The 110,494-nt window shown below is 63.7% G+C and carries 112 protein-coding genes and 4 tRNA genes (2 of these 116 only partly in view); 63 read left to right on the forward strand and 53 right to left on the reverse strand.

Going from position 1 to position 110,494, the window contains the following annotated elements; all coding sequences use genetic code 11:
- A protein-coding gene (locus N5A93_RS01340) for a DUF2927 domain-containing protein (RefSeq protein WP_268953252.1) crosses the window boundary here: on the reverse strand, window positions 1-811 show its 5' portion. The gene continues 560 nt to the left of window position 1, outside the view; 811 of the gene's 1,371 nt are visible here — the first part of the coding sequence; the start codon lies at window positions 809-811; its stop codon lies off the left edge, out of view.
- 239 nt (window positions 812-1,050) lie between these two features.
- Entirely contained in the window at window positions 1,051-1,890 is an 840-nt protein-coding gene (locus N5A93_RS01345) for an AAA family ATPase (RefSeq protein WP_268953253.1), read from the reverse strand.
- 158 nt (window positions 1,891-2,048) lie between these two features.
- Here N5A93_RS01345 and dksA point away from each other — a divergent pair, with 158 nt between their 5' ends.
- Together dksA and N5A93_RS01355 are read left to right on the forward strand one after the other, a co-directional pair.
- Window positions 2,049-2,504: an RNA polymerase-binding protein DksA gene (dksA, locus tag N5A93_RS01350; protein WP_268953254.1), complete on the forward strand. Its 456-nt coding sequence runs from the start codon at window positions 2,049-2,051 to the stop codon at window positions 2,502-2,504.
- Window positions 2,505-2,582: 78 nt separating this feature from the next.
- Window positions 2,583-3,761 carry an FAD-dependent monooxygenase gene (locus tag N5A93_RS01355; RefSeq protein ID WP_268953255.1) on the forward strand — a complete coding sequence of 393 codons (1,179 nt, stop codon included), beginning with the start codon at window positions 2,583-2,585 and terminating at the stop codon, window positions 3,759-3,761.
- A gap of 10 nt (window positions 3,762-3,771) precedes the next feature.
- Here N5A93_RS01355 and xth read toward each other — a convergent pair whose 3' ends face one another.
- Both xth and N5A93_RS01365 read right to left on the reverse strand, forming a co-directional pair.
- A complete protein-coding gene (gene xth, locus N5A93_RS01360) occupies window positions 3,772-4,560 on the reverse strand; it encodes an exodeoxyribonuclease III (protein WP_268953256.1) in 789 nt (262 codons plus the stop codon).
- A 126-nt stretch (window positions 4,561-4,686) separates the two neighbouring features.
- Complete coding sequence (locus tag N5A93_RS01365; RefSeq protein ID WP_268953257.1) at window positions 4,687-5,010, reverse strand: HesB/IscA family protein; 324 nt, start codon at window positions 5,008-5,010, stop codon at window positions 4,687-4,689.
- 77 nt (window positions 5,011-5,087) lie between these two features.
- Here N5A93_RS01365 and N5A93_RS01370 point away from each other — a divergent pair, with 77 nt between their 5' ends.
- From N5A93_RS01370 to N5A93_RS01410, 9 genes are all read left to right on the forward strand, one after another.
- Entirely contained in the window at window positions 5,088-6,257 is a 1,170-nt protein-coding gene (locus N5A93_RS01370; RefSeq protein ID WP_268953258.1) for a deoxyguanosinetriphosphate triphosphohydrolase, read from the forward strand.
- Window positions 6,258-6,266: 9 nt separating this feature from the next.
- Window positions 6,267-8,129, forward strand: coding sequence for a cation:proton antiporter (locus tag N5A93_RS01375; protein WP_372921145.1), 1,863 nt, complete (start codon window positions 6,267-6,269; stop codon window positions 8,127-8,129).
- 56 nt (window positions 8,130-8,185) lie between these two features.
- Window positions 8,186-8,806 carry an SDR family oxidoreductase gene (locus N5A93_RS01380; RefSeq protein ID WP_268953260.1) on the forward strand — a complete coding sequence of 207 codons (621 nt, stop codon included), beginning with the start codon at window positions 8,186-8,188 and terminating at the stop codon, window positions 8,804-8,806.
- 51 nt (window positions 8,807-8,857) lie between these two features.
- Window positions 8,858-10,603 (forward strand): arginine--tRNA ligase, encoded by a 1,746-nt coding sequence (argS, locus tag N5A93_RS01385; RefSeq protein ID WP_268953261.1) that lies wholly within the window; start codon window positions 8,858-8,860, stop codon window positions 10,601-10,603.
- 78 nt (window positions 10,604-10,681) lie between these two features.
- On the forward strand, window positions 10,682-11,686 hold the full coding sequence (locus N5A93_RS01390) for an SPOR domain-containing protein (protein WP_268953262.1): 1,005 nt from the start codon (window positions 10,682-10,684) through the stop codon (window positions 11,684-11,686).
- The gene (nagZ, locus tag N5A93_RS01395) at window positions 11,662-12,693 is read left to right on the forward strand and encodes a beta-N-acetylhexosaminidase (RefSeq protein WP_268953263.1); all 1,032 of its coding nucleotides are present in this window, start codon (window positions 11,662-11,664) and stop codon (window positions 12,691-12,693) included. The genes N5A93_RS01390 and nagZ overlap by 25 nt, the downstream gene beginning before the upstream one ends.
- Window positions 12,686-13,477, forward strand: a complete 792-nt coding sequence (locus N5A93_RS01400; protein ID WP_268953496.1) for a segregation and condensation protein A — start codon at window positions 12,686-12,688, stop codon at window positions 13,475-13,477. Before nagZ ends, N5A93_RS01400 begins: the two co-directional genes overlap by 8 nt.
- A gap of 4 nt (window positions 13,478-13,481) precedes the next feature.
- The gene (scpB, locus tag N5A93_RS01405) at window positions 13,482-14,147 is read left to right on the forward strand and encodes an SMC-Scp complex subunit ScpB (RefSeq protein WP_268953264.1); all 666 of its coding nucleotides are present in this window, start codon (window positions 13,482-13,484) and stop codon (window positions 14,145-14,147) included.
- A gap of 137 nt (window positions 14,148-14,284) precedes the next feature.
- Window positions 14,285-14,461, forward strand: coding sequence for a hypothetical protein (locus N5A93_RS01410; RefSeq protein ID WP_268953265.1), 177 nt, complete (start codon window positions 14,285-14,287; stop codon window positions 14,459-14,461).
- An 8-nt stretch (window positions 14,462-14,469) separates the two neighbouring features.
- Here the strand turns inward: N5A93_RS01410 and N5A93_RS01415 are convergent, their stop codons facing one another.
- The 8 genes from N5A93_RS01415 to N5A93_RS01450 all read right to left on the reverse strand — a co-directional run bounded on the left by N5A93_RS01415 (window position 14,470) and on the right by N5A93_RS01450 (window position 20,147).
- On the reverse strand, window positions 14,470-15,546 hold the full coding sequence (locus tag N5A93_RS01415) for a 2'-deoxycytidine 5'-triphosphate deaminase (RefSeq protein WP_268953266.1): 1,077 nt from the start codon (window positions 15,544-15,546) through the stop codon (window positions 14,470-14,472).
- Window positions 15,547-15,627: 81 nt separating this feature from the next.
- Window positions 15,628-15,704: transfer RNA gene (locus tag N5A93_RS01420), tRNA-Pro, on the reverse strand.
- Window positions 15,705-15,779: 75 nt separating this feature from the next.
- The gene (locus N5A93_RS01425; protein ID WP_268953267.1) at window positions 15,780-16,712 is read right to left on the reverse strand and encodes a MerR family transcriptional regulator; all 933 of its coding nucleotides are present in this window, start codon (window positions 16,710-16,712) and stop codon (window positions 15,780-15,782) included.
- A 14-nt stretch (window positions 16,713-16,726) separates the two neighbouring features.
- Window positions 16,727-17,029 (reverse strand): integration host factor subunit alpha, encoded by a 303-nt coding sequence (gene ihfA, locus N5A93_RS01430; protein WP_085816843.1) that lies wholly within the window; start codon window positions 17,027-17,029, stop codon window positions 16,727-16,729.
- A 104-nt stretch (window positions 17,030-17,133) separates the two neighbouring features.
- Window positions 17,134-18,108 (reverse strand): beta-ketoacyl-ACP synthase III, encoded by a 975-nt coding sequence (locus N5A93_RS01435; RefSeq protein WP_268953268.1) that lies wholly within the window; start codon window positions 18,106-18,108, stop codon window positions 17,134-17,136.
- On the reverse strand, window positions 18,105-19,211 hold the full coding sequence (gene plsX / locus N5A93_RS01440) for a phosphate acyltransferase PlsX (protein WP_268953269.1): 1,107 nt from the start codon (window positions 19,209-19,211) through the stop codon (window positions 18,105-18,107). Before plsX ends, N5A93_RS01435 begins: the two co-directional genes overlap by 4 nt.
- A 23-nt stretch (window positions 19,212-19,234) precedes the next feature.
- Entirely contained in the window at window positions 19,235-19,441 is a 207-nt protein-coding gene (gene rpmF / locus N5A93_RS01445; protein ID WP_268953270.1) for a 50S ribosomal protein L32, read from the reverse strand.
- Between the two features lie 151 nt (window positions 19,442-19,592).
- A complete protein-coding gene (locus N5A93_RS01450) occupies window positions 19,593-20,147 on the reverse strand; it encodes a YceD family protein (protein WP_268953271.1) in 555 nt (184 codons plus the stop codon).
- 86 nt (window positions 20,148-20,233) lie between these two features.
- Between N5A93_RS01450 and N5A93_RS01455 the strand changes: the two genes are divergently transcribed.
- The 4 genes from N5A93_RS01455 (at window position 20,234) to N5A93_RS01470 (ending at window position 24,294) form a co-directional block, all read left to right on the forward strand.
- On the forward strand, window positions 20,234-20,689 hold the full coding sequence (locus N5A93_RS01455; RefSeq protein ID WP_268953272.1) for an outer membrane protein assembly factor BamE: 456 nt from the start codon (window positions 20,234-20,236) through the stop codon (window positions 20,687-20,689).
- Between the two features lie 77 nt (window positions 20,690-20,766).
- Window positions 20,767-21,510 (forward strand): GNAT family N-acetyltransferase, encoded by a 744-nt coding sequence (locus N5A93_RS01460; RefSeq protein ID WP_268953273.1) that lies wholly within the window; start codon window positions 20,767-20,769, stop codon window positions 21,508-21,510.
- 112 nt (window positions 21,511-21,622) lie between these two features.
- Window positions 21,623-23,458, forward strand: coding sequence for an ABC-F family ATP-binding cassette domain-containing protein (locus tag N5A93_RS01465; RefSeq protein WP_268953274.1), 1,836 nt, complete (start codon window positions 21,623-21,625; stop codon window positions 23,456-23,458).
- 53 nt (window positions 23,459-23,511) lie between these two features.
- A complete protein-coding gene (locus N5A93_RS01470) occupies window positions 23,512-24,294 on the forward strand; it encodes an ion channel (RefSeq protein ID WP_268953275.1) in 783 nt (260 codons plus the stop codon).
- A gap of 11 nt (window positions 24,295-24,305) precedes the next feature.
- On the opposite strand, the gene N5A93_RS01475 is transcribed toward N5A93_RS01470, so the two are convergent.
- From N5A93_RS01475 to N5A93_RS01495, 5 genes are all read right to left on the reverse strand, one after another.
- A complete protein-coding gene (locus tag N5A93_RS01475) occupies window positions 24,306-25,061 on the reverse strand; it encodes an SDR family NAD(P)-dependent oxidoreductase (RefSeq protein ID WP_268953276.1) in 756 nt (251 codons plus the stop codon).
- 56 nt (window positions 25,062-25,117) lie between these two features.
- Window positions 25,118-26,185, reverse strand: a complete 1,068-nt coding sequence (locus N5A93_RS01480) for an AbrB family transcriptional regulator (protein ID WP_328404250.1) — start codon at window positions 26,183-26,185, stop codon at window positions 25,118-25,120.
- A gap of 31 nt (window positions 26,186-26,216) precedes the next feature.
- On the reverse strand, window positions 26,217-28,457 hold the full coding sequence (locus tag N5A93_RS01485) for a xanthine dehydrogenase family protein molybdopterin-binding subunit (RefSeq protein WP_268953277.1): 2,241 nt from the start codon (window positions 28,455-28,457) through the stop codon (window positions 26,217-26,219).
- Complete coding sequence (locus N5A93_RS01490) at window positions 28,454-28,918, reverse strand: (2Fe-2S)-binding protein (protein ID WP_268953278.1); 465 nt, start codon at window positions 28,916-28,918, stop codon at window positions 28,454-28,456. Before N5A93_RS01490 ends, N5A93_RS01485 begins: the two co-directional genes overlap by 4 nt.
- Before the next feature lie 100 nt (window positions 28,919-29,018).
- Window positions 29,019-29,852 carry a glycosyltransferase family 32 protein gene (locus N5A93_RS01495; RefSeq protein WP_268953279.1) on the reverse strand — a complete coding sequence of 278 codons (834 nt, stop codon included), beginning with the start codon at window positions 29,850-29,852 and terminating at the stop codon, window positions 29,019-29,021.
- A 208-nt stretch (window positions 29,853-30,060) separates the two neighbouring features.
- Between N5A93_RS01495 and N5A93_RS01500 the strand changes: the two genes are divergently transcribed.
- Window positions 30,061-30,861 (forward strand): hypothetical protein, encoded by an 801-nt coding sequence (locus N5A93_RS01500; protein ID WP_268953280.1) that lies wholly within the window; start codon window positions 30,061-30,063, stop codon window positions 30,859-30,861.
- 74 nt (window positions 30,862-30,935) lie between these two features.
- On the opposite strand, the gene N5A93_RS01505 is transcribed toward N5A93_RS01500, so the two are convergent.
- The 4 genes from N5A93_RS01505 to N5A93_RS01520 all read right to left on the reverse strand — a co-directional run bounded on the left by N5A93_RS01505 (window position 30,936) and on the right by N5A93_RS01520 (window position 34,636).
- Window positions 30,936-31,012, reverse strand: a tRNA-Arg gene (locus tag N5A93_RS01505).
- Between the two features lie 58 nt (window positions 31,013-31,070).
- Window positions 31,071-32,465: a sensor histidine kinase gene (locus N5A93_RS01510; protein WP_268953281.1), complete on the reverse strand. Its 1,395-nt coding sequence runs from the start codon at window positions 32,463-32,465 to the stop codon at window positions 31,071-31,073.
- Window positions 32,466-32,483: 18 nt separating this feature from the next.
- Window positions 32,484-33,902, reverse strand: a complete 1,419-nt coding sequence (locus N5A93_RS01515; protein WP_268953282.1) for a dihydrolipoyl dehydrogenase family protein — start codon at window positions 33,900-33,902, stop codon at window positions 32,484-32,486.
- A gap of 2 nt (window positions 33,903-33,904) precedes the next feature.
- The gene (locus tag N5A93_RS01520) at window positions 33,905-34,636 is read right to left on the reverse strand and encodes a TVP38/TMEM64 family protein (protein ID WP_268953283.1); all 732 of its coding nucleotides are present in this window, start codon (window positions 34,634-34,636) and stop codon (window positions 33,905-33,907) included.
- A 278-nt stretch (window positions 34,637-34,914) separates the two neighbouring features.
- Between N5A93_RS01520 and rpmH the strand changes: the two genes are divergently transcribed.
- From rpmH to N5A93_RS01550, 6 genes are all read left to right on the forward strand, one after another.
- Window positions 34,915-35,049, forward strand: coding sequence for a 50S ribosomal protein L34 (rpmH, locus tag N5A93_RS01525; protein WP_005980833.1), 135 nt, complete (start codon window positions 34,915-34,917; stop codon window positions 35,047-35,049).
- A 31-nt stretch (window positions 35,050-35,080) separates the two neighbouring features.
- Complete coding sequence (rnpA, locus tag N5A93_RS01530; protein WP_268953284.1) at window positions 35,081-35,482, forward strand: ribonuclease P protein component; 402 nt, start codon at window positions 35,081-35,083, stop codon at window positions 35,480-35,482.
- The gene (gene yidD, locus N5A93_RS01535) at window positions 35,479-35,748 is read left to right on the forward strand and encodes a membrane protein insertion efficiency factor YidD (RefSeq protein WP_268953285.1); all 270 of its coding nucleotides are present in this window, start codon (window positions 35,479-35,481) and stop codon (window positions 35,746-35,748) included. The genes rnpA and yidD overlap by 4 nt, the downstream gene beginning before the upstream one ends.
- A gap of 225 nt (window positions 35,749-35,973) precedes the next feature.
- Window positions 35,974-36,720 carry an RNA methyltransferase gene (locus N5A93_RS01540; protein WP_268953286.1) on the forward strand — a complete coding sequence of 249 codons (747 nt, stop codon included), beginning with the start codon at window positions 35,974-35,976 and terminating at the stop codon, window positions 36,718-36,720.
- Window positions 36,721-36,785: 65 nt separating this feature from the next.
- On the forward strand, window positions 36,786-37,925 hold the full coding sequence (gene ctaA, locus N5A93_RS01545; protein WP_268953287.1) for a heme A synthase: 1,140 nt from the start codon (window positions 36,786-36,788) through the stop codon (window positions 37,923-37,925).
- Window positions 37,926-37,929: 4 nt separating this feature from the next.
- Entirely contained in the window at window positions 37,930-39,402 is a 1,473-nt protein-coding gene (locus N5A93_RS01550) for a carboxypeptidase M32 (protein WP_268953288.1), read from the forward strand.
- Here the strand turns inward: N5A93_RS01550 and N5A93_RS01555 are convergent.
- On the reverse strand, window positions 39,390-40,013 hold the full coding sequence (locus N5A93_RS01555; RefSeq protein ID WP_268953289.1) for a sugar transferase: 624 nt from the start codon (window positions 40,011-40,013) through the stop codon (window positions 39,390-39,392). The two genes, N5A93_RS01550 and N5A93_RS01555, sit on opposite strands and share 13 nt — an antisense overlap.
- On the reverse strand, window positions 40,010-40,804 hold the full coding sequence (locus tag N5A93_RS01560) for an NAD-dependent epimerase/dehydratase family protein (RefSeq protein WP_268953290.1): 795 nt from the start codon (window positions 40,802-40,804) through the stop codon (window positions 40,010-40,012). The genes N5A93_RS01555 and N5A93_RS01560 overlap by 4 nt, the downstream gene beginning before the upstream one ends.
- 131 nt (window positions 40,805-40,935) lie before the next feature.
- Here N5A93_RS01560 and N5A93_RS01565 point away from each other — a divergent pair, with 131 nt between their 5' ends.
- Window positions 40,936-42,048, forward strand: a complete 1,113-nt coding sequence (locus tag N5A93_RS01565; protein WP_268953291.1) for a polysaccharide biosynthesis/export family protein — start codon at window positions 40,936-40,938, stop codon at window positions 42,046-42,048.
- Between the two features lie 6 nt (window positions 42,049-42,054).
- Here the strand turns inward: N5A93_RS01565 and N5A93_RS01570 are convergent, their stop codons facing one another.
- Window positions 42,055-42,651 (reverse strand): hypothetical protein, encoded by a 597-nt coding sequence (locus N5A93_RS01570; protein WP_268953292.1) that lies wholly within the window; start codon window positions 42,649-42,651, stop codon window positions 42,055-42,057.
- A 180-nt stretch (window positions 42,652-42,831) separates the two neighbouring features.
- Window positions 42,832-45,576 (reverse strand): DNA gyrase subunit A, encoded by a 2,745-nt coding sequence (gene gyrA / locus N5A93_RS01575; RefSeq protein WP_268953293.1) that lies wholly within the window; start codon window positions 45,574-45,576, stop codon window positions 42,832-42,834.
- A gap of 244 nt (window positions 45,577-45,820) precedes the next feature.
- Here gyrA and N5A93_RS01580 point away from each other — a divergent pair, with 244 nt between their 5' ends.
- Window positions 45,821-46,090 (forward strand): usg protein, encoded by a 270-nt coding sequence (locus N5A93_RS01580; protein ID WP_268953294.1) that lies wholly within the window; start codon window positions 45,821-45,823, stop codon window positions 46,088-46,090.
- A gap of 89 nt (window positions 46,091-46,179) precedes the next feature.
- On the opposite strand, the gene N5A93_RS01585 is transcribed toward N5A93_RS01580, so the two are convergent.
- Together N5A93_RS01585 and hemB are read right to left on the reverse strand one after the other, a co-directional pair.
- Window positions 46,180-46,740, reverse strand: a complete 561-nt coding sequence (locus N5A93_RS01585; protein WP_268953295.1) for a lipid-binding SYLF domain-containing protein — start codon at window positions 46,738-46,740, stop codon at window positions 46,180-46,182.
- 111 nt (window positions 46,741-46,851) lie between these two features.
- Window positions 46,852-47,847 carry a porphobilinogen synthase gene (gene hemB, locus N5A93_RS01590; protein ID WP_268953296.1) on the reverse strand — a complete coding sequence of 332 codons (996 nt, stop codon included), beginning with the start codon at window positions 47,845-47,847 and terminating at the stop codon, window positions 46,852-46,854.
- Between the two features lie 122 nt (window positions 47,848-47,969).
- On the opposite strand from hemB, the gene N5A93_RS01595 reads away from it, so the two are divergent.
- The 4 genes from N5A93_RS01595 (at window position 47,970) to N5A93_RS01610 (ending at window position 53,862) form a co-directional block, all read left to right on the forward strand.
- Complete coding sequence (locus tag N5A93_RS01595; RefSeq protein ID WP_268953297.1) at window positions 47,970-48,512, forward strand: component of SufBCD complex; 543 nt, start codon at window positions 47,970-47,972, stop codon at window positions 48,510-48,512.
- Between the two features lie 45 nt (window positions 48,513-48,557).
- Window positions 48,558-52,019 carry a transcription-repair coupling factor gene (gene mfd, locus N5A93_RS01600; protein ID WP_268953298.1) on the forward strand — a complete coding sequence of 1,154 codons (3,462 nt, stop codon included), beginning with the start codon at window positions 48,558-48,560 and terminating at the stop codon, window positions 52,017-52,019.
- Window positions 52,012-52,605: a GNAT family N-acetyltransferase gene (locus N5A93_RS01605; RefSeq protein ID WP_268953299.1), complete on the forward strand. Its 594-nt coding sequence runs from the start codon at window positions 52,012-52,014 to the stop codon at window positions 52,603-52,605. The genes mfd and N5A93_RS01605 overlap by 8 nt, the downstream gene beginning before the upstream one ends.
- Before the next feature lie 96 nt (window positions 52,606-52,701).
- Window positions 52,702-53,862: a helix-turn-helix domain-containing protein gene (locus N5A93_RS01610; protein WP_268953300.1), complete on the forward strand. Its 1,161-nt coding sequence runs from the start codon at window positions 52,702-52,704 to the stop codon at window positions 53,860-53,862.
- Here N5A93_RS01610 and N5A93_RS01615 read toward each other — a convergent pair.
- From N5A93_RS01615 to N5A93_RS01625, 3 genes are read right to left on the reverse strand one after another with little or no spacing between them, the layout of a single operon-like run.
- Entirely contained in the window at window positions 53,859-54,443 is a 585-nt protein-coding gene (locus N5A93_RS01615) for an HD domain-containing protein (RefSeq protein WP_268953301.1), read from the reverse strand. The genes N5A93_RS01610 and N5A93_RS01615 overlap by 4 nt on opposite strands.
- A complete protein-coding gene (locus N5A93_RS01620) occupies window positions 54,440-54,688 on the reverse strand; it encodes a hypothetical protein (protein ID WP_268953302.1) in 249 nt (82 codons plus the stop codon). Before N5A93_RS01620 ends, N5A93_RS01615 begins: the two co-directional genes overlap by 4 nt.
- Before the next feature lie 4 nt (window positions 54,689-54,692).
- Window positions 54,693-55,346, reverse strand: a complete 654-nt coding sequence (locus N5A93_RS01625; protein ID WP_268953303.1) for an alpha/beta hydrolase — start codon at window positions 55,344-55,346, stop codon at window positions 54,693-54,695.
- A 153-nt stretch (window positions 55,347-55,499) separates the two neighbouring features.
- Here N5A93_RS01625 and iscR point away from each other — a divergent pair, with 153 nt between their 5' ends.
- The 8 genes from iscR to N5A93_RS01665 all read left to right on the forward strand — a co-directional run bounded on the left by iscR (window position 55,500) and on the right by N5A93_RS01665 (window position 63,029).
- Window positions 55,500-55,961 carry a Fe-S cluster assembly transcriptional regulator IscR gene (iscR, locus tag N5A93_RS01630; RefSeq protein WP_268953304.1) on the forward strand — a complete coding sequence of 154 codons (462 nt, stop codon included), beginning with the start codon at window positions 55,500-55,502 and terminating at the stop codon, window positions 55,959-55,961.
- A gap of 52 nt (window positions 55,962-56,013) precedes the next feature.
- A complete protein-coding gene (locus tag N5A93_RS01635) occupies window positions 56,014-57,057 on the forward strand; it encodes a cysteine desulfurase family protein (protein WP_268953498.1) in 1,044 nt (347 codons plus the stop codon).
- A gap of 22 nt (window positions 57,058-57,079) precedes the next feature.
- A complete protein-coding gene (sufB, locus tag N5A93_RS01640; protein ID WP_268953305.1) occupies window positions 57,080-58,603 on the forward strand; it encodes a Fe-S cluster assembly protein SufB in 1,524 nt (507 codons plus the stop codon).
- Window positions 58,604-58,683: 80 nt separating this feature from the next.
- Complete coding sequence (sufC, locus tag N5A93_RS01645; RefSeq protein ID WP_268953306.1) at window positions 58,684-59,439, forward strand: Fe-S cluster assembly ATPase SufC; 756 nt, start codon at window positions 58,684-58,686, stop codon at window positions 59,437-59,439.
- Window positions 59,439-60,725 carry a Fe-S cluster assembly protein SufD gene (gene sufD, locus N5A93_RS01650; protein WP_268953307.1) on the forward strand — a complete coding sequence of 429 codons (1,287 nt, stop codon included), beginning with the start codon at window positions 59,439-59,441 and terminating at the stop codon, window positions 60,723-60,725. The genes sufC and sufD overlap by 1 nt, the downstream gene beginning before the upstream one ends.
- A complete protein-coding gene (locus tag N5A93_RS01655; RefSeq protein ID WP_268953308.1) occupies window positions 60,725-61,210 on the forward strand; it encodes a YIP1 family protein in 486 nt (161 codons plus the stop codon). The genes sufD and N5A93_RS01655 overlap by 1 nt, the downstream gene beginning before the upstream one ends.
- Window positions 61,207-61,809: a YIP1 family protein gene (locus tag N5A93_RS01660; RefSeq protein ID WP_268953309.1), complete on the forward strand. Its 603-nt coding sequence runs from the start codon at window positions 61,207-61,209 to the stop codon at window positions 61,807-61,809. Before N5A93_RS01655 ends, N5A93_RS01660 begins: the two co-directional genes overlap by 4 nt.
- The gene (locus N5A93_RS01665) at window positions 61,806-63,029 is read left to right on the forward strand and encodes a cysteine desulfurase (protein ID WP_268953310.1); all 1,224 of its coding nucleotides are present in this window, start codon (window positions 61,806-61,808) and stop codon (window positions 63,027-63,029) included. The genes N5A93_RS01660 and N5A93_RS01665 overlap by 4 nt, the downstream gene beginning before the upstream one ends.
- A 12-nt stretch (window positions 63,030-63,041) precedes the next feature.
- Here N5A93_RS01665 and N5A93_RS01670 read toward each other — a convergent pair whose 3' ends face one another.
- Complete coding sequence (locus N5A93_RS01670; RefSeq protein WP_268953311.1) at window positions 63,042-64,535, reverse strand: fused MFS/spermidine synthase; 1,494 nt, start codon at window positions 64,533-64,535, stop codon at window positions 63,042-63,044.
- Window positions 64,536-64,661: 126 nt separating this feature from the next.
- On the opposite strand from N5A93_RS01670, the gene N5A93_RS01675 reads away from it, so the two are divergent.
- The 3 genes from N5A93_RS01675 (at window position 64,662) to N5A93_RS01690 (ending at window position 66,586) form a co-directional block, all read left to right on the forward strand.
- Window positions 64,662-64,738: transfer RNA gene (locus N5A93_RS01675), tRNA-Arg, on the forward strand.
- 482 nt (window positions 64,739-65,220) lie between these two features.
- Complete coding sequence (locus N5A93_RS01685) at window positions 65,221-66,279, forward strand: phage minor head protein (protein WP_268953312.1); 1,059 nt, start codon at window positions 65,221-65,223, stop codon at window positions 66,277-66,279.
- A 1-nt stretch (window position 66,280) separates the two neighbouring features.
- Window positions 66,281-66,586, forward strand: coding sequence for a hypothetical protein (locus tag N5A93_RS01690; protein WP_268953313.1), 306 nt, complete (start codon window positions 66,281-66,283; stop codon window positions 66,584-66,586).
- A 366-nt stretch (window positions 66,587-66,952) separates the two neighbouring features.
- On the opposite strand, the gene N5A93_RS01695 is transcribed toward N5A93_RS01690, so the two are convergent.
- The 3 genes from N5A93_RS01695 to hpt are packed head-to-tail and all read right to left on the reverse strand — an operon-like array spanning window position 66,953 to window position 68,372.
- Window positions 66,953-67,687 carry a heparan-alpha-glucosaminide N-acetyltransferase gene (locus tag N5A93_RS01695; protein ID WP_268953314.1) on the reverse strand — a complete coding sequence of 245 codons (735 nt, stop codon included), beginning with the start codon at window positions 67,685-67,687 and terminating at the stop codon, window positions 66,953-66,955.
- Window positions 67,684-67,863: a hypothetical protein gene (locus N5A93_RS01700; RefSeq protein WP_268953315.1), complete on the reverse strand. Its 180-nt coding sequence runs from the start codon at window positions 67,861-67,863 to the stop codon at window positions 67,684-67,686. The genes N5A93_RS01695 and N5A93_RS01700 overlap by 4 nt, the downstream gene beginning before the upstream one ends.
- Window positions 67,860-68,372 (reverse strand): hypoxanthine phosphoribosyltransferase, encoded by a 513-nt coding sequence (gene hpt / locus N5A93_RS01705; RefSeq protein ID WP_440590557.1) that lies wholly within the window; start codon window positions 68,370-68,372, stop codon window positions 67,860-67,862. Before hpt ends, N5A93_RS01700 begins: the two co-directional genes overlap by 4 nt.
- A gap of 106 nt (window positions 68,373-68,478) precedes the next feature.
- Here hpt and N5A93_RS01710 point away from each other — a divergent pair, with 106 nt between their 5' ends.
- Window positions 68,479-68,925, forward strand: a complete 447-nt coding sequence (locus tag N5A93_RS01710; protein WP_268953316.1) for a type II toxin-antitoxin system RatA family toxin — start codon at window positions 68,479-68,481, stop codon at window positions 68,923-68,925.
- Window positions 68,926-68,932: 7 nt separating this feature from the next.
- On the opposite strand, the gene N5A93_RS01715 is transcribed toward N5A93_RS01710, so the two are convergent.
- Genes N5A93_RS01715 through N5A93_RS01725 form a run of 3 tightly spaced genes read right to left on the reverse strand, consistent with a single transcriptional unit; the run spans window position 68,933 to window position 71,039 of the window.
- Window positions 68,933-69,400: a CinA family protein gene (locus N5A93_RS01715; protein ID WP_268953317.1), complete on the reverse strand. Its 468-nt coding sequence runs from the start codon at window positions 69,398-69,400 to the stop codon at window positions 68,933-68,935.
- On the reverse strand, window positions 69,397-69,894 hold the full coding sequence (locus N5A93_RS01720) for a phosphatidylglycerophosphatase A family protein (RefSeq protein ID WP_268953318.1): 498 nt from the start codon (window positions 69,892-69,894) through the stop codon (window positions 69,397-69,399). The genes N5A93_RS01715 and N5A93_RS01720 overlap by 4 nt, the downstream gene beginning before the upstream one ends.
- The gene (locus tag N5A93_RS01725; RefSeq protein ID WP_268953319.1) at window positions 69,891-71,039 is read right to left on the reverse strand and encodes a bifunctional 2-C-methyl-D-erythritol 4-phosphate cytidylyltransferase/2-C-methyl-D-erythritol 2,4-cyclodiphosphate synthase; all 1,149 of its coding nucleotides are present in this window, start codon (window positions 71,037-71,039) and stop codon (window positions 69,891-69,893) included. Before N5A93_RS01725 ends, N5A93_RS01720 begins: the two co-directional genes overlap by 4 nt.
- A 157-nt stretch (window positions 71,040-71,196) precedes the next feature.
- Between N5A93_RS01725 and dusB the strand changes: the two genes are divergently transcribed.
- The 5 genes from dusB to ntrX all read left to right on the forward strand — a co-directional run bounded on the left by dusB (window position 71,197) and on the right by ntrX (window position 78,407).
- On the forward strand, window positions 71,197-72,186 hold the full coding sequence (gene dusB / locus N5A93_RS01730; RefSeq protein WP_268953320.1) for a tRNA dihydrouridine synthase DusB: 990 nt from the start codon (window positions 71,197-71,199) through the stop codon (window positions 72,184-72,186).
- Window positions 72,183-73,301: a two-component system sensor histidine kinase NtrB gene (locus tag N5A93_RS01735; protein WP_268953321.1), complete on the forward strand. Its 1,119-nt coding sequence runs from the start codon at window positions 72,183-72,185 to the stop codon at window positions 73,299-73,301. The genes dusB and N5A93_RS01735 overlap by 4 nt, the downstream gene beginning before the upstream one ends.
- Complete coding sequence (locus tag N5A93_RS01740; protein WP_268953322.1) at window positions 73,273-74,634, forward strand: response regulator; 1,362 nt, start codon at window positions 73,273-73,275, stop codon at window positions 74,632-74,634. Before N5A93_RS01735 ends, N5A93_RS01740 begins: the two co-directional genes overlap by 29 nt.
- Window positions 74,635-74,786: 152 nt before the next feature.
- A complete protein-coding gene (locus N5A93_RS01745; RefSeq protein WP_268953500.1) occupies window positions 74,787-76,991 on the forward strand; it encodes a sensor histidine kinase NtrY-like in 2,205 nt (734 codons plus the stop codon).
- A 6-nt stretch (window positions 76,992-76,997) separates the two neighbouring features.
- Entirely contained in the window at window positions 76,998-78,407 is a 1,410-nt protein-coding gene (gene ntrX, locus N5A93_RS01750; RefSeq protein WP_268953323.1) for a nitrogen assimilation response regulator NtrX, read from the forward strand.
- Window positions 78,408-78,410: 3 nt separating this feature from the next.
- On the opposite strand, the gene N5A93_RS01755 is transcribed toward ntrX, so the two are convergent.
- Window positions 78,411-78,893, reverse strand: coding sequence for a hypothetical protein (locus N5A93_RS01755; RefSeq protein WP_268953324.1), 483 nt, complete (start codon window positions 78,891-78,893; stop codon window positions 78,411-78,413).
- A gap of 100 nt (window positions 78,894-78,993) precedes the next feature.
- Between N5A93_RS01755 and trkA the strand changes: the two genes are divergently transcribed.
- The 4 genes from trkA (at window position 78,994) to hflX (ending at window position 83,547) form a co-directional block, all read left to right on the forward strand.
- Window positions 78,994-80,370 carry a Trk system potassium transporter TrkA gene (trkA, locus tag N5A93_RS01760; protein ID WP_268953325.1) on the forward strand — a complete coding sequence of 459 codons (1,377 nt, stop codon included), beginning with the start codon at window positions 78,994-78,996 and terminating at the stop codon, window positions 80,368-80,370.
- Between the two features lie 4 nt (window positions 80,371-80,374).
- Window positions 80,375-81,895: a TrkH family potassium uptake protein gene (locus tag N5A93_RS01765; protein WP_268953326.1), complete on the forward strand. Its 1,521-nt coding sequence runs from the start codon at window positions 80,375-80,377 to the stop codon at window positions 81,893-81,895.
- Between the two features lie 135 nt (window positions 81,896-82,030).
- Window positions 82,031-82,270, forward strand: a complete 240-nt coding sequence (gene hfq, locus N5A93_RS01770) for an RNA chaperone Hfq (protein ID WP_268953327.1) — start codon at window positions 82,031-82,033, stop codon at window positions 82,268-82,270.
- Window positions 82,267-83,547, forward strand: coding sequence for a GTPase HflX (gene hflX / locus N5A93_RS01775; protein WP_268953328.1), 1,281 nt, complete (start codon window positions 82,267-82,269; stop codon window positions 83,545-83,547). The genes hfq and hflX overlap by 4 nt, the downstream gene beginning before the upstream one ends.
- Before the next feature lie 7 nt (window positions 83,548-83,554).
- On the opposite strand, the gene N5A93_RS01780 is transcribed toward hflX, so the two are convergent.
- Both N5A93_RS01780 and N5A93_RS01785 read right to left on the reverse strand, forming a co-directional pair.
- Window positions 83,555-83,890 (reverse strand): DMT family transporter, encoded by a 336-nt coding sequence (locus N5A93_RS01780; RefSeq protein WP_268953329.1) that lies wholly within the window; start codon window positions 83,888-83,890, stop codon window positions 83,555-83,557.
- Between the two features lie 95 nt (window positions 83,891-83,985).
- Window positions 83,986-85,200, reverse strand: coding sequence for an NADP-dependent isocitrate dehydrogenase (locus tag N5A93_RS01785; RefSeq protein ID WP_268953330.1), 1,215 nt, complete (start codon window positions 85,198-85,200; stop codon window positions 83,986-83,988).
- A 281-nt stretch (window positions 85,201-85,481) separates the two neighbouring features.
- Between N5A93_RS01785 and N5A93_RS01790 the strand changes: the two genes are divergently transcribed.
- Window positions 85,482-85,733: a hypothetical protein gene (locus N5A93_RS01790; RefSeq protein ID WP_268953331.1), complete on the forward strand. Its 252-nt coding sequence runs from the start codon at window positions 85,482-85,484 to the stop codon at window positions 85,731-85,733.
- Window positions 85,734-86,251: 518 nt separating this feature from the next.
- On the opposite strand, the gene N5A93_RS01795 is transcribed toward N5A93_RS01790, so the two are convergent.
- From N5A93_RS01795 to N5A93_RS01815, 5 genes are all read right to left on the reverse strand, one after another.
- Window positions 86,252-88,459 carry an NADP-dependent isocitrate dehydrogenase gene (locus N5A93_RS01795; RefSeq protein ID WP_268953332.1) on the reverse strand — a complete coding sequence of 736 codons (2,208 nt, stop codon included), beginning with the start codon at window positions 88,457-88,459 and terminating at the stop codon, window positions 86,252-86,254.
- A gap of 144 nt (window positions 88,460-88,603) precedes the next feature.
- Window positions 88,604-89,815 (reverse strand): MFS transporter, encoded by a 1,212-nt coding sequence (locus N5A93_RS01800; RefSeq protein ID WP_268953333.1) that lies wholly within the window; start codon window positions 89,813-89,815, stop codon window positions 88,604-88,606.
- Window positions 89,812-90,177 carry an ion channel gene (locus tag N5A93_RS01805; RefSeq protein WP_268953334.1) on the reverse strand — a complete coding sequence of 122 codons (366 nt, stop codon included), beginning with the start codon at window positions 90,175-90,177 and terminating at the stop codon, window positions 89,812-89,814. Before N5A93_RS01805 ends, N5A93_RS01800 begins: the two co-directional genes overlap by 4 nt.
- A 3-nt stretch (window positions 90,178-90,180) precedes the next feature.
- Entirely contained in the window at window positions 90,181-90,834 is a 654-nt protein-coding gene (locus N5A93_RS01810; RefSeq protein ID WP_268953335.1) for a DsbA family oxidoreductase, read from the reverse strand.
- Window positions 90,821-92,347 (reverse strand): class I adenylate-forming enzyme family protein, encoded by a 1,527-nt coding sequence (locus N5A93_RS01815; RefSeq protein ID WP_268953336.1) that lies wholly within the window; start codon window positions 92,345-92,347, stop codon window positions 90,821-90,823. Before N5A93_RS01815 ends, N5A93_RS01810 begins: the two co-directional genes overlap by 14 nt.
- 66 nt (window positions 92,348-92,413) lie before the next feature.
- Between N5A93_RS01815 and N5A93_RS01820 the strand changes: the two genes are divergently transcribed.
- Window positions 92,414-93,037 (forward strand): helix-turn-helix domain-containing protein, encoded by a 624-nt coding sequence (locus N5A93_RS01820; protein WP_268953337.1) that lies wholly within the window; start codon window positions 92,414-92,416, stop codon window positions 93,035-93,037.
- A 16-nt stretch (window positions 93,038-93,053) separates the two neighbouring features.
- On the opposite strand, the gene N5A93_RS01825 is transcribed toward N5A93_RS01820, so the two are convergent.
- Together N5A93_RS01825 and N5A93_RS01830 are read right to left on the reverse strand one after the other, a co-directional pair.
- The gene (locus tag N5A93_RS01825; protein WP_268953338.1) at window positions 93,054-93,167 is read right to left on the reverse strand and encodes an entericidin EcnA/B family protein; all 114 of its coding nucleotides are present in this window, start codon (window positions 93,165-93,167) and stop codon (window positions 93,054-93,056) included.
- Window positions 93,168-93,206: 39 nt separating this feature from the next.
- Window positions 93,207-95,033, reverse strand: a complete 1,827-nt coding sequence (locus N5A93_RS01830; protein WP_268953339.1) for an extracellular solute-binding protein — start codon at window positions 95,031-95,033, stop codon at window positions 93,207-93,209.
- A gap of 322 nt (window positions 95,034-95,355) precedes the next feature.
- On the opposite strand from N5A93_RS01830, the gene N5A93_RS01835 reads away from it, so the two are divergent.
- Together N5A93_RS01835 and N5A93_RS01840 are read left to right on the forward strand one after the other, a co-directional pair.
- Complete coding sequence (locus tag N5A93_RS01835) at window positions 95,356-96,129, forward strand: 3-hydroxybutyrate dehydrogenase (protein WP_268953340.1); 774 nt, start codon at window positions 95,356-95,358, stop codon at window positions 96,127-96,129.
- Window positions 96,107-97,174, forward strand: coding sequence for a patatin-like phospholipase family protein (locus N5A93_RS01840; RefSeq protein WP_268953341.1), 1,068 nt, complete (start codon window positions 96,107-96,109; stop codon window positions 97,172-97,174). The genes N5A93_RS01835 and N5A93_RS01840 overlap by 23 nt, the downstream gene beginning before the upstream one ends.
- Here the strand turns inward: N5A93_RS01840 and N5A93_RS01845 are convergent.
- The 3 genes from N5A93_RS01845 to N5A93_RS01855 form a co-directional block, all read right to left on the reverse strand.
- Window positions 97,171-97,833: a cytochrome b/b6 domain-containing protein gene (locus tag N5A93_RS01845; RefSeq protein WP_268953342.1), complete on the reverse strand. Its 663-nt coding sequence runs from the start codon at window positions 97,831-97,833 to the stop codon at window positions 97,171-97,173. The genes N5A93_RS01840 and N5A93_RS01845 overlap by 4 nt on opposite strands.
- Window positions 97,826-99,439 carry a tetrathionate reductase family octaheme c-type cytochrome gene (locus N5A93_RS01850; RefSeq protein ID WP_268953343.1) on the reverse strand — a complete coding sequence of 538 codons (1,614 nt, stop codon included), beginning with the start codon at window positions 99,437-99,439 and terminating at the stop codon, window positions 97,826-97,828. Before N5A93_RS01850 ends, N5A93_RS01845 begins: the two co-directional genes overlap by 8 nt.
- 197 nt (window positions 99,440-99,636) lie before the next feature.
- A complete protein-coding gene (locus N5A93_RS01855) occupies window positions 99,637-100,332 on the reverse strand; it encodes a DUF502 domain-containing protein (protein WP_268953344.1) in 696 nt (231 codons plus the stop codon).
- Window positions 100,333-100,662: 330 nt separating this feature from the next.
- Between N5A93_RS01855 and rpsB the strand changes: the two genes are divergently transcribed.
- Both rpsB and tsf read left to right on the forward strand, forming a co-directional pair.
- The gene (rpsB, locus tag N5A93_RS01860) at window positions 100,663-101,496 is read left to right on the forward strand and encodes a 30S ribosomal protein S2 (protein WP_268953345.1); all 834 of its coding nucleotides are present in this window, start codon (window positions 100,663-100,665) and stop codon (window positions 101,494-101,496) included.
- A 77-nt stretch (window positions 101,497-101,573) separates the two neighbouring features.
- Window positions 101,574-102,449: a translation elongation factor Ts gene (tsf, locus tag N5A93_RS01865; protein ID WP_268953346.1), complete on the forward strand. Its 876-nt coding sequence runs from the start codon at window positions 101,574-101,576 to the stop codon at window positions 102,447-102,449.
- A 326-nt stretch (window positions 102,450-102,775) separates the two neighbouring features.
- On the opposite strand, the gene N5A93_RS01870 is transcribed toward tsf, so the two are convergent.
- The 3 genes from N5A93_RS01870 to N5A93_RS01880 form a co-directional block, all read right to left on the reverse strand.
- On the reverse strand, window positions 102,776-103,531 hold the full coding sequence (locus N5A93_RS01870) for a LuxR family transcriptional regulator (protein ID WP_268953347.1): 756 nt from the start codon (window positions 103,529-103,531) through the stop codon (window positions 102,776-102,778).
- A complete protein-coding gene (aroQ, locus tag N5A93_RS01875) occupies window positions 103,532-103,969 on the reverse strand; it encodes a type II 3-dehydroquinate dehydratase (RefSeq protein WP_268953348.1) in 438 nt (145 codons plus the stop codon). It lies immediately after the preceding gene.
- Window positions 103,970-104,151: 182 nt separating this feature from the next.
- A tRNA-Ser gene (locus N5A93_RS01880) sits at window positions 104,152-104,241 on the reverse strand.
- A 119-nt stretch (window positions 104,242-104,360) separates the two neighbouring features.
- On the opposite strand from N5A93_RS01880, the gene N5A93_RS01885 reads away from it, so the two are divergent.
- From N5A93_RS01885 to N5A93_RS01920, 8 genes are all read left to right on the forward strand, one after another.
- The gene (locus N5A93_RS01885; protein ID WP_268953349.1) at window positions 104,361-105,224 is read left to right on the forward strand and encodes a DUF2059 domain-containing protein; all 864 of its coding nucleotides are present in this window, start codon (window positions 104,361-104,363) and stop codon (window positions 105,222-105,224) included.
- On the forward strand, window positions 105,221-106,066 hold the full coding sequence (locus N5A93_RS01890; RefSeq protein ID WP_268953350.1) for a DUF2059 domain-containing protein: 846 nt from the start codon (window positions 105,221-105,223) through the stop codon (window positions 106,064-106,066). Before N5A93_RS01885 ends, N5A93_RS01890 begins: the two co-directional genes overlap by 4 nt.
- Window positions 106,067-106,267: 201 nt before the next feature.
- Window positions 106,268-106,975: a 50S ribosomal protein L21 gene (locus N5A93_RS01895; protein WP_268953351.1), complete on the forward strand. Its 708-nt coding sequence runs from the start codon at window positions 106,268-106,270 to the stop codon at window positions 106,973-106,975.
- 22 nt (window positions 106,976-106,997) lie between these two features.
- Window positions 106,998-107,267, forward strand: a complete 270-nt coding sequence (gene rpmA / locus N5A93_RS01900; RefSeq protein WP_268953352.1) for a 50S ribosomal protein L27 — start codon at window positions 106,998-107,000, stop codon at window positions 107,265-107,267.
- A 156-nt stretch (window positions 107,268-107,423) separates the two neighbouring features.
- The gene (locus tag N5A93_RS01905) at window positions 107,424-107,963 is read left to right on the forward strand and encodes a GNAT family N-acetyltransferase (RefSeq protein WP_268953353.1); all 540 of its coding nucleotides are present in this window, start codon (window positions 107,424-107,426) and stop codon (window positions 107,961-107,963) included.
- A gap of 31 nt (window positions 107,964-107,994) precedes the next feature.
- Window positions 107,995-109,032 (forward strand): GTPase ObgE, encoded by a 1,038-nt coding sequence (gene obgE / locus N5A93_RS01910; RefSeq protein WP_268953354.1) that lies wholly within the window; start codon window positions 107,995-107,997, stop codon window positions 109,030-109,032.
- Window positions 109,020-110,126, forward strand: coding sequence for a glutamate 5-kinase (proB, locus tag N5A93_RS01915; protein WP_268953355.1), 1,107 nt, complete (start codon window positions 109,020-109,022; stop codon window positions 110,124-110,126). Before obgE ends, proB begins: the two co-directional genes overlap by 13 nt.
- Before the next feature lie 47 nt (window positions 110,127-110,173).
- A protein-coding gene (locus N5A93_RS01920; RefSeq protein WP_268953356.1) for a glutamate-5-semialdehyde dehydrogenase crosses the window boundary here: on the forward strand, window positions 110,174-110,494 show its 5' end (the start). 945 nt of this gene lie beyond the right edge of the window; the window shows 321 of its 1,266 coding nt (coding positions 1-321); its start codon is at window positions 110,174-110,176; its stop codon lies off the right edge, out of view.

The following is a 110,494-nucleotide window of genomic DNA, read 5'->3' on the forward strand; positions in this document are numbered from 1 at the left end:
ATTGCGCAGCGCGTGAATCACCGGCCGGATTGAGGCGGGACAGGATCCCCGGCAGGCGCGCAGCCACCTGCGCGCGCGTCATGCCCGACCGCAGTTCGGGCGCATAAAAGGCGCGCAGGATCAGCATATCGAACCCGGTCAGCACCGCATGCACATTGTCATCGTTGAAGACGGAATCCGGCAACCGGTAAAGATCGTTCAACGGCCCGAGCGCCTGCGCGACCTCCTCGTGCAGGCAGTCGCGCACTTCCTGCGGCGAAGAATCGTTGGGGATGAAGACCGCCAGCCGTTCGCGCTTGGTCAGCATACTCCAGTTGGTGGCGCGGCTCAGGCGGGCGGCGCGGTATTGCGAAAGACGCGATATGTTGGGCACCACGAAACAGGCCGCCTTGGGCAGGTAGCGGCGAATATCGCTCCGTGTCACTGCCTCGATGGTGATATTGGCGTCACCACCCGATTGCACGCGGCTGATGTCGATACCGGCCTCGCTGCGCAGGCGATGCAGCAAACGGTTGAGATCAGGAATGAGCGTGGGCGGCGGCGCACCGGTCACGCGCACCGTGATGGGCTGTTCGAAACGGGTGAAATAAGGCAGGTTACGGCCCGATTCCAACTGGAAACTCAGATCCATGAAATCGCGCTGGATGTCACGATTTGAACGCAGGACCGGCATGGGACGCGGCGCGGTGAATGACTTCATCGCCGGCATTGTGCTGGATTCATGTGTTGCCGCGCGTGACGGCATTTCACTGGACGGGCCGGGCGCACAGGCCCCCAGCAGAAAACTTGCAAACAGAACGATGCGGCGCATATGTCCCCCGATACCTATTGAACTCACACTCGATGGCACGCGGGCAGAACCTGTCCGCGCGACATGGCCTCCGTGCGACGTGAAGCCGCCGGGGGATTGCGGACAACTGACACGGGCTTGCTGTCGTGGGTAAGGAAGCTTGGGGGCAAAACTATGACCGGCTTCACGCGCCACGGCACCCCGGGCGAGGTGTTGCAGGAAGTGCCGTGGAAACAAAGCCATGAAGGGTCTCGCCTGGGTTAACGGGATCGCCGCGCCATGAAGGCGAGACGCTCGAAAAGATGCACGTCCTGTTCGTTTTTCAAAAGCGCACCGTGCAATCTGGGCAGCGCATCGGCGCCATACCGCTTGAGATCATCGGCATCAAGATCCTCGGCCAGCAGCAGTTTCAGCCAGTCCAGCACCTCCGAAGTCGAGGGCTTCTTCTTCAGGCCTGACTGATCGCGGATGTCGTAGAACTGCGTCAGCGCCGTGGTCAGAAGCTGCTCCTTGATGCCCGGATGATGGACATCGACGATCCGTTTCATCGTCTCGAGATCGGGAAAGCGGATGTAATGGAAGAAACAGCGCCGCAGGAACGCGTCTGGCAGTTCCTTTTCATTGTTCGAGGTGATGATCACGATCGGGCGGTGGCGCGCGCGCACCGTCTGGCCGGTTTCGTAGACGTGGAACTCCATCCGGTCGAGTTCCTGCAAGAGGTCATTCGGAAATTCGATATCCGCCTTGTCGATTTCGTCGATCAGCAGGACCATCTTTTCATCCGCCTCGAAGGCCTGCCAGAGCTTGCCCTTGCGGATGTAATTGCTCACGTCATGGACCCGTTCATCGCCCAGCTGGCTGTCGCGCAGCCGCGAGACCGCGTCGTATTCATAAAGCCCCTGCTGCGCCTTGGTAGTGGATTTGATGTTCCACTCGATCATCTTCAGGTCCAGACCCTGCGCCACCTGCCGGGCAAGTTCGGTCTTGCCCGTGCCCGGTTCGCCCTTGACCAGCAGCGGTCGCTCCAGAGTCACCGCCGCGTTCACGGCCACGGTCAGGTCGCCGGTCGCGACATAGGAGTCCGTCCCCTCGAATTTCATATCGTTTTCAATCCTTTTTCCGATCTGGTCTGCGGCTGAATTTTGCACATTAAGCCGATCGGCAAAACACATCAATGCAGCGTGATTGCCTAGTGACATTCCTATTCTCGGGGTGTAATCCCTGCGCCGAGGGTGCGCCACGATCTGAGGAGATTACGATGCCAGACGTTGGCCTGGATGAGGGAAGCACGATGAAAGCCGAAGTCTTTCTGCCCGAGGATTACCGACCGGCCGAAGATGAACCGTTCATGAATGAGCGGCAACTGGAATATTTTCGCAGAAAACTGGTCAACTGGAAGAACGATCTTCTGGAAGACAGCCGCGACACGATCGAGGGGCTTCAGGATGGCACGCGCGCCATTCCCGATGTCGCCGACCGTGCCAGCGAGGAAACCGATCGCGCGCTGGAATTGCGCACCCGCGACCGGCAGCGCAAGCTTGTGACAAAGATCGACGCGGCGCTGCGGCGAATCGAGAATGGCGAATACGGCTATTGCGAAGTGACCGGCGAGCAGATCAGTCTGAAGCGCCTTGATGCGCGCCCCATCGCCACCATGACGCTCGAGGCTCAGGAGCGCCATGAGCGGCGCGAGAAGGTTCATCGCGACGATTGATATCGTTCCTGACAAGAATTCATCGATTTACAGACGCCGGGGCTTTCGCTCCGGCGTTTTTCATTCCATGACAACGCCATGAGTCTGTCTGGGATGAACATACTTGTGATCGGTGCGGGGATCGGCGGGCTGGCGGCGGCACGGGCGTTGGCGCTGCGCGGCGCGGATGTGACCGTGATGGAGCAGGCCCCCGAGATCACCGAGGTGGGCGCCGGGCTTCAGATCAGCCCCAATGGTTTCGTGGTGCTCAAGGCGCTCGGTCTTGGAGATGCGATCAAGGCGCGCTCGATCGGGGCGGGCGCGGTATGTCTGAATGATTATAGCGGTCGCCGTGTGGTGCGGCTCGATCTGGCGCGACACGGATTGTCGGATTATTTCTTTGTCCACCGCGCCGACCTGATTGACATCCTGGCCGAAGGCGCGCGGGCTGCGGGCGTCAGGCTGCGCCTGTTGCAGAAGGTCGCATCAGTGACGCCGGACACGCGCCCGCGCGTCGATCTTGCCAATGGCGCCTCGCTTTCGGCGGATCTGGTGATCGGCGCGGACGGCCTGCATTCCAAGGCCCGCGAGGCCCTGAACGGCCGTGTCGCGCCGTTCTTCACCCGCCAGGTGGCCTGGCGAGCGGTGATTGCCGAGGACGGATCGCAACCCGCCGAGGCGCGGGTCTACATGGGGCCGCACCGCCATCTGGTCAGCTATCCGCTGCGCGACGGGCGGATGCGCAATATCGTCGCCGTGCAGGAGCGCGCCGCCTGGGCCGCCGAAAGCTGGTCACAGGAAGACGACCCGCTGGCGATGCAAGCCGCTTTCGGTGATTTCTGCCCCGAGGCGCGCGAATTGCTGGCACGGGTCGAACGGGTGAATCTCTGGGGGCTCTTTCGCCACCCGGTCGCGGCTTCCTGGCATGGCGGCGGCGTGGCCATCATGGGGGATGCAGCGCATCCCACCTTGCCCTTCATGGCGCAAGGTGCCTGCATGGCGCTCGAGGATGCCTGGGTGCTGGCGGATACGCTCGCAGGGCAGGGCGGCGCAGCCGAGGGCAGGCTGGCCGCCTACCAGGCCCGGCGCCGCAACCGGACCCGGCGGATCGTCGAGGCCGCCAATGGCAATGCCTGGAAATATCACCTGTCCTTCAAGCCGCTCAGATGGGCCGCCCATTCGGCGATGCGCCTTGGCGGCACGCTGGCGCCCGAGCGCATGCTGCGCCAGTTCGAGTGGATTCACGGTCATGACGTGACCGCAGACGCGCGGGCCTGATCCGCGCGACTCACGCTTCGTCTTCGAGCGTGATCCAGATCGGAACGTGATCCGAGGGCTTCTCGCGCCCGCGCACCTCCTTGTCGATCTGGCAATCGCTCAACAGGTCGGCGGCCTGCGGGCTGAGCAGAAAATGGTCGATGCGGATGCCGTCATCGCGATTCCACGCACCGGCCTGGTAATCCCAGAACGTATAGTGCCCAGAGCCTTGATGGCGGGCGCGGAAGGCTTCGGTAAAGCCAAGATTCAGGATCCGGCGATAGGCCGCGCGGCTTTCGGGCAGGGCCAGCGCATCCTTGGCCCAGGCTTCGGGGCGCTTGGCATCCTCGTCCTGGGGGATGATGTTGTAATCGCCGGCCATCAGGAACGGCTCTTCGCTGTGCAACAGCTCTTCGGCGCGATGCTTGAGCCGCGCCATCCACGCAAGTTTGTAGTCGTATTTCGGCCCCGGCGCGGGGTTTCCATTGGGCAGATACAGCCCGCAGACCCGAAGCGCGACGTGATCGCCGATCACCGTGGCCTCGATCCAGCGCGCCTGTTCGTCGCTTTCGTCGCCGGGCAGCCCGCGCGTGACATCCTCGAGCGGAAGTTTCGACAGGATCGCCACGCCGTTGAAACCCTTCTGACCATGGGTTTCCACACGATAGCCGCGATCCTCCAGCATCTCGCGGGGGAAGTTCGCGTCGATCGACTTGATCTCCTGCAGCAGCGCCACATCGGGCTGCGCCTCGTCCAGCCAATCCAGCAGCGCCTGCGCGCGGGCCTTGATGCCGTTGATGTTGAAACTGGCGATCTTCATGTCGGCGCGTCCCCCTTGGCTGCGCGGACTCTATCGCGCAGCACGGGCCGCATGGCAAGAGAGCCTTCGGGCATTCGCCTTGAAATCAGGCCGCATGAGGATCAGAACTCCCGCGTAACCGGCCGCCTACATTGCAAACGACGTGCCGCACCCGCAGGAACTGCTGACATTGGGATTTTCGATCGTGAACCGCGCGCCGATCAGTTCTTCGGAAAAGTCGATCACCGCCCCCTCGAGGAACGGCAACGAGACACTGTCCACGACAACTTTCTGCCCGCCGCCTTCAAGGATCAGGTCGTCCTCGGCGGGCTGATCCAGCCGGATGTCATATTGAAATCCCGAACAGCCGCCACCCTCGACGGCAATGCGCAGGGCCTGACCCTGATCGCCCGCGCCGATCTCGGCCAGCCGGGCAAAGGCGCGCTCGGTCACTTTCGGGGGCAATTGCATGACGATCTCCTGACGGTTCCGTTGTCTCGCGCTTTGCAATATATGGGTTGCGGAAACAGGCGACAAGGATAGCCGACATGCAAATGCCCTATGCCTCGGATCCGGCGCGCACGCGCGGTCGCCTCGTGGCCGAGGATGAAAGCGCGTTCCGCTCCTGTTATCAGCGCGACCGCGACCGTATCATCCATTCCAGCGCCTTCCGACGTTTGAAACACAAGACGCAGGTGTTCGTCGAGCATGAGGGCGATTATTTCCGCACCCGGCTGACCCATTCGATCGAGGTCGCGCAGGTGGCGCGTACCATCGCCGGGGCGCTTGGTCTCAACCAGGAACTGACCGAGGCGGTGGCGCTGGCGCATGATCTGGGGCACACGCCCTTCGGCCATACCGGCGAGGATGCCCTGAATGCGATGATGCAGCCCTATGGCGGGTTTGATCACAATGCGCAGGCCGTGCGGATCGTGACCGCTCTGGAACGTCACTATGCCGAATTCGACGGGCTGAACCTGACCTGGGACACGCTGGAAGGGATCGCCAAGCATAATGGCCCGGTTACCGGTGTGCTGCCCTATGCGCTGGCCGATTACGATGCGCGCCACGATCTGGAACTGCACACCCATGCCAGCGCCGAGGCGCAGGTCGCCGCATTGGCCGATGACGTGGCCTATAACAACCACGATCTGCATGACGGGCTGCGCGCGCGCCTCTTCGACGAGACCGAGATCGAGGCCCTGCCGGTCATCGCCGATTGCTACGCCGAAGTGGATCGCAAATATCCCGGCCTCGACCCGTATCGCCGCCGCCATGAGGCGCTGCGCCGGGTGTTCGGGGTGATGGTGGGCGACGTGATCGAGACCTCGCGGCGGGCGTTGGTCGATATCGCGCCCAACACTGCGAATGAAGTGCGTCATCTGGGCCGCCCGGTGATCCGTTTCTCCGATACGATGTGGACGGAGCTGCAGCAGATCCGCGGTTTTCTTTTTACCCGCATGTATCGCGCGCCCTCGGTGATGGCGATGCGCGCCAAGGTGACCTGTGTGGTCGAGGAGTTGTTCCCTTTCTATCTTGAAAAACCCGACCACCTGCCGGACCGTTGGCGCAAGGATGTCGAGGCCGCGCAGGACCGGACTGCGCTGGCCCGGCTGGTCGGTGATTACATCGCCGGAATGACTGACCGTTTCGCGCTGCAACAGCATGCGCGGCTCTTGGGTGGTCCCGGCGGGGCAGGGGCATGGGGAGGCGCTTGAGTCATGGCAATGGTAACCTTGACTGACGGAGCCTTGAGCCCGGTGATCAGTTTCGCGCTGATCGGCGCGCTTGGCGTCGGGGCGCAGTGGGTGGCTTGGCGGCTGCGCATGCCCGCAATCGTGCTGATGCTGCTCGCGGGCCTGTTGGTCGGTCCGGTCCTGGGTTTCTTTGACCCGGCACGCGATATCGGGCCGCTGATGGGGCCGATGATCTCGCTTGCGGTGGCGATCATCCTCTTTGAGGGCGGCATGACCCTGAGCGTGCACAGCCTTCGGGGGGCCGCCGAGGGGGTAAAACGGCTGGTCTTTCTGGGTGCGCCGATTGGCTGGCTCTTCTCGTCGCTGGCGCTGCATTATGTGGCGGGGCTGGGATGGGCCTCTTCGGCGGTGTTCGGCGGCATCATGATCGTGACCGGCCCCACGGTGATCGCGCCGCTGCTGCGCCAGGCGCGCCTGAAACGTCGCCCTGCGCAGCTGTTGCAATGGGAGGCGATCGTCAACGATCCGATCGGCGCTCTGGCGGCGGTGCTGGCCTTCGAGGTGGTGCTGGTGCTCAACACCGCCGAGACCATGGGCGTTGCAGCATGGGACATCACGCGCGGCATCGTGCTGGCCTCGGGGCTGGGGGTTGCCGGGGGCTGGATCATCGCGGAATCCTTCCGCCGCGCATGGGTGCCCGAATTCATGAAGGTGCCGGTTCTCTTCGCGCTGCTTCTGGGGGTTTTCGCGCTGTCGGATTCGGTGCTGCATGAAAGCGGGCTGCTGGCGGTGACGGTGATGGGCATCTGGATCGCCAATGCCGATCTGCCCAGCTATACCGAGCTGCGCCGCTTCAAGGAACATGCCACGATCCTGCTGGTGTCGGGGGTGTTCATCCTGCTGGCCGCGAACATGAAATTCGAGACTCTGGCGATGCTGGACTGGCGCGCAGCGGCCTTTGTCGGTGTGGTGGTGCTGCTGGTGCGCCCGCTGACCGTGCTGATTTCGCTTCTGGGGACTTCGCTGCCGATCCGTGAGCGGCTTCTGGTGGGCTTTACCGGGCCGCGCGGCGTGGTTCTGGTGGCGGTCGCGGGGCTTTTTGCCGAACGGCTGGTGGCCTCGGGCATCGAGGATGCGGCGCTGCTGACACCGCTGGCCTTTGCGCTTGTGGCGGCGACTGTGGTGCTGCACGGGTTTTCACTGAGGCCGATGGCGCGGGCGCTCGGGCTGGCTGGGGCGGCTATCCCCGGCGTGATCTTCGTGGGCGGTTCGCGCTTTGCGGTCGCCTTTGCCGAGGCGCTGCACGATCTTGACGTGCCGGTGCTGATCGCCGACGCCAACCGCTCGCGGTTGCGCTCGGCGCGCGAGGCCGGGCTGCCGGTCTTCTTCGGCGACATCCTGTCTGAAGCGGCCGAACATGGTGTCGAGATCATGAGCTTCGGACAGGTTCTGGCGGTCAGCGACAACGATGCCTACAACACTCTGGTCGCCACCGACCTTGCGCCTGAATTCGGGCGCGAGAGCGTGTTCCAGATCAAGCGCGCCAAGCAGGAAAGCCGCCGTCACGCGCTACCCGCCACGCTTGGCGGGCGCGCCATTGCGGGCGAACTCACCTATTACGAGATCGCCAGCAAGATGAACGAGGGCTGGAGCGTGCGCAAAACCGGTCTTTCCGAGGATTTCGATTTCGAGGCCTGGAGCGCGCGCAATCCCGATGCGATCCCTCTCGCCGAATATGAAGAGGGCAGCGGCCTGCGCCTGATTCAGGCCGGCGAGGCCCCGCGCAAGACCACTGGCATTCAGCTTTTGTCCTTTGCACCCACCAAAAGCGAGGATGCAAGGAATGGCGGCGCGGCGAACGGAACCACAGGCGCGGTGAATGGTGAAAGTTGATCCCGGCGCCGTGCGATGTTAACGATTTGCCGGTTGGTGGGATATGAGTGCCTTTGGTGCCTGGACGTGAATTTTCTGGTCAGACCGTTCTGATCGCTGCAGCAGGCTGTGAACAGGGCGTGGCCCTGGGTCACGCATTCTGTGCTGCGGGCGCGCGCGTGGTGCTGGTGGATCGCGACGAGGCGCGCATCATCGAGATTGCGACCTTGGCGCGCGACCAGATCGAACCCCTGGCGCTTGACCCGCTGCGCCCCGACCTTTGCCGCCGCCTTGGCGAGATATGGGCCGATGAACCCCTAGCGGCGCTGATCCATCTGCAACCGTTGCGCCACCCCGAACGCATCGGCGCCACGATCGGCGCAATTCCGGCGCTGACGCGGGATCTGGCCGGTGCGCTGCGCGCAGGGCAGGGCAGCGTTCTGACGCTATTCGCTGCGCCCAATGCGCTGGCGGGCGTCGACCGGCAATTGTTTGACCAGGCCTTGTCGGCCCTGCCCGGAACGCTGCAGGGCAAGCTGGGCGCGCGCGGTATCCGGGTGAATGCTTTGCGCCTGCCCGCATCGCGCAGTGAAAGCGTGGCCGAAAAAGATCTGATCGCCGCGTCAATGTTTCTGTGCGGGGCGCGGGGCAGGGCGGTCGGCGGGGCGTTGCTGCCGCTTCAGGCGCGTTGCGATTGACGCGCGCCGCTGCGGTGGTAAACCGGCGCCCGACGCAAAAGGAATGATCTGATGAATTTGTTCACCGAAATCCACGCGCTGGTCCTCGAGGCGCTGGCCGCGCTCGAAGCCGAGAGCAGTTTGCCCGCCGGGCTCGATTTCGCGAATGTCACTGTCGAACCCCCCCGCGATCCGGCGCATGGCGACATGGCCACCAACGCCGCCATGGTGCTGGCCAAGCCCGCCGGTCTGAAACCACGCGATATCGCCGAGGCCCTGGCCACGCAGCTGTCGGGCGATCCGCGCATCAACAGCGCCGAAGTGGCCGGGCCGGGCTTTCTTAACCTGCGGCTGGCGGATGGCGTCTGGCACGCGGTCCTGCGCGAGGCCCTGCAAAAGGGCGCCGATTTCGGGCGCTCGACCCTTGGCGCAGGTAAATCCGTGAATGTCGAATATGTCAGCGCCAATCCGACCGGGCCGCTTCATGTGGGCCATACGCGCGGCGCGGTCTTTGGCGATGCGCTGGCCAGCCTGCTGGATTTCGCGGGCTACAGGGTCACGCGGGAATATTACATCAATGATGGTGGCGCGCAGGTCGATGTGCTGGCGCGCTCGGTTTACCTGCGCTACCTTGAAGCGCACGGAAAGGCCGTCGCCTTTGAGGACGGGACCTATCCTGGCGACTACCTGATCGCCGTGGGCGAGGCGCTGAAAAATCAGGTCGGCGACGCCTATGTCGACCAGCCCGAAGCGGTCTGGCTGGCCAAAGTGTGCAGCTTTGCCACCGAAGCGATGATGGAACTCATCCGCGAGGACCTGAAGGCGCTCGGCGTCGAGATGGACGTGTTCTTTTCGGAAAAATCGCTTTACGGCACCGGCTTGATCGAAGAGGCGCTGAAGGCGCTGGAAGACAAGGGCCTTATCTATGAAGGCGTGCTTGAACCGCCAAAGGGCAAGACGCCCGAAGATTGGGAGCCGCGCCAGCAGACCTTGTTCCGCTCGACCGAGCATGGCGACGACGTGGATCGCCCGGTCAAGAAATCGGACGGCAGCTGGACCTATTTCGCGCCCGACATCGCCTATCACTACGACAAGGTGCAGCGTGGTTTCGATCTGTTGATCGACGTGTTCGGCGCTGATCACGGGGGCTATGTCAAACGCATGAAAGCGGCTGTTTCGGCACTGACCGACGGGCGTGTGCCGCTTGACATCAAGCTCTGCCAGCTCGTGAAGCTCTACAAAAACGGCGAGCCCTTCAAGATGTCCAAGCGCGCAGGCACCTTCGTGACACTGCGCGACGTGGTCGATCAGGTCGGCCCTGATGTGACCCGTTTCGTCATGCTGACCCGCAAGAACGACGCGCCCCTGGATTTCGATTTCGACAAGGTGCTTGAACAATCCAAGGATAACCCGGTCTTTTACGTCCAATACGCCAATGCGCGGGTGAACTCGGTTCTGCGCAAGGCGCGCGAGGCGGGGATCGACGTGGACGATGCCACGCTCTCCGCTGCCGCGCTCGGGACCCTGACCCACGAGGCCGAACTCAGCGTTGCGCGCAAACTGGCCGAATGGCCGCGCCTCGTCGAGATCGCCGGGCGCAGTAACGAACCCCACCGCGTCGCGTTCTATCTCTATGATCTGGCGTCGGAACTTCACGCGCTGTGGAACCGGGGCAATGACGAACCCGCTCTGCGCTTCCTGCAAGAGGACGATCCGGTCACAAGCCAGTCCAAAATCGCGCTTGTCCGGGCCGTGACCGTTGTTATTTCCGCAGGTCTTGGTATTCTTGGCGTAACTCCGGCCGAGGAAATGCGGTAAGAACCGCGCATGCGCGCCGGGGGCGGCAGTAAAGAACCCCGGCGGCCAAGTATCGCCGGTGCGAGAGCGAGGCGAGACATGGCAGAGATGCAGGGCGCGCAGCCGGGTGCTGCGCCGGAGCAGGGCAACAGAATTGCAGGATTGACCAACCTGGCGGGGGCGGCGGTCTCCCTGATGCTGATCGTCGGGGTTGGTGTCTGGGGCTACAAGCTTCTGGTGCGCGATGTCAGCGGTGTGCCAGTGGTGCGCGCAGCCGAAGGGCCGCTGCGGGTTCAACCCGAGGATCCGGGCGGACGGCAGGCACTCAATCAGGGCTTTTCGGTCAATGCCGTCGCTGCCGATGGCACTGCCGGAAAACCCGCCGACCGTCTGATATTGGCGCCCAAACCGCTGGATCTGAGCCTCGAGGACGCACCCGCCAGCGAATTGGCGGCGGCGCGCCCCAAGCCGAAGCCGGAACCCGAGCCAGCCGCCGAAGCGACCCCGCGCGCCGAAGCAGGCGAACCCGCGCCCGCTGCGGATCAGCCGGTGCAACTCGCCTCTGTCGATGCGCTGGCCGCCGACCTTACCGATCAAAGCGACATGGCCGAGGCCGCCAGTGCCGACCCCGCGAGTGATCCCGCCCCGCAAGCCGAGGTCAAGCCAGAGCCCGTACAGGAGCCCGCCGTCGAGGCCGCCATTGCCGAGGCGCTGCGCGTCGAGGGCGGGATCGGGCGCTCCCTGCGCCCGCAATTGCGCCCCGCATCGCTGGGGCAGCAACCCCGTCAGCAAACCGCCGCCGTCGCATCCGCCCAAAACGGGCCGCGCGATATCGACCCCGAGGCGGTCCCGGCAGGTACCCGCCTTGCGCAGCTCGGCGCATTTGAATCCGCCGACATCGCCCGCCAGGAATGGAAGCGCCTGGATGGGCGTTTCGGCGAATACCTGGAAGGCAAGGATCGCGTGATCCAGAAGGCGCAGAGCGGCGGTCGCACTTTCTATCGCCTGCGCGCGATCGGTTTTGACGATCTGAGCGATGCGCGCCGCTTCTGCTCGGCGCTTGTGGCGGAAAACGCCGAATGCATCCCGGTGGTGACCCGTTGAGCCGCCATTTCGGGGCCTGTATCCTGGATGCCGAGGGCCTGAAGCTCAGCGTTGAAGAGAAACGGCTGTTCTCACACGCCGACCCTTTCGGTTTTATCCTCTTCGCGCGCAATATCGACACGCCCGATCAGGTCCGCGCGCTTTGCGCCGAGATGCGCGATGCCGTCGGCCGCGACGCCCCCATCACCATCGACCAGGAAGGCGGGCGCGTGCAGCGCCTGCGCGCGCCGCTCTGGCGCGAATGGCTTGCGCCGCTCGATCATGTGGCGGCAGCCGGGGCGGCGTGCGAAGAGGCGATGTATTTGCGCTATCGCCTGATCGCCGCCGAACTGCGTGATCTCGGGATCGACAGCAATTGCGCGCCGCTGGTCGATGTGGCAGGTCCCGCAACCCATGATTTCCTGCACAACCGCTGCTATGGCTGCGACCCTCACACGGTGGCGTGCATGGGGCGCGCGGTGGCGGATGGGTTGCTGGCGGGCGGCGTTCTGCCGGTGCTCAAGCATATTCCCGGACATGGCCGCGCGCAGGTGGACAGCCATCTCGACCTGCCCGTGGTCGATGCCGCCCATGAGGATCTGACCAGGATCGATTTCGCGCCCTTCCGCGCGCTCAATGACCTTCCGATCGGGATGACCGCACATCTGGTCTACAGCGCCATCGATCCGCGCGCGGCGACGCTTTCGCCGGTGATGATGCGCCTCATCCGGGACGAGATCGGCTTTGACGGGCTGATCATGACCGACGATATCTCTATGAAGGCGCTCAAGGGGTCTTTGGCCGAAACAGCGCGCGCCGCGCTTGATGCGGGCTGTGATGTGGTGCTGCATTGCAATGGAACGCTGAGCGAACGCGCAGCCGTCGCCGACGCCTCCGGGCGCCTCTGCGCGACGGGTCAGGCCCGCGCCGAACGCGCCCTGGCCGCGCGGCGCCACCCCGACGAGGTTGACATTCCTGCTCTTGAGGCAAAGCTGGACGCGCTGATAAACGGGCGCGATGATGGTTGAGGATGAATTCGAGGAAGGTCAAGCGCGGGTCGTTCCTGTGTCCGAACGCGTGGCCGCCGAGGCGCTGATCGTCGATATCGACGGGTTCGAAGGCCCTCTCGATGTGCTGCTGACACTTGGGCGCACGCAGAAGGTGGACTTGCGCAAGGTCTCGATCCTCGAGCTGGCGCGCCAATACCTCGCCTTTGTCGATCAGGCCAAGCAGCTACGCATCGAACTCGCGGCCGATTACCTCGTGATGGCCGCCTGGCTCGCCTTTCTCAAATCGCGCCTGCTGTTGCCGCCCGATCCCACCGAAGAAGGACCTTCGGGCGAGGAAATGGCCGCACATCTGGCCTTTCAGCTCGAACGCCTTCAGGCGATGCGCGAACATGCCGCCATGCTGATGGCGCGCGACCAGCTGGGCCGCGATTTCTTTGCGCGTGGCATCCCCGAGGATGTCACCCGCGTCAAGCGCGTGACCTACACCGCGACACTTCTGGACCTCATGCAGGGCTATGCGCGCATCCGCACCAAGGATGAATTCCGCCCCTATTCGATGGACCGCGAATCGGTCTTCACCATGGAACAGGCGCTTGAACGGATGCGCTCGCTCATTGGATTCGCGGGCACCTGGACCGACATCTCCACCTATCTGCCCGAAGGCTTCACCAGCGATGCCGCCCGAATCCGCTCGGCCACGGCATCGACATTCGCCGCGTCCCTGGAACTGGCCAAGGAAGGCAAGATCGAGCTGCGCCAATCCGATACATTCGCCCCGATAGAACTGCGCCGGAAAGATTAGGAACATGTCAGAAGACACTGAAAAAGAGGAAGAAAGCCTTTTCGCGGCGCCCCCCATCGCCGAACAGGAGCGCATGTGCGAAGCGATCCTCTTCGCCACTGCGCAACCCGTCACCCTCAAGGAAATGGAAGCCCGGATGCCGCATGGATGCGACGCTGCAGAGGCGCTGGCGCATTTGCGAAAACGATACGAGGGGCGCGGTGTGCGGGTGGTCAAGGTTGGCGATGCATGGGCGATGCGTACCGCGCCCGACCTGGGTTTCCTGATGCAGAAGGAAACCGTGGAAACCCGCAAGCTCAGCCGCGCGGCGATCGAAACGCTGGCGATCATCTCCTATCACCAGCCGGTGACGCGCGCCGAGATCGAAGAGATCCGCGGCGTCTCGGTCAGCCGGGGCACGGTCGATCAACTGCTGGAGATGGAGTGGATCCGCTTTGGCCGCCGCAAGATGACGCCGGGGCGGCCCGTGACCTTCGTCGTCACGCAAACCTTCCTCGATCATTTCGGCCTCGAATCCGCGCGCGATCTGCCCGGTCTCAAGGAGCTGCGTGCCGCCGGACTTCTGGAAAACCGCCCGCCGCCCGGCTCCATGCCGCAAGCCGGCGACGGTGAAGCCGATGAGGGTGACGAGGCAGAAGCCGAGGACCAGAGCGAGCTTTTTGAAGAGTAATCGCGCTTTTCGGGGCCGAAACGCCCTGAAATCGGCGTGGTTTCATGCTATGTCACGCCAATGAGGCAAAAAGCGAGGCTATCATGAACGCCAATCGGATCATTTCAATGATCATCCGCATGGTCATGCGCCAAGTTATGAGCCGCGGTGTGAATGCCGGGGTCAAGGCAATGGGCAACCGCAAGGGCAAGACGCAGTCGTCGGCGCAGGGTGGCCAACAGCAGGCCGGACAGGGGCAGGGGCCTGACACGCGCAAGACGCAGCAGCGCGCCCGTCAGGCCATGCGCATCGGTCGTCGATTCGGCAAGTTCTGAACCCGCGCTCAGCGCGCGCGGAAATGCTTGGACAGTTTCAGCCCCTGTCCCTGGTAATTCGAGCTGATTCCCGCGCCGTATAGCTGCGCGGGTTCCTGATCCATCTTCTCATAGACCAGCCGCCCCACGATCTGTCCGTGTTCCAGCACAAAGGGCGCCTCGTGGCAGCGCACTTCCAGCACGCCGCGCGACCCTGCGCCTCCGGCTGCGTCATGGCCGAAACCGGGGTCGAAGAAGCCCGCATAATGCACCCGGAATTCCCCCACCATCGCAAGGTAAGGCGCCATTTCGGCTGCATAGGCGGGCGGGATATGCACCGCCTCGCGGCTGACCAGGATATAGAACGCGCCGGGATCGAGGATGATGCGGCCATTCTCGGAATGCACCTCCTCCCAATACTCGCCCGGGTCATAGCCGCCGATATTGTCCAGATCGATCACCCCGGTATGGGGCTTTGCGCGATAGCCCACCAGCGTCCCGCTCCGCGGCCTCAGATCGACCGAAAATCCCAGCCCGTCATCAATGACCGCGTCACCATCCACCAGCGGCATACTGGCATGAAGCGCGCTGAGCGCCTCATCGTTCAGCACCGCCTGACCGTCGCGAAAACGGATCTGGTTGAGCCGCATGCCGGGACGCACCAGCACCGAAAAAGAGCGCGGGCAGATCTCGGCGTAAAGCGGGCCATGATAGCCCGCCTGGATCCGGTCGAATTCGGTGCCGCCATCGGTAATGGTGCGCGTCAGCAGGTCCAGCCGCCCGGTCGATGACTTGGCATTGGTGACGGCCTGCAACTGCGGCGGCAGGTCCAAAACCTCCATCAAGGGCACGACATAAACACAGCCCTTTTCCAGAACCGCGCCTTCGCGCAGGTCGATGCGGTGCATCTCGAACTCGTCGAGACGTTCGGCGACACTGCAGTCCTGACCGGCCAGGAATGATGCGCGCACGCGGTAAGCCACGCTGCCAAGCCTCAGATCGAGGCTCGCAGGCTGAACCTGTTCGGGAAGAACGGGTTTTTGCGCCGAAAGGCGGCCATCGGCGATCAGGGCCGAAATCTGCTGGCTGGCAAGAACACCGGTCATCTCATCCCCCAGTTCCTTGGGCACGGGCGCCCCGGGTGTCTGCCGGGCGCCCCTGCCGGGGCGATTATGGGGGCGGTGAAATGGTCGGGCTAGCAGGATTCGAACCTGCGACCTCCCGTCCCCCAGACGGACGCGCTACCAGACTGCGCTATAGCCCGACATGAGGCCGTTACATACCGGTTTTGGCACCGGGAACAAGAGGGGAAATGGGAAATTTCCGATCACCTGCCGCGTTACGACGGGCCTTTGCCTGTGATGGCGCGTAGACGGTCGCACAATGTGGCCAGCCTTGCTTGTTGCTCGGCGTCGAGAGAGCCCGAGAATCGCGCGAGCTCTGTCAGAAACCCGGTCGGGGCAGGGGTGGTGTCAGGCGGATCGTCGGGCACCTCGACGATCGCAGGCCGGGGTGCGGCGGGGGGATCTTCGGCCGGGGGCGCCGCCTCCGTGGCGCTCTCTGCCTCTGTCCCGGGCGCCGTATCGGCCTCGACCGGCGTCGTGTCGACAGGCGCCGCATCGTTCTGATCCTCTTCGGTGCCCTGCGGGTGGTTCGGACTCGAGGGAACCGGCTCGGCGTCCTCCTCGTTGTCCCGGGCAGGGCCTTCATCACCGCTGTCGTCCCCGGTACTATTCCCGGTCTCGTCCTCGCGCGCGTCGGCCTCGGCCTCCGATGTTTCGGGCAAGGTGGAGGTGGTCATCTCCGGGGGCGCATCGGGGGGTGCTTCTTCGCCTTGGGCATCAGAAGGCATGCTTTCAGCCGACTGGGCGTCCTGCGTGTCTTCCTCAGCGGTTTGTGCGGCACTCCCGCCTTTGAAATTCAGCACCTGCGCGGTTTCGGGCGGGGCTTCGGGCGCGACCTCAAGCCCGAGGTCCCCAGAATCGCCGGCCTCGCCGTCCAGCGGTTGCGACAGCGCGGCGACATGCTTGATGCCTTGTTCCCGAAGGATTTTCTGCACGCCCTTGATGGTCATGCCATCCTCGTGCAGCAGCTTCTTGATCCCGCTCAGCAGCTGCATGTCGGCGGGCCGGTAATAGCGTCGCCCGCCCGCGCGCTTCACGGGTTTGACCTGGCTGAACTTACTTTCCCAGAAGCGCAGAACATGCGCGGGTGTTTCCAGCCAGTCGGCTACTTCGCTGATCGTGCGGAAGGCGTCGGCTGATTTGGCCATCTCCGGCTTGTGTCCTAGCTTTTGTTGCCGTCGGCGACCCGGTCCTTCATCAGATGCGACGGACGAAATGTCAGTACGCGGCGAGGGTTGATCGGCACTTCCTCGCCGGTCTTCGGATTGCGCCCGACCCGTGCGGATTTCTCGCGCACGGAAAAGGTCCCGAAAGACGAAATCTTGACTTGTTCACCGCGAACCAGCGCGTCGGACATATGTGACAACACTGTTTCCACGAGCTGCGCTGAATCATTGCGCGACAAGCCAACTTCCCTGAAGACGGCCTCGCTCAGATCCATTCTGGTAATTGTTTTCTCGCTCATCTCATCCCCTCTGTCCTTGGCAGACTGTAGGGCGGAAGGAATTTCCGAGTCAATGTCAACGACTTGCGAACGGCTCTTTAAGCGAAAACAGGTCGCGCGCGCATCTACCAGCGCAGCACGACCGAACCCCAGGCCAGACCGCCGCCGATCGCTTCGGACAGCACCAGGTCGCCGCGCTTGATCTGTCCGCGCGCCACACCCACCGACAGCGCCAGAGGGATCGAGGCCGCCGACGTGTTCCCGTGGTCTTGCACGGTGACGATCACATGGTCCATCGACACGCCCATCTTCCTGGCGGTGCCCTGGATGATGCGGATATTGGCCTGATGCGGCACGATCCAGTCCACATCCCCGCCGCTCAGCCCGATCTTGGCCAGCGCGGTTTCCGCGGTGCTGGCCAGTTTCTCGACCGCCTGACGGAACAGTGGATTGCCCTGCATGCGCAGCTTGCCCGCATCCCCTGTCGTCGAGACCCCGCCATCGACGTAAAGCATCTCGCGATAGCGCCCGTCGGAATTGAGATCGGCGGACAGGATCCCGCGATCCTCGTTCGTGCCCTCACCTTCGCCCGCGCGCAGCACCAGTGCCCCGGCACCATCGCCGAACAGCACGCAGGTGGAGCGGTCGTTCCAGTCCATGATCCGGCTGAAGGTCTCGGCCCCGATCACCAGCAGGGACCGGGCCTGACCGCACATGATCAGCGCGTTGGCAGTGGTCAGCGCATAGATGAACCCGGCACAGACCGCCTGCACGTCGAATGCAAAGCCGCCCGTCATGCCCAGCTCTTGCTGCACCATGGTGGCGACCGACGGAAAGGTCAGGTCGGGCGTCGAGGTGGCGACGATGATTCCGTCGACATCCGCCGCGCTCAGCCCCGCATCCGCCAGCGCCGCGCGCGCCGCATGCACCGCGAGGTCCGATGTGGTCTGGCCCTCGGCAGCGAAATGCCGTCGCTCGATACCCGAGCGCGTACGGATCCACTCGTCGGATGTGTCGAGTGTCTTTTCGAATTCGGAGTTGGGAACGATACGGTCCGGCAAGTAGTGCCCGACGCCTTCCACGACGGCGCGCAGCGTCATTCGGTTTCACCGTTGTCTGATTTGTTCGTTGCGGCATCTTGGTCAAGCATGCTGGCGGATGCAACCCGTGCCGCCAGTTTTTCGGTAAAGCCGGTCTCTGCCAGCTCGAAAGCCAGCTTCACGGCCGCCGATACGCCGGTTGCATCCGCTGCGCCGTGCGATTTTACCACCGTGCCGTTCAGGCCCAGGAACACACCGCCATTGGCGCGGCGCGGGTCGATTCGCTTCTTCAGGCGCTGCAATGACGTATAGGCCAGCACCGAGGCCAGCCGCGACAGTGGGGAATACTGGAACGCCTCTCGCAGAAGCGCCGAGATCAGCGATGCGATGCCTTCGCCGGTCTTCAGCGCGACATTGCCGGTGAACCCGTCGGTCACGATCACGTCGCACAGCGTGCCGGGCAGGTCGCGTCCCTCGACGAAACCGACGAACTCGAAATCCGCCGTCCGTGCATTGGCGGAAATCAGGTCATGGGCTTCCTTGAGTTCGGCACGGCCCTTGTGCTCCTCGGTGCCCACATTGAGCAACCCGACGCGCGGCTTGGTCAGCCCGAAACCGTTGCGCGCATAGGAGGTGCCCATCAGCGCGTATTGCATCAGGTCCTTGGCGTCGGCGCGGATATCGGCACCGCCATCCAGCATGATGTTGAACCCCTGCGGGTTGCGCGAGGGCCACATGACGGCGATCGCCGGGCGATAGATGCCGGTCAGCTTGCGCAGCCGCATCACCGACAACAGCATCAGGGCGCCGGTATTGCCGCAGGAAACACAGACCGTCGCCTCGCCATCGCGCACCGATTCCAGCGCCGACCACATCGAGGTTTCACGCCCGGTGCGCAGCACCTGGCTGGGTTTGTCCTCCATCTGCACCACATCAGGCGCATTGCGGATTTCGCAGCGCCCATGCAGATGGCGCCGCTTGGAGACCAGCGGCTTCAGCACATCCTCGGGACCATGCAGGATGAATCCGATATCGGGGTTCTTCTTGGCGGAATGCGAAATGCCGGCAACAACGGTCGCCGGCCCCTCGTCGCCGCCCATGGCGTCTACGGATATGATGGTGCGTCCGGCACCCGCCTTAGATTCTTCCATCCGTGCGGTCATGCGGACGCTCGCCTTCTGAATGTTCAGGCCGCGTCTTCGTCCAGATCGACTTCGTCAACCATGGCGACGACTTCGCGGCCGGCATAATGGCCACACGCCGCGCAGACATGGTGCGGACGCTTCAGCTCGCCACAATTTGGGCATTCGTTCGGGTTGGCCGCAACCAGCGAGTCATGTGCCCGGCGGTTGTTGCGGCGCGATTTCGATACCTTGTTCTGTTGGACAGCCATGTCGCAACCTCAATTCCTGTGGGCCATCACGGCCCGGTTTCACGAGTGTCCGCGGCTCATAATCGTTAGCGAGCCTTCGGTTCAACCCCAAATTCCGATGAGAGCGCGAAAATACAGCGAATCCGGGACAGGGCAAGTGGTTTTTTCCGTGTCACTCATCACGTTCGAGTTTCTGTTTCAACCCGGCCAGTGCCGCAAAGGGCTTGGTCTCTTCGTCCTTGATGGGCTCGGCGCCGGGTGGAGTGAATTCACCTTTCTCCAATTCCGCATCGTCGCGGCGCGGATAGTCGGGCAGGGCCAGCGTCAGCGCCTCGATCATCACCGCTTCAAGGTCGATCGTATCGCGCAGGGGCTCGACGGATTCGTCCTCGGGCATCTCGATCTCGTCGCTTTCGGGCGTTTGCGCCATATCAGCCGCGAAAAGCCGACTCACGTCCTCGTCCAGCCGCGTCGTCACTGGCGCCAGCGACACGACGCAAGGCTGCACCACGGTTGCCCCAAGGCGCGCATCAAGCCGCCAGTCGCGCTTGCCCTCGGACCGCAGTTCGCCCGTGAATGACAGCTTGCGCAACGCAAGCAGGTCGAGATGCGCCCGAATCCGTTCCATTGTGGCGTTGTCGGGACGCAGGTTGAAGCCAAGTGGCCTGTGCGGCGACAGCTCGGTTATGCGAAATACCGTCTTCGGTGTCGTGTCGTCCTGTGCCAAGCCGGAGTCTTCCTTTCTTGAACCAGTGGGCCACCTTGTTGTAAGCGGGATAAAAGGCATATCGGGCCAAGATCAAGAGGGCGGAGATGATTGGTATCACAAAACGATTGAGCGGCGCACTGGCCGCCATGAGCCTTCTTGCCATCACGGCCTGCTCGGCGACCTATCAGAATCATGGTTATATCCCGCCGGAAGAGGACCTTCAGCAGCTTGTCGTCGGCGTCGATACGCGGGCGTCGGTGGATGATGTGGTCGGGCCGCCCACCATGGGCGGCGTGCTCGAGGGCGGCGATTACTACTATGTGCGCAGCCAGATTCGCGAATTCGGAATGTTCCGTCCACAGGTGGTCGAACGTCAGGTGCTGGCAATCAGCTTCAACGAAGGCGACACGATCGCCAATATCGAACGTTTCGGCCTCGAGGACGGCCAGGTCGTGCCGCTGTCGCGCCGGGTCACCGACAACTCGGTCGTGAACAACAACTTCATTCGCCAGATGATCAGCAATATCGGCAATATCGACCCCGGTCAGATCTTCAACTGATCCTGTCACCGGCGCGTCATAGCTTGTATGCTAGGGCTGCGCCGGATACAGATTTCCTGTGGCTTGGGATCATTGTCATGCCGGCACTGAGCAGGGGGCGCTACAAGGCGCGCATCGCAGAGAGCGAAGCGGATATTCGTGCCGCACAGGAATTGCGCGGGACCGCGTTTCTCCGGAATGCGCCGGCCGGAACAGTGGACAGCGACACCTTTGACGATCTCTGCACGCATTTCCTGATCGAAGACGTGAACAGCGGGCAACTGGTCTGTTGCTTTCGCCTGCTGCCCCTGACCGGCGGCACAGAGATCGGGCGCAGCTACTCTGCGCAGTTCTATGAGCTCTCGGCCTTGTCCAGCTTTGACGGGCCGATGGTCGAACTGGGCCGCTTCTGCATCCGTCCCGGCCTCAAGGATCCCGATATCCTGCGGGTCGCCTGGGGGGCGATGACGCGTTTCGTCGATGCGCGGGGGATCGAGATGCTGTTTGGCTGTTCCTCGTTTCAGGGGGCCGATGCGCAGGCCCATATTGATGCCTTCACCATGCTGGCGCATCGCCATATCGCGCCACGACGTTGGTTGCCGCGCGTCAAGGCGCCCGCGGTGTTCCGCTTTTCCCAGAAGCTCGGCCGCCGCAGCCCCGATGCGAAACAGGCGATGTTGCGGATGCCGCCGCTGCTGCGCAGCTACCTCTTGATGGGAGGATGGGTCAGCGATCATGCCGTGGTCGATCGCCAGCTCGACACGCTGCATGTGTTCACCGGCCTCGAGATCGCGGCGATTCCGCCCGCGCGCAAGCGCATTTTGCGGGCGGTCGCGGGCTGAATGCGCTTGGGCTGCGAAACCGACGTGGTGCCGACATGATACCGATGTGATACCGACGCCGCCTGTGCTGTCGCCGCTTGACGGCTGACAGGCGGCGGGATAGCCCGCTCACATGGCTCGTGCACCGCTTCTTCAACTATCGGATATCTCACTCACCTTCGGCGGGGATCCCGTGTTCGACGGGGTGTCCCTTGTCGTGCAGCCCGGCGACCGGGTGGCCCTTGTGGGGCGCAACGGCTCGGGCAAGTCGACCCTGATGAAGGTGATGGCCGGGCTGGTCGAAGCCGACGGCGGCGCGCGTGTGGTCACACCCGGAATCAGCGTAGGGTACATGGAGCAACACCCGGAAATGACGGGATTTTCCACATTGGGTGACTTCGCCGCCAGCGCGCTGGATGACGCTGAATCCTACCGCGTCGAGATGGCGGCAGAGGGGCTCAAGTTCGACCCCTTGACGCCCGTCGCGACCGCATCTGGCGGTGAGCGCCGCCGTGCCGCACTGGCCAAGCTGATGGCCGAAGCGCCTGATCTCATGCTGCTGGACGAGCCGACCAACCATCTCGACATCGAGGCCATCGCCTGGCTCGAGGCCGAGCTCAAACAGACCCGCGCGGCCTTTGTCCTAATCAGTCACGACCGCGCATTCTTGCGTGAGCTAACGCGCGCAACCCTATGGATTGACAGGGGAATTATTCGCAGACAAGAGAAAGGATTCGAGTCTTTCGAAAGCTGGCGCGACAAGGTCTGGGAGGAAGAAGACCAGGCCCGCCACAAGCTCAACCGCAAGATCAAGGCCGAGGCCCGTTGGGCCGTCGAGGGAATCAGCGCCCGGCGCAAACGCAACCAGGGCCGCCTGCGCAACCTTCAAGCCATGCGCGCCGACCGCGCCGCTCAGATCAAACGCCAGGGCGCTGCCGCGATGGCGCTGGAGGCAGGGCCGAAATCAGGCAAGCGGGTGATAGAAGCACGCAATATATCAAAGGCTTACGATGACAACGTCATCTTGAGTGACTTTTCCATCCGCATTCAGCGGGGAGAGCGGATTGCCTTTGTCGGGCCTAATGGCGTGGGCAAGACTTCGCTTCTCAAGATGCTTCTCAAGGAAATCGAGCCCGATAGCGGTGTGGTCGATCACGGCACCAACCTTATGCCCGCCGTCTTCGATCAGGCCCGCGCCCAGCTTGAACCGGAAATGACGCTCTGGGACAGTCTGATCGGCGACAAGGAGATGCGCGTTTCAGGGCAGGCGGATCAGGTCATGGTGCGCGGCAAGCCGCGCCATGTGGTCGGCTATCTCAAGGAGTTTTTGTTCGATGAGCAACAGGCAAGAGCGCCTGTTAAGTCATTGTCAGGGGGGGAAAAAGCGCGGTTGCTGCTGGCCAAGCTGATGGCGCGGGAAAGCAACCTTTTGGTGCTGGACGAGCCGACCAACGATCTTGATATCGAGACGCTGGACCTGCTGCAGGAGTTGCTGGACGATTATGACGGCACGGTGCTGCTGGTCAGTCACGACAGGGATTTTCTGGATCGGGTGGCGACGACGACCATCGCGATGGAGGGCGATGGCCGGGCGACGGTCTATGCCGGCGGATGGACAGATTATCAGAGCCAGCGGCGCGCCGGATCGCATGAGAGAAGTGAAGAAAACAAAATAAAAACAGATGATTGCAAGCGGAAATCAAAGCAGGACAAGGCATCGGAGAAGGCCGCTCGGGCTGGACTTTCCTTTACCGAGAAGCACCGGCTGGAGGCTTTGCCCGTCGAGATGGCGAAGCTTGAGGCGGAGATTGGGAAACTTGAGGAATTGTTGGCCGATCCCCAACTGTTCACCCGCGAACCGGTGAAGTTTCAAAAGGCGACCGAGGCGCTGAGCACCAGGCAGGCGGCCTTGAGAAGCGCGGAGGACGAGTGGCTGATGCTTGAGGAGAAGGCGGAAAATGCTGGTTGAAATTCCCTGTCGGTATTACGTCGGTATCACGTCGGTATAGGGGCGGGGCGCAAATGTCGGAGAACAGAACAGTCAAGGACCGGATCAGGTTGCTTTACGAGGGCCGCAGCAAGCGCGCCACGAACTTCCGCTACGGGTTGCTGTTCTTCGACGCTTTTTCGATCCTTTTCTTCCTCGCCACAGCACCGCTGCCGCTGACGCAGACGATCTTTGTTGCCGATATCCTGATCGGCGCGGTGATCGTGGCGGATCTGGTGATGCGGTTCTGGATCAGCTCCAACCGGATGCGCCTGTTGCGCCGGATCTATGTGCTGGCAGATTTCGTGGTGCTTGCGTCGCTGATCGCGACGCCGTTCTATGGGCAGGAACTGGCGATGCTGCGCGTGCTGCGGTCGCTGCGCCTGGTGCATTCCTATCACCTGTTGCACGACCTGCGCCGGGACGTGGCTTTTTTCCGTCGCAACGAGGACCCGATCCTGGCGGCTGTCAACTTGCTGGTGTTCATCTTCGCCACGGCGGCGGTGGTCTATACGCTTCGCGGCGGCAACGAGCCGGACCTGAACAACTATATCGACGCGCTGTATTTCACCGTCGCGACCCTGACCACCACGGGGTTTGGCGATATCGTCATGACCACATCCTGGGGACGGCTGTTGACGGTGGGGATCATGGTGGTCGGCGTGGGACTGTTCCTGCAACTGGTCCGATCGCTGTTTTCGCCCGCCAAGATCAAGCACAAATGCCCCGAATGCGGGCTGTTGAAGCATGATATCGACGCGATCCACTGCAAGCACTGCGGTCATGACCTCAAGATTGAGACCGAGGGCGCGATCTAGCAGCTACGGGCCTATTGCATACGCAGCGCGCCATCGAGTCGGATCACCTCGCCGTTGAGGTAATCGCATTCCACGATGAACCGCGCGAGCGCGGCATATTCCGCCGGATTGCCGAGGCGTTTGGGAAAGGTCACGTCCTGAGCCAGTTGATCCTGAACGTCCTGGGGCAGGCCCTGCATCATCGGTGTCAGGAAGATTCCCGGCGCGATGGCCATGACACGGATGCCTTCACGCGCCAGATCGCGCGCCATCGGCAGGCAGAGCCCGGCGATCCCGCCCTTCGAGGCTGCATAGGCGGTCTGGCCCTTCTGCCCGTCGAAGGCGGCGATCGAGGCCGTATTGACGATCACGCCGCGCGCTCCGTCGGGGCCGGGGTCGTTGCGGGCGATTTCGGCTGCGGCAAGGCGGGCGACGTTGAATGTGCCCACGAGGTTGATGTCGATGGTGCGGCGGAACGCATCCAGATCATGCGGACCGTCTTTGCCAAGGGTTTTTTCGCCGGTGGCGATCCCGGCACAGTTCACCGCGGCTGTGATCCGGCCCATGTGATCGCGCGCCACAGACATGGCATCGCGCACCGAGGCTTCATCAGTCACATCGGTTTCGGCGAAACCTGCGCCAATCTCCTCGGCCACGTCAGCGCCGCGGGTGGCGTCACGGTCAAGGATCGTGACCTCGGCGCCCATCTGGCGGAAGTGGCGGGCGGTCGCCTCACCCAGGCCCGAGGCGCCTCCGGTGATGATGGCTGCGGTGGCGTTGATGCGCATGGGGGCTCCGGTCGTTAACTGAACGTATGTTCAAATAGCGCAGGCGCGCCGGCCTGTCAAAGGCGGCGGCGCAGCCAGCGCGCCGAGAGGCCAAGCCCGACCACGGTGATCAGGATGCGCCAGATATGGTGCAGCGTCACCAGCGCCGGGTTGGCCTGAAGCGAAAGCGCGATCAAGGCCATCTCGGTCACGCCTCCGGGGGCGAAGCTGATCAGCATGACATCGAAGGGCTCGCCCATGGCGACATGCAGGATCTCGGCGAAGAGAGCCGCCAGCATCAGCATCCCGCCCACCGATATGAGTGCAAGGCGCGCGCCGTGCAGGATGAGCTTGCGGCTGATCCCGGTGAAGCGCATGCCAAGCGCGCTGCCGATCACGATCTGCGCCACGTTCACCAGCCATTGCGGAATATCGAGCGGATAAAGTCCGCTCACCGACAGGATCGCCGCCAGCGCCAGCGGGCCGGTCAACTGCCCCGCAGGCAGGCGCAGCACGCGCCCCAGAAGGTAGCCCGCGCCGCCGGCCAGCACGATCCAGGGAAGGTCGGACCAGGGCACGGCCTCGCGCGCTAGCGTCATGCCACCCGAACTGCCGACCGGCTCGCCCAGCCAGATCTGCAGCCCGAGGGGCAGGACGGTCACGACCACGATGATACGCAGGAACTGCTGAAGCGTGAGGCGCGCCATGTCGGCCCCGGCCTCTTCGCCAAGGGCGATGGATTCATACAGGCCCCCCGGCGTGCCCGCATAAAAGGCGGTGGCGCGGTCATAGCCGCCGATGCGGCGAAACACCGTGTAATTGAAGGCATGGGCGGCGATGATGAACAGGGTCAGTGCCGCAAAGCTGAGCATCAGGCGCGGCGCGGCGGCAAGCAGCTCCGAGGTGACCTGAGCGCCGATCATCAGGCCGATCACCGAGATGAACACGATGCGCAGGCCGGGAGGGAACGTGTAGTCGTCGGGCAGACGCTCGGGCAGGGCGGTGGCGATGAATCCGGTGAGGATCAATGGCCCGGTCATGAAGGGCAGCGGCAGGCCAAGCCACTGCGCCCCCAGCCCGCCGAGCGAGGAGAGTGCCAGAAGCAGGAGCGTTGCGGCGAGGTGGCGCATGTCTTCTTGAAGCACCAGTGGCGGGGTAAGGCAAGGTCCGCGCCGGTCAGGCGAAATCCATGTCCCGCACGAAAGGCATCTGGCGCAGGCGAATGCCGGTCGCGGCAAAGATCGCGTTTGCCAGCGCAGGCGCGGCAGGGGGCACCGGGGGCTCGCCGATGCCGCGCACGCGGGAATCGTTTTCCAGCCCGCGCACGATGATTTCGGGGCATTGATACATGCGCATGAAGCGGAAACTGTCGAAATTGCGCTGCTCGGCCATCCCGTCATCATAGGTAGTTTCAGCAAAGATCGCGTGTCCCAGCCCCCAGATCACGCCGCCCTGAACCTGGTTCTCGAAATTCACGGGGTCGATGACGCGGCCCACCTCGGCGGCGACATGGACCTTGTCTATACGGATGCCGGATTCGGTGACGGTGACCTCGACCACTTCGGCGCAGGGTGTGCCGAAGGACAGGCAGAAGGCCACGCCGCGTCCGCGCCCCTCGGGCAGAGGCGCGCCCCAGCCCGACATTTCGCCCACCGCTTCGAGCACCTTGCGCGAGGGGACGTGGCTGCACAGGCGCAACCGTTCCTCCAGCGGGTCGGCCCCGGCCTCGTGGATCAACTCGTCAAGGAAGCTCTCATGAAAGAACCCGTTGGTCGAAGCGCCGACCGAGCGCCAGGAGCTGATCGGCGCCAGGTCGGGTGCGCGGTAACCTGTCACACGGTAATCGGGGATGGCGAAGGGCTGGTCCCAGGCACCCGCGACGATCTGAAGATCGGCGCCGATCATCGGCATGCCGAGCCGGCGCATCTGCGAGCGCATGATCGAGGGCATTGCGATGCCAAGGTCGAAGGCCTGCACATAGCCGCCCGAAACGCTGCCACGGCCACGCGCCATGGCGATCTGGCGAGGGTAGTCATGCGCCATATCCTCTTCGCGAGAGAGCGTCAGCTTGACCGGCCTGCTATCGGCCTGCATGGCGAGTTCCGCGGCGCGGCGCACCATCATGTCTTCGAGCCGGTGACCGAAGCTGCCGCCGCTCATCTGCACGTGTACATGCACCTGCGCGGATTTGACCCCGGTGATGCGGGCGACGTTCTTTTGCACGAAGCGCGGAATCTGCGTGCCGGTCCAGACATCGACGCGCCCGTCCCTGATGCGCACGGTCGCGTTCATCGGCTCCAGCGGCGCATGGGCAAGGTAGGGCGCGCGGTATTCGGCCTCGAGCGGGGTGGTGGCCGCGAGGGCGGCCTCGACATCGCCGTCATTGCGGTGGCGGCTGTCCCGGCGCTTATCGGTGAAGCTGTTTTCAAGCGCCCGCCAGTGTTCGCCCTGATGCGGGCGATAGGGGGCAGGGCCCCAGTCGATGTTGATCGCCTCAACCGCGCGCATGGCGCGCCAGCTGTTATCGGCCAGAACACCGATCCCGCCGGTGACCGGCACGATCTTGTGAACGCCGCGCATGGTTTTGGCCTTGGATGCATCATGGGCCAGCATCTCGCCGCCTTGCCGTGGATTGGTGCGGATCGCGGCGAACAGCATGTCAGGCAGGGTCACGTCGATACCAAAGCTCTGCTGGCCGGTCGATTTCGCCGCGATGTCGCTGCGCTCGGTCGGCTTGCCGATCAGGCGCCATGTGGATGGGTCGCGTAGGGTCACGTCGGTGACCGGGTCGATTTCGGCGGCGCGCGCGGCAAGCCCGGTATAGGGCAGGCGGGTGCCGTCGGGCAGCAGCACGGCACCGCCTTGGGTGCGGAGGTCACTGACCGGCAGGCCGGTTTCAAGCGATGCGGCGGCCTTGAGCGTCTCACGCGCGACGGCACCGGCATGTCGCAATTTCTGCCAGCCATCGGGCACGGTGGTCGAGCCGCCGGTGATCTGGATGCCCAGGAACTTGATCGGCGCATCCATCACCGCGCGGGCGGTTTCGGCCAAGCGGGATTCGTTGGTGGATGCGAAGGGCAGCGCCTCGCGCGAAAGGGCAGTGTTGTAATAGGCTGCACTTGGCGGGCCGGGATCAAGGCTCACCTGGTCAAGCTCGATATCGAGCTCTTCGGCGATCAAGAGGGCCTGGACATGCGCCGCGCCCTGGCCCAGATCGGCGCGCGGGGTGATCAGCGTGACACCGTCGGGGCGGATCAGCACATAGGGCGTGAGCGCCGCCTCGCCCTCGGCCAAGCCCGCAGCGAGCGGGTTCACGGACGGGCGGCGATACATGTAGACGCCAAAGGCGACGCCACCGGCAGTGGCGATCGAGCCGGTCAGGAAGGCGCGGCGCGCGATTTTTCCGGCGCGGCTCATTGCGTGTCCCCGCGCAGGGCCTGGGCCGCGGATCTGACAGCGGCGCGGATCCGCGGGTAAGTGCCGCAGCGGCAGAGGTTCATGCTCATCGCGTCGTCGATTTCCTGATCCGTGGGGTCGGGCGTTTCGGCCAGCAGCGCCGCGGCCTGCATGATCTGGCCTGATTGGCAATAGCCACATTGCGCCACCTGATGCGTGATCCAGGCGTCCTGCACCGCATGAAGCGTGCCGGGGGAGGCCAGACCGTGAATGGTGGTCACGTCGCCCCAGACATCGCCCGCCAGTGTCTGGCAGGAATGCACGGCCTGACCCTCGATATGCACCATGCAGGCGCCGCATTCGGCGATGCCGCAGCCGTATTTCACACCTGTAAGGCCGAGTTCGTCACGCAGGACCCACAAAAGCGGCATGTCGGGTTCGATATCGAGCTCGTGCTCGGTGCCGTCGACGGTCAGTTTCATGTGTCGGTCCCGTGGCTGATGTGATCATTGCGCAGGGTAAACCGATCCGTTCACTTGTCCAGTGGTCTCGTTGTGAAGGGCTTCTGATCTATCCGCCCGATCATGCGTTCTGCTGCATCGAAAAACGCTTTAACCGGCGCACGAGTCTGCGCAGCGGCCCGATGCGCGGTTCGTCAAGATGCCAATGCCGCACACCGACCGTGGCAAGTTCATCGCGGTATTCATCATACTCGGTGTTGAACAGCGTCACGTCGCCATCAACGACCCGTCGCCGCTCGCCGTCGCCGGCGGGGCGTTTCTCGATGATCCGCCAGGGGCGTCCGGCATGTTCATATGTCCCGGCGAGCATGGGCGTCCTTTCGGGGCGCCCCGTGGTGAGGTTGATCGCCGCGCCAAGATTGGCGGGACCGACCATTTCATAGCCGACAAAGGGCTTTTCTGAAAGAATCAGCTCGGTCGCGCGGTCGATCGCGCGCTTGAGGAACGGGTGCCGGGGCGTTGCCGCGATGAAGGCGTTGAAAACCGCCGATGGCACATTGCCGCCCGTGTCGGGCGCGACGAATTCGTCCTCGGGGCGCAAGCTACGAGTCAGGTCGCTGCGGCAGACCGTGTCGATATCGGCGTAGACACCACCATGTATCCAGAGAACGCAATAGCGCCAGAGATCGGCGCGAAAGGCGCCCGCTTCGATCTTCTGATAAGCCGCGAAAACATCGGGTTCGAAATTGTCCCGGATGAATGCGGCCTGCGCCTCGTCGTCAAAGAAACGATATTCGAATCCGGGGTTGTGTTCGATCCAGCTTTGCACGGCCTCATACATGAGATCGGGCAGTTCGGGGGTCTTGAAGGTCTGGAAAATGACCGGCGGGATGCAGCCGGATTCGCCGTGCTGCAAGGGTGCCCGTGCCGGAATTGTGTTTTCAATCAATGGCATCAAATGGCCTTTCGCTCTTCCGAGGACCGTTTCTCGCATGTTCAGGTGTCGAATCCACCCGATGAAAAGCCCATTTTTGTGGCAACAAGATGTTCCGGTGTGTCAAACTCCTATAGTATTCACGGGTTCCTTTAGAGCTTTTGTTGGGTCATCTTCCAACTGAAAACGATTTTGCAAAGCAGCACTTTGAAACGCGCGGTAAGACCTGATGTCCATGATCATTAGTCACTCAAAGGAGTTTTGTTTCGTTCACATCCCGAAATGTGGTGGTTCTTCCATCGACAACCAAGCCGGGCGATTTGACGAGGTCGGCGGTCGTTTCAGGTTCAGGATCGGCGAGCACCCCGAACTGGGGCGCATTCAGTTCGGCCATCTGCCGTTGCGTATCTTGCGCGATTATTTCGCAAAGGATTTCAAAGCGCTTTGGGATTACCGCAGCTTTGCGCTCTGTCGGAATCCCGCCGCAAGGTTCAGGTCGGCCCTTGCCGAGCGTTGCAGAACCTTTCTGGGCAAACCGATCGACGCGTTGAATTCCGCAGAGCTGCGCGAGCAGATCGACAGGGTGATAGAACATATGAGCGAGGCGCAGGACTTTCCGGAGCCAGAGTTCTGCCATTTCACCCGTCAGGTCGACTTCATCAAGCTGGACGGGTCACAGGTTGTAGATTCGGTTTTCCCGGTCGAAGCGATGGCGCAGGCGGTCGCGCAGATGTCGGAGGTTCTGGAGACTACGGAACTTCAGGCCAATCATGATCACGCGTCACTGGTCTTTCGCAATCCCGTCGTCGCATCAATGTTGCTTCCGGGTTGGCATTTCGCGAAACGCAGGCTTTCTCAGAGGCAGCGTGACTGGTTGCGAAGATACTTGGCCCGGATCGTTGCCAAACCCATTGCACGCCAAAACATAAAAGAACTTGAAAGCGATCACGTCGGGCAGTTTCTGAGGGATTTCTATCGCGAGGATTTCGCGCTGCACGAAGCGCTTTCAAGGAAATGGAAGACAGCCTGAATTTTGCTCCGCCATCTTCAGCCGAAGGGCGCAGCGGCAAGCGTGGGGGTCATGAAATTCAAGGAGGGGGGAAGTGGCGGACCGAGGAGGATTCGAACCCCCGACCCCCTGATTCGTAGTCAGGTACTCTATCCAGCTGAGCTATCGGTCCGTGAGGGCGGGATTTAGACTTTGCTGTCGGGCAATGCAAGGGGTCAGAGCAGAAAAACTCAGCCCATTTCGACGCCGCCGCGCGGGAGCGTGATACGAAAGGCGGTGCCGGTCGCGTCGCTGCGCTCAAGCGTCAACTCGCCGCCATGGCCGCGCACCAGTTCGGCGGCGATATTGAGGCCGAGACCGCTGCCGCCCTTGGCCGCGCGGCCCTGGAAGGGCTGGAAAAGATACTCGCGCGCCTTGGCAGGCAGGCCGGGGCCGGTATCGGTAACTGTGATGATCCACTCGTCGTCTGTCTCGGTCGCGGCGACGTTGATCTCGCCGGGTTTGCCGGTGGTCACGATGGCCTGGCGCGCATTGCGCACAAGGTTGGAAATGACCCGGTGAAGCTGTTCGGCATCGGCGCGGATCACCAGGGCGGCGGGGATGTCCTCGGAGAAACTGACCTCGCCATCGCCCACCGAAAGGCGCTCGCTGTCGATCACGTCGCTGACGATATCGGCCAGCGGCACGCGGCTGAGGGTGGGGGCGGGTTCCTCGGCGCGGCCATAGGCGAGGGTCGCTTCGCACAGATGCACGGCGCGGGTGATGGACTTGACCAGTTTAGGGGCCATCCGTTTGACTGTCGGATCCTCGCTCAGCTCAAGGCGATCAGTGAAAAGCTGCGCCGAGGTCAGGATATTGCGCAAGTCATGGCTGACCTTGGCGACGCCGCCGCCGAGTTGCGCCAGCCGATCCTTTTGCTTGAGCGCGCTGGTCAACTGGGTCTGCATCAGTTTCAGCGTCTCTTCGGCTTCGCGCAGTTCGGTCACGCCGGCCGAGGGCGAAATGACCCGGCGCGCATCCTCGGGCGCGGCGGCGTAGGATTGCATGTGCCCGACGACCCGCTTGATGGGTTTCACCAGAAGGCTGCGCACGGCAAGGAACAGCAACAGCGCCGTGACCCCCGAGATCACCGCCGACAGGATCAGGATGCGCAGGCCGTAATCTATCATGGCGGCGCGCAGTTCCCGTGTGTCGAGCGTCACCTCGATCAGCAGACCGGCCATGCGCACGGGATCGCCGATGACGCGGATCACCTGGGGTTCAGGGGTGGCGAGGCGGTTCATCGCATCGCGGATCAACTCAAGCGGGCCGGCATTACGCAGATCATAGGTGGCGGTGATCGGTGCGGGAATCGGCGAGGACAGCACGAGCTGGCGCGCATCGTTGCGCCGCAGCACCACGTTGAAGACGCCGGCATTCTCCAACAGCTCGTCCTGAAGTTCGGGGGCGATGTCCTCGTTCGCCAGCAGCGCCAGCGAGGCGATCTGCGAGCGTTCGAGGCGCGACATCAGGAAATCTTCGCGGAAACGCGCGATCGAGGGCACGAAGATCAACACTTCGGCCAGCATGACGAACACGATCGTCAGGATCAGGAAGCGTCCCGAAAGAGATTTCAGAAACCGCATGCGTTATGTCCGCCCCTCTCAGGGTATCCAGCGTTGTACCAGCCCCACGATCTTTTTGACCTTAGGATTATCAAACAGCTTTGGCGAGAAATAGGCCCCTGCTGCGCGCTTGTTCAATTCACCCAGCGTCGGGTAGGGCGCGACCATCTTCGCCACATGCTTCATCTTGAGCCGGTTGGCCATGGCAAAGGCCCAGAGGCCGATCAACTCGCCCGCCTGCGCCCCGACGATGGAGACGCCCACAGGGCGGCCCGAAACCACCATCACCTTGATCAGCCCTTGGGGTTTGCGCTCGGCGATGGCGCGGTCGTTCTGGGCATAAGGGAAGCGAACCAGTTCGAGTTTCTCGCCGTGGGCGCGTTTGGCCTCGTCCTCGGTCAGCCCGACCTGAGCGAGCTCGGGGGCGGTGTAGGTGACCCATGGGATGTGGGTGGTCCCGGCCTTGGCGGGCAGGCCGAAGAGGGCCGAGCGTATGACGATCCCGGCATGATACCCCGCCACATGGGTGAATTGCAGCCCGCCCGCCACATCGCCGATGGCATAGACGCGGGCGTTGGTGGTCTTGAGCGCGGCGTCCACCTTGATCCCGGCCTTTGTCGTCTCGATCCCGGCAGCGGGAAGGTTCAGCCGCTCGACATTGGGTTTGCGCCCCGCCGCGATCAGAAGATGCGTGCCCTTCAACAGGCGACCGTCGCTGGTTTCGATCTCGATCGCGCCGGGTTTGCCGCGAATCTCGCTGGCGAGCGCGTCTTCGGCGATCTCGATCCCTTCGTCGCGCAACGCATCAAGCAGGACGGCAGCGGTTTCGGGATCGTCGCGCCCGAGGGCCTTGGCGCCCTCGATCACGGTGACCCCGGCGCCAAGGCGGCGCTGTGCCTGCGCCATCTCCATGCCGATGGGGCCGCCGCCGACGATCAACAGGTGACCGGGTTGTTCGCGCTTTTCGAAAAGGGTTTCGTTTGTCTCGTAAGGCACTGAATCAAGGCCGGGAATCGGTGGCACCAGCGGCGAAGAGCCGGTCGCGATCACGACCCGGCGGGCGGTAATGAGGTGCGCGCCCGCCTGCACCTGACGGGGCGACACGAAGCTGCCATGCTCGCGGATGACCCGCACCCCAAGGGATTCGAACCGCTCCTGGCTGTCATGCGGTGCGATCTGAGCGATCACGTCCTGCACATGTTGCATGGTGGCTGGGTAGTCGACCTTGGGCGTTACATCGCTGATTCCGAAGATGGCGGCGTTGGCCTGCGCGTGGGCGGCCTTGCCCGCCGCGATCAGCGCCTTGGAGGGGACGCAGCCGAAATTCAGGCAATCGCCCCCCATGCGGTTCCCTTCAAGCAGGATGACATCGGCCCCCATCTGCGCGGCACCGGCGGCCACCGACAGACCGCCAGAGCCCGCCCCGATGACCAGAAGGTCGGTTTTGAGTTCGCTCATGATCAGATGTCCTTGCGGCCGCGAAGGGCTTTGATGAGGATGGGAAGCGCGGCGAGCGCGCATAGGCCGAGGATCGGTCCGATCACCTGCGGCTCCCAGAGGAGCGACAGATCAGGTCGTTCACCACGGTCGAAGACTTCGCCGATACCAACGCCGATCCAGGTGAACACCAGCGCGCCGGGGATGATCCCGAGCACGGTGGTCAGGGCAAAGTTGACGAAACGGACCCCGACCAGCGCAGGCAGAAGATTGGCCACGAAGAACGGTACGGCGGGCACGAGCCGCATTAGAAAAAGCACCGATAATTCATTGTTGTGCAGCCCTTTCTTGATGTTTTTCAACGTGCCCTCGGATGTCTCGATCCGCGCGCTCAGGACCCGCCCAAGGCCGAGGCGCGCGGCCCAGAAGATGGCGATCGCCCCGATCGAGGCCGCCAGCACGTTGAGCGCGGTGCCAAGCCAAAGACCGAAGAGGAAGCCGCCGGTCACCGATGCCACCGCCGCGCCGGGCAGCGAGAAGGCGACGATCAGGATATAGCCGCCAAGGAACAGGGCCACGAGCCCGGCGAAGTTGGCATCACGAAAGGCGAGCAGCGCCTCGCGGTTGGTTTGCAGCGTGTCGAAGGTCAGGCGGTCGCCGAGCAGGAAGGAGCCGGCCAGGGCGACAAGCAGGATCGCGGCAAGTGGCGCATGACGCCAGAGGCCGGACTTGAGGGGACGGGTGATATCCTTCATGGCGACATGGGCTCCTGATCGTGTCAGAACCGAACATGCGCAGGTTGGAGAGCTTTGGCTATAGGGCTCACGCGGGGGTGATGCGGGGTGATGGGATCGGGCCAGTTTTATGGGGTTTGTGACAGGTTTAAGCACCGGGGGAAGGTTTTTGTTGCAAAAGGCGCGGGGCGGGTTTGACTTGCGCTGAAGGGGCCACTATAGACCGGGCCTCGAACATATTCAGGGCATGACCGCGATTCTGATGGCGGTGCCGCCCCGCAAAGACCGGAGACGGAGCGATGAAACGCACCTACCAACCCTCGAACCTGGTTCGCAAGCGCCGCCACGGGTTCCGCGCACGCATGGCCACCAAGGCCGGCCGCAAGATCCTGAACGCGCGTCGTGCGCGCGGCCGCAAGTCGCTGAGCGCCTGAGCTTCGGCGCAGCAGAAACAGGACTACGGACATGATGCCGCCGGAGGCCCCCAGCAGCAATGCGGGGACAAAGCCCCCGGCGGTTTCCGTTTGTCTTCAGACACTTAAGGACCGCCCGGATTTCCTGCGCGCGGCGCAAGCCTTGCGACAGGCGACCGCGTCGATGGTGGTGCAGGGGCGCGAGCGGCGCGACGGTGACCCGGCGATCCGGGTCGGTTTCACCTGTTCCAAGAAGGTCGGCAATGCCGTGGCGCGCAACCGGGCCAAGCGGCGGCTGCGCGAGGCGGCGCGCGCGGTCCTGCCGGAACTGGGCAGGCCGGGCTGGGATTACGTGCTGATCGGGCGCGCCAGCACCACTGCCGCGCGCCCCTTCGAGGCGCTGAAATCCGACCTGCGAAAGGCGCTAAGTTCAATCCACGGAACAAGAAAATGAGCCCGCTGGCGCATGTTCTCTCATGGCCCGTCAAGGCCTATCGGCTGATCCTGTCGCCCTGGGTCGGGCATGGCTGCCGGTTCCAGCCCACCTGCAGCCAATATGCGCTGGACGCGCTGGAGCATCACGGCGCGATCAAGGGCGGGTGGCTGGCTATGAAGCGCATCCTGCGATGCAACCCCTGGGGCGGGTGCGGCTATGATCCGGTGCCGGGGAGCGAGGGCGACGGGGGCGGGTCGTGCGAAGACCACGCGAATCACCGCTAAGCCACTGATTAACAGCCAAAACCGCCATCGGTATCGCATCGGCACCGCGTCGGTATCGCGTCGGTATTCTGTCGGCGAACCCGGCGGGTTAACGGGGCGCACGATGCGTTGCGTACATTTCACCCACTCGTTTTGTACTGAACCGCCAGAGAAGCGCGCGTGCAAATCCGGTGTCGCCGCCGCCCGAAACTGGTTAAGAGGCGACAGCGACCCAAGGAGACACAGATGCCAAGCGACACAGCTCAGCCCGATTTCGTGCTGGTGCGCCCGCAGATGGGCGAGAATATCGGCGCGGCGGCGCGTGCGATGTGGAATTTCGGGCTGGACCGGATGCGGCTGGTGGCGCCGCGCGACGGCTGGCCCAATTCGAGCGCGGTGGCGATGGCCAGCGGCGCGGGGCGCGTTCTGGACGAGGCGAGGTTGATGGGGGACGTGGCCGAGGCGGTGGCGGATTGCCATTACGTGATGGCCACCACGGCGCGGGCGCGCGGTCTGACGAAACCGGTGCTGAGCCCCGAGCGCGCCATGCAGGTGGCCGCCGAGCGGATCGCGGCGGGCGAAAAGGTGGCCGTGCTGTTTGGCCCTGAACGCGCGGGGCTGGAAAACGAGGACGTGGCCAAGGCCAATGCGATCATCAACGTGCCGGTGAATCCGGCGTTTCCAAGCCTGAACCTTGCGCAATGCGTTCTGCTGACCGGCTATGAATGGCGCCGCGCGCAGGGCGGGATAGAACCCGAGCGGGTGGACATGGCCCGCGCCGACTGGGCCGAGCAGGTCGAGGTCGAGAAGCTGGCCGAGCATTACGAGACACGCCTTGAAGCGGCCGGGTTCTTTTTCCCCGAGCACAAGGCACAGGGCATGCGCACCAATCTGCGCAACATGTGGAGCCGGATGCCGCTGACGCGGGCCGATGTGCAGATGCTGCACGGGGTGCTGCGGCAGATGGTCCGCTGGAAGGAACGGGGCGACTGAGGCCGCTTGAAGGGGGGTGCGGGGCGCACTAACCTTTGGTCCGGTCAGCAGGCAGGGGAAACGAGATGAGTGGCAAGCGCAGCATTTTCGAGGATGTGGGCGAGGGCGAGGCCGGGAAGGTGGCACCGAAAGGCGGCATGATCGACGCGCGCCCGCGCGGGTCGCGGCGCGCGGTCCGCGCCTGGCTGATGATGCTGTTCGCGCTGGTGGTGGTGATGATCGCCGTAGGTGGCCTGACGCGGCTGACCGATAGCGGGCTGAGCATCACCGAGTGGAAACCGGTGACCGGCGCGTTGCCCCCGATGAGCGAGGCCGTCTGGGAGGAGGAGCTGGAGAAATACCGCCAGATCCCCGAATACCAGTTGCAGAACAAGGGCATGAGCATGTCCGAGTTCAAGCGCATCTATTGGTGGGAATGGGGCCATCGCCAGCTGGGCCGCGTGATCGGGCTGGTCTGGGCTGTCGGTTTCTTCGGTTTCCTTGTGACTCTCAAGATTCCCAAAGGCTGGACCGGGCGCCTGTTCGGGCTGGGTGTACTGGGCGGCGCGCAGGGGGCGATTGGCTGGTGGATGGTGCGTTCGGGTCTTGAGGGCGAGATGCTGGACGTGGCGAGCTATCGTCTGGCCACGCATCTTGGCCTTGCTTTCGTGATCCTCGGGTTCATCGCCTGGTATGTGATGTTGCTGGGGCGCGAGGAGCGCGATCTGATGCAGGCGCGTCGCGCGGGTGAGCGCAAACTGTTCGGGCTGGCGACGGGCTGGCTGCATTTCGCCTTTCTGCAGATCCTGATCGGCGCGCTGGTCGCCGGGATCGACGCGGGGCGCAGTTTCACAGATTGGCCGCTGATGGCGGGTGGGCTGTTGCCGCCAGACCCATGGACTGGCGATCTGGGCTGGCGCAACCTGTTTGAAAACGCGGGGCTTGTGCAGTTCATTCACCGGATGGTGGGTTATGCGCTGCTGGCCTTTGGCGTGATGGTCTGGATCAAGGGGCGGCGCAGTGCCAACCGGGCGACCGGCGCGGCCTTCAGCGCGGCGATGATCGCGCTTCTGGCGCAGGTGGTGCTGGGGATTGCCACGGTGCTTTATATCGCGGCCTGGCAGGTCGCGATTGTCCATCAGTTCGTCGCGGTGATCCTGTGGGTGCTGATCCTGCGGGCGCGGTTCCTGAGCGCCTATCCGCTGGCGCAATCGGTGCGGGGCTGAAACCATGAGCGCATATGACGAGCTGATGGCGTTCACGCGCGAGACCGAGGCGCTGGCGCAGGTGGCGGGGCTTTTGTCCTGGGATCAGGAGACCATGATGCCGCGCGGCGCGGCGGCGCAGCGATCCGAGGCGATTGGCGCGATGGAAAGCGTGTTGCACGCGCGGCGCACTGATCCGCGGCTGGCCGGGTGGCTGGCCAGCGCCGAGGCGCCCGATGAGGGTGGGGCGGCGCAGTTGCGCCTGCTGCGCCATGATCACGAGCGCGCCGTCAGGGTGCCCGGCGATCTGGCGGCGGCGCTGGCGCGGCTGACGAGCCATGCGCAGGGTGTTTGGGCCGAGGCCCGCGCGGCGGATGATTTCGCCGCCTTCGCCCCGGTGCTGCGCGAGGTTTTGCGCCTCAAGCGCGAGGAGGGCGCGGCGCTGGCAGCGGGGGGCGATCCCTATGACGCGCTGCTTGACGGGTTCGAGCCCGGCGCGCGGGCCGATGATTTGCAGGCCATGTTCGACGATATGCGCCCGGCGCTGGTGGCGTTGCGCCAAAGGGCGCTTGACGCGCCCGAGCGCGCGCCGCTTTGTGGTGACTTCGATGCGGATGGCCAGATGCGGCTGGCGCGCGAGCTGGCCGAGCGCTTCGGCTATGATTTCAGCCGCGGGCGGATCGACAAGGCGGTGCATCCGTTTTCGTCCGGTGGCGGGGACGATGCGCGCATCACCACGCGGATCAGCCATGATGATCCGTTCAACTGCCTCTATTCGACCATCCATGAGGTCGGCCATGCCTGTTACGAGCAGGGCATCGACAAGGCCTGGCATCTGAGCCCGGTGGGGCATGGTGTGTCGATGGGCGTGCATGAAAGCCAGAGCCGCATCTATGAAAATCAGCTGGGGCGCAGCCGGGCGTTCTGTCATTTCCTTTACGGGCGCATGCGCGACATTTTCGGCGATATCGGGGTGGCCGACGAGGACTCGTTCTATGCCACGGTGAACCGGCTTCATCGCGGCCATATCCGCACCGAGGCCGATGAGGTGCAGTATAACCTGCATGTGATGCTGCGTTTCGAGTTGGAGCGCGCCTTGATCGCGGGCGATTTGCAGGTGGATGACCTGGAGGATGCCTGGAACGCGCGGTTCGCGGCCGATTTCGGATATCCGGTGGGGCGGGCCTCGGAGGGGGTGTTGCAGGATGTGCATTGGTCGGTGGGGCTGTTCGGCTATTTTCCGACCTACTCTCTGGGCAATCTTTACGCCGGCTGCCTGCATGAGGCGATGCGCGCGGATCTGCCGGGGCTGGACGATGATCTGGCGAAGGGCGAGCCCGGCGCGGCGACGGGTTGGCTGCGTGAGAATGTGCAACGCCATGGCGGTTTGCGGACACCGCGCGAGACCATCGCGCGCGCCTGTGGCGGCAAGGCGCCGGCGGCGGGGCCGCTGCTGGATTATCTCGAGGTGAAGTTCGGCGCGCTTTACCCGGCGTGATCGCGGCGTTTGCGCCGGGGCCATGCGGTTTCGATGATGAGCAAGAGATCGAAGCAGAGGCTGCGATTGGCGGCCCAGATGAGGTCGAGCCGGGCTTTGCGGGGGATGCAGCGGGTATTGTAGACGCGGTCGGTTTCGCGGGGCGTGGTGCAGGCGGCCAGCAGCCGTTCCTCGGTGCGGTGATAGCGCAGGGTCGCAAGGCCGGTCACGCCGGGGCGATGGCGCAGCACGCGCGCGTAAAGGTCCGGGTGGCGGCGCACATAGGCGCAGAGCGGCGGGCGCGGGCCGACGAAGCTCATGTCGCCGCGCAGGATGTTGAGAAGCTGGGGCAGTTCATCGAGCCGGTGGCGGCGCAGGATGCGCCCGAGCGGTGTGATCCGCGCGGCCTTGTCGCCGCCGGTGACGCCGCTGTCATCGCACGCGGGGGTCATGGTGCGGAATTTCCACAGACAAAAGGCGCGCGAGGGCGTCATCATCCGCTCGGAGCGGTAGATCACCGGGCGCCCGTCGATGAGCGCCACCAGCAGGGCGGTGAGCGCGATCACCGGCAGGAGAAGCACGAAGAGCACAAGCACCAGCGCGATATCCATGATCCGCTTGCCCGGGGTCATGGCTGAGACCCTGCGAGCGCCACCACGTCGCCATCGGGTGGCAGGGCGGGCATCAGGGCGTTCAGGGCGGATGCATCGAGCGTCACCGCCGCCAGCGCGCCATCGGGCGCGGGCCGCCATGCCACCTCACGCCCCGCCGCGCGCACCAGTGTTTCCATGCGCAAGGCCGGGGCGCTGGCGACGTTCAGGAGCGGCGGCAGCCGGGATGCGGGCAGGCGGGTGAGCGCCAGAAGCACGCGCGCCAGTGAAGCGGGCGATACATAGCTGCGCAAGGGGCCGCGGCCATCGCCGAAGCGGTCAAGCACCACCGGCGCGCCGCTGGCCAGCGCGGGTGTGAGGCTGTCGGCCCCCAGAACATTGGCGACCCTCAGGCAGCAATGGCAAAGCCCCTCGCGGCGCGGAAAGGCCGCGATGGTGCGCTCCATCGCCAGCTTGGCGCGGCCATAGGCCGAAACGGGGCGCGCCGGGTCGCTTTCGCGCAGCCCGAGCCCCGCCCCATAGACGGCGGCCGACGACAGGTGAATGACCCGCGACGCGCCCGCAGCAAGCGCGATGCGGCGCGCCTGACGCGCCAGGTCGCTATTGCGGGCAAGCGCGGCATCATCGCCCGAGGTCACGCCCCAGAGGGCCAGAACGGCATCGCAATCGGGCATGGGCGGGCAGGGGCCGGTATCGGGGGTCCAGACGATATCGGCACCGGACCGCCGCGACAGGGTGACCGGGCGGGGCGCATCCATGTCCACGAGCGCGCGCAGCACCAGCCGCCCGACCTGTCCGTTCGCACCGGTCACGAGAATCCGACTGTTGGGAGAAATGGAACCAGGCACGCGCACCGACTGAGTGGGGAGAAATCATTTTCGGGTTTCTACCAAGGATTGAGTGCGATATGGAAGATGCATGTCACAATGTGGGGGTGATTGGTATGGGGCGCGTTCGCCGTTTGTTTGTGCAGGGCATCTGCCTGTTGCTGCTGGCGGCGTGCAGCCTGCCGCGCGGCGCGGCGCTGCAATCCGAAATTCTGAACGAAGCCGCGGTTGAAACGCCCAGTTTCCAGGTGGTCAGGGTGACACGCGAGAGCGTGGCAGATCTCGCGTCATGGCCGGTGACCGGCTGGTCGGGCGGTTATAACTGGTTCGCCGCGCAGAGGGGCGCGGATTCCGCGCTGATCCAGCCCGGTGACAAGCTGGAACTCGCGGTTTGGGAATCGCAGGAGAACTCGCTTCTGGCGGGTGCCGGGAGCAAGATGACGGCGCTTCCAACAATGACCGTATCACCGGAAGGCACTGTTTTCGTGCCCTATGTGGGCGAGGTCCTTGTGCGCGGCCTCACCCAGAGTGCGGCGCGCAACAGGATTCAGAAGGAACTCAAGGATATCTCTGCGTCCGCGCAGGTGCAGCTTTCGGTTCTGGCGGGGCGCAACAATTCGGTCGATCTGGTCGGCGGTGTCGGCACGCCAGGGCGTTATCCGCTTGATGGGCGCAACGAAAGCCTGATGGGCGTGATTGCCCAGGCTGGCGGTATTGCCCCGGATCTGCGCAATCCGCTGGTGCGTCTGCATCGCGGCGGCCAGGGTTTCGAGGTGTTGGCAACGGATCTGTTGGAAACGCCCGGCCAGAATGTGCGCTTGCGCGGCGGTGATCAGATCACGGTCGTCGAGGACATGCGCAGCTTCAATGTTCTTGGCGCGGCGGGGCGTCAGGAGCGGATCCATTTCGAAACCGAACATATGACCGCGATGGATGTGCTCTCGGCCATGGGCGGGTTGAATGCCGGTCGTGCCAATCCGCGCGGCATCCTGATCCTGCGCGATTATGAGGCAAGCGATCTGAGGCCGGGCGATAGCGGACCGGATATGCGCCAGGTGGTGTTTACCATTGATCTGACCGGCGCTGACGGGCTGTTCGCGGCGCGCAAGTTCCGCATCAATCCGGGCGATACGCTGCTGGCGACCGAATCGCCGGTCAACGGCGCGCGCACGATCCTTGGCCTTCTGGGCACGGTGATCGGTCTGAGCAGTACCGCCAATGATGTCTGACGCGGATCAGACCGGGGTCAGGACGGCCTTGGGACGCGCGGGCAGATCGGCCTGTGCGGTGTCGGACCGAGCGGCCCCGGCGGCTTCGGCGGCCTGAGCGGCCTGCGCGGCGCGGCGCAGTTCGGCGCGCTTGGCGGCGGCTTCCTCGGCGGCGAGGCGTTTGCTGGGCTTGCCCCTGGCGATGCGCCGGGGCTGAACGGTTTCGCCCTGGCGCAGACGGCCCCGGGCGGATCTGCCTGAGGCGCGGGGCTGCAACGCCAAGGCCCCCGGCATGATCGCAGAGGCCAGGACGGCATCCCGCCAGAAGCCCTGGATGTCAGCGGACGCAGGAAAGAGCAGGTTCTGCGCCGCACTGGACCCGATGACGAAGAGCGCAAGCCCGGCCGAGGACAGCCGCAGGCCGAGACCCGCCATGACGACGAGGGACAACGCACAAAGCGTCACCGTCCCCGCCAGATCACCGGTTGCGGGACCAAGGACCGGAACGAACAGCGCCCCCGGATCGACTCCGGCCGCAAGGCCCAGTGCGATGGCGACGAAATACGTCCCGACAACGATACGGATGATGGTCAAAGCGGTGAAATTCAGCCAGCTGTCTTGCATGTCCCGCGCTCTTTTTTGCGGAGCCGGACGATCCGGCGCCTGCCTGGGGAGAACTCGCAAACCGGTAACTCAACTGTAACACGTGCACATTGCGCTGAGGAATGAGGCCGAATTTGCCCCGCAATCTGAAGTTGCGGGGCAAATTCCGGGCAAAATCGTGGCAATGCCCGTTATGGGCGATCAATCACCGCTTGTGGGCGCGTCACCCTCGGGCGCGGCGCCTGTCGCGGCGGTTTCGCCGGTTTCGGCGTCGATCTCGTCTTCGTCGGCATTCTCGGCGATCCAGGCCACGCTGACCACTTCCTCGCCCTTGCGGGTGTTGAACACCTTGACGCCGCCCGCCGAGCGCGAGCGGAAGGAAATGCCCTTGACGGGAACGCGGATCGACTGTCCGCGCGAGGTGGCGAGCATGATCTGATCGTCGGCTTCCACGGGGAACGAGGCCACCAGAGCGCCCGCGCGCATCGCCTTGTCCATCGCCTGCACGCCCATGCCGCCGCGCCCGCGCACCGGGTAGTCGTGGCTGGAGCTGAGCTTGCCCGCGCCCTGCACGGTGATGGTTAGGATCAGGTTTTCGGCGCTGTGCATCTCATCGAACCGTTCAGCGGAGATGTCTCCGGCGGGGGCGTCGCCCTCGTCGCCGTCATCGGGCGCACCGGCCAGCGCGCGACGCATCTTGAGGTAGGCGGCGCGCTCGTCGGAGGTGGCGTCGAAATGGCGGATCACAGACATCGACACGACGCGGTCATCGCCCTGAAGGCGAATGCCGCGCACGCCGGTCGATTTGCGGCCCTTGAAGACGCGCACCTCGGTGGTCGGGAAGCGGATCGCGCGGCCCGAGCGGGTCACGAGCATGACATCGTCATCTTCGGCGCAGATGCGCGCATTCACCAGTTCGGTCCCCTCGGGGAGGTCCATGGCGATCTTGCCATTGCGCTTGACGTTGGTGAAATCGCTGAGCGCGTTGCGCCGCACGTCGCCCGCGGTGGTGGCGAAAACGATCTGCAGGTCGTTCCATTCCTCCTCGGGGCGGTCGACCGGCATGATCGCGGCGATCGAGACGCCTGTCGGGATCGGCAGGATGTTGACGATGGCCTTGCCCTTGGAGGTGCGTCCGCCCTGGGGCAGGCGCCATGTCTTGAGCTTGTAGACCATGCCGTCGGTGGTGAAGAACAGAAGCTGGGTATGCGTGTTGGCCACGAAGAGGGTGGTGACCACGTCCTCTTCCTTGGTCTGCATGCCCGACAGGCCCTTGCCGCCGCGTTTCTGGGCGCGGAAATCGGCCAGCGCGGTGCGCTTGATATAGCCGCCCTGGGTGACGGTCACGACCATGTCCTCGCGCTCGATCAGGTCCTCGTCATCCATGTCGCCGGACCAGTCGACGATCTGGGTGCGCCGGGGCACGGCGAACTGGCTTTGGACCTCGCGCAGTTCCTCGGCGATGATCGCCATGATGCGTTCGCGGCTGGCGAGGATGGCGAGGTATTCCTTGATCTTGCCGGCCAGGTCCTGCAGCTCGTCGGTGACTTCGTTGACACCCAGCTGGGTGAGGCGCTGGAGGCGCAGCTCGAGGATGGCGCGGGCCTGGGTTTCCGAGAGGTTATAGGTGCCGTCCTCGTTGGCCTTGTGCGTGGGGTCGTCGATCAGGGCGATAAATTCGAGGATGTCGCCCGCCGGCCAGCGCCGGGTCATCAGCTTCTGGCGGGCTTCGGCGGCATCGGCGGAGCCGCGGATGGTCGCCACCACCTCGTCGACATTAGACACCGCCACGGCCAGACCGCAAAGCACATGGCTGCGGTCGCGTGCCTTGCGCAGCTCGAAGGCGGTGCGCCGGGCGACCACCTCCTCGCGGAAGGTGATGAAGGAGGTCAGAAAGCGGCGCAGGGTCAGCTGCTCGGGCTTGCCGCCATTGAGCGCCAGCATGTTGCAGCCGAAATGGGTCTGCATCGGGGTGAAGCGGAACAGTTGATTGAGCACCACCTCGGCGGTGGCGTCGCGCTTGAGTTCCACCACGACGCGCACGCCATGGCGGTCGGATTCGTCCTGCACATGGCTGATCCCCTCGATCCGTTTCTCGCGCACGGTCTCGGCGATCTTCTCGATCATCGCGGCCTTGTTCACCTGGTAGGGGATCTCGTCGATGACGATGGCGTAGCGGTCCTTGCGGATCTCCTCGACGCGGGTCTTGGCGCGGATCACGACGCTGCCGCGCCCCTCGAGATAGGCCTTGCGCGCCCCCGAACGGCCCAGCATGATCCCGCCGGTCGGGAAATCGGGGCCGGGGATATACTCGATCAGGTCCTCGGAGCTGAGATCGGGATTGTCGATCAGCGCCAGCGTGGCGTCGCAGACCTCGCCCAGATTATGGGGCGGGATGTTGGTGGCCATGCCGACGGCGATGCCGCCCGCGCCATTGACCAGCATGTTGGGAAAGCGCGCCGGCAGGACCGACGGTTCCAGATCCTTGCCGTCGTAATTGTCCTGATAGTCGACGGTGTCCTTCTCGATATCGGCCAGCAGCGCCTGCGCGGGCTTGTCCATGCGCACTTCCGTATAGCGCATGGCGGCCGGGTTATCGCCGTCCATCGAACCGAAATTCCCCTGCCCATCCAGAAGCGGCAGCGACATCGAGAAATCCTGCGCCATGCGCACCAGCGCGTCATAGATCGCGCTGTCGCCATGGGGGTGGTATTTACCCATGACATCGCCCACGGCGCGGGCCGATTTGCGATAGGGCTTGTCATGCGTGCTGCCGCCCTCGTGCATGGCATAAAGGATGCGCCGGTGAACCGGCTTCAGCCCGTCGCGCAGATCGGGGATGGCGCGGCTGACGATCACCGACATGGCGTAATCGAGATAGGATGTCTTCATCTCGTCCGAGATCGACACCGTCGGCCCGTCGTATGCGGGGCGCTCCGGCGGCATTTCTTCCGGATTTTCAGGGGGTTGTGGGGTGTCGTTCAAGTCGCGGCCCGTCCTGTCATGCGTGCTCTATATATTGTTGTCCGAACTATATCAGACGGCGGATATTGGGTGCAATGCCTGACGCGACAGCCCGTTGGCAGCCAGCGCGGCAGGGTGATAACATACTGTTTTCATTGAAAAACAAAATCATTTGGGCATCATCGGAGGACAAGAAGAAAAAACAGGATCAAGGAGGAAACACCCGATGCAGATGAGCGAATGCGAGATGTTGCTCAAGGGTTATGGGCTGACCACGGCCGAATTCTACTACCGGATGCCCGATTACACCCATGTTCTCAATACCTTCATCTGGCAGGATTACGACACCGCGCCGGATCACCCGCGCCTGTTCGGCTTCGTGGAATTCTGGCAGGGCGAGATAGAGGGCGCGCTGCATTCGGTGCGCTTTACCCATCGCAAGCTGGTGGCGCCGGGCGAGTGGCGCAACATGGTGGGCGAGTTCATCCTGCACTGACACCGCCCGCGGCTTCATCTTGCCGGAAATACTCCCGGGGTGAATTGGCCGCAGGCCAAGAGGGGGCAGCGCCCCCTCACATGCTCGGATCAGGGAATGATCCGCGAGTATTTCATGCCTTCCAGCGAGGCGCCGGCCATCGCCCCGGCCTGACCGAAGATCACCGCCACGACCGGCGCGGTGCTGGTGGTGGTATCGGCGCGGATATTCTCGCCCTGGTCGTTGAAGACATATTCGATATCGGCGCCCGCGACCCAGCCCGAGCCACGGCGGAACCGCTCCAGCGCGTCCTGCGTCATGAAGAACAACACATGGGCGAATTGCTGCGCCCCGATCTGAAGCCCGAAGGACCCCTTGGTGGCCGAGTAGTAATCGACGGTCGAATTGTCGATCTTGAGCGCGCCGCGCCCATAGCCGCCGCCGACCATGAAACCGGCCTCGGTCATCAGCGGCATGACCAGCATGCCGGTGGATTTCTCGGCAAGGTCGCGCGTGTTGGGATAGTTGGAATAAAGGTAATTCAACGTGGAATCGACGCGCGCGTCGATCTTCTGGCCGTTGGTGGACCCCACGCCATTGCCGCAGGCCGCCAGAAAGGGCGTGCCCGCCATGACGCCGAGTGTGAAACCGCGTCGCGTAAGTTTGCTCATGATGTTGCCTGTTCGTTGCCTGACATGATGCCGGTCTTATTGGATGACCGGTCGCGCACAGTATAGGCGCGCAAAGCGGCGCTGTCACCTGCCTCGCACGATTTGAGCGCGTTACTGCAGGGCGCGGGCGACAGCGGGGGCGAAATAGGTCAGCACGCCGTCGCAACCGGCGCGTTTGAACGCCATCAGGCTTTCCAGCATGGCGCGGTCGCCGTCGATCCATCCCTGTTGCGCGGCGGCCTGGATCATCGCGTATTCGCCCGACACCTGATAGGCGAAGGTGGGGGCGGCGAATTCGTCCTTCACCCGGCGGCAGATATCGAGATAGGGCATGCCCGGCTTGACCATCACCATATCGGCGCCCTCGGCCAGGTCGCGCGCCACGCAGCGCAGCGCCTCGTCGGTGTTGGCCGGGTCCATCTGATAGGTCTTCTTGTCGCCCTTGAGCGCGCCCGATGCCCCGACCGCATCGCGGAACGGGCCATAGAATGCGCTGGCGTATTTGGCCGCGTAGCTGAGCAGCAGGACGTTGTGATGGCCACCCGATTCCAGCGCGGCGCGGATCGCGCCGATGCGCCCGTCCATCATGTCCGAGGGGCCGATGATGTCGACCCCGGCCTCTGCCTGGCTCATCGCCTGTTTCACCAGCGCCGCGACGGTCTCGTCATTGACGATCTCGCCATCGGCCACGAAGCCGTCATGACCGGTATCCGAATAGGGGTCGAGCGCCACGTCGGTCATGATCGCGAGATCGGGCACCGCCGCCTTGATGGCACGGGTGGCGCGGTTCGAGAGGTTGTCGGGGTTCCAGGCCTCGGCGCAATCTGCTGTGCGCTTGTCGTCGCCGGTATAGGGAAAGAGGCAGATCGCCGGGATGCCCAGCGCATGGGCTTCGCGGGCGGTCTCGACCAGCTTGTCGACGCTGCGCCGCACCACGCCGGGCATCGAGGGCACGGGCTCTTCCACGCCCTCGCCATCGCGCACGAACAGCGGCCAGATGAGGTCGCCCGGACCAAGCGTATTTTCGGCCACGAGGGCGCGCAGCGCCGGGCTTTTGCGCTGGCGGCGCAGGCGGGTCGCGGGAAAGGTGGCTTGTGTCGGTTTCATGAGCGGGCCTTCGCAGAATGGGTCGCCGATGTCAGTGGCATGGAAATTCGCGCATCTCAAGGGTAGGAATTGCCGCGCTGCAGGTCTAGAACCTGTCGGCAGGCAATTCGGGAAGAGCCGCGGTGAACTGGTACGAGACCGTTTTCGAACTCATCGACATGCGCAGTTTCAGCAACCTCTGGTTCTGGATCGCGCTGGCGGTCCTGTGGTCTTCGACAAGCCATTGGGTGCTGGGCGTTCCATGGGACATGGTGACCCGCGCCCGCAAGGCCGAGCGCACCGGCGCGGATGCCCAGAGCGTCATCGACCTGCATGACATGGTGCGCATCAACACCAACCGGATCCTTTATATCTCGCGTGAATCGGGGCTTCTGGCCTCGGGTTTCGTGTGTTTCATCCTGACCGTCTCCATCATGCTGGGGTTCTTCTACCGCATCGAATTCGCGCAGGCGGTGTCCCTGTTGGCGGTGCCGATGAGCCTGGTGGCGCTTCTGTCCTATCGGAGTGCGCGCAAGATCCATCTGCGCGCGTTGCAAGGTGAGGCGCTTTACCGGCAGATGCACCGGCACCGGCTGGTGACGCAGGTGATCGGGATGATCTCGATCTTTGTCACCGCGATGTGGGGCATGTTGCAGAACATGATGCTTGGCGTTCTGGGCGGCTAGGGCTGTTGCTTGCGCCCTGCGCGCGAGGCTTGTATCGGGCTGGGAATGAGCGGATCTGATCATATCACCCTGGGCGGCGCCCCCGAAGGATTCGACGCGCGGCTGCTGCTGGACGAGGCCGCGCGGCGCGAGACCCCCGTCATCCATGTGGCGCGCGACGACAAGCGGCTGGCGGCGATGGCCGATGCGTTGCGCTTTTTCGCGCCCGGCATGCCAGTGCTGCGCTTTCCGGGCTGGGATTGCCTGCCCTATGACCGGATTTCCCCCAATGCCGATATTTCCGCCGCGCGCATGGCCACGCTGGCGGGTCTGGTGCACGGGATGCCAAGGCGCTTCGTGCTGCTGACCACGCTCAACGCGGCCACGCAGCGCGTGCTCGCGCGCGAGGTCCTGAAAGAGGCCGCCTTCACCGCCGGTCTGGACCAGCGCATCGACGAGGCGGCGCTCAAGGCGTTCCTGGTGCGCATGGGATTCAGCCAGGCCCCCACGGTGATGGAGCCGGGCGATTACGCGGTGCGCGGCGGGATCATCGACATTTACCCGCCGGGCGAGGGCGGGCCGGTCAGGCTGGACCTTTTCGGCGATGTGCTGGACGGGCTGCGCCGGTTCGACCCGGTCACGCAGCGCACGACCGAGAAGCTGGAGCGCATCGAACTGGCGCCGGTGAGCGAGGTGATCCTCGACGAGTCGGCGATTACCCGGTTTCGCCAGAATTACCGGATCGAGTTCGGCGCGGCGGGTACGGATGATCCGCTTTACGAGGCGGTGAGCGCGGGGCGCAAACATGCCGGCATGGAACATTGGCTGCCCTTCTTCCATGAGCGGCTGGAGACGCTGTTCGACTATCTGCCCGATGCGAGCGTCACGCTGGACGATCAGGTGACGCCCGCGCGGCTGGCCCGCTGGGAGTCCATCGCCGATCAGTACGAGGCCCGCCAGCACGCGCTGAAGCAGAAGAGCCGCGAAGACACGATCTACAAGCCGGTGCCGCCGGGGCTGCTCTATCTCGACGATGACGCCTGGCAGGCTGAAATGAGCGGGAGAAGGGGCGTTCAGCTCAATCCGCTGCCACAGGCCACCGGACCCGGCGTGATCGACGCGGGCGGGCGCATCGGGCGCAATTTCGCGCCTGAGCGCCAGAACGAATCCCTGAGCCTCTTTGGCGCGCTCAAGGATCATATCGAGGCGCGGCTGAAGGATGGTCCGGTCCTGCTGGCCAGTTATTCGGAGGGCGCGCGCGAGCGTCTCGAGGGGCTGCTGGAGGATGAGGGCCTCATCGCCGCGGTCACGGTCAGGGACGCCACAAGGATCGACAAGCGCGGCCTGCATCTGGCGGTCTGGTCGCTGGAACACGGGTTCGAGGCGCCCGGCCTCACGGTGATCGCCGAACAGGACGTGTTGGGCGACAGGCTGATCCGCGCCCCCAAGACCCGCAGGCGGGCGGAAAATTTCCTCACCGAGGCCCAGAGCCTCAGCCCCGGCGACCTGGTGGTGCATGTGGATCACGGCGTCGGTCGTTACCAGGGGCTTGAGGTGGTCACGGCGGCGGGCGCGGCGCATGAATGCCTGTTGCTGGAATATGCCGAGAATTCAAAGCTCTACCTGCCGGTCGAGAATATCGAACTGCTGAGCCGCTACGGCCATGAAGAGGGTCTGCTGGACCGGCTGGGCGGGGGGGCGTGGCAGGCCAAGAAAGCCAGGCTCAAGGAACGCATCCGCGAGATGGCCGACCGGCTGATCCGTATCGCCGCCGAGCGCGAATTGCGCAAGGCCCCGGTGCTGGAGGCCGAGCATCACGCCTGGGAGGCGTTCTCGGCGCGCTTTCCCTATACGGAGACCGACGATCAGCTGCGCGCCATCGAGGACGTGATGGGCGATCTGGATGCGGGCCGCCCGATGGATCGTCTGATCTGCGGCGATGTGGGTTTCGGCAAGACCGAGGTGGCGATGCGCGCGGCCTTCGTGGCGGCGATGTCGGGCGTGCAGGTGGCGGTGATCGCACCCACCACGCTGTTGGCGCGCCAGCATTACCAGAGCTTTGCCGAGCGTTTTCGCGGCTTTCCCATAACGGTGCGGCCGCTGTCGCGTTTCGTCAGCCAGCGCGACGCAAATCTGACCCGCGACGGGCTGGCCAAGGGCAGCGTGGATATCGTGGTGGGCACCCATGCGCTGTTGGCCAAGGGGGTGCGGTTCAAGAACCTGGGCCTGCTGGTGATCGACGAGGAGCAGCGTTTTGGCGTGGCCCACAAGGAGCGGCTGAAGCAGCTGCGCTCGGATGTGCATGTGCTGACCCTGACGGCGACGCCGATTCCGCGCACGCTGCAATTGTCGCTCTCTGGGGTGCGCGACCTGTCGATCATCGGCACGCCGCCCATCGATCGCCTGTCGATCCGCACCTATGTGAGCGAGTTCGACGCGGTGACGGTCCGCGAGGCCTTGCTGCGCGAGCATTACCGGGGCGGGCAGAGCTTTTTCGTGGTGCCAAGGATCAGCGATCTGCCCGAGATCGAGGAGTTCCTGAAGACCCAGGTGCCCGAGGTCTCATATGTGGTGGCGCATGGGCAGATGGCGGCGGGTGCGCTCGATGACCGGATGAACGCCTTTTACGATGGGCGTTACGATGTGCTTCTGGCCACGACCATCGTGGAATCGGGGCTGGATATTCCCACCGCCAACACGATGATCGTGCATCGCGCGGACATGTTCGGCTTGAGCCAGCTTTACCAGATCCGCGGGCGGGTGGGGCGCGCCAAAACGCGCGCCTATGCCTATCTGACCACCAAGCCGCGGATGCGCCTGACCGCGGCTGCCGAAAAGCGGCTGCGGGTGCTGGGGAGTCTGGACACGCTTGGCGCGGGCTTCACGCTGGCCAGCCAGGATCTGGACATTCGCGGCGCCGGGAACCTTCTGGGCGAAGAGCAGTCGGGCCAGATGCGCGATGTGGGCTACGAACTTTACCAATCCATGCTGGAAGAGGCGATCGCCAAGATCAAATCCGGCGAAATGGAGGGGCTGACCGAGGATGACGGCCAATGGGCGCCGCAGATCAATCTGGGCGTGCCGGTTCTGATCCCGGAAACCTATGTGCCGGATCTGGACGTGCGCCTTGGGCTTTATCGCCGCCTCAGCGGGCTGACGACCAAGGTTGAACTGGAAGGCTTCGCCGCCGAGCTGATCGACCGTTTCGGCAAGCTGCCCAAGGAAGTGAACACATTGATGCTGATCGTGCGGATCAAGGCGATGTGCAAGCGGGCCGGGATCGCCAAGCTGGATGGCGGGCCGAAGGGCGCGACGATCCAGTTCCACAACGACAAGTTCGCATCGCCCACAGGGCTGGTCGAATTCATCGGGGCGCAGAATGGTCAGGCCAAGGTCAGGGACAACAAGATCGTCGTGCGGCGCGACTGGCGCAAGGACAGCGACAAGATCAAGGGCGCCTTCGCGATTGCCCGCGATCTTGCCGAGAAGGTGGTCGCCGAAAAGAAGAAGGCCAGGAAAGATGCTTGAAGACGGGCTGCATGGCGTGCCGGCGGGGCATACCGCTTCGGTGGTGACGCATCTGGAGATGCTGGAAGAGGCGCCGCAGAGGCCGGAGGCCGACCTGGCGCTGGAGCTGGTGCGCGTGGAGCGGCCCGGCCCGGACTGGTATCTGGACCTGTTTCGCGCGGTCGGGGCACCCTGGCTGTGGTTCGGGCGGCTGGAAATGGCGCGCGCCGATCTGGAGGCGCTGCTGAGTGATGCGCGCGTGCATGTCCATGTGCTGCGCGACAAGGGGCGCGAGGCGGGGCTGCTGGAGCTGGATTTCCGCGTGCCGGGCGAATGCGAGCTGGCCTATTTCGGGCTGGTGCCGGGGGGGGTCGGGGGCGGCGCGGGGCGCTGGCTGATGAACCGGGCGATCGGTCTGGCCTGGGGGCAGGGGATCGGGCGGTTTCACGTCCATACCTGCACGCTGGATCATCCCGCCGCGCTGGATTTCTATTGCCGCAGCGGCTTTGTGCCCTTTCGGCGCGAGGTCGAGATCGCGCCCGATCCGCGCCTGATCGGGCTGTTGGCGCGCGATGCCGCGCCGCAGGTACCGCTGATCGGGGGATGAGGGCGCGCGGGGTTTGCTCATTTTCAAACTCGCTTTTAAATTGCAATTTTCCTAGCTAGTGTTTGTTCACTCGCGAGCTAGCTAAAGGAGTTGGGCTTGACTGACTTCAAAGACTTTTTCAGTTTTGATCTGAAACAATGCAGGCTTGGTCACGGCCTTAGTCGGTCAGATATGGCTTGGTTGTTGGGCGTAAGTGCCTCAACGCTGCGTCGATGGGAGGATGGTCAAAATATTCCGCAGACGGCAACGATCTGGCGTGTTTTGAACGAATTAGAACGCTTGCCGGAGACAGAACATGCGGTTGGAGTACACCAGCTAAAAATTATCTTTAACGAACTAGGCAAGCATCTTGAATTATCGCAAATAGAAACAGAAGAACAAAAGATACTTAAGATTGAGAAAGCCTTAAGGACATCAATCCTAAGAGCTTCTCAGACTGACTTTCAGTTCTCGCGAAATAAGAGATCGCTCGAACCGGTTCCTTTTCCTGATGATCTAGCGTTATTCGACCGAGCCAAAGAGTCAGACCTTCGAGATTTGGTAAGTTCGCTGGCCCGAACCAGTAAAGAGCTTATCCCGTCGGTTCAAAATTCTAACATTAACTCTGTTGCTTTGACGAATCACTTGGAGGGCTACTCTAACGAGTGCCAAGAGATTCGCCCAAACCCAAGGTATCTGCAGCATAAAGGAGAGATAATTCGTCGCGCACTGGCCAGTAACGATATTCTCAATGCTTTAAACGATTGGGATAAGATCGGGCTCGAGCGCTTTGTTGAAGATCACAACGAGTTAATGCGCAGGTACTTTGGCGAAGCTCTGCAGAAAGCTCGCGAAGTCGAAATCGCGGAAATATCGCCCAGTGTTGCAGATGACGCGGCTGACTTACTCGCGGATGCGATCAAGTCTATGCACGAGTTAAACCGGCACGAGGAAGCTCAGGCTGGAAGGATCGATGACAAAAGTATTGCGGTTTTCTTTGATCTTAAAACTGAAATCGATGAGATATTGGCAGCCAGAGAGCGAGCCAATAGCCCAGATGCAATTGAAAGACAGAACAAGCGCGCGTTAGTCGTTGCCAAACATTCCGCCGTACTTACCGGACGTTTGATTTTCCGTTCATTTGGGGCCGTTATTTCAAACGGGGGCAATCTTGGCGGCCTGGCTTTCGTCTATGAAACAGCTAGCCCTGGTTCGTTGAGAGCGGTTTACGAGGTGTTTGAGCGAGCCATTCCAGCACTTCCGTCTCTTCCATTCTAGTTGCGCGCGAACCAGTCGCGGATTTTCGGCAGTATCCAGTCCCAGAGGGCGGGCGCGCCACGGGTGATGGGCGCGCCGACGCGGGTTTCGACCTGCGAGAGCGTCGCGTCATGGTCGCGCCAGCTGATTCCGTCCGAGGCGAGGTTCTGATTGGGCGGCTGGAAGCGGTCGAGCGCCTTGGCGAAACGGGCGTCGGCGCTTTCGCCGGATTCGAATTCATCCCATAGCGCGCGCAGCGCGGTGGCCTGATCGGCGGGCAGAAGAGCGAAGATGCGGGCGGCGGCGGCATCTTCGGCGGCGGCGATGGCAGCGCGGTCGGCATCGACGTAAAGCGGCGTGTCGCCGGCATCGATCTCGACCAGATCATGCAGGATCAGCATCCTGATGACCCGCTGCGTATCGACGCCCTCGGGGGCATGCTCCCCAAGGACGAGCGCGTAAAGGGCGAGGTGCCAGCTATGTTCGGCGGAGTTCTCGTAGCGCGAGCCGTCGCAGAGCGTATTGGCGCGGGTGACGGATTTCAGCCGGTCGGCCTCGGCAAGGAAGGCGATCTGCGCGTCGAGACGCGAGAGGTCGCTCATTCCTGGTCAGCCGCGCCGGGGCTGTTGGCCTGCTGGAATTTCCGCGCGCGTTCCATCAGCAGCGCGCGGGCCTTCATGTTGGCGCGCCGCACCCGCAGCGAGGTGAGGAACGCCTCTTCGGCGGTCTGCGATGTGGCGCCGAGCAGTTTGATCACGTCCGAGACGATCTCCTCGTCGCCGGTGGCGTCGATATATTTGATCACGTCCTGCGCGAGATCGTCGGCCATGTCCTCGGTCACGCCCATGGGATCACCGTGTGGTCTCGGTGAGCCGGCGTTTCACATAGTCCGTGGTCGTGTCGATCAGCGTGTCCATGTAGGGTTCCTTGAAGAAATGGTCGGCGCCTTCGACCTCTTCATGGGTGATGGTGATGCCCTGCTGTTCATGCAGCTTGTTCACGAGCGCGGTGGTGTCGGCGGGCGGCGCGACGCGGTCGGCGCTGCCATTGATGATCAGCCCGGAGGAGGGGCAGGGCGCGAGGAACGAGAAATCATACATGTTGGCGGGGGGCGAGACGCTGACGAAGCCGGTGATCTCGGGGCGGCGCATCAGAAGCTGCATGCCGATCCATGCGCCGAAAGAGAACCCGGCGACCCAGCAATGCTTGGAATTGTTGTTCATGGATTGCAGGTAATCGAGCGCCGATGCCGCATCCGACAATTCGCCGACCCCCTGATCGTATTCGCCCTGGCTGCGCCCGACGCCGCGGAAGTTGAAGCGCAGAACCGTGAAGCCCATGTTGTAGAAGGCGTAATGCAGGTTGTAGACGACCTTGTTGTTCATCGTGCCGCCGAATTGCGGGTGCGGATGCAGCACGATGGCGATAGGGGCGTCTTTTTCTCGTTGGGGATGGTAACGGCCTTCGAGACGGCCTTCTGGGCCGGGAAAGATGACCTCGGGCATAGGGCCTGTATCTCCTAGGTTCGGCGCGCGACTTTCTTGACGAAATCGCTCAAGCACCTTAGAATGGTTCTAAAGTCCAGCCAGGGACTGGAAACTTCAAGCCAGATAAGGCTTGCATGGCGTCACGTCAATCTATTCGCGGGGGAATCAGCGATGAAGCTGAGCACGAAGGGACGATATGCGATGGTCGCGCTGGTCGATATCGCGCTTCAGGACGGCGATGATCTGGTGACGCTGAACGAGATCGCGAAGCGGCAGGATATCTCGCTGCCCTACCTTGAGCAGCTTTTTGTCAAGCTGCGCCGCGCGGATCTGGTCGCGTCGGTGCGCGGGCCGGGGGGCGGTTACAGGCTGGCGCGGCCAGCCTCGGAAATCCGTGTGGTCGATGTGCTGGCGGCCGTGGACGAGACCGTGAGCGCCTTGCAGAAGGGGGCGGGGGCGTCGGGCGCGGCCAGCGGGTCGAAGGCGCAATCCATGAGCAACCGGCTGTGGGAGTCGCTGAGCGCGCAAGTCTATGTGTTTCTGCATCAGACCCGGCTGAGTGATGTGGTGAGCAACACGCTGGCGCCATGTCCGGCGGTGCCGAACCTGTTCGCGGTGGTCGATGAGGATTGAACGGCGCGCGCGCTGCTGACGCGCGCTCAAGGAAAGGATGCCGGTGTCTGAGATGGCAAGGGCCTATCTGGATTACAACGCGACGGCCCCGCTGCGCCCCGAGGCGCGCGCGGCGATGCTGGAGGCGATGGACCTTCTGGGCAACCCTTCGAGCGTCCATGCCGAGGGGCGCGCCGCAAAAGCCATGATCGAGCGCGCCCGCGCCGAAGTGGCGGCGGCGTTCGGGGCCGAGGGCAACGACGTGATCTTCACCTCGGGCGCGACGGAGGCGGCGGCGCTGGCCTGCGCGGGGCGTGGGCTGCATGGTGCGTTGATCGAACATGATGCGGTAAAGGCCTGGATCACCCCCGATCTGGCGGTGGATGCGCAAGGGAAGGTGACGGTGCCGGATCCGGGTCAATCTGTGCTGCAACGCGCGAATTCCGAGACCGGCATCATGCAGGACCTGCCCGAGGGGCTGGAAGTAAGCGATATGACCCAGGCCTTCGGCAAGCTGCCCGATGCGTTCAACTGGTCGGGCTGCCGGATGGCGCTTTTGTCGGCGCATAAGCTGGGCGGCCCCAAGGGTGTGGGCGCGCTGGTGGTCCGGCGCGGCACCGATCTGGCGGCGATGATCCGCGGCGGCGGACAGGAAATGGGGCGCCGTTCTGGAACTGAAAACCTGATTGGAATCATAGGCTTCGAAGCCGCAGCTAAGGCGGCGGCGCGGGATTTGGCCGATGGGGTCTGGCAGCGCGTCGCGGAATTTAGAAAGATTCTAGAAAATACTGTTGCAGCTGGGGCAAATGAGACTATTTTTGTCGGGAAAGACGCCGCGCGCCTGCCCAACACCTCGTGCTTCATGACCCCCGGATGGAAGGGCGAAACGCAGGTGATGGCGCTGGACCTGGCGGGGTTTGCGATTTCGGCCGGTTCGGCCTGTTCCAGCGGCAAGGTGCGCAGCAGCGGCGCGTTGCAGGCCATGGGGTTCAGCGAGGCCGACGCGGGCTGCGCGGTGCGGGTCTCGCTGGGGCCGGACACGACCGAAGACGAGATCATGCGCTTCGCCGAAACCTGGTTGAAGCTGAGAGAGAAACACCGCGCCCGCGCGGCTTAGACGATCAAGGAGGAAGGCCAAAATGGCGGCACTGGATGACACGAAGGTCAAGGAAGGCGTCGATCAGGAAACGGTTGATGCCGTGCGCGAAATGGCTGGCACCTACAAGCACGGCTGGGAAACCGATATCGAAATGGATTACGCCCCCAAGGGGCTGACCGAAGATATCGTCAGGCTGATTTCGGAGAAGAACGAAGAGCCTGAATGGATGACCGAATGGCGTCTTCAGGCCTATGCCCGCTGGCTTCAAAAGGAAGAACCCGACTGGGCGATGCTGGATTATCCCGAGGTGGATTTCCAGAACCAGTATTATTATGCCCGCCCCAAGAGCATGGCGACCAAGCCCAAATCGCTGGACGAGGTCGATCCCAAGTTGCTGGAAACATACGCGAAACTGGGTATCCCGCTCAAGGAGCAGATGATCCTTGCCGGCGTCGAGGGCGCCGATGAGGCCCCGGCCGAGGGCCGTAAGGTGGCCGTGGACGCGGTGTTTGATTCCGTGTCGGTCGGCACGACCTTTCAGAAGGAACTGAAAGAGGCGGGCGTCATCTTCTGCTCGATCTCGGAGGCGATCCAGAACCACCCGGAACTGGTGCGCAAATACCTGGGTTCGGTGGTGCCGGTCAGCGACAATTTCTATGCGACGCTGAATTCGGCGGTGTTCTCGGACGGGTCGTTCGTTTACGTGCCCCCCGGCGTGCGCTGCCCGATGGAGCTGAGCACCTATTTCCGTATCAATGCCGAGAATACCGGCCAGTTCGAGCGCACGCTGATCATCGCCGACAAGGGGTCTTACGTGAGCTACCTCGAAGGCTGCACCGCGCCGCAGCGCGATGAAAGCCAGCTTCATGCGGCGGTGGTCGAGATCGTCGTCGAGGAAGACGCCGAGGTGAAATATTCCACGGTGCAGAACTGGTATCCGGGCAACGAGGAAGGCAAGGGCGGCATCTACAACTTTGTCACCAAGCGCGCCGATTGCCGGGGTGACCGGGCCAAGGTGATGTGGACGCAGGTGGAAACCGGCAGCGCGGTGACGTGGAAATACCCGTCCTGCATCCTGCGCGGCGATGACAGCCAGGGCGAGTTCTATTCGATCGCCATCACCAACAACTGGCAGCAGGCCGATACCGGGACCAAGATGATCCACCTGGGCAAGAACACGCGCTCGCGCATCGTGTCCAAGGGGATCAGCGCCGGTCAGGCGCAGAACACCTATCGCGGCCTTGTCAGCATGCATCCCAAGGCCAAGAACAGCCGCAACTACACCCAGTGCGACAGTCTGTTGATCGGCGGTAACTGCGGGGCCCACACGGTGCCCTATATCGAGGTCAAGAACAACTCGAGCCGGGTCGAACACGAGGCGACGACATCCAAGGTGGATGATGACCAACTGTTCTATTGCCGCCAGCGCGGCATGGACGAGGAAGAGGCCGTGGCCCTGGTGGTGAACGGGTTCTGCAAGGACGTGTTGCAGGCGTTGCCGATGGAATTCGCCATGGAGGCGCAGCAGCTGGTCGCGATCTCGCTGGAGGGCTCGGTGGGCTGACGCCTGCCGCCCGCGCCGGACTTATGGAATGAATGCGGCCCCCAGGGTCGCCGATGAGACAGAAACGAGGAAAGTCAAAGATGCTGGAAATCAAGAACCTGCATGTCGATCTGGAAGACGAGGAGAAAACCATCCTCAAGGGTGTGGACCTGTCCGTGGAAGCGGGCAAGGTGCATGCGATCATGGGGCCGAACGGGTCGGGCAAGTCGACGCTGAGCTATGTTCTTGCGGGGCGTGACGGCTATGAGGTGACCGAAGGGTCGGCGACGCTGGATGGGGTCGATATCCTCGACATGGACCCCGAAGAGCGTGCCGCGGCGGGCCTGTTCCTGGCGTTCCAGTATCCGGTCGAGATCCCCGGTGTGGGTAACATGACCTTCATGCGCACCGCCGTGAATGCGCAGCGCAAGGCCAAGGGCCTTGACGAGATGAGCGCGACCGATTTCCTGAAACTGGTGCGCGAGAAGGCGGCGACGCTGAAGATGGATAACGAGATGCTCAAGCGCCCGGTCAATGTCGGGTTCTCGGGTGGCGAGAAGAAACGCAACGAGATCCTGCAGATGGCCGTGCTGGAACCCAAGATGTGCATCCTCGACGAGACCGACTCGGGGCTTGATGTGGATGCGATGAAACTGGTTGCGGAAGGTGTGAACGCGCTGCGCAACGAGGGGCGCGGTTTCCTTGTGATCACCCATTATCAGCGCCTGCTGGATCATATCAAACCGGATGTGGTGCACATCATGTCCGAGGGCCGCATCGTCAAGACGGGTGGTCCCGAACTGGCGCTCCAGGTCGAGCGCGAGGGATATGAGGATATCAAGGCGGAGGTGGCGTAATGGCATTGCCGCAGGCGAAACTGGATGCGACCGAGGCGCGGCTGGCCGTCGCCACCCGCCCGAGCGGCGCGGCCTGGGCCGGTGCTGCGCGAGATGGCGCGCTGGCGCGGCTGCGCGCTCAGGGGCTGCCGCACCGGCGCGACGAATACTGGAAGTTCACCAATCCTGACACGCTGGTTCAGCCCGAGGCGCCCGAGGCGGCGGCCTTCGACGAGACCGACGCGCCGATCTTCGACGCGGTCGAGCGGCTTAAGATCGTGTTCGTGGATGGTATCTTTGACGCCGATGCGAGCGACGATCTGGCGCTGGAGGGTGTGAAGCTCGAGCGGCTGAGCGACGCCGCGCAAAGCGACATCCACTGGGCCAAGGAGCTTTATGGCGTGCTCGAAGAGCGCGGGCAGGACCCTGTCGCGCGCCCGCTGGCGGCGCTCAACACGGCGCTGGCCGATGACGGGGTCCTCATCCATGTCACAGGCAAGGCCAGCAAGCCGATCAACCTGATCTATCACCACCAATCGCCCCGCTCGGATGCGATGCTGCACCATGTGGTCAAGCTCGATCCGGGTGCCGAGGTCACGCTGCTGGAGAATGGCCCCGCCGCCGCACGGTTCAACACGGTGATGGAGGTCGAGGTGGCCGATGGCGCCGCGTTCCATCATGTGCGCGCGCAGGGTCGCGATCACGAGCGGCGCACGGCGACGCATCTGTTCGCGCGCCTTGGCGAGGAAAGCACCTTCAAGACCTTCACGCTGACCGCCAACGGGATGCTGACGCGCAACGAATGCGTGGTCGAGATGAAGGGCGACAATGCTGCGGCGCATATCGCCGGGGCCTGCGTGGGCGATGGCGATTTTCACCATGACGACACGGTTTTCGTCACCCATGACGCGGTCAACTGCGAAAGCCGCCAAGTCTTCAAGAAGGTGCTGCGCAATGGTGCGCGGGGCGTTTTCCAGGGCAAGATCCTTGTCAAGCCAGACGCGCAGAAGACCGATGGCTACCAGATCAGCCAGTCGCTTCTGCTGGATGGCGACAGCGAGTTCGACGCCAAGCCTGAGCTTGAAATCTACGCCGATGACGTGGCCTGTTCGCATGGTTCGACATCGGGCGCGATCGACGAGGAGGGGCTGTTTTATCTGCGCGCGCGCGGCGTGCCCAAGCATATCGCCACCGACCTTCTTACGCTGGCCTTCCTGGCCGAAGCGGTCGACGAGATCGAGGATGAGGTCCTGCGCGCCGAACTGGTCAACCTGCTTGAGGGTTGGCTGGAACGCCGGCGCGGCTGATGCCTGTCACAAGCGATATCGTGGCCACCTACCGGGGGCCACGGACCGTTATGCGGCGGTTGCTGATCATGACCCCGAACGAAGGTCGCGCGCTGGCGATCGTCATGGCGGCCTGTCTGGTGGTGTTCGTCGCCCAGTGGCCGCGCCTGGCGCGGGTGGCGCATCTCAACAATCAGGAGATCAACCCGCTTCTGGGCGGGGCATTGATGGGGTGGGTCTTCATCATGCCACTGGTGCTCTATGCGCTGGCATTCCTGAGCTTTCTGGTGTTACGCATCTTCAGCGCGCGGGCGAGCGGTTATCGCTGCCGCCTGGCGTTGTTCTGGGCAGTGCTGGCGGTGAGCCCGTTGTTCCTGCTCAACGGGTTGGTGGCGGGGTTCATCGGCGCGGGTGCGGGGTTGCAACTGGTCGGCCTCGTCACACTTTTAGTGTTCATGTGGTTCTGGCTTGCGAACCTGCGTGAGGTTGGATGGGGCGAAACATGAATGCGACGGATCTGAGATCCTTTTTCTTCCTGACGCTGCGCGCGCCGCGGCAGGCGGGAGAACAGTTTCTGGCGATGCAGCTTCCGGCGCGCGCAATGTGGATCGCGCTGTCGCTGGTTTCGGTGCTGACGTCGCTGGGGTTCTCGGGGCTCATGTATCTGGGGCAGGGCGCGGACGACCAGTTCGCCCAGATGTTCGGCCAATCGTCCGTCTACAGTGCGCCGTTGGTGTTCGCGGCGATGCAATGGGTGCGCGCGATCCTGTCGGTCTTCATGTTCTACTGGGTCGGCCGGATGATGGGCGGGCAGGGCGCGCTTGAAGACGTGCTGCGTGTGGCGACCCTGTTGCAGGCCGTGACCTTCGTGCTGATGAGCGGCTTGCTGCTGGCGGGCTTCGTGCTGCCCTTCGTGATGTCGTTGCTGATCCTTGTCACCTTTTTCTGGTGGATCAGGGCGATGGCACTGCTACTTGATCTGGTGCATGGCTTTGACAGCGTGTTCAAGGCGGCGGGCGCGCTTCTGCTGTCGATGTTGGGTGTAACGATCGGTGTTTCGCTCTTTTTCGGGGCCATTGCCAACCTGTTTCCGGGGGTGTCATGACATACGATATCGAGAAGATCCGCGCTGATTTCCCGATCCTTGGCCGGGAGGTGAACGGCAAGCCGCTGGTTTATCTCGACAATGGCGCCTCGGCGCAGAAACCCAAGGCGGTGATCGACGCGATCACCACCGCCTACAGCCACGAATACGCCAATGTGCATCGCGGGCTGCATTATCTGTCGAATGTCGCCACCGAGAAATACGAGGCCGTGCGCGGCATCATCGCGCGGTTCCTGGGTGTGGCGGACGAGGATCAGATCATCCTCAACTCCGGTACCACCGAGGGGATCAACATGGTTGCCTATGGCTGGGCGATGCCCCGGATGGAGGCGGGCGACGAGATCGTGTTGTCGGTGATGGAGCACCACGCCAATATCGTGCCCTGGCATTTCCTGCGTGAGCGGCAGGGCGTGAAGCTGAAATGGGTCGATGTGGACGCCGCCGGCGCGCTCGACCCGCAAAAGGTAATCGACGCGATCGGGCCGAAAACAAAGCTGGTGGCGATCACGCATCTTTCGAACGTGCTGGGCACGCGGGTGGATGTGAAGGCGATCTGCGACGCCGCGCATGAGAAGGGCGTGCCGGTTCTGGTCGATGGCAGTCAGGCGGCGGTGCATATGCCGGTCGATCTGGATGCCCTGGGCTGTGATTTCTACGCCATCACCGGCCACAAGCTTTATGGTCCCTCAGGGTCGGGTGCGATTTATGTGCATCGCGACCGGTTGGCCGAGATGCGCCCTTTCATGGGCGGCGGCGACATGATCCGCGAGGTCAGCAAGGATGAGGTCACCTATGCCGACCCGCCGATGAAATTCGAGGCCGGAACGCCGGGTATCGTGCAAAGCATCGGACTTGGCGCGGCGCTGGAATACATGATGGCGGTCGGAATGGAGAATATCGCGGCCCATGAGGCGAGGCTGAGCGCCTATGCGCAGGAGCGCCTGACCGGGCTGAACTGGTTGAGCCTGCAGGGCACGGCACCGGACAAGGCGGCGATCTTTTCCTTCACCATGGAGGGGGCGGCGCATGCGCATGACATCTCGACCATTCTGGACAAGAAAGGCGTCGCGGTGCGCGCCGGGCATCACTGCGCCGGGCCTTTGATGGATCACCTTGGCGTCAGCGCGACCTGCCGGGCATCGTTCGGGATGTACAACACCACAGGTGAGGTGGACGCACTGATCGACGCGCTGGAACTGGCGCATGACCTTTTCGCCTGAGCGGGGCCGCGTTCAGCCCGGGCCGAGCAGGCGGTCGATCGGGGCGTAATCGTCGCTGAGCACCACCGGGTCGCGCGCGTAGAGCATGGTGTCGACGAAGCGGTCCGAAAGCGCGCCGTAGCGCGTGGGTTCGGGGGCCGGTAGCCGCATGCTGTCCACAGCGCTTGGACCCTCCGAGGCGACCAGCACAAAGACCATCCGCGCGCCGGGTGCGGGTTGGCGCTGTTCGGTCCAGACTTCGACATCGGGGAATACGGTGGCCAGCGTCGCATGGATCGCCGCCAGCGCATCGAGCCGGTCTTCGAAGTCGATCACGTTCATGACGTAGATGCCGCCGGGATTGAGCCGCGCGCGCACCAGCGCAAAGAACTCCTGCGTGACCAGATGGGACGGCACCGCGATATCGGTGAAAGCGTCACCAACGATCACGTCATAGTGCGTGTCGGGGCGTGACGTGAGGGCGCGGCGGGCGTCCTGGTGCAGCACGCGGGCGCTGTCGGGATCGAACCAGAAATCGCGTATCGCGACACGGGTGACGACCGGGTCGATTTCGGCCACGGTCAGCGGACCGATGCCGCGATCCGCCCATGCACGCGGAATCGAGAACGTGCCGCCCCCCACGAAGAAAGCCGAGAAGGGCCGCGCGCCCATGCGCATCCGTGCCAGACCGTCCAGCATCGCCGCGTAATCCGAGAACATCACGCGCGGCAGGTCGCGCGCGCTGGTGCCATGGGCCAGGTGGTCGAGAACCAACAGGTTCACCGGGCGCGAGGGATCGGCGGCGATATTCTCGGTACGGATGCAGAAATAGCGGCTCTCGTGGTCACAGGGGCTGGACATCGTGGTCCCGAACCCGGTCAGCGCCAGCACACCCGCTGCCAGCGCCAGCGGCGTGATCTGCCAGACCGAGCGGGCCAGCCCGAAACAGGCCAGCGCGCAGATCACATAGCTCAGGGCAACGATGGCGAGCGTCAGCGCGCTGCCCAGCCATGAGATGAACAGGAAGCCCGCCAACAACGTCCCCCCGATCGCTCCGATCGCCCCGGCGGCGAACATCGCGCCAAGCGCGCGCCCCGAACGGTCCGAGCCGCTGACCGCGATCTGCGCCAGCACCGGCGCGGGCACCCCGGCAAAGAAGGAGGGCGCAAAGAAGGCCGCCGCGCAGAGCAGCGTGATCGCCCAGACCGGGTGCGCGACCATATCGAGAAGAGGCCCGGCGCTGGCGCGCAACAAGAGCCCGGCAATCGCCGTGGTGGCCGCCGCCGCAAGGAGCGCCCAGCCGGTCTGACGCAGGGCATTGGGGGCTGGTTTCTCGGCGATGCGCCCGCCCCACCAGTGCCCGGCGGAAAACCCCGCCAGCACCACCGCGATCACGGCCGTCCAGGTATAAAGCGACATCCCCACATAGGGTGCCAGCATCCGCCCCGCGACGATCTCGACCACAAGGCTGGCGGCTGAAACGACGCCCTGCAAGAACACGAGAAACCAAAGTGTGGGATGGGGCATGATCCGGCCTTCATGATTGGGTCCGACGCCCATAACGACCGATTCAGCCGAGGGTTTCAAGCCGCTGACCGGTGCCGGATTTCCGATTGCAGGTCGAGGCGCTTTGCCCTATAGCCTGTGCCGCACGCACCTGTAGCTCAGCTGGATAGAGCGCTGCCCTCCGAAGGCAGAGGCCAAAGGTTCGAATCCTTTCAGGTGCGCCACAATCTATTTCGCATATTTTTTCCATGTGTCTGCTGCGCGAGACTGTTGTGTTTGTGGTGCGCGTTTGCTGGGGCAATTCCGGGAAGCTCCATGGGGCTGCGCTCGGACCGACCCTTCACATTGGGCCAGAGCTTGTCGAGCGACAGATACCGCTCATGATCAGGCCCGCCCCACCATTCGGACGACACCCGCCCGTTCCGCTCACCCCGGCTCACATCCACCGATCTGTCACCAGCCCGTGCCGGTGCGGCTGGGTCCAGAACTTCCACACCGCCCATCGGCTATCTCCTGCGCCGGGCGCCGGGAGCCACTCTCCCAGCCCTCAACCCGTCACCGGGAAACCGGCACTCCTCTCACTCTGCTGTTCCTTCGCATGCTGCCATCCGCGAACATGACCCCTGATCGAGGTAACGCACGGTCGGTTGATAGCTTCTTAACACTCTCGCAATACAAACCATCGCGCGGGTCAGCGGGAGGTTCCATGCAACACAGTCTTCGGGAGTTCCTCCGCCACGGTGGCAGCGGGCAGTACGTTTTCGCCCGGCAGAACGGTGCCGTATACGGCTACCGCACGGGCATTTCGATCAAGTCGCTTTTCCCCGGCTATGCCGACCTGCGGGCCGATTTCGCCGAGCAACTGGACCGCGTGATCGCCGAAAACTCCCGGATGCTGCTGAATGCGCTGACGCCGCCGGACACCGTGCCATGGGTGACCGAAGCTGATCTGCGCGACGTATTGGATGCGAAGGAGGAAGCGCTGCGCCAATGGGATGCACGCTTGACGGCGATCTTCGAGGAATATGAGACCCACCCGCAGCGTTTGCGCCCGTTGCGGGCGGCGATGGAAGAACGTCTGCTTCGGGCCTTCGCTGGCCTGATAAACCAGCTTCGGCAGCAGGAATTGGGAATCGAGCAATACATCTGGCGCTCTCAAGACGACACGAAAGTGCGCGACAGTCACGCCGAATACGACGATCAGGTGTTTCGATGGGATGAGCCGCCCGAAGACGGCCATCCGGGACAGGCGCACAACTGTCGGTGTTATGCGGAGCCGGTCAGCCCCAGTACCCCTGACGATGTCACGCTTGTGGATTACGTTCCCACAGCCGGGGGCTATCCTCTCCAAGACCTCGCCGAGCATGAAGCTGGGGGTGGGCACTCGATTGAATTGCACGTCGGCAAGAGCGAGGCTTTCCTCATCGGCATGGTTACCGTGCCGCAAGCCCAGACGCTGTTCTACACGGTCTACCGCTGGCGCCACGGTTCCTTCAGCTCGCTCGCGGCCGCCGAGAGGTTGACGAATGCGAACCTTTCCCGCAATGCAGACATTGTGAATGCGGTCGCGACTGGACGATTGGAGGACGCTTTCATAACAAGCACCTTCTCCAGCATCACCGGCCAAGAGGCATATCGGTTGACCCGTAGAGCCTCTTCGCCGATTCGGCTGCGGACAACCTATGGTGTGGGAACGTATATTCGCCATGCGCCGGACATGCCGAACGGCTTCATAATCATAACATCCTATCCAAGGGACGAATAACATGAAACCGCCGCAGGCCTTCCGTGACTTTACCTTGCAGTTCCATCAGGATATTGACTTGGTCCATCCGAATTGGGGGGCTGACTCCCCTTCAGCACGCCACGACATCTACACGAGTTTCCGGCGGAGGTACGGCGACGCGGCGGTGCATGAATTGAATGCTTTTTTCGATAAACTGATGGCCAACGAGCAAGTCGACCTTGAGGACTTGTGGTTCAAAGAGTCCAAAGCTGACTGGGTTATTTCCAATCAAGGTATTCGGCGGCTTTTCAAGGATTTTCAGGCATGGGCGTCCTCCATTAAATAAGGGCCGGTTCAAATTACGCATTCTCCGCCATGCACTTCGCGAGCGGCCGTTGATTTGGAACTGAGCGGTTCCGAAGGTCCGGTAGGATTTGAGACAGAGGTTACCCGGCGGGCAGCCCCGCCGGTCCCGAGGGGGAGGCCCCGTTCCCCAGAACGGGATCTCGTCGTCGCGACAGGCGTGATCGGGGGACTCAAACTCGGCCGTTTTCGGGCGGCGCGGGGCAAGTCGACATTTCCAGCGATGATCTCGCAGCCCTAGGGCACTCAACCAAATTCCTGCCACCGTAACCTACCGTTTCAAAACAACCTTCCAGTTCTCTTCTTCTACCGCCACGGTGCGCCACTTTTCCCCGCGGTGTTCACAGCCTCAGACCAGCAAGCCATAGCTCCAGATCAGGGCGAACAGGAGCGGTTGGTGAAGCAGGTAGAGGGGCAGCGTGTTGCGCCCCGCCCAGAGGATCCAGCGGCACGCACCTTGCATCGCGCGGGGATCATAGCGCGCAGCGCGGCCGAGCCAACCGAGGCGCGCGGCAAGGCGCATGCTGATAAGGCCCGCCAAGAACACGGCGAACCAGGGAAAGAGCGGTTCGAAATCAAGCGCGGGCGCGGGGTTGAGCGAAAGGCCAAGCCACCAGAGCGCGGGGTGGGCGAATGCCTCGTCTTGCACGAAGCGGGGCAGCAGGAACACCCCAAGCGCAACCAGCCCCACCACGACAAGCCGCAGGCGCAGGAATGCCAGGCCCAGCAGGCTGAACGTGGCGATCGCATGCAGGATACCGAAATAGACGAAATAATCCGGCATCATCGCATAGGTTGCCAATGACACCAGCAGCGCGGCCAGCGCGATCTGCGCAAGGCGCCGCCCGGCGGCGGACCAGCGGATGCGCCGCGCATGCGCCAGATAGAGGCTGGCCCCTGCGAGGAAAATGAATCCCCCGGCGACCAGATGGGCCAGCGCATCCCAGCCGGGCTGATGCACGGTTCCGGGTGGCAGGTGGCCGAAGAATTGCAGATCATAAACGAAATGAAACAGCACCATCCCCGCCAGCGCCGCGGCGCGCAAAACATCGGGCAAAAGCATGCGCCCGGCGGTTGTCGTCATGGTTTCCACAAGCGCCCCCGCGGATCGGTCGAAAGCGTCTCGGGCCAGCCGAAGACATGTTCATAGGCGAGGAGCGCCAGGCAGATCAGGATGATCGCCAGCACGAACCTGACCTGTCGCCCGCTGGGCGGGTTCTGGGCCCATCGGGCCATGCGAAAAAGCCAGCGGATATTCATGATCGGGTGAACAGCACCGTTCCGATATAGGGCAGGTTGCGGCCGATCTGGGCGTAGTCGATACCGTAGCCGACCACGAATTCGTCCGGAACCTCGAAGCCTGTCCAGTCGGCGACGGTGGGCATTTCACGCCGCGCGGGCTTGTCCAGAAGGGCGACGCTGCGCAGGCGGGCGGGGCCGCGTGCGCCGAGCAGTTCAAGCACCTGGGTTAATGTGCGCCCGGTATCGACGATATCCTCGATCACCAGCACGTCGCGCCCCGCGATGTCGGTGTGCAGATCCTTCACGATCTCGACCCTGCGGCGTGACTGTGTGCTGTCCCCATAGGAGGAGAGTTCCATGAAGTCCACTTCAACTTTCAGGTCGAGCGCACGCACCATATCTGCGGCGAAGACGAAGGCTCCGCGCAGGATAGCGACCACCAGAAGATTTTGACAGCCCGCGATTTCACTTTCAATTTCGCGCGCAAGGCTTTGAACCCTTAGAGAAATTGTCTCGGCTGGGATCATGGGCAGGATCTCGTAGGCCCGGTCGATGATGGGATCCCCCTTGAAACTTTTACACCAGTCTATGAAAAAGCGCGGCACTGTCACGACAAATCCGGGTCACACCGCAATGCCAGCACATGCCGAAACCCGCCAGGTCCCTTATTCGGCCCGGCAAATGTACGACCTGGTGGCCGACGTGGCCAGATACCCCGAGTTCCTGCCCTGGACGGCGGCGGCACGGGTGCGCAAGGTGACGCCGCAGGCGGATGGGTCCGAACTGATGGAAGCCGATCTTGTCATCAGTTTCAAGGTCTTCCGGGAGCGATTTGGCAGCCGCGTCCTGCTCTGGCCCGAGGTATATCAGATCGAGACCGAGTATCTGGACGGACCGTTTCGCTATATGAAATCAAGCTGGCGTTTCGAGGATGACGCGCAGGGCTGCCTGATCCATTTCGACGTCGATTTCGAATTCCGCAACCGGCTTTTGCAGAAAGCCGCGGGGCTGTTCTTTTATGAGGCGATGCAGCGAATAGTGAAGGCGTTCGAGGCGCGGGCGCATGATCTTTACGGCTGAGCGGTGATCAGCTGAGTGCGCGGGACAGCAGAACCAATGCGTGATCGCGTGATTTGCGGCGCACCTCGGCGCGTCCGATGCTGCCGAAATCCTTCGTTTCGGTGAAGGTTTTCAAGCCCTTGCGGGCCAATCCGAAACAAACGCGGCCCTCGGGCTTGTGTTCGGAGCCGCCCGGACCGGCGATTCCCGTGACAGACACCGAAAGCTGAGCGGCGGAATGGCTGAGCGCGCCATCGGCCATTTCGCGGGCAACGGGTTCGGAGACGGCGCCATGTTCGGCGAGGGTTTCGGGCGCAACGCCCAGCATCTGGGTCTTTGCGGCGTTGGAATAGGTCACGAAGCCGCGATCCACCACCGAAGAAGAGCCTGCGATATCGGTCAGCGCCGCGATGACCATGCCGCCCGTGCAGGATTCGGCAGTGGAGATCATCACGCCCTGCGCCTTGGCCAGTTCAAGAATTTCTTCTGAAATCAACGCATTAATATCCCATGTGAAAGTGCGGCGAGGGCCATTACGCCAATCGCGGCGAAGGCCCCGGCTATGATATCATCAAGCATCACGCCAAGCGAATCCCCGCGGCGGTCGGCCCAGCCGACGGGGCCGGGTTTCCAGATGTCGAACAGGCGAAACAACAGGAAAGCGGCGATCCAGCCGGGATAAAGCGCGGTGAGGGAGGCGCCGACATGGGCGGCGCCGAGGGAGACGGGGAGGAAGGCGAGCCACTGGCCCGCGACCTCGTCGATCACGATCTCTGACGGGTCGTGATCTGATTTTCCCTTTGTTTCCAGTTCGGTAGACCACCAGCCAAGGGCGAATACCAGCAAGGTCGCCGCGATCAGAAGCCAGGGGCCACCCAGAAGATGCAAGCCCCAGGCCACGGGAATGGCCGCCAAGGAGCCCCAGGTTCCGGGCGCGGGGCGCAAATGGCCAACAAGAAAAAACGTTGCAATAAAATGGGTTACGCTCATGTCTTCACCAATGTGACGGCCGCCTGCGCGGCGATTCCTTCCTCGCGGCCGGTGAAACCGAGGCGTTCGGAGGTGGTGGCCTTGACGGAAATGCGGGTCTTGCAGAGGCCTGTGATGGCGCAGAGGGTGTCGATCATGGCTGGGGCATGGGGTGTTATCTTGGGTCTCTCGCAGATAAGAGTGACGTCCATGTTATTGATAACAAACCCATTATCCGACGCTAGGGCCACGGCATGGCGCAGGAAGATATGGCTTTCCGCGCCTTTCCACTGCGGGTCGCTGGGGGGGAAGTGGCGGCCGATGTCGCCTTCGGCCATGGCACCATATATGGCGTCGGTGAGGGCGTGCATCGCAACATCAGCGTCGGAATGGCCCTGCAGGCCGCGATCATGGGGGATGCGCAGACCGCAGAGGGTGACATGGTCGCCATCCCCGAAACGGTGCACGTCAAAGCCCTGGCCGATACGTATATCCATTTGATCTTTCAGTATTTTCTCGGCCCGAAGGAAGTCTTCGGGGTGGGTGATCTTGAGATTGTCCTCGCTGCCTTCGAGGATTCGGACGGGAATTCCGGCGGCGCGGGCGATCTCGACATCGTCGGCGGCATCGCCGCCATGATTGCGATGCGCCGCAAGAATATCCGCGAAAACAAAGGCTTGCGGAGTCTGTGCGCGCCAGAGATTGGTGCGATCACGGGTGCCGGTGACCAGCCCGTCCGCCCCGGTCCAGAGCGCGTCGGTTACCGGCAGGGCCGGTGCGACGGCGCGGGCGTCAGGCTGCTTGAGAGCGTACAAAACGTCCGTTATGTACGCCGGTTTTGTACAGGCGCGGGCGACATCGTGGATCAAGACGTACAAAATGCCGGATTCGCCCGTAACGGCGGCCAGATGTTCGAGCCCGCGCCGCACGGAGCCGGCGCGGGTGTCGCTGCCGGTGGTGATGGTGACGCGACCGCGGGGCGGGAAGAGATCGAGGTCGTCGGGGTGAAGAACGACGACGATATGGTCGATCCCCGGCACGGCTTCGAATGCGGCGACGGTCCAGTCGATCACGCGGCGCCCGGCGAGAGGCTGCCACTGCTTTGGCGTCTCCCCTCCGGCGCGGCGGCCACGGCCCGCGGCAACGATGATGGCGGCGTTCGTCATGCGATTTGATACCGCGCGGGTGTGGCCAAGCGCAATGGCATGAACGCGCGCCTAAAATTTAGGCAGAGCGCCCGGGTGCGGGCTGGAATCACCGTGCAAACATTGTTTAACGTCGGGTGAGTGGATAGAACGGCCCCAGTGCACAAGGATTAATCACGTGACACCATCCCTGACGACGAACCAACAGACAGTCCCGGTGTTCCTGGCGCCGTTGGCGGGAATCACCGATTTGCCCTTTCGCAGCCTCGTGTCGCGCTTTGGCGCGGACCGGGTGGTGAGCGAGATGGTCGCCAGCCAGGAGATGGTGCAGGCCAGGCCCGGTGTGCGCGAGAAGGCGGAGTTGGGCCTTGGGAGCGCGAACACGGCCGTTCAGATCGCCGGGCGCGAGGCGCATTGGATGGCCGAGGCGGCGCGTCTGGTCGAGGGGCGCGGGGCGCGGATCATCGACATCAACATGGGCTGCCCCGCCAAGAAGGTCACCAGCGCCAGCGGCGCGGGGGCGAGCGGTTCGGCGCTGATGAAGGATCTGGATCATGCGCTGTCGCTGATCGAGGCGGTGGCGGAGGCGGTCACGCTGAAGACAAGGCTGGGATGGGATGACAACATGCTGAACGCGCCCGAACTGGCGCGCCGTGCGGAATCGGCGGGGGTGGCGATGATCACCATTCACGGGCGCACGCGCTGTCAGTTCTACAAGGGGCGTGCCGATTGGGCGGCGATTGCGCGAATCAAGGCGGCGGTCTCGATCCCGGTGATCGCGAACGGCGATATCGTGGATGCTTCGAGCGCGCGCGAGGCGCTGCGCCTGTCGGGGGCCGACGGTGTGATGATCGGGCGCGGGGCGCAGGGGCGGCCCTGGCTGCTGGCGCAGGTGGCCGCGCAACTGGCAGGCAGGGCGGAGGATGCCCCGGATGTGCCCGAGGGCGCGGCGCTGGCCGATTTGGTCTGTGGCCATTACGAGGACATGCTTGGCTTTGATGGCGCCGAACTGGGCAACCGCGTCGCGCGCAAGCATCTGGGCTGGTACCTGGCGGATGCGGGCTGTGGCATGGCGTTGCGAAAGCGGGTGCTGACCAGCCGCGACCCCGAGGACGTATTGCGGCTTTTGCCTGATGCGCTTTGTGATGGTGAAAGGGTGGCGGCATGATCGGCCAGAATGACGCGCTTTGGGTTTCCTTGCCGGTCCCGGCGCTGCTGCTGGACGGGCGCGACCGGATCGTTCAGATCAACCCGGCGGCGGAAGGGTTCCTGATGAGCTCGACCAAGTCGATCGCCGGGCAGCCCGTCTGGGACAGGCTGATGGTGGATGCGCCGCTGGAAGAGGCTTTCGAGAGGGCGCGGGAGAACAATTCCCCGCTTTTCGTCAATGATGTGGATGTGGGCACGGGCGACCGCGCCCCCCTGCATTGCAATTTGCAGATCGCGCCCCTGAGCCATGCGCCGGGGCATATGCTGTTGCTGATCTCGCCGCGCGAACTGGCGGCGCGGGTCACGCAGGGGCAATCGGTGAAGGCGGCGGCGAAATCGGCGATCGGCATGGCCGAGATGCTGGCGCATGAGATCAAGAACCCGCTGGCCGGAATCACCGGGGCGGCGCAGCTTCTGTCGATGAACCTGAGCAATGACGATCTGGAACTGACCGATCTTATCGTCAGCGAAAGCCGCCGGATCGTGGCGTTGCTGGAGCAGGTCGAGCAGTTCGGCAATGTGACGGAGCCCAAGGTGCGCGCGGTCAATCTGCATGACGTGCTGGACCGGGCGCGGCGCTCGGCGGTGCTGGGATTTGCCGCGGACATGACCGTCATCGAGGATTATGACCCGTCGCTGCCGCTGGCGCTTGGCGATCCGGACCAGTTGTTGCAGGTGATATTGAACCTGCTGAAGAACGCCGCCGAGGCGGCGGGCAAGGGCGGTGGCGTGATCAGGCTGCACACCTATTACGAACAGTCGCTGCGGGTGCGGCGCGGCAATGGCGGGGGCAAGTCGCTGCCCTTGCAGATCGAGGTGATCGACGACGGGCCGGGACTTCCGCCCGAGATCGCCGAGGACATATTCGACCCGTTCGTCTCGGGGCGCGAGAACGGCACGGGTCTGGGGCTGGCATTGGCGGCGAAGATCATCTCGGATCACCATGGCTGGATTTCGGTCAGTTCGGTGCCGGGGCGGACAGTGTTCCGGATCTCGCTCCAGCGCGCGCCCGACGAGATGCCAGAGACCACGGAGGACAAGGCAGATGGATGGCACGGTACTGGTCGCGGATGATGACCGAACGATCCGGACGGTTCTGACCCAGGCGCTGACGCGCGCGGGATGCAAGGTGCATGCGACCAGTTCGCTGACCACGCTGATGCGCTGGATCGGCGAGGGCAAGGGCGACGTGGTGATTTCGGATGTCATCATGCCCGATGGCAACGGGCTCGAGATGCTGCCCAAGATCGCGCAGGATCGTCCCGGCCTGCCGGTGATCGTGATCTCGGCGCAGAACACGATCATGACGGCGATCAAGGCCGAGGAGGCCGACGCCTATGATTACCTGCCCAAGCCCTTCGATCTGCCGGACCTGATGAAGCGCACCGCAAGGGCGCTGGACAGCCGCGCGCGCAGTTCCGCAAGCGCCGTCGAGGACGAGCGCCCCGACGAATTGCCGCTGATCGGGCGCACGGCGGCGATGCAGTCGCTTTACCGGGTGGTGGCGCGGATCATGAATACGGATCTGCCGGTGCTGATCACCGGGGAATCGGGCACCGGCAAATCGCTGATCGCGCGGGCGATCCATGATTTCTCGGACCGGCGCACCTTGCCGTTCATCACGGTGACGCCGGCGGATCTGTCTGATCTGGAAGGCCCCGCCAAGGTGATGGCGCGCGCCAAGGGCGGCACGATCGTGCTGGACGAGGTGACGGATCTGGACCCGGATGCGCAGGGGCGCGTGGTGCGGATGATGGATGCGCCCGGCGATAATGCGCCCCGCTTCATGGCGACGAGCCAGGCGCGGCTGTCGGATCGTCTTGAGGGCGGGCGGCTGCGCGAGGATCTTTATTACCGCCTGTCGGGGGCGGTGATCGAGGTGCCGTCGCTGCGCGAGCGGGTCGAGGATATCCCGCTGCTGGCGGTGCATTTCCTGGCGCGGGCCGAGCGTGACGGGAATCCGCCGCACGCCCTGTCTGAAGATGCCGAGGAACTGATGCGCGCCTATAGCTGGCCGGGCAATGTGCGTCAGCTGGAGAACGCCGTGCGCCGCATCGGGCTGACCGCGCGCAGCGAGGAAATCAGCCGCGCCGAGGTCGAGGCGGTGCTGGGCAACCAGCCCTCCGCGCAGCCGGTGCTGGGGCAGGGCGACGGCGAGAAGCTGTCGGCCTCGGTGGCGCGCCACCTTCAGAGGTATTTCGACTTGCACGGCAACATGATGCCGCCGCCCGGGCTCTATCCGCGAATCCTGCGCGAGGTGGAGGCGCCACTGATCGAGATCGCGCTGGATGCGACCGGCGGGAACCAGGCGAAATGTGCCGATCTTCTGGGGATCAACCGCAATACCTTGCGAAAGAAGATCAAAGACCTTGATATTCTCGTGACACGCCGCCGCAAGTTGATGTAAAAGTGCAACAATGATGTGGCATTTAGGGCGATTTTGCCTTTTCGCGCCACATGTTGCTGTGCGCCCAGAGAGGTGTCACAAGCTGATGGGGGCAGTGCGTGGCGGCAAATACACGTAAATGGACGTGGGAACGGGTCGGCCGGTTAAGGCGCATCAGGCGCGTGCAGACCTTCGCGACGTTCGGTCTGGTGGTGCTGGGGCCGGTTCTGGCGGTGCTGACCTATATGGTCATGGGGCCGCTGGATCAGGGGTCGTCCTCCAACACGCTGCGCGCTGTGATGCTGGCCGACCTGGTCTATGTGATCATCGTTGCGGCGCTGGTCCTTCAGCGGGTGGCGCGCATGGTCGTTGCGCGGCGCAAGCGCTCGGCGGGCTCGCGGCTGCATCTGCGGCTGACCGGGGTGTTCGCGCTGATGGCGCTGTTGCCGACCATCACGGTGGCGGTTTTCGCGACATTGTCGGTCAACATGGGCCTTGAGGCGTGGTTCTCGGACCGGGTGGGGCGCGTGGTGGACAGCTCGGTTGCCGCCGCGCAGGCCTATGAGGACGAGCACCGGCGCGCCCTGGTGGAGGATGCGCGGGTGCTGGCCTCGGTGATCGACGCCACCAAGCGCGCGACGGTCTTCATGGATGACGGCGATATCCGCGCCGTGCTGTCGCGCGGCCAGCGCGAGATCCAGCGGGGGCTGCGCGAGGCCTTCGTGATCGACGGCACCGGCGATATCCGCGCGCGCGGCGAAAGCTCCTACCTGTTCGATTACGAAGAACCCGCGCCCGAACAGATCCGTCGTTCGGCGGAAGAGGGCGTGGTGGTGATCCAGGATTGGGACAACAATGAATTCCGCGCGCTGATGCCGCTGGAGACGCTGACTGACCGGTATCTTTATGTCAGCCGCAACGTGGATGGCGCGATCCTGAGCCTGCTGGACGAAACCCAGGAGACCGCACGGTTTTACGAGCAACGTGAAAGCGAACGTGGCCGGGTTCTGTTCGAATTCGCGCTGGTCTACCTGGGGTTCGCGCTGATCCTGATCCTGGCGGCGGTCTGGATGGGGATGCTCTTTGCCGAGCGCCTGTCGCGCTCTGTCGGGCAACTGACCAGCGCCGCGCAGCGGGTCGGCGAGGGCGATCTTGACGTGACAGTGCGCGAAGACGATGGCGATGACGAGATCGCCCAGCTTGGCAGCTATTTCAACCAGATGACCCGCCAGTTGAAGGGCCAGCGCGAGACGCTTTTGGCCAATACCCAGCAGATCGAGCGGCGCCGGCGGCTGTTCGATTCGGTGCTGGGGTCGGTGTCGTCGGGTGTGGTCGGTTTGGATGTGCGCGGGCGCGTGACCTTCGTGAACCGCGCCGCGGAGCGGTTGCTGGACTGGCAGGAGGATCAGGCCTCGACCTCGCTGAGCGTGGCGGTGCCGGAATTCGGGGCGCTGTTCGAAAAGCTGAAATCCAGTCTTGGCGGCTTTGTGCAGGAGGAGGTCAAGGTGAGCCGGGGCGGGCGGGTCGAGAACCTGCTGGTGCGCATGTCCACACGGCGCAGCGAGTCGGGCAAGCGCGAGGGCTATGTTGTGGCCTTTGACGATGTGACCGATCTGGTTGCGGCGCAGAGGCTGGCGGCCTGGGGCGATGTGGCGCGGCGCATCGCGCATGAGATCAAGAACCCGCTCACGCCGATCAAGCTGTCGGCCGAGCGTATCAAGCGCAAGTTCAGCAGGGTGCTGGAACCCGAGCAGGCCGAATCGCTGATTCAACTGACCGATGTGGTGATGCGCCAGACCGACGATCTGCGCCGGATCGTGGACGAGTTTTCAAAGTTCGCGCGCATGCCCGAGCCGGATGCCAGGCCTGAAAGCCTGACACGGCTTGTGCGCGAGGCGGCATTGCTGCAGGAAGCGGGCCAGCCCGATGTGCATATCGACATCGCGCTATGTGAGGACGAGTTGTGTGCGAGTGTCGATGCGACGATGATCAGCCAGGCGCTGACGAATCTGATGAAGAACGCAGGCGAGGCGATCGAAAGCCTTCAGGAAGCGGGCGCGCCCGAAGGGCACAGCCCCGAGATCCGCATCTCCAGCAGTTTCGAGGACGGGCAGGCCGTGGTGCGGATCGCCGATAACGGCATCGGTCTGCCGGAGGATCGCTCGCGGCTTTTCGAGCCTTACGTCACCACGCGCGAAAAGGGCACGGGGCTGGGGCTGGCGATCGTCAAGAAGATCATCGAGGAGCACGGCGGCAGCCTTGTGCTAGAGGATGCGCAGCCCTTTGCCGAGGGTGCGCGCCAGGGGGCCATGGCGGTCGTGCGGTTGCCCCTGCTGAATGCCGGGGAGGAGCAGACAATGGAACGGGAAGCGGTGTGAGGCAACATGGGTGATATTCTTATTGTCGATGACGAGCGCGATATCCGCGAGCTGATCGCGGATATCCTGCAGGACGAGGGTTATGAGACGCGCCTTGCGGGCACCTCGGATGCCTGCATGGCGGCCATTGCCGAGTCCGCGCCGTCGCTTCTGATCCTGGATATCTGGCTCAAGGACAGCCAGATGGACGGAATCGACATCCTGAAGGCGGTGAAGCGCGACCACCCGGAAATCCCGGTGGTGATCATCTCGGGGCATGGCAATATCGAGATCGCCGTCGCCGCGATCAAGCAGGGGGCTTACGATTTCATCGAGAAGCCATTCAATATCGACCAGCTTCTGGTGGTGATCCGGCGCGGCATGGAAACCAGCCGTTTGCGGCGCGAGAACCAGCAATTGAAGCGGCGCGAGACCGAACCGGCGCAGATGCTGGGCGAAAGCGCCGCCTTCCGCACGCTGGTGTCGCAGCTTGACAAGGTGACGCGCTCGAACGGGCGGGTGATGCTGACCGGAGCGGCCGGATCGGGCAAGGAGCTGGCGGCGCGCTATATCCACGCCAATTCGCAGCGCGCCAGCGGGCCGTTCGTCTGCGTCAGCTGCGCCTCGATCGAGCCCGAGCGCATGGAGGAGGTGCTGTTCGGGCGCGAAACCGAGGAGCGCGGCGTCGAGGCGGGTCTGCTGGAAGAGGCCAGCGGCGGCATCATCTATTTCGACGAGGTGGCCGACATGCCGCTTGGCACCCAATCCAAGATCCTGCGGGTTCTGGTCGATCAGACCTTCCTGAGGGTCGGGGGCGGCGACAAAATCGAGGTGGATCTGCGTGTGATCTCGTCGACCAGCCGCGATCTTGAAGCCGAGATCGCCGCCGACCGGTTCCGCCGTGAGCTGTATCACCGGCTCAACGTTGTGCCGATCGAGGTGCCTGGGCTGGAGGAGCGGCGCGAGGACATACCCGCGCTTGCCAACCATATCATCGAGATGCTGAACCGCACCCAGGGTCTGCCACTGCGCGAGATGAGCGAAGAGGCGTCGGCGCTGCTGCAGACGATGAACTGGCCGGGCAATGTGCGCCAGCTGCGCAACATGATCGAGCGGGTGCTGATCCTGGGCGATGCGGGCGGCGAGATCCGCGCCGCCGAGCTGCCCGGCGACAGCGAGGCGCCGGCCGAGGATGGCCGCGTGGTGCTGGCGGGCGCGGTGGCGACGATGCCGCTGCGCGAGGCGCGCGAAGCCTTTGAGCGCGAATATCTGATGACCCAGATCAACCGCTTTGGCGGCAATATCAGCCGCACCGCCGAATTCGTCGGGATGGAGCGCAGCGCGCTGCATCGCAAGCTGAAATCGCTGGGTGTCGTAACCGGCACCAAGAACGGGCGCGCCAGGGGCGAGGAGGGCGACGAGGTCGCCGAGGGCTGAGCCTCAGCGCGCGGGGTTGTGGACGCGCCAGTTGCCGGCCTTGGTGCGCACAGCGCAGCTTGTCTCATCGAGCACGGGCAGGGGATCGTCCGAATGGATGGTCACATTGCCCGCCACCGCGCCGTCGCAGGCGGGCAGCTCGATCCGGGCATAGCCGCGATCGGCCATGCATTGGCGCGCCACGCGGGCGCGCAGCCCCTGATTGGCGTCGTAACGCTCGTATTGGGCGGCGCGGATCTGCACCCGGCGCCAGGTGCAGGCGCCATTCGCGAAGCAGATCGGCTCCATCCTGTATTCGGGCGGGGTGTAGCGGGTGCGGATCTGCTCGGGCACTTGGCGCAATGCGGCGACCTGACAGGCGGTTTCGTCGCGGTCAAGCTGGGCCACGGTGGCGCCGGGCTTGTGATAAAGCGCGGGCGGCGAACAGGCGGCCAGCGCCAGAAGCGCGGCCAGCGGGGCCAAGAATATGCGGCGCGGGTCATGCATGGGGGCCAGTCTAGCGCGGGGCCGGGCGGGGGACAAAGGAATTGACCCCGGTTTGGGCTTCTGTCATGCAGCATCTCCAGACAGCGATGAGGCGTGAGGCATGAAGGTCATCATCTGCGGGGCGGGCCAGGTCGGCTGGCAGATCGCCCGCCATCTGTCGGGCGAGAAGAACGACGTGACGGTGGTGGACAGCAATCCGGACCTCGTGCGCCGGGCGACCGACACGCTGGACGTGCAGGGCATTGCCGGTTTCGCCAGCCATCCCGACGTGCTGGAGCGCGCGGGCGCGCGCGACGCCGACATGATCATCGCCGCGACCTATTCGGACGAGGTCAACATGGTGACCTGCCAGGTGGCGCAGTCGGTCTTTTCGATCGAGCGCAAGATCGCCCGGCTGCGCAGCCAGTCCTACCTGACGGCGGTCTATTCCAACCTTTACCGGCCGGATCATCTGCCCATCGACGTGGTGATCAGCCCCGAGCGCGAGGTCGCCGAGGCGGCGATGCGGCGGCTATCCTCGCCTGCGGCCTTCGATACCGAGATGTTCCTTGACGGCAAGGCGCAGCTGATGGGGTTGCGCCTGCAGGAGGACTGCCCGGTTCTCAACACGCCACTGCGCCAGTTGAGCGACCTGTTCTCGACCTTGCGGGTGGTGGTTCTGGCGGTGCGCCGCGAGGGGCGGCTTTTCGCGCCGGATTCGGGCGATCAGCTGTTTCCGGGCGACGAGGCCTATATCCTGGCCCCGATCGAGGACATTCCGCGCACGCTGGAGGTGTTCGGCAAGTCGCAGAAGAAACAGGAACGGCTGGTGATCGTGGGGGGCGGCAATATCGGGCTGGCCGTGGCGCAGGCGATGGAGGCGCGCGGCGGGCGCACCCGCACCAAGATGATCGAGCGCGACCGGCGGCGCGCGGAACTGGCCGCCGACGCGCTGGAGCGCACCATCGTGCTGAATGGCGACGGGATGGATTCGTCGCTCCTGCACGAGGCGGGAATCGCGCGCGCCGATGCGGTGCTGGTGGTCACGGATGACGACAAGACCAACATGCTGGCCGCCGTGCGCGCCAAGTCCGAGGGCTGTCCCTTCGCGATCTCGCTGATTAACGATCCCACGATGGTGCCGCTGATGGAGCCGCTGGGGATCGACGCCTATATCAACCCGCGCGCCACCACCGTGAGTTCGATCCTGCGCCATATCCGCCATGGCCGCGTCAAGGCGGTCTATTCCATCGGCGATGCCGAGGGCGAGGTGATCGAGGCCGAAGTCCTGTCAACGTCGAGCATCGCCGGTTCGGCGATCCGCGAGATCGACTTTCCCGAGGGCGTGCTGGTGGGCGCGGTGCGCAGGGGCGAGGAGATATTCAAGCCCTCCGGCGGGTTGCGGATCGAAGCGGGCGACGTGATCGTGGTCTTTGCGCTGGCGGATGACGTGATGCGGCTGGAGCAGTTGCTGCAAGTCTCGTTCGATTACTTCTAGCCCGATGAGAGAGCGTCTGGAGACCTTTCCGCTGATCCTGATCCTGTCCGGGGTCGCGGCCTTTGCGATGTTGATTCCGGGGCTGCACGCGCTGGTGCAGGAGGATCACCGTGTCGCGCGCGCCTTTGTCTATTCCAGCATCCTTGGCCTGGTGCTGCTGTTCCTGGTCGGGCTGGCAATGTCTGGACGCGGGAAGCGGGGCAATACCGATCTGCAGAACCTCTTTTCGCTGCTCATGGCCTATACGCTGCTGCCGCTGTTCCTGGCGCTGCCGTTCTATGAGGGCATCGCGAATACCAGTTACATCAACGCCTATTTCGAGATGGTCTCGAGCCTGACCACCACCGGCGCGACGATGTTCGATACGCCCGGTCGGCTGGTGGACAGCCTGCATCTGTGGCGCGGCATGGTCGGCTGGCTGGGCGGGCTGCTGATGTGGGTCGCCGCATCGGCGGTGCTGGCGCCCTTGCACCTTGGCGGGTTCGAGGTGACGGCGAGCGCAGAGCCGGGCCAGGAGGTGAGCGAGCTGGACCGTTTCGAACGGGCCAGTCCAGGCAAGCGGCTGGCGCAGACCACCTATCAGCTGTTGCCGGTCTATGGCGGGCTGACGGCCGCGCTGTGGCTGATGCTGATGGTTGGCGGCGACCGCCCGCTGGTGGCCTTCATGCATTCGATGTCGACCATGGCGACAAGCGGCATTTCCCCCATCGGCGGGGTCGGGAATGCCGGATCGGGCTTTGGCGGCGAGGCGGTGATTTTCCTGTTCATGCTGTTCGCGCTGTCGCGGCTGACCTTTTCATCGGACACGATCACCACGGCGCACCCCGGCCTGCATCACGACCCCGAGTTCCGCCTTGGCATGGCGCTGGTGATCGGGGTGCCGCTGTTGCTGGTCTCGCGCCATTGGATGGGCGCCTTCGAGGTCGATGAGTCCGAAAGTTTCGCGCTGGCCGCAGAGGCATTGTGGGGCGGGATGTTCACGGTGCTGTCCTTTCTGTCGACCACCGGTTTCGAAAGCGCCGCCTGGGAGGGCGCGCGCGGCTGGTCGGGTCTGGGCACGCCGGGTCTGATCCTGATGGGGCTGTCGCTGGTGGGGGGCGGTGTCGCCACCACGGCGGGCGGCGTGAAGCTGCTGCGGGTCTATGCGCTTTACCTCAACGGGCAGCGCGAGATGGAGCGGCTGGTTTACCCGTCGTCGGTGGGGCGCGCCCATGCCGGCAGCCGCCGCATCCGCCGTCAGGGCGCATTCATCGCCTGGATCTTTTTCATGCTCTTCGCATTGTCGCTGGCGATGGTGACGGTGACGTTGACCGCGTTGGGGCAGGGATTCGAATCTGCCATCGTGCTGGCGGTTGCGACGCTTTCGACCACCGGCCCGCTGATCACGGTCGCGAACGAAGCGCCGATTGAATTGTTGACGCTTGCGGCCCCGACCAAACTGGTGCTATGCGCGGCGATGGTGTTGGGTCGTCTTGAGACATTGGCGATCATCGCATTGCTCAATCCCGGCCTGTGGCGCAATTGACGCGCCGGTTCTGAAGGCGCCGGGAAGGATTTGATTTTGGGCTGGAAAGTCACGCCCACCCGCTTCATACTCTTGGGGTGAGGGAGTGACCGTGCCGGTCCGCGGCGCATGCAAGAACAAAGGCTTTGGAATACGATGGCATCTGATAGGCAAAATCTGCAAGACGCATTTCTGAATCAGGTTCGCAAGACCAAGATTCCGGTCACGATCTTTCTGATCAACGGGGTGAAATTGCAGGGTGTGATCACATGGTTCGACAATTTCTGCATCCTGTTGCGCCGCGACGGTCAGGCCCAGCTGGTCTACAAGCATGCGGTGTCGACCATCATGCCCTCGCAGCCGATCAGCCTTTACGAGGGTGACGAGGCGTCTTGACGCAAAGCACCGAGAGCATTGAGACCCGCGCCTGGGTCCTGCATCCCGACATTCCTGCCTCGGCCCATGGCCGCGACCCCAAGCTGGCGCTGGAGGAGGCCGAATCGCTGGCCCATGCGCTGCCGGGCCTGCGGGTTATCGGCGCCGAACTGGTGCGCCTGCCCAAGCCGCATCCCGGCACGCTGTTCGGCAAGGGCAAGCTGGCCGAGCTGAAGACCCGGATCGAGGCCGAGGAGATCGGCCTCGTGTTGATCGACGGGCCGGTGAGCCCCGTGCAGCAACGCAATCTCGAGCGCGAGTGGGGTGTGAAACTGCTGGATCGCACCGGGCTGATCCTTGAGATTTTCAGCGACCGGGCGGCCACGCGCGAGGGTGTCTTGCAGGTCGAGATGGCGGCGCTCAGCTATCAGCGCACGCGGCTGGTCAGGGCCTGGACCCACCTTGAGCGTCAGCGCGGCGGGCTCGGGTTTGTCGGCGGCCCCGGCGAGACACAGATCGAGGCGGACCGGCGCGCCATCGACGAGCAGCTTGTGCGGCTGCGCCGACAGTTGGAAAAGGTGGTCAAGACCCGCGAGCTGCACCGCGCGGCGCGCGCCAAGGTGCCGTTTCCCATCGTCGCGCTGGTCGGTTACACCAATGCGGGCAAATCCACCCTGTTCAACCGTATGACCGGCGCCGAAGTGATGGCCAAGGACATGCTCTTTGCCACGCTTGATCCGACCATGCGGCGCATCGAGTTGCCGGGGGGCGGCCCCGAGGTGATCCTGAGCGACACGGTGGGCTTTATCAGCGATCTGCCCACCGAACTGGTCGCGGCCTTCCGCGCCACCCTCGAAGAGGTGCTGGCGGCGGATCTGATCGTGCATGTGCGCGACATCTCGCATCCCGAATCCGAAGAACAGGCGCGCGATGTGCGCACGATCCTTGAAAGCCTCGGTGTGCGCGAGGCGACGCCGCAGATCGAGGTCTGGAACAAGATCGACCGGCTGACGCCCGAGGCGCGCGAGGCGGCGCTGGTGCGCGCTGCGCGCCATGACCATGTGCAGGCGCTCTCGGCGGTGACCGGCGAGGGGATGGCGGCGCTGGTGGAGGTGATCACCGGCGCGATCACCGAGACGACCCATGAAACTGAGCTGCATCTGGGCTTTGACGAGGGGCGCAAGCGCGCCTGGCTGTTCGATCGCGGGCTGGTCGAGGGCGAGACCCAGACCGAAGAGGGATTCACCCTGCGGGTGCGCTGGAGCGTCAAGCAGGAGGCGCAGTTCGCCCAGCTTTAGGCCCGCATCAATGCGGTGTGGTGGTCGAGAACAGCTGGATCACCACGATCCCGCCCAGGATCATGCCGGTGCCGATGATGGCGGGGGCGTCGAGTTTCTGGCCGAACACCACGAAGCCGATCATCGCGATGAACACGATCCCAAGCCCCGACCAGACCGCATAGGCCACGCCGACGGGAATGTATTTGAGCGTCAGCCCCAAAAGATAAAGCGCGATGGCATAGCCCACGATCGCCACCAAGGTCGGCACCAGCCGGGTGAATTGCTGGCTGGCCTGAAGTGCCGTGGTGCCCACGGTTTCGGCGGCAATCGCGCAGATCAGCAGAAGATAGACCTTGGTCATGGCCGTTCAGTCCTTGTGGCGCGCGGCGGTGTCAGTGCCCGTGCTACGCGGTTTCGGGGGTAAGGGCAATTTGCGAGCGCCAGAGGGCGGGGCGATCAACCCTTGAGGGCCGCGTCGAGATTGCTGTCGATCTTTTCGAGGAAACCCATGGTCGTCAGCCAGCCCTGATCGGGGCCGACCAGCAGCGCGAGATCCTTGGTCATGTGGCCCGATTCCACCGTGTCGACCACGACCTTTTCGAGGGTCTGCGCGAAATGCGCCAGTGCGGCGTTGTCATCGAGCTTGGCGCGGTGCTTCAATCCGCCGGTCCAGGCGAAGATCGAGGCGATGGAGTTGGTCGAGGTCTGCTCGCCCTTCTGGTGCTGGCGGTAATGGCGGGTTACGGTGCCGTGGGCGGCCTCGGCCTCGACGATCCTGCCGTCGGGGGTCATGAGCTGGCTGGTCATCAGCCCCAGGCTGCCGAAGCCCTGTGCGACGGTATCGGACTGCACGTCGCCGTCATAGTTCTTGCAGGCCCAGACGAAACCGCCGTTCCATTTCATCGCACAGGCGACCATGTCGTCGATCAGCCGGTGTTCATAGGTGATCCCGGCCTTTTCGAAGGCCTCGCGGAATTCCTCGTCATAGATTTTCTGGAAGAGCTCGAGGAAGCGCCCGTCATATTGCTTGAGAATGGTGTTCTTGGTCGAAAGATAGACCGGCCAGCCTATGTTCAGCCCGTAATTGAGCGAGGCGCGGGCGAAGTCGATGATGGATGAATCGAGGTTATACATCCCCATGTAGACACCCGCGGAGGGCGCGTCATAGACCTCTTCCTCGATCACGGTGCCGTCCTCGCCGACGAATTTCATGCTGAGCTTGCCGGGGCCGGGGAACTTCATGTCGGTGGCGCGATACTGATCGCCGAAAGCGTGGCGACCGATCACGATGGGGCGGGTCCAGCCGGGAACGAGGCGGGGCACGTTGCGGCAGATGATCGGCGCGCGAAAGACCACGCCGCCGAGAATGTTGCGGATGGTGCCGTTGGGGCTGCGCCACATCTTCTTGAGGCCGAATTCCTCGACGCGGGCCTCGTCGGGGGTGATGGTGGCGCATTTGACGGCGACACCCACCTCCCTGGTCTTTTCGGCGGCGTCGATGGTGATCTGGTCCTCGGTGCGGTCGCGTTCCTCGATGCCGAGATCGTAATAGAGCAGGTCGATATCGAGATAGGGCAGGATCAGTTTCTGCTTGATGAAATCCCAGATGATCCGGGTCATCTCGTCGCCGTCCATCTCGACGATGGGGTTCTCTACCTTGATCCTGGACATGTCGCGCTCCGCTTGGGGTGGATTTGATCAGGCTATATCAGCGATGCGGCGATGCAGAAAGGGTGTTGGGGTGGGGCGCTTGGCTGTGGCCCCAGGACGCCATGCACAAACCCGACGCCTGGCGCGAGCCGCCCTTGAGCACAGGGTTGCACGTCAGCAGCGGCCATCCTTGGCGCTAAGGGTTGTTTTTGCGGCCTGTTTTGCTACTTTAGGCTGAAACGACAGGCTGCGTGGCGAATGTCGTTGCTTGCATGTTGAACCTTCAGTGGAGAGTACCGAGTATGAAGCATTTTACCCTTCTCGCCGTTGTCGCGGCCTCCCTCAGCCTGACATCCATGCCCGCTGCAGCGGGCGACGCGTCCATGACCCGCTCGGATGGGATGGAGATCACCATCAAGTGCCGCAGTTCCGGCTGCAACGTCCAGGGCAAGAAGCCCGGCGGCAAATGGGGCACGGTGGAAAAGACCGCCGGCGGGTCCGAGAATTTCAACAAGCTCAGGGCCAAGTACGAAGGCATGGGATTCGCCGGCTGAACCGCCCCCCTTGCAGATCAGACCGGATGCGCGGCTTCGGCGCGCCCGGCGCATCGGCCTTTGGGAAGGCGGGCGATCGGCAGGTCGCCGCCCGTCGGGGCGTCCCGATCCGGCATCTCGCCGCATCGGCGTCTGGTCCAGCGCGTTGAGCCGCAGGCTGACCGCCGGTTGGGTGGCGCCCGAGGGTTGCTATTCGCGCTTGGATGGGCAGGGGAAGTGCCGAATGGCCGCTTGGAGACCTTCGCGGTCGTTCATCATGCCGGGCTATCGCCGGACCGCGGGATGGCGGCCGACGTTCATTCGAGGCGCTTTATCCCTGCCAAATCCGCGCGTCATTCATTCGCTGCGCCCAGCCTCAACAAATCGCCAGCCCGGGGGGCGGTCTGGCGATAGCCCGGCACCTTCGGTGCTATTCGGGCCGGGCAGTGAATCTCCGCTTCGCCCCCATCGCTGCCGGTATCCTTCGCCAGACCACTCCCCTAAAAGCCAGGGGCCGGATGAACCGGCCCCTTTGTCACTTATCCGATGATCCCGTTCAGGGTGGCGCTTGGGCGCATCACCGCGGCGAGTTTATCCGGGTCGGGGTGGTAATAGCCGCCGATGTCGGCGGGCTTGCCCTGGGCTGCGGCCAGTTCACCCGTGATCTTGGCCTCGTTCTCGGCCAGGGCCTTGGCCATGGGCGCGAATTCCTCGGCCAGCGCGGGGTTGTCGGTTTGCGCGGCGAGGGCTTCGGCCCAGTAGCGGGCGAACCAGTAATGGCTGTCGCGGTTGTCGGGCTCACCGACCTTGCGGCTGGGTGAGCGGCCATTGTCGAGAATGCCCTGGGTCGCCTTTTCGGCCGCCTCGCCAAGGATGCGGGCGCGGGGGTTGTCATGCACTTCGGCCAGGAACTTGAGGCTTTCGCCAAGGGCGCAGAATTCCCCGAGGCTGTCCCAGCGCAGGTGGTTTTCGCCCTGGAGCTGCTGCACATGCTTGGGGGCCGAGCCGCCGGCGCCGGTTTCGAACAGGCCGCCGCCATTCATCAGCTTGACGATCGAGAGCATCTTGGCCGAGGTCGCGAGTTCCAGGATCGGGAACAGGTCGGTCAGGTAGTCGCGCAGCACATTGCCGGTGATGGCGATGGTGTTCTCGCCCCTGGTGATGGTTTCGAGGCTGGCGCGGGTCGCTTCGCGCGGCGCCATGATCTCGAACTTGTCGGCAACGCCCTTGGCCTCGAGGATGGGGCGGACGTATTTGATCAGTTCGGCGTCATGGGCGCGGGTCTCGTCGAGCCAGAAGATCGCGCGGAACCCGGTGGCTTTCTGGCGTTCGATGGCGAGGTTCACCCAATCCTCGATCGGGGCCTTGCGGGCCGAGGCCGAGCGCCAGATATCGCCCGCCTCAACAGAATGTTCATGCAGCACGGTGCCGTCATCCAGTTCCATGCGAACGGTGCCGGGGGCGGGAATTTCGAAGGTGGTGGGGTGGCTGCCGTATTCCTCGGCCTTCTGGGCCATGAGGCCGATATTCTGAACGGTGCCGGCGGTGGCCGGATCGAGCTTGCCGTTCTCCTTGAAGAACTTGATCGTCTCGTCATAGACGGGCGCGTAGCTGTCATCGGGAATGACGCAGACGGCGTCATGTTCCTTGTTGTCCGGCCCCCAGCCCTTGCCGCCCGAGCGGATCAGCGCGGGCATCGAGGCGTCGATGATGACATCCGAGGGGACATGCAGGTTGGTGATGCCACGGTCGCTGTCCACCATGTACATGGGCGGGCGTTCGGCGCGCACGGCCTCGATGGCGGCAAGGATCTCGGGCTTGTCGGAGACGCGCTCGAGCAGGGCGCCAAGGCCGGAATTGGGGTTCACGCCGGCGGCGTCGAGTTCGGCGCCGAACTTGTCGAAGACGGGTTTGAGCCATTGCTTGACCGCGTGGCCGAAGATGATCGGGTCGGAGACCTTCATCATTGTCGCCTTGAGGTGGAGCGAGAAGAGCACGCCCTCCTGCCTGGTCTTCTCGATCTCGTCGGCGAGGAAGGCATCGAGTGCGGCGGCGCTCATGTAGGTGGCGTCAACGACCGTGCCCGCCGGGTAGCTGACACCGTCCTTGAGGACCGTTTCAGAGCCATCCGCGCCGGTCAGGACGATCTTGGCCGTGGCGGCATCTTCCAGTGTCGCGGAGGTCTCATTGGAGCGGAAATCGCCGCCCTTCATCGAGGCGACGCGGGTCTTGCTGTCGGGCGACCAGTCGCCCATGCGGTGCGGGTTGTTCTGGGCGAAGCTCTTGACGGCGGCGGCGGCGCGGCGGTCGGAATTGCCTTCGCGCAGGACCGGGTTCACGGCCGAGCCCTTGATCGCGTCATAGCGCGCGCGCACGTCCTTTTCGGCGTCGCTGGCCGGATCATAGGGGTAGTCGGGCAGGTCGTGGCCCTGTTCCTGCAATTCGCGGATCGCGGCCTCGAGCTGCGGGCCGGAGGCGGAAATGTTCGGCAGCTTGATCACGTTGGCGCCGGGGGATTTCACCAGTTCGCCAAGATCGGCGAGGTCGTCATTGACGCGCTGCGCCTCGGTCAGGCGTTCGGGGAAGGCCGCAAGAATGCGCCCGGCCAGCGAGATGTTGCGCGTGCCCACGGTGATTCCGGCGGCGGAGGCGAAATTCTCGATGATGGGCAGGAGCGAGGCGCTGGCGAGTTCGGGGGCTTCGTCGACCTTGGTGTAGACGATATCGGGATTGGGGGTGTCGGCCATCTGTGATCCCTTTCGATCTGGTTGTGAGCTTGCCGCCTCATAGCGCAATCCGGGCCTGCGGGAAAGATCGTATGCGACAGTATACAAAAATTATTTGCAAGTCGGGCGGGCGCAGCGCGCAGGGCGCTGGCGGCAAGGCGGCGATCAGGTGGCGAAGCGTTCGGCGCGCGCAAGGCGCGTCATCAGCAGCCGCGCCACGCTGACCGCGCCCAGCACGGCCAGAAAGAGCGGCATCGGCGTGCCGTCGAACATGAGCCCCACCGGCACGGTCAGAAGCACGGACCCCACTGTCGCGATACAGGCGATCACGCTGGCGGCCATGCCTGCGATATGGCCCAGCGGCTCCATCGCCAGCGCGTTGATATTCCCCAGCGTCAGCGCGGCATGGGCGAAGACCGTGGTTTGCCATGCCACATAGAGTGGGAACTGAAGTGCCGGGGGCAGGCCGAGAGTGAAGGCCAGCACGACCCCGAGCGTGAGGGCGATTTCAACGCCGAGCGCGCCCGCCACCATCCGCCGCATCCCGAAGCGCATCACGATCGAGGCGTTCACAAGGCTGCCCGCGCCGGCGATCAGCGCCATGCAGAAGAACCAGAAAGGGAATTCCGTGCCACGGGCGAAGAATTGTCCGAAGATCTCCTGAATCATCGAGATCGAGCAAAAGAGCGTGGTCATGCACAGCATCTGCACCGCGATGGCCAGCCGCACGGTGGGAATGGCCAGCACCTCGCGCATGGCCAGCACCAGCGCGGCGCGGCGGAAGGGACGGCGGCGCGCGGGGGGCAGGGGTTCGTCAAGGCGCAGCGAAAGCCAGAGGCTGCTGACCAGAGCGAACAGGATGAAGCTGAGGAAGATCGCGCGCCAGCCCACCAGCACGATCACGCCGCTGCCCGCAAGCGGCGAGACCGCGGGGACCAGCGTGAACACCATCATCACGAAGCTCATGAGCCGGGCCATCTCGCGCCCCGAATAGAGGTCGCGCACGATCGCCAGCGCCACGATCCGCGCCGCCGCCGCGCCAAGCCCCTGCACGATGCGCGCGGCGATCATCAGTTCGAGCGTGGGTGCGGCCCAGGCCAATGCCGCCCCTGCCATGTAGATGCCCGCCCCGGTCAGCAGCACCGGCTTGCGCCCGAAACTGTCCGAGATCGGCCCGGTCAGCAGCGTGCCGAGCCCGAGGCCGAAGATGAAGGACGTGACCACAAGCTGCGCGCGGTTGGGCGCGTCGGGGGTCAGCGTGTCGCCGATCTGGGGCAGGGCGGGAAGCACGGCGTCGATGGAAAAGGCCACCGTCGCCACCAGCATCGCCATCATCGCCACGAATTCCACCCGCCCGAGGCGGCTTTGGCCGGTCATGTATCGGGTCTTTCAGGGTGGTTGGCGGGTTTGTCTTCGGATTTGTGGTGCTTGTCGCCATGGCCCAGCCGGGCGATCAGCCATTCGGTATGTTCTTCGCGCTTGCGCACGGCGTAGGCGCCGAATTGCTGGTTCGTCACGGCACATATCCCAAGACCGAGCAGGATGAAGAGCGTGGTGCCGATCTTGCCCAGTGCCGTCGCCGGGACGAGTTCGCCATAACCCACGGCGGGCAGGGTGACGACGGTGAAGAAATTGCTGTCGAGCCAGCTCGCGCCCTCGACATGGCGAAAGAACACCGTGCCCGACACGATGATCAGCAGCAGCATCGCCAGCAGCGTGAGGGCGTTGATGCCGCGCATGAATCAGCCCTCGCCGGTTTGGGCGGCGAGTTGCGCGGTGATGTCGTCGATCACCTTCAACCACAGATCGGGCGGCTGTGCGCCGGGCACGGCATGCTGGCCTGCGACGATGAAGGTGGGCACCGAGCTGACGCCCATTTCGCGAAACTGCGCATCGCGGTTGCGGATCGCGTCCTCGTCTGCGTCCGAGGCCAGCAGGCGGCTGACCACGGCGGCGTCCATTTCAAGTTCGTCCGCAAGATCGGCCAGCACCTCGTGATCGCCGATATCGCGGCCCTGTTCGAAATAGGCGCGAAACAGCGCCATCGCCATCGGGGTCTGGCGGTCCTCGATCCCGGCCCAATGGAGCAGGCGGTGCGCATCCAGCGTGTTGGGGGTGCGGGTGATCGCCTCGAAGTCGATATTCAGTCCCGCTTCCGAGGCTTTCTCCATGACCGGCACATAGGCCTTTACCGCGCCCTCCTTGCCGCCGAATTTCTGCTCAAGATAGGCGCGCCGCTCCATGCCCTCGCGCGGCATGTCGGGATTGAGCTGGAACGGGTGCCATTCGATGGTGAAGGGGTGATCGGGGCGTTCCTTGAGCGCGGCATCAAGAAGTGCCTTGCCGATATAGCACCAGGGGCAGATCGGGTCGGAGACGATATCAAGCTTGACCATTGAGGGCCTCGTAGATCGGGCGCAGTTCGCGCCGCAGGAGTTTACCATTGGCACCCGTTGGCAGGGCTTGGACGTGGAAATAGCCGCGCGGTCGCTTGTAGGCGGCAAGATTCTCTTTCACATAGGCGTCGAGCGCGGCTTCGTCCACCGGGGCGGGGCCGCTGTAGAAGGCCATGATCAGGCGGGTATCCTGTTTCACCTCGATATCGGTCACGGCGGATTGGGTGATGCCGGGGAAATGGTTGAGCACGGATTCCACCTCGATCGGCGATACGCGGTAGCCGCCCGCGTTCATCATGTCGTCGGCGCGCCCGAGATAGGTGATCTCGCCGTTTTCATCCATGCAGCCCTGATCGCCAGTGAGGAACCAGCCGTCCTGAAAGCGCGCGGCGGTGTCTTCGGGGGCGTCGAGATAGCCCAGCATCAGCCCCGGATCGCCCGCATGAACCGCGATTGTGCCTTCTTCACCCACGGGGACAGGGCCGGTTGCGCCAAGGATCGCCACGCGCCGGCCGGGCTGCGGGCGCCCCAAAGTGCCGGGGGCGGCGGGGTGATCGGGGCTCGCCGAAATGAAGGTCGAGCATTCGGACATGCCGTAAGCCTCGTGGATGGCGGTGCCGGTCGCCTGTTCCCAGGTAAGGCGGATACTGTCCGAGAGCTTTTCGCCCGCCGCAAGCCCGTGGCGCAGTTTCGGCAGCGAAAGCGGCGTGCCGGGTTGCAGCATCTTGCGATAGACGCCGGGGGCGGCCGCGAAAATGGTCGCGTCGTGCCGCTTGAGCAGAAGCGGCAGTTGCGCGGGTTCGATGCCGGCTTCGGGAATGAGCGCGGTGGCGCCCATGGTCCAGGGGTCCATGAGCCCGGTGCCCAGCGTATAGGTCCAGTTGAAGGCGCCCGCGTGGAGCATCCGGTCCTGCGGGCCGAGCCCGTACCAGCCCTGCATCATCATCTGGCGCGCCCAGATCGCGCGATGCGCATGGCAGACCGCGCGCGCCACGCCCGAGGTGCCCGAGGTGTAGATGATATAGGCCAGCCGGTCGGGGTCGCCCATATCCCACTCGGCGGCGGGCAGGGCGCGCATCGCCTCAAGGGCGGGCTGGTCGATCACCGGCAGGTCCGTTTCGGGGCAGGCGATGCCGGGGCCGCGCAGGATCATGGCGGGGGCGAGCGTGTCGATCATCCTTGCGACTTCGGGGGCGGTCAGCTGCGACGAGGTCGGCACCGGGACCAGCCCCACGGCGATCGCCCCGAGATAGGCGATGGGAAATTCCACCGTATTGCCAAGGCGCATCAGCACCCGGTTGCCGGGCACGAGCCCTGCGCGCAACAGCCCCGTGCCGGTGCCAAGCACCGCCTGCTTGAGGCGCGCATAGCTCCAGCGTTCGGCGCCCGAGAGGCCCAGAACCGCCAGCGCCACCTTGTCGGGCGTGTCGTCGGCATGGGCCAGCACATGCGCGGCCAGATTGAACGGGGCGGCGCAGGGCGGGTGCGCGGCGGTGCGTGTCACAGAAAGCATGTTCACCGATTAGGCCGCGTGTCCCTCAGTTGCAAGTGGCAGGGGCGGGGCTTATAGGATTTCGCTATGAAGCGCACGACGCCAGAGAACCTGATCCGGGTTGCCCGCGAGAACGGCCAGCAGGACAGCGCAGAGCCGCTGAACCTGGGCGAGCGGGTGCGCGAACTGCGCAAGGCGCGTGGCTGGACGCTGGAACAGGCCGCCGGTCAGGCCGGGCTGGCGCGCTCGACCCTGAGCAAGATCGAGAACGGCCAGATGTCGCCCACCTACGAGGCGCTGAAAAAGCTGGCGGTGGGGTTGGAAATCTCGGTGCCACAACTGTTCACGCCGCCCCAGCGCGAAAAGGTCAGTGGCCGCATGGCGGCGACCCGGGCAGGCGAGGGGCAGCATCAGGCGACCACCACCTATGAGCATGAATTGCTGGCCGAGACCCTGACCAAGAAGCGCATGCTGCCTTACCGCGCGCGCATCCGGGCGCGGGATATCGGCGAATTCGATGGATGGGTGCGCCATGACGGCGAGGAATTTCTTTATGTGCTGACCGGGGTGATCCGGCTTTACACGGAATTCTATGAACCGATCGAGATGCGGCGCGGCGACAGCGCCTATTACGACGCCACGATGGGGCATAACGTGATCTCGGTCAGCGACGAGGATGCGACCCTGTTATGGGTCACGTCGCTGACCTGAGCGCGCCTGGCGCGGATCAGAACATGCTGCGCACGCCGCGGGCGGCGTCGGAGATATCGCGGCCCATGCCTTCGACGGTGCCACAGGCGGTGAGCGCTGCGAGAAAGCTGAGAGCGATCAGTTTTTTCATGGTGTCGTCTTTTCGGTTCGTTGCTGCTCGGGTCGGGGTTCAGTCCGGTTCAAACCACCAGACCTCGGGAAGGAAACCGATGCCGTCCCCGTAGATCGGCAGCCTGTCTTCTGGATAGCGCAATTCCTTGAGATGGGCAATCCGGCCCACAGCGTAGTTGTGGATCGGGATGACGTAGCGCCCGGCGGTCAGCACCCGGTCGAGTGCACGGGTGGCGGCGATGAAATCGCTGCGGCTGCGGGCCTTGAGCATGGTGTCGATCATGGCGTCGGCGGCGGGGGATCGCATGCCCATGAGGTTGCGGCTGCCGGGCTGGTCGGCCACGCCCGACCCCCAATAGAAGCGCTGTTCGTTGCCGGGGCTGAGCGAGAGCGAGCGGCGCATGAAGGTCAGATCGAAATCATAAAGCCGTTCGCGCTCACCATATTGCGCCTTGTCGGTGGATTGCACATCAAGCCTGATCCCAAGCCGCTCAAGCGCGTGGGCGTAGATATCCATGATCGCGCTGGCCTGCTGGATCAGCGCGTCCTGCTGCAAGAGAACCGTGAGTTCCAGCGTCTCGCCCGCGTCGTTGCGCAAGCGGCCCTCCTGCACGGTCCAGCCGGCATCCTTCAGAAGCTGCACGGCGCGGCGCAGGTTGGCGCGATTGCGCTTGGAGCCATCGCCCGAAGGCAGGGTGTAGCCTTCGAGCGTGCCGGGAAGCAGCGAGTCCGAAAAGGGCGCCAGCAGCGCGCGCACCGCGTCATCGGCGGGGCCGGGCTGCATGCCCAGTTCGGAATTCGAGAAGTAAGAGGTGATGCGCGGCTGGCGCCCGCCGGTGAGCGTGTCGTTGATATAGTCGAAATTGAACGCCAGGATCAGCGCCTCGCGCACGCGCCAGTCATCGAGCGGCGGGCGTCGGGTGTTCATGACAAAGCCGGTCATCCCCGATGGTTTCTGGTGGGGGATTTCGGATTTGACGATCTCGCCGCTCCGGATGGCGGGGAAATCATACTGGGTTTCCCAGCGCTCGGCGTTGAATTCGCGGATCCACGAGAGGGCCTGGGCCTTGAACGCCTCTTTGAGGACGGCGTTGTCGCCGTAATATTCGATGCGGATCTCTTCGAAATTGTTGGTGCCGCGGCGCAGGGGCAGATCGGCGCCCCAATAATCGGGGTTGCGCCTGAGCAGGACGAAGCGGCCGATCTCGTGATCGGCCACCACATAGGGTGCGGAACCGATGGGGATGTCCTCGCGCCCGGACCCGGCGAAATCGCGCCCGTCCCATTGCGCCTTCTTGAGGATCGGGCGCAGCCCGGCGATGAGCGCCAGTTCACGATCCTCGGTCGAGAAGGTCAGCCGCACCTTGCGCGGGCCGGTCTGTTCGATTCGCGCCACCTGATCCCAGAAGGCGCGGTAGCGCGGATGGCCATCGGTGCCCAGCACCTCGTAGGACCAGATCACGTCCTCGACCGTGACCGGGCTGCCATCGGAGAATCGGGCTTCCTCGCGCAGGGTGAATTCGACCCATTTGCGGTCGGGGCCGGTTTCGACCGATTCGGCCAGAAGGCCGTAAAGGGTGAAGGGTTCATCCCAGGAGCGGCCCATCAGCGACTCATGCGTGAGGTGCTGCAACTGCCAGGGCGGGGTGCCCTTGAGGGTGAAGGGATTGAGCGAATCGTAGTTGCCCACATTGCCGGTCACCACGCGCCCGCCCTTGGGCGCGTCGGGGTTGGCATAGGGCAGCGACACAAAATCCGGTGGCAGCGCGGGGTCGCCATACATAGCTATGCCATGTGTGGGCTGCGAGGCGGCAGGAAGGGCGGCGGCGCAGAGCAAAAGACAGGCCGCCGCGATGCGTCCCCAGGAGAAAAAATCCGGTCTCATTCTGGCAACAATTCCCGATGGCCCATATATGCATGAGCCTGAACCCTAGAGGCGGATTTATGTCTTTTCAAACTTTTAGCTTGGATGATGGCGCCAGATTGCTTATAAAGGGGGCACTGCTCGATAGGTTTCTTGCCTGTATGAAACCTGCCTCAATAACTTAACGCCGGCTTCGCGCCGGCGTTTTTTTTTGGCCATGGCAGGGCCACGCCCGGAGGCAGCGGCGCGCGGCCGGGGGCAAGCGAGAGCCCGTGTTTTCAGGTGGCATTCGCGGTCATGGCGACTATGCTGCACCTGCATAACGTCACAGGAGGGCATTGCCATGAGCGTTGCGGGCAAGACGGCGATCGTCACCGGCTCGAATTCGGGAATCGGTCTGGGAATCGCCGAGGAAATGGCCAGGGCCGGGATCAACGTGATCCTGAATTCATTCACCGATTCGGAGGATGATCACGCGCTGGCCGCGGGGATTGCCGAAAAACACGGCGTCAAAGCACGCTATATCCAGGCGGACATGTCGGACCCGGATGCCTGCCGCGCCCTGATCGAAAGCGCTGGCGCCTGCGATATCCTGGTGAACAATGCCGGAATTCAGCATGTCGCGCCGATCGACCAGTTCCCGGTCGACAAATGGAACGCGATCATCGCCATCAATCTCAGTTCGGCCTTTCACACCACCGCCGCCGCATTGCCGGTGATGCGCAAGGCGGGCTGGGGCCGGGTCATCAACGTGGCCAGCGCCCACGGGCTGACCGCGAGCCCCTTCAAGTCGGCCTATGTCGCCGCCAAGCACGGGGTTGTCGGGCTGACGAAGGTGACGGCGCTGGAAACCGCGCAGGAGCCGATCACCGCCAATGCGATCTGTCCGGGTTACGTGCTGACGCCGCTGGTCGAGGCGCAGATCCCCGATACGATGAAGGAATACGACATGAGCCGAGAGGACGTGATCCGCGATGTCATGTTGCAGCGCCAGCCCTCGAAGGAATTCGCCACGGTGGAACAGCTGGGCGGCACAGCGCTTTATCTGTGTTCGGATGCGGCAGCGCAGGTGACGGGCACAACGATCAGCGTCGATGGCGGCTGGACCGCGCTTTGAGCCTGTCGTGACCCGCAAGAGCAAGACGACTCCCAAGCGCATCAATCTTGCGCTTCAGGGCGGGGGCGCGCATGGCGCCTTTACCTGGGGCGTGCTGGTGCGCCTGCTTGAGGATGAGGATATCGAGATCGCGGCGATCTCGGGCACGTCGGCGGGGGCGCTCAATGGCGCGGCGCTGAAATCGGGCTTGCTCGAGAACGGGCGCGAAGGGGCGGTGGCCAATCTCAACTGGCTCTGGGAGCAGATGGGCGCGGTGCAGGACATGCGGATGCCCGCCTGGATGATCGGAACAATGCCCGCGCCGGGGGTGATGAACGCCACGTTCGGCGCGTCGATGCCTTTTGCGGCGGTGGAATCGCTGACGCGGATGGTGTCGCCCTATGCCTATGGGCCGTTCTATCGCAACCCGCTGGAGCGGATCGCGCGTCAGTTCCACTATGATGCGGTCTGCGCCGCCGACGGGCCGCAGCTTTTCGTGGGCGCGACCAATGTGCACAGCGGCAAGATCCGGGTGTTCACGGGCGACGAGATTTCAACTGAAAGCCTGCTGGCCTCGGCCTGCCTGCCGACCCTGTTCAAGGCGGTCGAGATAGACGGCGCGCATTACTGGGATGGCGGTTACACAGGCAACCCGGCGCTGTTCCCGCTTTATGCGCAGGATTTGCCGCAGGATGTGCTGATCGTGCATATCAACCCGCTGGAACGTGCCGAGGTGCCACGCAACCCCGAGGAAATCCAGAACCGGATCAACGAGATCAGTTTCAATTCGTCATTGCTGCGCGAGATGCGCGCGATCCGCTTCGTGCAGCGCCTGCTGGACGGCGGCGCGCGGCGCGAGGGGACGATGAAGCGGGTGCATGTCCACATGATCGCCGATGACACCCTGATGCAGGAGCTGTCGCTGGCCAGCAAGATGGTCGCGTCGCCCTATCTGCTGCACCATCTGCACGATGCTGGTTACGCGGCCGCCGGGACGTTCCTGGCCACGCATCGCAACGATATCAATGCGCGCGGCACGGTCGATCTGGAAGCGATGTTCAGCTAGGCGCGGGGCCGGATGCGTTCGGGTTCGTCGCTTTCGAGATAGGCTTCTTCCTCGGGGGTCAGGGTGACCTTCTCAAAGCCGGTGATCATCGGCTTCACATGCGCGCGGAAGGAATGGCCGACCGTCAGAAGATAGACGTGGGCGACGATGAAGGCGGCGATGGCATAGGCCGCGAGCAGGTGGATATCCGTCACCCAGCCCGCCAGCGCCAGGGCGTTCGGCGCGTCCTCCCAGAGGTTCCAGCCCAGCGCCAGAAGGCCGGTGATCCAGATCGCGGGAAACAGGACGATCTTGAGCGCGAGATAGGTGATCGCCTGAAGCGGGTTATGCTTGCGCCAATAGGCCCTGCGATAGGGGTGCGGGCCGCCCTTGAAGATGTCCCACACATAAAAGCGCGCCACTTTCAGCAGCCCGTCGCGGGTGGGCACGTAATGTTTCCAGGTGCCGGTTGTCAGGTGCCAGAAGATCGCGAAGACCCAGAGCACGATCAGCGCCAGCGCGGCGATGGTATGGATCATCACAGCCGGACCGAAGGGGATCGCCCCATGTAGCCCGTTGAGCCCCAGGCCGGTGAACAGCAGGACCAGGATCAGCACCATCTGCGACCAATGCCAGAAGCGTTCGAAGCGCGGATAGACCTTGACATAGCGCTCAGTCACGGGAGCCTCCGTTTCTCGAGGGGCGCAGGATGCGGATGGCGGCATGGACCAGCACCCCGCCCAGCGTCGACAAGAACAGCGCAAGGCCAAGGATGCCCGCCGCGTTGAAGGGTGTCGTGCCGGGCATGTTGATCCCGCTGAGGCCCGCCATGCGGCCATCCCGGGCGTGGCAGCTTTCGCAATCCACCGCGTCTTCGGCCGGGGCGACCATATGGGTGATCGGCCAATACATGTGGGTATCTATGAAACCGAATTCGCCCGAATAGTCCTCGCCCGCCGCTTTCATGCCGGCGTCGATGGCCTTGGCCCAGTCGAAATTGGACCAGAGCGCGGTATCGGTATCGGGCCCCCAGACATGGGTGTAGACCAGTTCGTTGAGCTGGCTGTCATAGGCCTGACGGCCTTCCATGCGCTTGAAAGGCCAGATCCGGTTGCCCGGTGCGCCGGGCGTGCCTTGGATCGGGTTGAGCTCGACGGTTTTGGTCGGGTCGATCTTGTGATCGCCGGTGGTGTACTCGACGACGCCGTTGAACCAGGCGTAATGCGGGGTGACGTTCTCGCCCCATTCGAAATCGCCCTTGGTCGACAGATAGGTGTGGCGGTGGTCGCCATCGGATTCGAGATAATCCGGAATGGCGATGGCGCGGCCCTCTTCATCAAGCCTGCCTGCGGTGGACCAGTCCCAGACCGTCTTGGTGGCGACGCCGCCGCGGGCGAATTCGGGGATATGGCAGGACTGGCAGGCCAGCGTATCGGTATGGTCGTTGAGCTTCAGCCCCTTGATATCCGCGGAGTGGGGCGCATCCCCGTGGCAGCTTTCGCAAGTGGCGGCGACACGGGCCTCGCCGGGTTTGCCGGTGCCATGCGGATCGGTGGCCTGCATCATGTAGCGCGACCCGGCCCAGTCGTGCTTGTCACTGACATGACAGGTGGAGCAGGTGAAATCGCCGCCCTCGGGGGACATGTGAACATCGGTCGAGAGCGCCGGTTCAAAGAGCGCCGACGAGAGATCGCCGTGTTTCACGTTGTCGCCGCCGCCACCGTAGAAATGGCAGCTGCCGCAATTGTCGCGGGTCGGCGGGCCGACACTGCGCGCGGCCTTGCCCAGATCAACGGCCCATGCCGACGCGCCGGTGATGGTCTTGGCTTTCGCCGGGACCGGATCGAGCGGGGGGTGGCCCGAGAGGTTGTCGGCCTTGGTGTATTGTCCCGAGCGGTCATGACAGACCAGGCAGTCGGGCGTGGCCTGTGCCTCGGCCGGGCTTTGGCGCATGTCGTCCCAGCCATAGCCCGCGTGACAGGAGGTGCAGCGCGGCTCGTTTCCAGGAACCGCGCCGCAGAACGCGTTGATGACATTGCGCTTGCCCAGCATCTGGCCGGTTTCGGGATGTTCGAATTCCCATTTGAAATGGATCGAATGCATCACCTGTTCGTCGGCGTTGTTGTGACAGCTGAGGCAGGCTTCGGTGACTTCGGGGCCGGATTTGAAATCCTTCTTGAGAATTTCGAATTGCGCGTGATCCGCCGTGCTGCCATCGCCCGGAAGAGCGGGCGCGCCGCCATCCTGCGCGGCGAGCGGAGCTGCGGCGGCCAGAGTGGTCAGCAATATAGAAAAGAGAAGGCGAATCATAGGCGCGGCTCGATCTCTGAACAAATCTACATTCCCGATCTGGAATGTATTTACCGCTCACGCATTGATCCAGCGCAAGGCGGGGCCGTGCTTGTGTCGCTATCGCGCGCGCGGTGTGCGCGGGCGCGGCGTGCGGAAATGATCGTCCAAGGAATGATGTGGCGCGCGCGCGTTCAGGACTTCCGCTTGAGCCTGGGGTCGTCGGGTTTGACTTCGCCCGGATAGACGAGCCCCGCCGAGATCACCAGCTTGGCGGCGTCCTCGACGCTCATGTCGAGTTCGATCACGTCCTCGCGTGGGAAGAACAACAGGAATCCGCTGGTCGGGTTCGGGGTGGTTGGCACGAAGACACTGAGCAGGTCCGAGCCGGTCTGAGCCTTGGCGTTGACCTCGCCTTTGGCGGCGGTCGAGATGAAGCCGACGGCCCAGATGTCCTTGCGTGGATACTGCACGAGGCAGGCTTTCTCGAAGCTGCGTTCGGATTGTGCAAAGACGGTTTCGGCGATCTGCTTCACGCCCGAATAGATTGAGCGCACCACCGGCATCCGGTTGACCAGCGATTCAGCGAAGCGGATCAGGGATTTGCCGATCAGCCCCTTGGCGATCCAGCCGACGAGGATGGTGAAGATCAGGAAGATGATCACACCGACGCCGCGCAGGTTGATGCCGATATAACGCTCGGGACGAAGGTTTGAGGGGATCAGCGGCAGCACGAAGCTGTCGACCCAGCCCATCAGCGTCCACAGAAGCCAGATGGTCAGCGCGACCGGCGCGATCACCACGAGACCGGTCAGGAAGCTGGCACGCAGCCCCGAGAACATGCCCGGTTTGCGCAGTGGTGGCGGTTCTTCGTCGAATGGGGTTGTCATCTGGGTTGATCTGTCTTCCGTTCACGACATGACGCTATCTAAGCGCTTTGCGGGAGCGTCACAATGGAATTTGAGCGAGATTGCAGCGCGCGATCTGCTGATTCTAGCGCCTGTGCCGGCAATTGAGGCAACTGCCGGGAGGCGCGAGGGTGCCGTTGGCCGCGCAAAACGCGGGCAGGGGGGTTGCGCCCTGTCAAGGGCGGTAGTATACGCGCGCTACTCAAAACCGCAGGCATGGGCGGGCCGATGGGGGAGACATCCCCATCCGTCCACCGGTTGAAGCGACGCTTCTCATCCCATGCCGAGGCTAAAACCGGAAAGGAAACGGACATGGCTCTTCCCGAGTTCTCCATGCGTCAGCTGCTTGAAGCCGGCGTTCACTTTGGTCACCAGACGCAGCGTTGGAACCCCCGCATGGGCGAGTTCATCTATGGCGCGCGCAATGGCATCCACATTCTCGACCTGACACAGACCGTGCCTCTGCTCGATTCGGCGCTGAACGCGGTCCGCGAGACCGTCGCCAAGGGCGGCCGCCTGCTGTTTGTGGGCACCAAGCGCCAGGCCGCGCAGCCGGTGGCTGATGCCGCCGATCGCTGTGCGCAATATTACATGAATCACCGCTGGCTGGGCGGCACGCTGACCAACTGGCAGACCGTGTCGAAGTCGATCAAGCGCCTGCAGGAGATCGACGAGATCCTTGCCGGTGGCGCCGAGGGCCTGACCAAGAAAGAACGTCTTGGCCTGGAACGCGACCAGTACAAGCTTGACGCCAGCCTGGGCGGGATCCGCGAAATGGGCGGTCTGCCGGACATGCTGTTCGTCATCGACGTGAAAAAGGAAGCGCTGGCCGTGGCGGAAGCCAACAAGCTGGGCATCCCGGTCGTGGCCGTGGTCGACACCAACTGCTCGCCCGATGGTGTGGATTACATCATCCCCGGCAATGACGACGCCGCCCGCGCGATCTCGCTTTACTGCGATCTCGTGAGCCGCGCGGCGCTGGACGGGACCGCCGTACAGCTTGACGCCGCCGGCGTCGATGTGGGCGCGCTGACCGAAGCGCCGGTCGAAGAGGCCGCGGCGGAAGAACCCGCCGCAGAAGCCCAGGCAGAGCCCAAGGCGGAAGCGCCCGCGGACGCCCCGGCAGATCAGCCCGCCGAAAGCTGAGCGGCTTTCACGAAAACGACACGGGGGCAGGGGTATCCCGCCCCCGGCATATTCCGAAGTTCCGAAGGAGAGCCAAGATGGCGATCACTGCTGCACAGGTGAAAGAGCTGCGCGACAAGACCGGCGCAGGCATGATGGACGCAAAGAAGGCGCTGAGCGAGAACGATGGCGACATGGACGCCGCCGTGGACTGGCTGCGCACCAAGGGTCTGGCGAAAGCCGCCAAGAAATCGGGCCGCACCGCCGCCGAGGGCCTGGTGGCCGTCAAGGTGGAATCGGGCAAGGGCGTCGCCGTCGAGGTGAATGCCGAGACCGATTTCGTCGCCAAGAACGCCGATTTCCAGGACATGGTCGGCAAGATCGCCGAGGCCGCGCTTGGTGCCGGTGATATCGAGGCGCTGAAGTCCGCCGACCTGGACGGCAAGAGCGTTGAGGACACGATCACCGACAAGATCGCCACGATCGGCGAGAACATGTCGCTGCGCCGCATGGCCATGATCGAGGGCGACAGCGTTGTGTCCTACGTTCACAACGCGATGACCGACGGCATGGGCAAGATCGGCGTGCTGGTCGCGATGAAGGGCGGCGACGAGGCCTTCGGGCGTCAGGTCGCGATGCATATCGCCGCTACAAACCCCGCCGCGCTCAACGAGGCCGAGCTCGATTCCTCGGTGGTCGACAAGGAACGCCAGGTCCAGATCGACATCGCACGCGAGTCGGGCAAGCCCGAAGCGGTCATCGAGAAGATGATCGAAGGCCGGATGAAGAAATACATGTCCGAAGTGACCCTGCTGGGTCAGTCCTTTGTCATCAATCCCGACCTGACGGTGGAAGCGGCCGCAAAGGAAGCGGGCGCCGAGATTCTGGGCTATGTCCGTCTGGAAGTGGGCGAAGGCATCGAGAAGAAGGAAGAGGATTTCGCAGCCGAAGTGGCCAAGGCCGTTCAGGGCTGATACGGACCTGCCATTCTTCAGCATCGCAAAAAACCACTGGTGCCGCCCTTTTCGGGGCGGCACCAGTTTTTTTCACGAACCATCGATTGGGGATCGGATAGCGCGCGGTAAGATCCGACCGCCGACCCGATGAATAAGATCGACGGCCGGGGTCCGGTCAGAAACCGGCAGGCCGGAGAGCCTTGGAATTACAAGGAGTCCCGAGCCCACGTTCCCAGGCTAAAATGCCACCACTCACGGAACATAACAATTGTGCGCCTGAATGGAGCAGAACGGAAGTATGTTATTCCTTACCTGACGTCAGGCTGTTGAAATCAGACGATAAGTCACAGATCCAGCACGAACATCTGGTTCTGGAATGACGCTTTGAGCACCGCCTGGGCCGTGGTTTCGACCCCAAGCGCCTCGCGCGCAAGGCGAAGGTGCTTTTCGACAGTGGCGGGATTGAGCGATAAAAGGAGGGCGATATCCTGAATCGTCTTGCCGTCTCCGACCCAACCCAGAACCTCGCGCTGGCGCCGGGTGAGGGAACGTTTCTCGGTTTTGTAAGGCAGGGTCTGGATTCGCAGATGCGCAATATTGTTGAGCGCCAGAATCTCCTCCCCGTGTTCGCTCCAGATCGCGTCCACAGCCGCCTGATCGAGCCCGTGCCGCCCGGTCAGCGCGATCGCCCCCTTGCTGCGTTTCGAGATGCTTTTGAAGCTGATCGAGTAACCTGCCGTCACGCCCTGGCAGCGATTGAACTCTAACACTCGGCGCTCACCTTCGCTGAGCGCCCCCGTGTCGAGCATCCGTCGCAGCACCGACCAGGAACAGGCGCCTTCATGTTCCAGCGCCCAGCGTACCATCGGCGCATGGGCATAAAGGCCCTCGCCGATATAGAGGTCGGTATATTCGCGGTCGTGATTGGTCAGCACGATGAAATCGTCCGGATCCCCGAGCGACGTCGATGTGCGATAATGGGTGACTCCATAGAGAATGCGGTCGAACCCGTAGCGGGCCATTTGCTGCGTGTGCAGATCCCATAGCTCTTCTATGCTTGAAACATTGATGAGCGCGTTGATCTGGTCGCAAGAGACCATTCAGTTCTCCAGATGTGATGTCATCGCGTCGAGGGCCAGTTCATAGCCCTTGGCGCCGAAGCCGCAGATCACCCCGATGGCGGCCCGAGCGATATAGGATTCATGGCGAAAGGATTCACGCGCATGGATGTTGGACAGATGCAGCTCGATGGCGGGCAATTCGACTGAAAACAACGCATCCATCAGCGCGATCGAGGTATGGGTATAGGCCCCGGCGTTGAGGATGATCCCCGCGTGGGCGCCGCGCGCGGCGTGGATCGCATCGATGAGGGCGCCTTCGCTGTTGTCCTGGCGAAAATCCATCGCGACGCCAAGATCCCTCGCCTTGTCGCGGCACAGCTTCTCGATATCGGCGAGGGTCGTGGTGCCATAGACATCGGGCTGGCGCTGACCCAGCAGGTTGAGGTTCGGCCCGTTGAGGATCAGGATCGAAGTCATGCGATGAACTCCCTTGTTCCCATGGGTTGTAGACCGCCATGCAAGCTCATGTCGAGGGGCGAGGACGTGCACACCCTTGCTAAGTACGCGGGACTGACCGCACGCGCCATGGTACATGAGAGCCGCATATAGTATTCGGGATTTGCCATATTGCCGGATTTCCGAACGAAATCAAGAGCAAATGGCGGAGAGACAGGGATTCGAACCCTGGGATCCCGTGAAGGATCAACGGTTTTCGAGACCGCCCCGTTCGACCACTCCGGCACCTCTCCGCGGGGTCTGGAGGGTGCGTTTAATTCGCTTTCGCGGGCATGACAAGGGGGTTTTGACGTTGTTTGATCATTGTTTTTGCCTAGCTTAGACTCGAAGGCTCATGAAGAAAGGACATGCCATGATCGCCGCGCGCCCCGATGCCCTTGTCCGGCAGGCTGCTTCACCGGTTCTGATGCTGGCCCTTGCGCTTGTCCTTGCGCTGGCTGCAGGCGGGGCGCGGGCTGCAGAGCGCGACCGGCTGGTGGCCTTTCTGGATGTGACCGGGTTTGACGTGGCGCTGGACAGCATCGCGCTGTCGGCGGAACAGGCGCCCGAAATGCTGGGCCTGTCGGCCAGCGATTTCGGCGATCAGTGGAGCCGGATGGCCGAGGATGTCTTTGATACCGGCGAGATGCGGCAAATGGCGCTGGATATTCTGGAAGAGACACTTTCGGATGAGGACCTGGCCCATGCGGCGGGGTTCTATGCCTCGCCGCTCGGGCAGCGGCTGGTCGAGGTCGAGAACGCCTCTCATATGGCCGGGGAGGATGTTGACAAGAACGCCATCGGCGAGGAACTGATCGCGCGGATGGTGGAGCGTGGTTCGGAGCGCGCCGGCCTCCTGAGCGATCTCAACGCCGCCGTGGATAGCGGTGACGTGGCGGTGCGCGCGGTGCAGGAGCTTCAGGTGCGCTTCATGATGGCGGCGTCCAATGCCGGGGTCATGGAGCGGCGGATCGACGAAGAGCGGCTGCGCGCCCTGATGCGCGAGAACAGGGATTCGCTGCGGCTGGATTTGAAACGTTCGGGGCTTGCGGCGGCGGCCTATACCTATCGCGACATATCGGACGAGGATCTGCGCGACTATCTGGACGCGCTGCGCGATCCGCGGATGCAGCGGGTCTATGAACTGATGAATGCCGTGCAATGGGAGATCACCGCCGACCGTTACGAGGCTCTGGCCAAGCGTATGGCCGAAGTCGGCACGGGGCAGGAGCTGTGAGCGGCACTGTCATAAGGGGGGCGCTGGCGGGCCTGGTGCTGGCGATTGGCGCGATGTGCCAGGCTGTCGCGCAGCAGGGCGCGGAGCGGAGCGCGCAGATCGACGCCCTGATCGCGGCGCTCAGGATCGCGGATACGGTTGCGGTCATGCGCGAAGAAGGGCTGGTCTTCGGGCGCGAGGTCGGAAGCGATATGTTGGCGGACGGCGAATCCGATGGCTGGCCCGCCGTCGTGTCGCGGATTTACGACGCCGAGAAGATGCGCGCGCTGGTGACGCAAGGCATTGGCGAGGCGCTTGGCGGGGCCGATCCCGAGCCGATGATCGCGTTCTTCGCCTCGCCGCGCGGGCAGGAGATCGTCGCGCTGGAGCTGGCGGCGCGACGGGCGTTTTTGGACCCGGTGGTCGAGGAAAGCGCGCGTGAGCGGCTTGAAACGCGGCGCGACGCGAATGACCCGCTGCTGGACCATGTGGACCGCCTGATCGAGGATAGCGACCTGATCGAGCGCAATGTGAGCGGCGCGCTCAATGCGAATCTCATGTTCTATAACGGGCTGGTGGATGGCGGTGCGCTGGAGATGTCGCAGGATGACATCCTGGCCGATGTCTGGAGCCAGGAGGACGAGGTGCGCGAGGATGCGCGCGACTGGCTGCAATCCTTCCTCGTAATGGCCTATGATCCGCTGTCCGAGACCGATCTCGAGGCCTATGCCGCCTTTTATCGCAGCCCCGATGGGCAGGCGCTCAATCGTGCGACCTTCACGGCCTTCGACCGCATGTATGAAGAGATTTCCTACCTGCTGGGGCGTGCCGTGGCGCAGCGCATGCAAAGTGAACGGCTTTGAGGCCAAAAACCCCCGCCGCCCCCTTGACTTTGCAGCCCAGTTTTTGAATAAGCGCGCATCCCGGCGGGTCATTCCCGTGCGGGTCATGTAATGATCGCCCATCAAGGGTGCGCTGTTCGAGGTGGTCTTGGCCAAGGGGGCCGGACCGGGAACACCGGGAAACCGGGACCGAAGAACGCGGCAAGCGAAAAGGAAAAGCAGATGTTTGCGGTTATGAAAACCGGTGGCAAGCAGTACAAGGTGCAGTCCGGCGACGTGCTGCGCGTTGAAAAGCTGGCAGCCGATGCCGGTGAGAAAGTTCAATTCAACGAGATCCTGATGCTGGGCGGCGACAAGCCGGTGATCGGCACGCCTTTCGTCGATGGCGCGGCCGTGCAGGCCGAGGTGGTCGATCAGGTCAAGGGCGACAAGGTCATCAACTTCGTCAAGCGCCGCCGTAAGCACGGCTCCAAGCGCACGGTCGGGCATCGTCAGAAGCTCACCCTGCTGCGGGTGACCGAGATCCTCGAGAAGGGCGCCGACAAGTCGGGCGTCAAGGCCGCACTGGGCGCGGGGTCGATCGCGGCCGTCGCCGCAGGTGCCGCCGAAGCCAAGGCACCCGCCAAGAAGGCTGCGCCGAAAAAGGACGCGCCCAAGACGGCCGAGGCCGGAGCCAAGGCCGCCCCGGCCAAGAAAGCCGCCCCCAAGGCGGCGGCGAAGGCTGACACGGGCGGCGACGATCTCAAGGAGCTGTCGGGCGTTGGCCCTGCGCTTGAGAAGAAACTGCATGAAGCCGGCGTCACCACCTTCGCGCAGATCGCGGCGTGGACCGAGGCCGATATTGCTGATATGGATGAAAAGCTGTCCTTCAAGGGCCGGATCGAGCGTGAGGGCTGGGTCGACCAGGCCAAAGAGCTGGCCAAGGGCTGAAGGGCGAAAGGAGTAACACGATATGGCACACAAGAAAGCAGGCGGTTCCTCCCGTAACGGTCGCGACTCAGCGGGTCGCCGTCTTGGCGTGAAGAAATATGGCGGTCAGGCCGTCATTCCGGGCAACATCATCGTGCGTCAGCGCGGCAACAAGTTCTGGCCGGGCGAAGGCGTCGGCCAGGGCAAGGATCACACGATCTTTGCCGTCGCCGAAGGCGCCGTGAAGTTCCACAAGGGCCTCAAGGGCCGCACTTTCATTTCGGTAGCTCCAGTCGCGGAGGCTGCCGAGTAAGCCGATCTGAGAGAGTTCAGAAAATTTGGGGATCGGCGCCAGCGCCGGTCCCCTTTTCATTTCGGGTCATTCCGTCGGGATGCGAAGGGACGAGGGCACCATGCCCGAGGCGAGAGGCGCATCCCCCCGAAAGCGCAATCCGAGGAGAGAACGCGCATGTTGCACGACCTGATTGTCAATCAGCCGGTGATCGAGACCGAACGTTTCGATCTGCGCCCGCTGCGCCCGTCGGATGCCGGGCTGATCGAATTCTACACCGCCGATCAGCGGGTGGCCTCAGCCACCACGTCGATCCCCCATCCGCTGCCGCCGGGCACGACCGAAGCCTTCATCGCACGCGCGCAATCAAAAGAGCGCATCGAGGATGTCTGGGCGATGGACGGTACGCGCAGCGACGGCCCCGAGGTCATGGGCCTGATCGGTCTTGAACGGGTCGATCAGGGACAGGCCGAGATCGGCTATTGGGTCGCGCCGGCCTATTGGAACACCGGGGTCGCCTCGGCGGCGGTGGCGGCGTTGATCGCGGCAAATCCGCTGGATTGCCGGACGATCTTTGCCACGGTCTTTCAGGATAACCCGGTCTCGGCGCGGGTGCTGACCAAATGCGGTTTCGCCTATCTGGGGGATGCCGAAAGCTTCTCGGTTGCACGTGGCGCCAAGGTGCCCACATGGACTTACAGCCTCAAAATGGATTGAGCCCGGAGCGGCCTTTGCATAAGGAAACGACATGAAATTTCTCGATCTTGCAAAGGTTCACATTCGCTCGGGCGCGGGCGGGGGCGGCTGCATCAGCTTCCGCCGCGAGAAATACATCGAATATGGCGGTCCCGATGGCGGCGATGGCGGCACTGGCGGTTCGGTCTGGGTCGAGGCGGTCGAGGGGCTGAACACGCTGATCGATTTTCGCTATCAGCAGCATTTTTTCGCCAGGAACGGCCAGCCCGGCATGGGCAAGCAGCGCACCGGCAAGGATGGCGACGACATCGTGCTGCGCGTGCCGGTGGGCACCGAGATTCTGGACGAGGATCAGGAGACGGTGATTGCCGATCTGACACAGGTCGGCGAGCGCGTGTTGCTGGCCAAGGGCGGCAATGGCGGCTGGGGCAACCTGCATTTCAAGAGCTCGACGAACCAGGCGCCCCGGCGCGCCAATCCCGGCCAGCCGGGGGTCGAGCGCACGCTGTGGCTGCGCCTCAAGCTTATTGCCGATGTGGGGCTGTTGGGGCTGCCCAATGCGGGCAAGTCCACCTTCCTTGCCGCCACGTCGAACGCGCGCCCGAAGATCGCGGATTACCCATTCACGACGCTGCATCCCAACCTTGGTGTCGTGGGTGTGGATGATGTGGAATTCGTCGTGGCCGACATCCCCGGCCTGATCGGCGGCGCGCATGAGGGGCGCGGATTGGGCGATCTGTTCCTTGGGCATGTGGAGCGTTGCGCGGTGCTGTTGCATCTGGTCGATGGCACATCGGACAGCATCGCCGAGGATTACCGCACGATCATCCACGAACTCGAGGCCTATGGCGGCCATCTGGCCGACAAGCCCCGGATCACGGCGCTCAACAAGATCGACGCGCTGGACGAGGAGGAGCGCGCGGCGGCGCGCAGCGAACTGGAAACCGCTTGCGGGGGGCGCGTGCTGGAGATGTCGGGCGTGGCGCGCGAGGGCGTGACGGAGGTGTTGCGCGCACTGCGTGCCGAGATCGACGACGACCGCCTGCGCCAGCGCATAGCAGAGGACGAACCCGAACAGTGGCAGCCGTAAAAGACGCCAGGCGCCTTGTCGTGAAGATCGGCTCGGCGCTGCTTGTGGATCGCAAGACCGGCAAGCTGCGCGCGGATTGGCTGCGTGCTCTGGCCGAGGACGTGGCGCGCCTGCGGGCGCGCGGAACGGACGTGATTCTTGTCTCGTCGGGGTCGATCGCACTTGGCCGCGCGGGGCTTGGCCTGCCCGCGAGCGAGTTGACCCTTGAGCAGAGCCAGGCCGCGGCGGCGGTGGGGCAGATCGAACTGGCGCGCGCCTATGCCGAGGCGCTGGCGGCGCATGGGCTGCGCGCGGCGCAGGTTCTGGTCACGCTGGAGGACAGCGCAGACCGGCGGCGTTACCTGAATTCACGCGCTACGCTTGAACAGCTTCTGACGCTTGGCGCGGTGCCGATCGTCAACGAGAACGACACCGTCGCCACCGATGAAATCCGCTATGGCGACAATGACCGCATGGCCGCCCAAGTGGCGGTGACGGCGGGGGCGGATCAGTTGATCCTCTTGTCGGATGTTGACGGGTTCTACTCCGCCAATCCCGCGCAGGACCCGAACGCACGGCGCTTCGAGGTGATCGAGGCGGTCACCCCGGAAATCGAGGCGATGGCGGGCGATGCGGGCTCGGGCCTGAGCAAGGGCGGCATGAAGACCAAGCTGATGGCGGCCAAGACGGCCATCGCGGCGGGGTGCGACATGGCGATCACCGAAGGCTCGGTGCTGCATCCGATCCTGGCGTTGGAAAACGGCGCGGCTGCCACCTGGTTCCGGGCGCAGGGCGATCCCCAGCAAAAGCGCAAGGCCTGGATCGCGGCGATGAAGCCGCGTGGCCGGGTGGTGGTCGACCAGGGCGCCGCCGGGGCGCTGGCGCGCGGCAGCAGTCTGCTGGCCGCCGGGGTGCTGCGCGTTGAGGGCACCTTCGCGCGCGGCGACCCGCTGGAGATCGCCGATGAGGCGGGGCATGTGATGGGGCAAGGGCTGACCCGTTATGATGCGGGTGATGCCGGGAAAATTTGCGGGCTTCGCTCGGATCGGATTGAGGCCGTGTTGGGTTATCCGGGACGCGGGCCATTGATCCATCGCGACGATATGGCCTTCTGAGGCGGTGCGATGCTAAGGTCCGCCCAAGGAATTCAGGGAAGTGAGCGATGAAAGACGTGGATGACATTCCCGCACTGATGGCCGGGATCGGCCAGCGCGCCCGGGCGGCGGCCAGCGAATTGGCGAGTGCCAGCCCTGACGCCAAACGCAAGGCGCTTGAACTGGCCGCCGATGCGGTCTGGACGGGGCGCGCCATGATCATGGCCGCCAACGAACAGGATATGGCCTATGGGCGCGAAAAGGACCTGTCGGAGGCCATGATGGACCGCCTGCTGCTGACCGAAGAGCGGATCGGCGGCATTGTCGCGGGCTTGCGCGCGGTGGCCGCCCAGGACGATCCGGTGGGCGAGGTCCTGGCCGAATGGAAC

The organism is Roseovarius salincola (assembly GCF_026891095.1).
Classification (GTDB): domain Bacteria; phylum Pseudomonadota; class Alphaproteobacteria; order Rhodobacterales; family Rhodobacteraceae; genus Roseovarius; species Roseovarius salincola.

Bases quoted from the DNA above. Each gene is read 5' to 3' on its own strand.
- N5A93_RS01345 (WP_268953253.1), bottom strand. From the start codon at position 1,890: ATGAAATTCGAGGGGACGGACTCCTATGTCGCGACCGGCGACCTGACC.
- dksA (WP_268953254.1), top strand. From the start codon at position 2,049: ATGCCAGACGTTGGCCTGGATGAGGGAAGCACGATGAAAGCCGAAGTC.
- N5A93_RS01355 (WP_268953255.1), top strand. From the start codon at position 2,583: ATGAGTCTGTCTGGGATGAACATACTTGTGATCGGTGCGGGGATCGGC.
- xth (WP_268953256.1), bottom strand. From the start codon at position 4,560: ATGAAGATCGCCAGTTTCAACATCAACGGCATCAAGGCCCGCGCGCAG.
- N5A93_RS01365 (WP_268953257.1), bottom strand. From the start codon at position 5,010: ATGCAATTGCCCCCGAAAGTGACCGAGCGCGCCTTTGCCCGGCTGGCC.
- N5A93_RS01370 (WP_268953258.1), top strand. From the start codon at position 5,088: ATGCAAATGCCCTATGCCTCGGATCCGGCGCGCACGCGCGGTCGCCTC.
- N5A93_RS01375 (WP_372921145.1), top strand. From the start codon at position 6,267: ATGGTAACCTTGACTGACGGAGCCTTGAGCCCGGTGATCAGTTTCGCG.
- argS (WP_268953261.1), top strand. From the start codon at position 8,858: ATGAATTTGTTCACCGAAATCCACGCGCTGGTCCTCGAGGCGCTGGCC.
- N5A93_RS01390 (WP_268953262.1), top strand. From the start codon at position 10,682: ATGGCAGAGATGCAGGGCGCGCAGCCGGGTGCTGCGCCGGAGCAGGGC.
- nagZ (WP_268953263.1), top strand. From the start codon at position 11,662: ATGCATCCCGGTGGTGACCCGTTGAGCCGCCATTTCGGGGCCTGTATC.
- N5A93_RS01400 (WP_268953496.1), top strand. From the start codon at position 12,686: ATGGTTGAGGATGAATTCGAGGAAGGTCAAGCGCGGGTCGTTCCTGTG.
- scpB (WP_268953264.1), top strand. From the start codon at position 13,482: ATGTCAGAAGACACTGAAAAAGAGGAAGAAAGCCTTTTCGCGGCGCCC.
- N5A93_RS01410 (WP_268953265.1), top strand. From the start codon at position 14,285: ATGAGCCGCGGTGTGAATGCCGGGGTCAAGGCAATGGGCAACCGCAAG.
- N5A93_RS01415 (WP_268953266.1), bottom strand. From the start codon at position 15,546: ATGACCGGTGTTCTTGCCAGCCAGCAGATTTCGGCCCTGATCGCCGAT.
- N5A93_RS01425 (WP_268953267.1), bottom strand. From the start codon at position 16,712: ATGGCCAAATCAGCCGACGCCTTCCGCACGATCAGCGAAGTAGCCGAC.
- ihfA (WP_085816843.1), bottom strand. From the start codon at position 17,029: ATGAGCGAGAAAACAATTACCAGAATGGATCTGAGCGAGGCCGTCTTC.
- N5A93_RS01435 (WP_268953268.1), bottom strand. From the start codon at position 18,108: ATGACGCTGCGCGCCGTCGTGGAAGGCGTCGGGCACTACTTGCCGGAC.
- plsX (WP_268953269.1), bottom strand. From the start codon at position 19,211: ATGACCGCACGGATGGAAGAATCTAAGGCGGGTGCCGGACGCACCATC.
- rpmF (WP_268953270.1), bottom strand. From the start codon at position 19,441: ATGGCTGTCCAACAGAACAAGGTATCGAAATCGCGCCGCAACAACCGC.
- N5A93_RS01455 (WP_268953272.1), top strand. From the start codon at position 20,234: ATGATTGGTATCACAAAACGATTGAGCGGCGCACTGGCCGCCATGAGC.
- N5A93_RS01460 (WP_268953273.1), top strand. From the start codon at position 20,767: ATGCCGGCACTGAGCAGGGGGCGCTACAAGGCGCGCATCGCAGAGAGC.
- N5A93_RS01465 (WP_268953274.1), top strand. From the start codon at position 21,623: ATGGCTCGTGCACCGCTTCTTCAACTATCGGATATCTCACTCACCTTC.
- N5A93_RS01470 (WP_268953275.1), top strand. From the start codon at position 23,512: ATGTCGGAGAACAGAACAGTCAAGGACCGGATCAGGTTGCTTTACGAG.
- N5A93_RS01475 (WP_268953276.1), bottom strand. From the start codon at position 25,061: ATGCGCATCAACGCCACCGCAGCCATCATCACCGGAGGCGCCTCGGGC.
- N5A93_RS01485 (WP_268953277.1), bottom strand. From the start codon at position 28,457: ATGAGCCGCGCCGGAAAAATCGCGCGCCGCGCCTTCCTGACCGGCTCG.
- N5A93_RS01490 (WP_268953278.1), bottom strand. From the start codon at position 28,918: ATGAAACTGACCGTCGACGGCACCGAGCACGAGCTCGATATCGAACCC.
- N5A93_RS01495 (WP_268953279.1), bottom strand. From the start codon at position 29,852: ATGCCATTGATTGAAAACACAATTCCGGCACGGGCACCCTTGCAGCAC.
- N5A93_RS01500 (WP_268953280.1), top strand. From the start codon at position 30,061: ATGTCCATGATCATTAGTCACTCAAAGGAGTTTTGTTTCGTTCACATC.
- N5A93_RS01510 (WP_268953281.1), bottom strand. From the start codon at position 32,465: ATGCGGTTTCTGAAATCTCTTTCGGGACGCTTCCTGATCCTGACGATC.
- N5A93_RS01515 (WP_268953282.1), bottom strand. From the start codon at position 33,902: ATGAGCGAACTCAAAACCGACCTTCTGGTCATCGGGGCGGGCTCTGGC.
- N5A93_RS01520 (WP_268953283.1), bottom strand. From the start codon at position 34,636: ATGAAGGATATCACCCGTCCCCTCAAGTCCGGCCTCTGGCGTCATGCG.
- rpmH (WP_005980833.1), top strand. From the start codon at position 34,915: ATGAAACGCACCTACCAACCCTCGAACCTGGTTCGCAAGCGCCGCCAC.
- rnpA (WP_268953284.1), top strand. From the start codon at position 35,081: ATGATGCCGCCGGAGGCCCCCAGCAGCAATGCGGGGACAAAGCCCCCG.
- yidD (WP_268953285.1), top strand. From the start codon at position 35,479: ATGAGCCCGCTGGCGCATGTTCTCTCATGGCCCGTCAAGGCCTATCGG.
- N5A93_RS01540 (WP_268953286.1), top strand. From the start codon at position 35,974: ATGCCAAGCGACACAGCTCAGCCCGATTTCGTGCTGGTGCGCCCGCAG.
- ctaA (WP_268953287.1), top strand. From the start codon at position 36,786: ATGAGTGGCAAGCGCAGCATTTTCGAGGATGTGGGCGAGGGCGAGGCC.
- N5A93_RS01550 (WP_268953288.1), top strand. From the start codon at position 37,930: ATGAGCGCATATGACGAGCTGATGGCGTTCACGCGCGAGACCGAGGCG.
- N5A93_RS01555 (WP_268953289.1), bottom strand. From the start codon at position 40,013: ATGACCCCGGGCAAGCGGATCATGGATATCGCGCTGGTGCTTGTGCTC.
- N5A93_RS01565 (WP_268953291.1), top strand. From the start codon at position 40,936: ATGGGGCGCGTTCGCCGTTTGTTTGTGCAGGGCATCTGCCTGTTGCTG.
- N5A93_RS01570 (WP_268953292.1), bottom strand. From the start codon at position 42,651: ATGCAAGACAGCTGGCTGAATTTCACCGCTTTGACCATCATCCGTATC.
- gyrA (WP_268953293.1), bottom strand. From the start codon at position 45,576: ATGCCGCCGGAGCGCCCCGCATACGACGGGCCGACGGTGTCGATCTCG.
- N5A93_RS01580 (WP_268953294.1), top strand. From the start codon at position 45,821: ATGCAGATGAGCGAATGCGAGATGTTGCTCAAGGGTTATGGGCTGACC.
- N5A93_RS01585 (WP_268953295.1), bottom strand. From the start codon at position 46,740: ATGAGCAAACTTACGCGACGCGGTTTCACACTCGGCGTCATGGCGGGC.
- hemB (WP_268953296.1), bottom strand. From the start codon at position 47,847: ATGAAACCGACACAAGCCACCTTTCCCGCGACCCGCCTGCGCCGCCAG.
- mfd (WP_268953298.1), top strand. From the start codon at position 48,558: ATGAGCGGATCTGATCATATCACCCTGGGCGGCGCCCCCGAAGGATTC.
- N5A93_RS01605 (WP_268953299.1), top strand. From the start codon at position 52,012: ATGCTTGAAGACGGGCTGCATGGCGTGCCGGCGGGGCATACCGCTTCG.
- N5A93_RS01615 (WP_268953301.1), bottom strand. From the start codon at position 54,443: ATGAGCGACCTCTCGCGTCTCGACGCGCAGATCGCCTTCCTTGCCGAG.
- N5A93_RS01620 (WP_268953302.1), bottom strand. From the start codon at position 54,688: ATGGGCGTGACCGAGGACATGGCCGACGATCTCGCGCAGGACGTGATC.
- N5A93_RS01625 (WP_268953303.1), bottom strand. From the start codon at position 55,346: ATGCCCGAGGTCATCTTTCCCGGCCCAGAAGGCCGTCTCGAAGGCCGT.
- iscR (WP_268953304.1), top strand. From the start codon at position 55,500: ATGAAGCTGAGCACGAAGGGACGATATGCGATGGTCGCGCTGGTCGAT.
- N5A93_RS01635 (WP_268953498.1), top strand. From the start codon at position 56,014: ATGGCAAGGGCCTATCTGGATTACAACGCGACGGCCCCGCTGCGCCCC.
- sufB (WP_268953305.1), top strand. From the start codon at position 57,080: ATGGCGGCACTGGATGACACGAAGGTCAAGGAAGGCGTCGATCAGGAA.
- sufC (WP_268953306.1), top strand. From the start codon at position 58,684: ATGCTGGAAATCAAGAACCTGCATGTCGATCTGGAAGACGAGGAGAAA.
- sufD (WP_268953307.1), top strand. From the start codon at position 59,439: ATGGCATTGCCGCAGGCGAAACTGGATGCGACCGAGGCGCGGCTGGCC.
- N5A93_RS01655 (WP_268953308.1), top strand. From the start codon at position 60,725: ATGCCTGTCACAAGCGATATCGTGGCCACCTACCGGGGGCCACGGACC.
- N5A93_RS01660 (WP_268953309.1), top strand. From the start codon at position 61,207: ATGAATGCGACGGATCTGAGATCCTTTTTCTTCCTGACGCTGCGCGCG.
- N5A93_RS01665 (WP_268953310.1), top strand. From the start codon at position 61,806: ATGACATACGATATCGAGAAGATCCGCGCTGATTTCCCGATCCTTGGC.
- N5A93_RS01670 (WP_268953311.1), bottom strand. From the start codon at position 64,535: ATGCCCCATCCCACACTTTGGTTTCTCGTGTTCTTGCAGGGCGTCGTT.
- N5A93_RS01685 (WP_268953312.1), top strand. From the start codon at position 65,221: ATGCAACACAGTCTTCGGGAGTTCCTCCGCCACGGTGGCAGCGGGCAG.
- N5A93_RS01690 (WP_268953313.1), top strand. From the start codon at position 66,281: ATGAAACCGCCGCAGGCCTTCCGTGACTTTACCTTGCAGTTCCATCAG.
- N5A93_RS01695 (WP_268953314.1), bottom strand. From the start codon at position 67,687: ATGACGACAACCGCCGGGCGCATGCTTTTGCCCGATGTTTTGCGCGCC.
- N5A93_RS01700 (WP_268953315.1), bottom strand. From the start codon at position 67,863: ATGAATATCCGCTGGCTTTTTCGCATGGCCCGATGGGCCCAGAACCCG.
- hpt (WP_440590557.1), bottom strand. From the start codon at position 68,372: ATGATCCCAGCCGAGACAATTTCTCTAAGGGTTCAAAGCCTTGCGCGC.
- N5A93_RS01710 (WP_268953316.1), top strand. From the start codon at position 68,479: ATGCCAGCACATGCCGAAACCCGCCAGGTCCCTTATTCGGCCCGGCAA.
- N5A93_RS01720 (WP_268953318.1), bottom strand. From the start codon at position 69,894: ATGAGCGTAACCCATTTTATTGCAACGTTTTTTCTTGTTGGCCATTTG.
- N5A93_RS01725 (WP_268953319.1), bottom strand. From the start codon at position 71,039: ATGACGAACGCCGCCATCATCGTTGCCGCGGGCCGTGGCCGCCGCGCC.
- N5A93_RS01735 (WP_268953321.1), top strand. From the start codon at position 72,183: ATGATCGGCCAGAATGACGCGCTTTGGGTTTCCTTGCCGGTCCCGGCG.
- N5A93_RS01740 (WP_268953322.1), top strand. From the start codon at position 73,273: ATGGATGGCACGGTACTGGTCGCGGATGATGACCGAACGATCCGGACG.
- ntrX (WP_268953323.1), top strand. From the start codon at position 76,998: ATGGGTGATATTCTTATTGTCGATGACGAGCGCGATATCCGCGAGCTG.
- N5A93_RS01755 (WP_268953324.1), bottom strand. From the start codon at position 78,893: ATGCATGACCCGCGCCGCATATTCTTGGCCCCGCTGGCCGCGCTTCTG.
- trkA (WP_268953325.1), top strand. From the start codon at position 78,994: ATGAAGGTCATCATCTGCGGGGCGGGCCAGGTCGGCTGGCAGATCGCC.
- N5A93_RS01765 (WP_268953326.1), top strand. From the start codon at position 80,375: ATGAGAGAGCGTCTGGAGACCTTTCCGCTGATCCTGATCCTGTCCGGG.
- hfq (WP_268953327.1), top strand. From the start codon at position 82,031: ATGGCATCTGATAGGCAAAATCTGCAAGACGCATTTCTGAATCAGGTT.
- N5A93_RS01780 (WP_268953329.1), bottom strand. From the start codon at position 83,890: ATGACCAAGGTCTATCTTCTGCTGATCTGCGCGATTGCCGCCGAAACC.
- N5A93_RS01785 (WP_268953330.1), bottom strand. From the start codon at position 85,200: ATGTCCAGGATCAAGGTAGAGAACCCCATCGTCGAGATGGACGGCGAC.
- N5A93_RS01790 (WP_268953331.1), top strand. From the start codon at position 85,482: ATGAAGCATTTTACCCTTCTCGCCGTTGTCGCGGCCTCCCTCAGCCTG.
- N5A93_RS01795 (WP_268953332.1), bottom strand. From the start codon at position 88,459: ATGGCCGACACCCCCAATCCCGATATCGTCTACACCAAGGTCGACGAA.
- N5A93_RS01800 (WP_268953333.1), bottom strand. From the start codon at position 89,815: ATGACCGGCCAAAGCCGCCTCGGGCGGGTGGAATTCGTGGCGATGATG.
- N5A93_RS01805 (WP_268953334.1), bottom strand. From the start codon at position 90,177: ATGCGCGGCATCAACGCCCTCACGCTGCTGGCGATGCTGCTGCTGATC.
- N5A93_RS01810 (WP_268953335.1), bottom strand. From the start codon at position 90,834: ATGGTCAAGCTTGATATCGTCTCCGACCCGATCTGCCCCTGGTGCTAT.
- N5A93_RS01815 (WP_268953336.1), bottom strand. From the start codon at position 92,347: ATGCTTTCTGTGACACGCACCGCCGCGCACCCGCCCTGCGCCGCCCCG.
- N5A93_RS01820 (WP_268953337.1), top strand. From the start codon at position 92,414: ATGAAGCGCACGACGCCAGAGAACCTGATCCGGGTTGCCCGCGAGAAC.
- N5A93_RS01825 (WP_268953338.1), bottom strand. From the start codon at position 93,167: ATGAAAAAACTGATCGCTCTCAGCTTTCTCGCAGCGCTCACCGCCTGT.
- N5A93_RS01830 (WP_268953339.1), bottom strand. From the start codon at position 95,033: ATGAGACCGGATTTTTTCTCCTGGGGACGCATCGCGGCGGCCTGTCTT.
- N5A93_RS01835 (WP_268953340.1), top strand. From the start codon at position 95,356: ATGAGCGTTGCGGGCAAGACGGCGATCGTCACCGGCTCGAATTCGGGA.
- N5A93_RS01840 (WP_268953341.1), top strand. From the start codon at position 96,107: ATGGCGGCTGGACCGCGCTTTGAGCCTGTCGTGACCCGCAAGAGCAAG.
- N5A93_RS01855 (WP_268953344.1), bottom strand. From the start codon at position 100,332: ATGACAACCCCATTCGACGAAGAACCGCCACCACTGCGCAAACCGGGC.
- rpsB (WP_268953345.1), top strand. From the start codon at position 100,663: ATGGCTCTTCCCGAGTTCTCCATGCGTCAGCTGCTTGAAGCCGGCGTT.
- tsf (WP_268953346.1), top strand. From the start codon at position 101,574: ATGGCGATCACTGCTGCACAGGTGAAAGAGCTGCGCGACAAGACCGGC.
- N5A93_RS01870 (WP_268953347.1), bottom strand. From the start codon at position 103,531: ATGGTCTCTTGCGACCAGATCAACGCGCTCATCAATGTTTCAAGCATA.
- aroQ (WP_268953348.1), bottom strand. From the start codon at position 103,969: ATGACTTCGATCCTGATCCTCAACGGGCCGAACCTCAACCTGCTGGGT.
- N5A93_RS01885 (WP_268953349.1), top strand. From the start codon at position 104,361: ATGATCGCCGCGCGCCCCGATGCCCTTGTCCGGCAGGCTGCTTCACCG.
- N5A93_RS01895 (WP_268953351.1), top strand. From the start codon at position 106,268: ATGTTTGCGGTTATGAAAACCGGTGGCAAGCAGTACAAGGTGCAGTCC.
- rpmA (WP_268953352.1), top strand. From the start codon at position 106,998: ATGGCACACAAGAAAGCAGGCGGTTCCTCCCGTAACGGTCGCGACTCA.
- N5A93_RS01905 (WP_268953353.1), top strand. From the start codon at position 107,424: ATGTTGCACGACCTGATTGTCAATCAGCCGGTGATCGAGACCGAACGT.
- obgE (WP_268953354.1), top strand. From the start codon at position 107,995: ATGAAATTTCTCGATCTTGCAAAGGTTCACATTCGCTCGGGCGCGGGC.